104 protein-coding genes, 7 pseudogenes and 1 riboswitch (2 of these 112 cut by a window edge) are annotated in these 111,619 nt (G+C 75.5%); of the genes and pseudogenes, 64 read left to right on the plus strand and 47 right to left on the minus strand.

Annotation, left to right across the window (positions count from 1 at the left end; translation table 11 throughout):
• Positions 1–135: the 5' end (the start) of a sensor histidine kinase gene (locus tag GQS52_RS24460; protein WP_182315591.1), read on the minus strand. It extends 870 nt beyond the left edge of the window; the window shows 135 of its 1,005 coding nt (coding positions 1–135); its start codon is at positions 133–135; its stop codon lies beyond the left edge, outside the window.
• A 351-nt stretch (positions 136–486) separates the two neighbouring features.
• Here GQS52_RS24460 and GQS52_RS24465 point away from each other — a divergent pair, with 351 nt between their 5' ends.
• The 5 genes from GQS52_RS24465 to secD all read left to right on the plus strand — a co-directional run bounded on the left by GQS52_RS24465 (position 487) and on the right by secD (position 5,223).
• Positions 487–816: a TraR/DksA C4-type zinc finger protein gene (locus GQS52_RS24465; protein ID WP_182315593.1), complete on the plus strand. Its 330-nt coding sequence runs from the start codon at positions 487–489 to the stop codon at positions 814–816.
• 75 nt (positions 817–891) lie between these two features.
• Positions 892–1,314, plus strand: coding sequence for a hypothetical protein (locus GQS52_RS24470; protein WP_346268261.1), 423 nt, complete (start codon positions 892–894; stop codon positions 1,312–1,314).
• A gap of 106 nt (positions 1,315–1,420) precedes the next feature.
• Positions 1,421–2,179: a rod shape-determining protein gene (locus GQS52_RS24475; RefSeq protein ID WP_182315595.1), complete on the plus strand. Its 759-nt coding sequence runs from the start codon at positions 1,421–1,423 to the stop codon at positions 2,177–2,179.
• A gap of 68 nt (positions 2,180–2,247) precedes the next feature.
• Positions 2,248–2,784 carry a hypothetical protein gene (locus GQS52_RS24480; RefSeq protein WP_182315597.1) on the plus strand — a complete coding sequence of 179 codons (537 nt, stop codon included), beginning with the start codon at positions 2,248–2,250 and terminating at the stop codon, positions 2,782–2,784.
• An 81-nt stretch (positions 2,785–2,865) separates the two neighbouring features.
• The gene (gene secD, locus GQS52_RS24485) at positions 2,866–5,223 is read left to right on the plus strand and encodes a protein translocase subunit SecD (protein WP_182315598.1); all 2,358 of its coding nucleotides are present in this window, start codon (positions 2,866–2,868) and stop codon (positions 5,221–5,223) included.
• 179 nt (positions 5,224–5,402) lie between these two features.
• Here the strand turns inward: secD and GQS52_RS24490 are convergent.
• Positions 5,403–7,039, minus strand: a pseudogene (locus GQS52_RS24490) (bifunctional 3'-5' exonuclease/DNA polymerase).
• Between the two features lie 325 nt (positions 7,040–7,364).
• On the opposite strand from GQS52_RS24490, the gene GQS52_RS24495 reads away from it, so the two are divergent.
• Positions 7,365–7,685, plus strand: coding sequence for a cupin (locus tag GQS52_RS24495; protein WP_182315600.1), 321 nt, complete (start codon positions 7,365–7,367; stop codon positions 7,683–7,685).
• A gap of 83 nt (positions 7,686–7,768) precedes the next feature.
• On the opposite strand, the gene GQS52_RS24500 is transcribed toward GQS52_RS24495, so the two are convergent.
• From GQS52_RS24500 to GQS52_RS24525, 6 genes are all read right to left on the minus strand, one after another.
• On the minus strand, positions 7,769–8,281 hold the full coding sequence (locus GQS52_RS24500; RefSeq protein ID WP_182315602.1) for a hypothetical protein: 513 nt from the start codon (positions 8,279–8,281) through the stop codon (positions 7,769–7,771).
• A gap of 269 nt (positions 8,282–8,550) precedes the next feature.
• A complete protein-coding gene (locus GQS52_RS24505; protein ID WP_182315604.1) occupies positions 8,551–8,898 on the minus strand; it encodes a VOC family protein in 348 nt (115 codons plus the stop codon).
• A gap of 104 nt (positions 8,899–9,002) precedes the next feature.
• On the minus strand, positions 9,003–9,410 hold the full coding sequence (locus GQS52_RS24510) for a VOC family protein (RefSeq protein WP_182315606.1): 408 nt from the start codon (positions 9,408–9,410) through the stop codon (positions 9,003–9,005).
• Positions 9,411–9,525: 115 nt separating this feature from the next.
• Positions 9,526–10,176 carry an MOSC domain-containing protein gene (locus GQS52_RS24515; protein ID WP_182315609.1) on the minus strand — a complete coding sequence of 217 codons (651 nt, stop codon included), beginning with the start codon at positions 10,174–10,176 and terminating at the stop codon, positions 9,526–9,528.
• Between the two features lie 261 nt (positions 10,177–10,437).
• Positions 10,438–11,826: a helix-turn-helix domain-containing protein gene (locus GQS52_RS24520; RefSeq protein ID WP_259370951.1), complete on the minus strand. Its 1,389-nt coding sequence runs from the start codon at positions 11,824–11,826 to the stop codon at positions 10,438–10,440.
• 156 nt (positions 11,827–11,982) lie between these two features.
• Entirely contained in the window at positions 11,983–15,090 is a 3,108-nt protein-coding gene (locus tag GQS52_RS24525; protein ID WP_259370952.1) for a LuxR family transcriptional regulator, read from the minus strand.
• Between the two features lie 234 nt (positions 15,091–15,324).
• Between GQS52_RS24525 and ltaE the strand changes: the two genes are divergently transcribed.
• Both ltaE and GQS52_RS24535 read left to right on the plus strand, forming a co-directional pair.
• Complete coding sequence (ltaE, locus tag GQS52_RS24530; protein ID WP_182315613.1) at positions 15,325–16,356, plus strand: low-specificity L-threonine aldolase; 1,032 nt, start codon at positions 15,325–15,327, stop codon at positions 16,354–16,356.
• Positions 16,357–16,523: 167 nt separating this feature from the next.
• On the plus strand, positions 16,524–17,390 hold the full coding sequence (locus GQS52_RS24535; protein ID WP_259371191.1) for a serine hydrolase: 867 nt from the start codon (positions 16,524–16,526) through the stop codon (positions 17,388–17,390).
• A 94-nt stretch (positions 17,391–17,484) separates the two neighbouring features.
• On the opposite strand, the gene GQS52_RS24540 is transcribed toward GQS52_RS24535, so the two are convergent.
• Complete coding sequence (locus GQS52_RS24540) at positions 17,485–18,132, minus strand: LysE family translocator (RefSeq protein ID WP_182315617.1); 648 nt, start codon at positions 18,130–18,132, stop codon at positions 17,485–17,487.
• A gap of 372 nt (positions 18,133–18,504) precedes the next feature.
• Between GQS52_RS24540 and GQS52_RS24545 the strand changes: the two genes are divergently transcribed.
• The 7 genes from GQS52_RS24545 (at position 18,505) to paaE (ending at position 25,727) form a co-directional block, all read left to right on the plus strand.
• A complete protein-coding gene (locus tag GQS52_RS24545) occupies positions 18,505–19,848 on the plus strand; it encodes a PLP-dependent aminotransferase family protein (RefSeq protein ID WP_182315619.1) in 1,344 nt (447 codons plus the stop codon).
• 193 nt (positions 19,849–20,041) lie between these two features.
• Positions 20,042–21,748 carry a phenylacetic acid degradation protein PaaN gene (gene paaN, locus GQS52_RS24550; protein WP_182315621.1) on the plus strand — a complete coding sequence of 569 codons (1,707 nt, stop codon included), beginning with the start codon at positions 20,042–20,044 and terminating at the stop codon, positions 21,746–21,748.
• A gap of 40 nt (positions 21,749–21,788) precedes the next feature.
• Positions 21,789–22,835, plus strand: a complete 1,047-nt coding sequence (gene paaA, locus GQS52_RS24555; RefSeq protein WP_182315623.1) for a 1,2-phenylacetyl-CoA epoxidase subunit PaaA — start codon at positions 21,789–21,791, stop codon at positions 22,833–22,835.
• Positions 22,832–23,116 carry a 1,2-phenylacetyl-CoA epoxidase subunit PaaB gene (gene paaB, locus GQS52_RS24560; protein WP_182315625.1) on the plus strand — a complete coding sequence of 95 codons (285 nt, stop codon included), beginning with the start codon at positions 22,832–22,834 and terminating at the stop codon, positions 23,114–23,116. The genes paaA and paaB overlap by 4 nt, the downstream gene beginning before the upstream one ends.
• 12 nt (positions 23,117–23,128) lie before the next feature.
• Positions 23,129–24,013 carry a 1,2-phenylacetyl-CoA epoxidase subunit PaaC gene (paaC, locus tag GQS52_RS24565; protein WP_182315627.1) on the plus strand — a complete coding sequence of 295 codons (885 nt, stop codon included), beginning with the start codon at positions 23,129–23,131 and terminating at the stop codon, positions 24,011–24,013.
• A 71-nt stretch (positions 24,014–24,084) separates the two neighbouring features.
• Complete coding sequence (gene paaD, locus GQS52_RS24570; protein ID WP_259371192.1) at positions 24,085–24,576, plus strand: 1,2-phenylacetyl-CoA epoxidase subunit PaaD; 492 nt, start codon at positions 24,085–24,087, stop codon at positions 24,574–24,576.
• Complete coding sequence (paaE, locus tag GQS52_RS24575) at positions 24,576–25,727, plus strand: 1,2-phenylacetyl-CoA epoxidase subunit PaaE (protein WP_182315628.1); 1,152 nt, start codon at positions 24,576–24,578, stop codon at positions 25,725–25,727. Before paaD ends, paaE begins: the two co-directional genes overlap by 1 nt.
• A gap of 187 nt (positions 25,728–25,914) precedes the next feature.
• Here paaE and GQS52_RS24580 read toward each other — a convergent pair whose 3' ends face one another.
• Positions 25,915–26,916: an enoyl-CoA hydratase/isomerase family protein gene (locus GQS52_RS24580; protein WP_182315629.1), complete on the minus strand. Its 1,002-nt coding sequence runs from the start codon at positions 26,914–26,916 to the stop codon at positions 25,915–25,917.
• A 166-nt stretch (positions 26,917–27,082) separates the two neighbouring features.
• Positions 27,083–27,279: riboswitch (cobalamin riboswitch) on the plus strand.
• A gap of 30 nt (positions 27,280–27,309) precedes the next feature.
• On the opposite strand from GQS52_RS24580, the gene GQS52_RS24585 reads away from it, so the two are divergent.
• The 5 genes from GQS52_RS24585 (at position 27,310) to GQS52_RS24605 (ending at position 31,527) form a co-directional block, all read left to right on the plus strand.
• Positions 27,310–28,008, plus strand: a complete 699-nt coding sequence (locus GQS52_RS24585; RefSeq protein ID WP_182315630.1) for an energy-coupling factor ABC transporter permease — start codon at positions 27,310–27,312, stop codon at positions 28,006–28,008.
• The gene (locus tag GQS52_RS24590) at positions 28,005–28,523 is read left to right on the plus strand and encodes an energy-coupling factor ABC transporter substrate-binding protein (RefSeq protein ID WP_182315631.1); all 519 of its coding nucleotides are present in this window, start codon (positions 28,005–28,007) and stop codon (positions 28,521–28,523) included. The genes GQS52_RS24585 and GQS52_RS24590 overlap by 4 nt, the downstream gene beginning before the upstream one ends.
• Positions 28,524–28,530: 7 nt before the next feature.
• On the plus strand, positions 28,531–29,289 hold the full coding sequence (cbiQ, locus tag GQS52_RS24595; RefSeq protein ID WP_182315632.1) for a cobalt ECF transporter T component CbiQ: 759 nt from the start codon (positions 28,531–28,533) through the stop codon (positions 29,287–29,289).
• A gap of 62 nt (positions 29,290–29,351) precedes the next feature.
• A complete protein-coding gene (locus GQS52_RS24600; protein ID WP_182316701.1) occupies positions 29,352–30,242 on the plus strand; it encodes an ATP-binding cassette domain-containing protein in 891 nt (296 codons plus the stop codon).
• A gap of 139 nt (positions 30,243–30,381) precedes the next feature.
• The gene (locus tag GQS52_RS24605) at positions 30,382–31,527 is read left to right on the plus strand and encodes a CaiB/BaiF CoA-transferase family protein (protein WP_182315633.1); all 1,146 of its coding nucleotides are present in this window, start codon (positions 30,382–30,384) and stop codon (positions 31,525–31,527) included.
• A gap of 96 nt (positions 31,528–31,623) precedes the next feature.
• On the opposite strand, the gene GQS52_RS28270 is transcribed toward GQS52_RS24605, so the two are convergent.
• Entirely contained in the window at positions 31,624–33,255 is a 1,632-nt protein-coding gene (locus GQS52_RS28270; RefSeq protein WP_182315635.1) for a PP2C family protein-serine/threonine phosphatase, read from the minus strand.
• A gap of 171 nt (positions 33,256–33,426) precedes the next feature.
• Here GQS52_RS28270 and GQS52_RS28040 point away from each other — a divergent pair, with 171 nt between their 5' ends.
• Positions 33,427–33,813, plus strand: coding sequence for a hypothetical protein (locus tag GQS52_RS28040; protein ID WP_259370953.1), 387 nt, complete (start codon positions 33,427–33,429; stop codon positions 33,811–33,813).
• Entirely contained in the window at positions 33,798–34,421 is a 624-nt protein-coding gene (locus GQS52_RS28045; protein ID WP_259371194.1) for a hypothetical protein, read from the plus strand. The genes GQS52_RS28040 and GQS52_RS28045 overlap by 16 nt, the downstream gene beginning before the upstream one ends.
• Positions 34,422–34,491: 70 nt before the next feature.
• Here GQS52_RS28045 and GQS52_RS24620 read toward each other — a convergent pair whose 3' ends face one another.
• A complete protein-coding gene (locus GQS52_RS24620) occupies positions 34,492–34,926 on the minus strand; it encodes a hypothetical protein (RefSeq protein WP_182315637.1) in 435 nt (144 codons plus the stop codon).
• A gap of 291 nt (positions 34,927–35,217) precedes the next feature.
• On the opposite strand from GQS52_RS24620, the gene GQS52_RS24625 reads away from it, so the two are divergent.
• Positions 35,218–35,481 (plus strand): DUF4235 domain-containing protein, encoded by a 264-nt coding sequence (locus GQS52_RS24625; protein WP_182315639.1) that lies wholly within the window; start codon positions 35,218–35,220, stop codon positions 35,479–35,481.
• Between the two features lie 108 nt (positions 35,482–35,589).
• Here the strand turns inward: GQS52_RS24625 and GQS52_RS24630 are convergent, their stop codons facing one another.
• Entirely contained in the window at positions 35,590–36,687 is a 1,098-nt protein-coding gene (locus GQS52_RS24630; protein WP_182315641.1) for a hypothetical protein, read from the minus strand.
• 191 nt (positions 36,688–36,878) lie between these two features.
• Complete coding sequence (locus GQS52_RS24635; protein WP_182315643.1) at positions 36,879–37,544, minus strand: fasciclin domain-containing protein; 666 nt, start codon at positions 37,542–37,544, stop codon at positions 36,879–36,881.
• A 628-nt stretch (positions 37,545–38,172) separates the two neighbouring features.
• Between GQS52_RS24635 and GQS52_RS24640 the strand changes: the two genes are divergently transcribed.
• From GQS52_RS24640 to GQS52_RS24650, 3 genes and pseudogenes are all read left to right on the plus strand, one after another.
• Positions 38,173–39,921 carry a molybdopterin-dependent oxidoreductase gene (locus GQS52_RS24640; protein WP_259370954.1) on the plus strand — a complete coding sequence of 583 codons (1,749 nt, stop codon included), beginning with the start codon at positions 38,173–38,175 and terminating at the stop codon, positions 39,919–39,921.
• A 214-nt stretch (positions 39,922–40,135) separates the two neighbouring features.
• Positions 40,136–40,336 carry a cold-shock protein gene (locus GQS52_RS24645; RefSeq protein ID WP_182315645.1) on the plus strand — a complete coding sequence of 67 codons (201 nt, stop codon included), beginning with the start codon at positions 40,136–40,138 and terminating at the stop codon, positions 40,334–40,336.
• 72 nt (positions 40,337–40,408) lie between these two features.
• Positions 40,409–41,758 (plus strand): annotated as a pseudogene (locus tag GQS52_RS24650) (DEAD/DEAH box helicase); the annotation flags it as partial.
• Positions 41,759–42,092: 334 nt separating this feature from the next.
• Here the strand turns inward: GQS52_RS24650 and GQS52_RS24655 are convergent.
• Positions 42,093–43,736 (minus strand): alpha/beta hydrolase, encoded by a 1,644-nt coding sequence (locus tag GQS52_RS24655; protein WP_259370955.1) that lies wholly within the window; start codon positions 43,734–43,736, stop codon positions 42,093–42,095.
• Between the two features lie 402 nt (positions 43,737–44,138).
• On the opposite strand from GQS52_RS24655, the gene GQS52_RS24660 reads away from it, so the two are divergent.
• From GQS52_RS24660 to GQS52_RS24670, 3 genes are all read left to right on the plus strand, one after another.
• Entirely contained in the window at positions 44,139–44,534 is a 396-nt protein-coding gene (locus GQS52_RS24660; RefSeq protein WP_182315648.1) for a hypothetical protein, read from the plus strand.
• 47 nt (positions 44,535–44,581) lie between these two features.
• Complete coding sequence (locus tag GQS52_RS24665; RefSeq protein WP_259371220.1) at positions 44,582–45,553, plus strand: transcriptional regulator; 972 nt, start codon at positions 44,582–44,584, stop codon at positions 45,551–45,553.
• A 200-nt stretch (positions 45,554–45,753) separates the two neighbouring features.
• Positions 45,754–46,128: a hypothetical protein gene (locus tag GQS52_RS24670; protein ID WP_182315650.1), complete on the plus strand. Its 375-nt coding sequence runs from the start codon at positions 45,754–45,756 to the stop codon at positions 46,126–46,128.
• 85 nt (positions 46,129–46,213) lie between these two features.
• On the opposite strand, the gene GQS52_RS24675 is transcribed toward GQS52_RS24670, so the two are convergent.
• Positions 46,214–47,938, minus strand: coding sequence for an acyl-CoA dehydrogenase family protein (locus GQS52_RS24675; RefSeq protein WP_182315652.1), 1,725 nt, complete (start codon positions 47,936–47,938; stop codon positions 46,214–46,216).
• Between the two features lie 61 nt (positions 47,939–47,999).
• On the minus strand, positions 48,000–48,557 hold the full coding sequence (locus GQS52_RS24680; RefSeq protein ID WP_182315654.1) for a PadR family transcriptional regulator: 558 nt from the start codon (positions 48,555–48,557) through the stop codon (positions 48,000–48,002).
• Between the two features lie 146 nt (positions 48,558–48,703).
• Here GQS52_RS24680 and GQS52_RS24685 point away from each other — a divergent pair, with 146 nt between their 5' ends.
• Positions 48,704–49,243: an isochorismatase family cysteine hydrolase gene (locus GQS52_RS24685; protein WP_182315656.1), complete on the plus strand. Its 540-nt coding sequence runs from the start codon at positions 48,704–48,706 to the stop codon at positions 49,241–49,243.
• A 139-nt stretch (positions 49,244–49,382) separates the two neighbouring features.
• Here GQS52_RS24685 and GQS52_RS24690 read toward each other — a convergent pair whose 3' ends face one another.
• Both GQS52_RS24690 and GQS52_RS24695 read right to left on the minus strand, forming a co-directional pair.
• Entirely contained in the window at positions 49,383–49,841 is a 459-nt protein-coding gene (locus GQS52_RS24690) for a hypothetical protein (RefSeq protein ID WP_182315658.1), read from the minus strand.
• 255 nt (positions 49,842–50,096) lie between these two features.
• Positions 50,097–50,387 (minus strand): annotated as a pseudogene (locus tag GQS52_RS24695) (hypothetical protein); the annotation flags it as partial.
• Positions 50,388–50,577: 190 nt separating this feature from the next.
• Here GQS52_RS24695 and GQS52_RS24700 point away from each other — a divergent pair.
• The 5 genes from GQS52_RS24700 to fxsA all read left to right on the plus strand — a co-directional run bounded on the left by GQS52_RS24700 (position 50,578) and on the right by fxsA (position 56,793).
• Entirely contained in the window at positions 50,578–51,036 is a 459-nt protein-coding gene (locus tag GQS52_RS24700; protein ID WP_182315661.1) for an Lrp/AsnC family transcriptional regulator, read from the plus strand.
• A 141-nt stretch (positions 51,037–51,177) separates the two neighbouring features.
• The gene (locus GQS52_RS24705; protein WP_182315663.1) at positions 51,178–52,809 is read left to right on the plus strand and encodes an amidohydrolase; all 1,632 of its coding nucleotides are present in this window, start codon (positions 51,178–51,180) and stop codon (positions 52,807–52,809) included.
• Between the two features lie 889 nt (positions 52,810–53,698).
• Entirely contained in the window at positions 53,699–55,345 is a 1,647-nt protein-coding gene (gene lnt, locus GQS52_RS24710; protein WP_259371195.1) for an apolipoprotein N-acyltransferase, read from the plus strand.
• Complete coding sequence (locus tag GQS52_RS24715) at positions 55,342–56,112, plus strand: polyprenol monophosphomannose synthase (protein WP_182315665.1); 771 nt, start codon at positions 55,342–55,344, stop codon at positions 56,110–56,112. The genes lnt and GQS52_RS24715 overlap by 4 nt, the downstream gene beginning before the upstream one ends.
• 90 nt (positions 56,113–56,202) lie before the next feature.
• Positions 56,203–56,793, plus strand: a complete 591-nt coding sequence (gene fxsA, locus GQS52_RS24720) for an FxsA family membrane protein (protein ID WP_182315667.1) — start codon at positions 56,203–56,205, stop codon at positions 56,791–56,793.
• A 156-nt stretch (positions 56,794–56,949) separates the two neighbouring features.
• Here fxsA and GQS52_RS24725 read toward each other — a convergent pair whose 3' ends face one another.
• The 5 genes from GQS52_RS24725 to GQS52_RS24745 form a co-directional block, all read right to left on the minus strand.
• Entirely contained in the window at positions 56,950–57,324 is a 375-nt protein-coding gene (locus tag GQS52_RS24725) for an RNA polymerase-binding protein RbpA (protein WP_182315669.1), read from the minus strand.
• Between the two features lie 256 nt (positions 57,325–57,580).
• Entirely contained in the window at positions 57,581–58,960 is a 1,380-nt protein-coding gene (locus GQS52_RS24730; RefSeq protein ID WP_259370956.1) for an MFS transporter, read from the minus strand.
• A gap of 248 nt (positions 58,961–59,208) precedes the next feature.
• A complete protein-coding gene (locus GQS52_RS24735) occupies positions 59,209–59,988 on the minus strand; it encodes a nucleotidyltransferase domain-containing protein (RefSeq protein WP_259370957.1) in 780 nt (259 codons plus the stop codon).
• 32 nt (positions 59,989–60,020) lie between these two features.
• Positions 60,021–60,803 carry a glycerophosphodiester phosphodiesterase gene (locus GQS52_RS24740; protein ID WP_182315671.1) on the minus strand — a complete coding sequence of 261 codons (783 nt, stop codon included), beginning with the start codon at positions 60,801–60,803 and terminating at the stop codon, positions 60,021–60,023.
• Positions 60,800–61,504, minus strand: coding sequence for a hypothetical protein (locus tag GQS52_RS24745; protein WP_182315673.1), 705 nt, complete (start codon positions 61,502–61,504; stop codon positions 60,800–60,802). Before GQS52_RS24745 ends, GQS52_RS24740 begins: the two co-directional genes overlap by 4 nt.
• Before the next feature lie 121 nt (positions 61,505–61,625).
• Here GQS52_RS24745 and GQS52_RS24750 point away from each other — a divergent pair, with 121 nt between their 5' ends.
• A complete protein-coding gene (locus GQS52_RS24750) occupies positions 61,626–63,116 on the plus strand; it encodes a PLP-dependent aminotransferase family protein (RefSeq protein WP_182315675.1) in 1,491 nt (496 codons plus the stop codon).
• A gap of 61 nt (positions 63,117–63,177) precedes the next feature.
• Here GQS52_RS24750 and GQS52_RS24755 read toward each other — a convergent pair whose 3' ends face one another.
• From GQS52_RS24755 to GQS52_RS24765, 3 genes are all read right to left on the minus strand, one after another.
• Positions 63,178–63,390: an EF-hand domain-containing protein gene (locus GQS52_RS24755; protein WP_182315677.1), complete on the minus strand. Its 213-nt coding sequence runs from the start codon at positions 63,388–63,390 to the stop codon at positions 63,178–63,180.
• Positions 63,391–63,485: 95 nt separating this feature from the next.
• On the minus strand, positions 63,486–65,036 hold the full coding sequence (locus tag GQS52_RS24760; protein ID WP_182315679.1) for an ATP-binding protein: 1,551 nt from the start codon (positions 65,034–65,036) through the stop codon (positions 63,486–63,488).
• Positions 65,037–65,145: 109 nt separating this feature from the next.
• Complete coding sequence (locus GQS52_RS24765) at positions 65,146–65,340, minus strand: hypothetical protein (RefSeq protein WP_182315681.1); 195 nt, start codon at positions 65,338–65,340, stop codon at positions 65,146–65,148.
• 214 nt (positions 65,341–65,554) lie between these two features.
• Here GQS52_RS24765 and GQS52_RS24770 point away from each other — a divergent pair, with 214 nt between their 5' ends.
• A complete protein-coding gene (locus tag GQS52_RS24770) occupies positions 65,555–65,968 on the plus strand; it encodes an ankyrin repeat domain-containing protein (protein WP_182315683.1) in 414 nt (137 codons plus the stop codon).
• A 78-nt stretch (positions 65,969–66,046) separates the two neighbouring features.
• On the opposite strand, the gene GQS52_RS24775 is transcribed toward GQS52_RS24770, so the two are convergent.
• The 4 genes from GQS52_RS24775 to GQS52_RS24790 all read right to left on the minus strand — a co-directional run bounded on the left by GQS52_RS24775 (position 66,047) and on the right by GQS52_RS24790 (position 69,866).
• Positions 66,047–67,468 carry a hypothetical protein gene (locus tag GQS52_RS24775; protein WP_259370958.1) on the minus strand — a complete coding sequence of 474 codons (1,422 nt, stop codon included), beginning with the start codon at positions 67,466–67,468 and terminating at the stop codon, positions 66,047–66,049.
• A 155-nt stretch (positions 67,469–67,623) separates the two neighbouring features.
• Positions 67,624–68,223 (minus strand): GNAT family N-acetyltransferase, encoded by a 600-nt coding sequence (locus tag GQS52_RS24780; protein WP_182315685.1) that lies wholly within the window; start codon positions 68,221–68,223, stop codon positions 67,624–67,626.
• A 57-nt stretch (positions 68,224–68,280) separates the two neighbouring features.
• Positions 68,281–68,556, minus strand: a complete 276-nt coding sequence (locus tag GQS52_RS24785) for a ferredoxin (protein ID WP_259370959.1) — start codon at positions 68,554–68,556, stop codon at positions 68,281–68,283.
• Positions 68,557–68,663: 107 nt separating this feature from the next.
• Positions 68,664–69,866 (minus strand): cytochrome P450, encoded by a 1,203-nt coding sequence (locus tag GQS52_RS24790; protein ID WP_182315687.1) that lies wholly within the window; start codon positions 69,864–69,866, stop codon positions 68,664–68,666.
• 443 nt (positions 69,867–70,309) lie between these two features.
• On the opposite strand from GQS52_RS24790, the gene GQS52_RS24795 reads away from it, so the two are divergent.
• The gene (locus GQS52_RS24795; RefSeq protein ID WP_182315689.1) at positions 70,310–70,942 is read left to right on the plus strand and encodes a uridine kinase; all 633 of its coding nucleotides are present in this window, start codon (positions 70,310–70,312) and stop codon (positions 70,940–70,942) included.
• A 41-nt stretch (positions 70,943–70,983) separates the two neighbouring features.
• Here GQS52_RS24795 and GQS52_RS24800 read toward each other — a convergent pair whose 3' ends face one another.
• Entirely contained in the window at positions 70,984–71,595 is a 612-nt protein-coding gene (locus GQS52_RS24800) for a lipocalin family protein (protein WP_220472796.1), read from the minus strand.
• A 223-nt stretch (positions 71,596–71,818) separates the two neighbouring features.
• Here GQS52_RS24800 and GQS52_RS24805 point away from each other — a divergent pair, with 223 nt between their 5' ends.
• From GQS52_RS24805 to GQS52_RS24815, 3 genes are all read left to right on the plus strand, one after another.
• Complete coding sequence (locus tag GQS52_RS24805) at positions 71,819–73,315, plus strand: hypothetical protein (protein WP_182316772.1); 1,497 nt, start codon at positions 71,819–71,821, stop codon at positions 73,313–73,315.
• Positions 73,312–74,295 carry a hypothetical protein gene (locus GQS52_RS24810; RefSeq protein WP_182315693.1) on the plus strand — a complete coding sequence of 328 codons (984 nt, stop codon included), beginning with the start codon at positions 73,312–73,314 and terminating at the stop codon, positions 74,293–74,295. Before GQS52_RS24805 ends, GQS52_RS24810 begins: the two co-directional genes overlap by 4 nt.
• Positions 74,296–74,380: 85 nt before the next feature.
• Positions 74,381–74,818, plus strand: a complete 438-nt coding sequence (locus GQS52_RS24815; protein ID WP_182315695.1) for a DUF6479 family protein — start codon at positions 74,381–74,383, stop codon at positions 74,816–74,818.
• 139 nt (positions 74,819–74,957) lie between these two features.
• On the opposite strand, the gene GQS52_RS24820 is transcribed toward GQS52_RS24815, so the two are convergent.
• Complete coding sequence (locus tag GQS52_RS24820; protein WP_259370960.1) at positions 74,958–75,887, minus strand: Rieske (2Fe-2S) protein; 930 nt, start codon at positions 75,885–75,887, stop codon at positions 74,958–74,960.
• Between the two features lie 91 nt (positions 75,888–75,978).
• Here GQS52_RS24820 and GQS52_RS24825 point away from each other — a divergent pair, with 91 nt between their 5' ends.
• Positions 75,979–76,713 carry a Mut7-C ubiquitin/RNAse domain-containing protein gene (locus GQS52_RS24825; protein WP_259370961.1) on the plus strand — a complete coding sequence of 245 codons (735 nt, stop codon included), beginning with the start codon at positions 75,979–75,981 and terminating at the stop codon, positions 76,711–76,713.
• Between the two features lie 471 nt (positions 76,714–77,184).
• On the opposite strand, the pseudogene GQS52_RS28275 reads toward GQS52_RS24825, so the two are convergent.
• From GQS52_RS28275 to GQS52_RS24840, 3 genes and pseudogenes are all read right to left on the minus strand, one after another.
• Positions 77,185–78,081: pseudogene (locus GQS52_RS28275) on the minus strand (glutamate--cysteine ligase); the annotation flags it as partial.
• Positions 78,082–78,464: 383 nt separating this feature from the next.
• Complete coding sequence (locus tag GQS52_RS24835; RefSeq protein ID WP_182315698.1) at positions 78,465–79,262, minus strand: exodeoxyribonuclease III; 798 nt, start codon at positions 79,260–79,262, stop codon at positions 78,465–78,467.
• Positions 79,263–79,358: 96 nt separating this feature from the next.
• Positions 79,359–80,009 carry a hypothetical protein gene (locus GQS52_RS24840; RefSeq protein ID WP_259370962.1) on the minus strand — a complete coding sequence of 217 codons (651 nt, stop codon included), beginning with the start codon at positions 80,007–80,009 and terminating at the stop codon, positions 79,359–79,361.
• Positions 80,010–80,204: 195 nt separating this feature from the next.
• Between GQS52_RS24840 and GQS52_RS24845 the strand changes: the two genes are divergently transcribed.
• The 5 genes from GQS52_RS24845 to GQS52_RS24865 all read left to right on the plus strand — a co-directional run bounded on the left by GQS52_RS24845 (position 80,205) and on the right by GQS52_RS24865 (position 83,718).
• Positions 80,205–80,570, plus strand: a complete 366-nt coding sequence (locus tag GQS52_RS24845; protein WP_182315700.1) for a recombinase family protein — start codon at positions 80,205–80,207, stop codon at positions 80,568–80,570.
• 264 nt (positions 80,571–80,834) lie between these two features.
• The gene (locus GQS52_RS24850; RefSeq protein ID WP_182315701.1) at positions 80,835–81,332 is read left to right on the plus strand and encodes a hypothetical protein; all 498 of its coding nucleotides are present in this window, start codon (positions 80,835–80,837) and stop codon (positions 81,330–81,332) included.
• Positions 81,333–81,408: 76 nt separating this feature from the next.
• Positions 81,409–82,065: a class I SAM-dependent methyltransferase gene (locus tag GQS52_RS24855; protein ID WP_182315702.1), complete on the plus strand. Its 657-nt coding sequence runs from the start codon at positions 81,409–81,411 to the stop codon at positions 82,063–82,065.
• 137 nt (positions 82,066–82,202) lie between these two features.
• On the plus strand, positions 82,203–82,718 hold the full coding sequence (locus tag GQS52_RS24860; RefSeq protein WP_220472798.1) for a GNAT family N-acetyltransferase: 516 nt from the start codon (positions 82,203–82,205) through the stop codon (positions 82,716–82,718).
• 19 nt (positions 82,719–82,737) lie between these two features.
• Positions 82,738–83,718, plus strand: coding sequence for a GNAT family N-acetyltransferase (locus GQS52_RS24865; RefSeq protein WP_182315703.1), 981 nt, complete (start codon positions 82,738–82,740; stop codon positions 83,716–83,718).
• A 632-nt stretch (positions 83,719–84,350) separates the two neighbouring features.
• Here GQS52_RS24865 and GQS52_RS24870 read toward each other — a convergent pair.
• Positions 84,351–84,884, minus strand: a complete 534-nt coding sequence (locus tag GQS52_RS24870; RefSeq protein WP_259370963.1) for a MarR family transcriptional regulator — start codon at positions 84,882–84,884, stop codon at positions 84,351–84,353.
• Between the two features lie 148 nt (positions 84,885–85,032).
• Here GQS52_RS24870 and GQS52_RS24875 point away from each other — a divergent pair, with 148 nt between their 5' ends.
• Together GQS52_RS24875 and GQS52_RS24880 are read left to right on the plus strand one after the other, a co-directional pair.
• The gene (locus GQS52_RS24875) at positions 85,033–86,202 is read left to right on the plus strand and encodes a PP2C family protein-serine/threonine phosphatase (RefSeq protein ID WP_182315705.1); all 1,170 of its coding nucleotides are present in this window, start codon (positions 85,033–85,035) and stop codon (positions 86,200–86,202) included.
• Positions 86,203–86,274: 72 nt separating this feature from the next.
• Positions 86,275–86,679, plus strand: a complete 405-nt coding sequence (locus GQS52_RS24880) for an STAS domain-containing protein (protein WP_220472799.1) — start codon at positions 86,275–86,277, stop codon at positions 86,677–86,679.
• Positions 86,680–86,779: 100 nt separating this feature from the next.
• Here GQS52_RS24880 and GQS52_RS24885 read toward each other — a convergent pair whose 3' ends face one another.
• Positions 86,780–87,232, minus strand: a complete 453-nt coding sequence (locus GQS52_RS24885; RefSeq protein ID WP_182315707.1) for an ATP-binding protein — start codon at positions 87,230–87,232, stop codon at positions 86,780–86,782.
• Between the two features lie 257 nt (positions 87,233–87,489).
• Between GQS52_RS24885 and GQS52_RS24890 the strand changes: the two genes are divergently transcribed.
• The 5 genes from GQS52_RS24890 (at position 87,490) to GQS52_RS24910 (ending at position 93,704) form a co-directional block, all read left to right on the plus strand.
• A complete protein-coding gene (locus GQS52_RS24890; protein WP_182315709.1) occupies positions 87,490–88,293 on the plus strand; it encodes an SAM-dependent methyltransferase in 804 nt (267 codons plus the stop codon).
• Positions 88,290–90,530, plus strand: coding sequence for an EAL domain-containing protein (locus GQS52_RS24895; protein WP_346268262.1), 2,241 nt, complete (start codon positions 88,290–88,292; stop codon positions 90,528–90,530). The genes GQS52_RS24890 and GQS52_RS24895 overlap by 4 nt, the downstream gene beginning before the upstream one ends.
• 117 nt (positions 90,531–90,647) lie before the next feature.
• A complete protein-coding gene (locus GQS52_RS24900; RefSeq protein WP_182315711.1) occupies positions 90,648–92,177 on the plus strand; it encodes a UDP-N-acetylglucosamine 1-carboxyvinyltransferase in 1,530 nt (509 codons plus the stop codon).
• A 152-nt stretch (positions 92,178–92,329) separates the two neighbouring features.
• Positions 92,330–92,734: a BlaI/MecI/CopY family transcriptional regulator gene (locus GQS52_RS24905; RefSeq protein WP_182315713.1), complete on the plus strand. Its 405-nt coding sequence runs from the start codon at positions 92,330–92,332 to the stop codon at positions 92,732–92,734.
• Between the two features lie 4 nt (positions 92,735–92,738).
• The gene (locus tag GQS52_RS24910) at positions 92,739–93,704 is read left to right on the plus strand and encodes a M56 family metallopeptidase (protein ID WP_182315715.1); all 966 of its coding nucleotides are present in this window, start codon (positions 92,739–92,741) and stop codon (positions 93,702–93,704) included.
• Between the two features lie 81 nt (positions 93,705–93,785).
• On the opposite strand, the gene GQS52_RS24915 is transcribed toward GQS52_RS24910, so the two are convergent.
• The 3 genes from GQS52_RS24915 to GQS52_RS24925 form a co-directional block, all read right to left on the minus strand.
• Complete coding sequence (locus tag GQS52_RS24915; protein WP_182315717.1) at positions 93,786–94,049, minus strand: GlsB/YeaQ/YmgE family stress response membrane protein; 264 nt, start codon at positions 94,047–94,049, stop codon at positions 93,786–93,788.
• Between the two features lie 107 nt (positions 94,050–94,156).
• Positions 94,157–95,173, minus strand: a complete 1,017-nt coding sequence (locus GQS52_RS24920) for a sporulation protein (RefSeq protein ID WP_182316715.1) — start codon at positions 95,171–95,173, stop codon at positions 94,157–94,159.
• A gap of 91 nt (positions 95,174–95,264) precedes the next feature.
• The gene (locus tag GQS52_RS24925; protein WP_182315719.1) at positions 95,265–95,486 is read right to left on the minus strand and encodes a hypothetical protein; all 222 of its coding nucleotides are present in this window, start codon (positions 95,484–95,486) and stop codon (positions 95,265–95,267) included.
• A 461-nt stretch (positions 95,487–95,947) separates the two neighbouring features.
• Here GQS52_RS24925 and GQS52_RS24930 point away from each other — a divergent pair, with 461 nt between their 5' ends.
• The 7 genes and pseudogenes from GQS52_RS24930 to GQS52_RS24960 all read left to right on the plus strand — a co-directional run bounded on the left by GQS52_RS24930 (position 95,948) and on the right by GQS52_RS24960 (position 102,871).
• Positions 95,948–96,406 carry a hypothetical protein gene (locus tag GQS52_RS24930; RefSeq protein ID WP_182315721.1) on the plus strand — a complete coding sequence of 153 codons (459 nt, stop codon included), beginning with the start codon at positions 95,948–95,950 and terminating at the stop codon, positions 96,404–96,406.
• Complete coding sequence (locus tag GQS52_RS24935) at positions 96,403–97,632, plus strand: divalent metal cation transporter (RefSeq protein ID WP_182315722.1); 1,230 nt, start codon at positions 96,403–96,405, stop codon at positions 97,630–97,632. Before GQS52_RS24930 ends, GQS52_RS24935 begins: the two co-directional genes overlap by 4 nt.
• A complete protein-coding gene (locus GQS52_RS24940) occupies positions 97,632–98,072 on the plus strand; it encodes a hypothetical protein (protein WP_182315724.1) in 441 nt (146 codons plus the stop codon). The genes GQS52_RS24935 and GQS52_RS24940 overlap by 1 nt, the downstream gene beginning before the upstream one ends.
• Positions 98,059–98,436: a PRC-barrel domain-containing protein gene (locus GQS52_RS24945; RefSeq protein ID WP_182315726.1), complete on the plus strand. Its 378-nt coding sequence runs from the start codon at positions 98,059–98,061 to the stop codon at positions 98,434–98,436. Before GQS52_RS24940 ends, GQS52_RS24945 begins: the two co-directional genes overlap by 14 nt.
• 112 nt (positions 98,437–98,548) lie before the next feature.
• On the plus strand, positions 98,549–99,607 hold the full coding sequence (locus GQS52_RS24950; protein WP_182315728.1) for a glucose 1-dehydrogenase: 1,059 nt from the start codon (positions 98,549–98,551) through the stop codon (positions 99,605–99,607).
• A gap of 19 nt (positions 99,608–99,626) precedes the next feature.
• A pseudogene (locus GQS52_RS24955) lies at positions 99,627–101,419 on the plus strand (glycoside hydrolase family 15 protein).
• Positions 101,420–101,653: 234 nt separating this feature from the next.
• The gene (locus GQS52_RS24960) at positions 101,654–102,871 is read left to right on the plus strand and encodes an aromatic acid exporter family protein (RefSeq protein WP_182315730.1); all 1,218 of its coding nucleotides are present in this window, start codon (positions 101,654–101,656) and stop codon (positions 102,869–102,871) included.
• Between the two features lie 198 nt (positions 102,872–103,069).
• Here the strand turns inward: GQS52_RS24960 and GQS52_RS24965 are convergent, their stop codons facing one another.
• The 4 genes and pseudogenes from GQS52_RS24965 to sigJ all read right to left on the minus strand — a co-directional run bounded on the left by GQS52_RS24965 (position 103,070) and on the right by sigJ (position 108,198).
• On the minus strand, positions 103,070–103,378 hold the full coding sequence (locus GQS52_RS24965) for a hypothetical protein (protein WP_220472800.1): 309 nt from the start codon (positions 103,376–103,378) through the stop codon (positions 103,070–103,072).
• A 2-nt stretch (positions 103,379–103,380) separates the two neighbouring features.
• Positions 103,381–105,925, minus strand: a pseudogene (locus GQS52_RS24970) (molybdopterin-dependent oxidoreductase).
• Positions 105,926–106,096: 171 nt separating this feature from the next.
• Entirely contained in the window at positions 106,097–107,164 is a 1,068-nt protein-coding gene (locus tag GQS52_RS24975; RefSeq protein WP_182315732.1) for an FAD-dependent oxidoreductase, read from the minus strand.
• A gap of 77 nt (positions 107,165–107,241) precedes the next feature.
• Positions 107,242–108,198, minus strand: a complete 957-nt coding sequence (gene sigJ / locus GQS52_RS24980) for an RNA polymerase sigma factor SigJ (RefSeq protein WP_182316716.1) — start codon at positions 108,196–108,198, stop codon at positions 107,242–107,244.
• Between the two features lie 203 nt (positions 108,199–108,401).
• On the opposite strand from sigJ, the gene GQS52_RS24985 reads away from it, so the two are divergent.
• The gene (locus GQS52_RS24985; protein WP_182316717.1) at positions 108,402–108,800 is read left to right on the plus strand and encodes a hypothetical protein; all 399 of its coding nucleotides are present in this window, start codon (positions 108,402–108,404) and stop codon (positions 108,798–108,800) included.
• Positions 108,801–108,899: 99 nt separating this feature from the next.
• Here GQS52_RS24985 and GQS52_RS24990 read toward each other — a convergent pair whose 3' ends face one another.
• Both GQS52_RS24990 and GQS52_RS28055 read right to left on the minus strand, forming a co-directional pair.
• Entirely contained in the window at positions 108,900–109,040 is a 141-nt protein-coding gene (locus GQS52_RS24990) for a hypothetical protein (RefSeq protein ID WP_182315733.1), read from the minus strand.
• A gap of 16 nt (positions 109,041–109,056) precedes the next feature.
• Positions 109,057–109,337 (minus strand): annotated as a pseudogene (locus GQS52_RS28055) (transposase); the annotation flags it as partial.
• Between the two features lie 129 nt (positions 109,338–109,466).
• On the opposite strand from GQS52_RS28055, the gene GQS52_RS24995 reads away from it, so the two are divergent.
• Positions 109,467–110,789, plus strand: a complete 1,323-nt coding sequence (locus tag GQS52_RS24995; protein WP_182315735.1) for a PQQ-binding-like beta-propeller repeat protein — start codon at positions 109,467–109,469, stop codon at positions 110,787–110,789.
• A gap of 246 nt (positions 110,790–111,035) precedes the next feature.
• Positions 111,036–111,619: the 5' portion of an RNA polymerase sigma factor gene (locus GQS52_RS25000; RefSeq protein ID WP_182315737.1), read on the plus strand. Its footprint extends 43 nt past the window's final position; only the first 584 of its 627 coding nucleotides appear in the window; it begins with the start codon at positions 111,036–111,038; the stop codon falls past the right edge of the window.

Consider the following 111,619-nt stretch of genomic DNA (forward strand, 5'->3'; position numbering starts at 1 on the left):
CAGCCCGCCGGTGAGCACCACGGCCTCGGTGAGCAGGATCGGGACCGAGACGGTCACCGGGGCCCACAGCAGCACCGCGGTGGCCACGGCCAGCACCAGGGCGTTGAGCAGAAAGATCCGCCAGAACAGGGACACGACGAAACAGGACCTCCTCGCCCCCCACTGTTCCACGGGAACCGGGGGTCCCGGCCGCCGCGTCCGCGGGATGCACCGCCCCCCGGCGGGAAATGGGTGCCAGCACCCATTTCCCGCGGCGGCCTCAGCGGGCATGGTGGGGATCATGAGTCTGCCTCTGTCCCGCACCGCGAGCGGTTCGCCGCCGGGCGGCCCGCGCACCCCCTGAGGGGCCCGCGAACGGCATCGCCGGCGACGGTCCGCCGACGGTGCGACGACGAGGCCGCGGCGGGCCCCGGCCCGCAGGCAGGAACCATTTCGCGCTTCTTCGCGCATCTCCCATTCCTTCGCACGGTGAGGAACCCACCAGCCATGACGTCCCTGGACACCGAACGCCCCGACAGCCCCCACGAACGCGTCTCCGCGCACGACGCCCGCCAGTGGCTGGCCCGCGAGCGCAACGCGCGCCTGACCCAGCTCGACGCCATCGAGCAGAGCGGCCAGAAGGACGCCGACGAGCTGATGGCCGCGCAGACGGTCTCGCTCCGTCGGGTGCTGAAGGAGATCGACCACGCCGAGCAGCGCCTGGAGGCCGGGAAGTACGGCGTGTGCGAGGAGTGCGCCAGGCCCGTCGCCCCGGAGCGCCTGGAGATCCTGCCCTACGCGCGCTGCTGCGTGTCCTGCCAGAAGAAGGCCGTGTGAGGGCCGCGACGAGACCCCGGACCGGACTTCCCTGACGGGCCCACCCGGCCCCCTCGCACGGAGGACGTGACACCAGTGAGCACCGACACCGCCCCCGACACCGCTCCGGGCACCGTCAACGCCGGACTGTCGCCGGTACAGCTGGCCGCGGCGCGCGACCTGCTCGAGGAGCAGCGCGGATCCCGCATCGAGCAGTTGCGACGACTGCAGCAGCACGACGGCGGGACCGGCGGAACGGACGGGCCGGACGGGCCGGACGGTGACGGGGCCGGCGCCGGCGCCGGTGCGGCCCGGATCAGGCTCGTCGACTGGGCCCGCATGGTGCTCGCCGACGTCGACGCGGCCCTCGCCCGGATGGACGAGGGCCGGTACGGCGTGTGCGGGATGTGCACCGGGCCGGTCGAGTGGGACCGGCTGCGTGTGGTGCCCAGGCCCGCTACTGCTCGCGCTGCCACCCGGCGCGCAGGGCGGGGAGGTGACGCCCCCGCGTCCGGGTGAGGGGGCGGGCGGGGAGGGCCTCCCCTTCCCCCGGGCGCGGTCGAACGGGGCGCCGGGGGCCGCGCAGCCGGCGCGGGGGGACCTCGCGGCGGGGCTGGCGATCGACATGGGCAGCGCCCGTACCCGGGTGTGGTCCCGGGACGGGGGCCTCCTGGCCGACATGCCCAGCACCGTCCTCACCGGGGAGACGGCCGGCCGCCCGGTGAGGCGCGGCCGGGTCGTCGACGTGCCCGGCTGCGCCCGCATGCTGCACCGGCTGGTCGGCGACCGCGCCGCGCGCCGCCGCCACCGGCCGGTGATCGTCCTGAGCTGCCCGGTGCTGTCCGAGCAGGACTACCGGGCGGCCGCGGTCCGCGCGCTGTCGGCCCTCGGGCCGAGCACGGTGCTGGTGATCGACAGCGCCCGGGCGGCGGCCCTGGGCGCCCGCGCCGACCTCGCGGACCGCCGCCCCCTGCTGGTGGTCGACGTCGGGGCGGGCCTGGTGGAGGTCACCCTGCTGGCGGACGGGCAGGTGGCCCGCGCCCGGCAGGCCCGGCTGGGCCTGGAAGACATCGGCCCGGCCCTGCCCGTCGGAAGGATCGTCAGGGCCGTCACCGATATGGTGCTGGACATGCTCAGGGAGGACGGGACCGCGTCGACGGTCGACGCGCTGGACCGCGGGCCGCTGGTGACCGGCGGCGGAGCCCTGCGCCCGGAGATCGTCTACCGCATCGCCACCCTGCTGGACACCCCGGCCCGTCCGGCCCCCGCACCGGCCACGGCCGTCGTGCGCGGTGCGGCCGCGGCCCTGCTGTCCGGACCCGGCCACCCGGCCCTCGTCGCCTGCGACGCCCGGGACGGAACCCCCCAGGGCCTCCGGCGGTGACCCCGCCGCCCGAGCGGGCCGCACCCCGCACGGCACGGTCCGCCGGACGGCCGCGCCCGCGACCGGCCGTGCCCCTCCATCCGGCAGGACACCCGGCAGGACACCCGACGGGACGCCCGGCGGACCGGGGTGCGCAGGCGCTGTCGGCCGCACTGCTCGCCGTACTGGCGGTGTTGTCGGTCCTGTGGGCGCCGACGGCGACGGCGAGGACGGCGGCCCTGCGCACGGCCCCGGCCGGGACCGGGGCGGCGGTGCAGGCCCCGGGCGCGGGGCAGGCCCTGGGCCCGTCCCGGCCCGGTACGGCCCCCGCCCCGAAGTCCGCGCCCGCGCCCGAACCCGCACCCGTATTCGACCCCGATCCCGCTCCGGCCCCGGCGCGGGCCGACGGGCCGTGGCGGGTGCCGCCCGGCCACGCGGCCGTGCTGCAGCAGGCGGGGGAGCAGCACGCCCCGGCCGGCCCCGGGCACGCCGCCTCCGCCCAGGCCGCCCGGCAGCCGCTGCCGGGCGCCGGCCCGCCCGCGCCCCCCGCCCCGGACGGGGCCCGCACCTCCGCGCCGCCCGGGACCCTCCCCGGCGTCCGCGGGCCTCCGGCGACGACCGGCTGACCGGTTCCCGAAAGACCGATCCCGTCGTCCTTCCGGCGTGCCCGCCCGGGCGCGCCGGCCTGCCCACCGGAGGCAATTTCCGTGACCCGTGCCACCGCGGTGCGGGCGGTCCTGGCCCTGGCCGTCCTGCTCGCGTCCGCATTCATCGCCCTGGCCACCCCCGTCCGCCTGGGACTCGACCTGCAAGGAGGAACCCGGATCGTCCTCCAGGCCCGTGACTCGGCCACCGCGACCGCCGACCGGGAGACCACCGAGCGCACCCTGGAGGTCCTGCGCAACCGCGTCGACGCCCTCGGCGTCGCCGAACCCACCCTCACCCGGTCCGGCGAGGACCGGATCATCGTCGAACTGCCCGACGTCCAGGACCCGAAGGAGGCCGCAGAGGTCCTCGGCCGCACCGCGCAGCTGACCTTCCACGCCGTCGAGGGGGTGGAGGAGCAGAAGGAACAGGGGAAGGAGCCCTCGGCCGAGAAGGCTGACAAGGGCGCCCGAGTCCTGGAGGACGAGTCCGGGCAGCGGCTGCGGCTGGCCCCCACCGCGCTCGACGGATCGGGCGTGAAGGACGCCGCGGCGCAGATCGACACCGCGCAGGGCGGGGGCTGGTTCGTCTCCGTGGACTTCCGCGGCGGCGGAGGGGACGACTGGGCGAAGCTGACCGGCGATGCCGCCTGCAACCCGGCCGGCAGCCCGCAGCGGCGGGTCGCGATCGTCCTGGACAACGAGGTGATCTCCTCCCCCCAGGTCGACCCCTCGGTCGCCTGCAAGGTCGGCATCAACGACGGCGCCACGCGGATCACCGGCTCGTTCACCGCCGAGGAGGCCCGCGACCTGGCCCTGCTGATCAAGGGCGGCGCCCTCCCCGTCCCCGTGGACATCGTCGAGCAGCGCACGGTCGGCCCGACGCTGGGCGCCGACGCGATCGACGCCAGCGCCCGCGCGGCCCTGATCGGCATCGCGCTCACCTCGGTCTTCGTCATCGTCGTCTACCGGTTCTTCGGGGCGCTGGCCGCCGTCGCCCTCGCCGCCTACGGGCTGATCTCCTACGCGGCCATGGTGGGACTGGGCGTGACCCTGACCCTCCCCGGCCTCGCCGGGTTCGTGCTGGCGGTGGGCATGGCCGTGGACGCCAACGTGCTGGTCTTCGAGCGCGCCCGGGAGGAGTACGCGTCCGCCCCGAAGCGCGGCCTGCACAAGGCCTCGACCGCCGGGTTCCGGCACGCCCTCAGCGCGATCGCCGACTCCAACATCACCACGCTCCTCGCCGCCGGACTGCTGTTCTTCTTCGCCTCCGGACCGGTCAAGGGGTTCGGTGTGACCCTGTCGATCGGCGTGCTGGCCTCGATGGTCTCCGCGCTGGTCGTCACCCGGGCCCTGGCCGACCTGTTCTCCGACCGCGCGTTCCTCACCCGCCGGCCGCAGCTGAGCGGCATCGCCCTCCCCGGCCGGGTCCGCACATGGCTGGCCGAGCGCAACCCCGACCTGCTGCGCAGCCCCCGAGGCTGGCTGGCCCTGTCGCTGGCGGCCGTCGTGCTGGCGGGGGCGGGCGTCGCGGTGAAGGGACTGGAACTGGGAGTGGAGTTCACCGGCGGCAGGCTCACCGAGTACTCCACCACCCGCACCCTGGACGCCGAGGAGGCCAGGGAGGCCGTCGCCGCGGCGGGGTTCGACCGGGCCGCGGTCACCACCTCCGGCGACGGCGACGTCTCGGTGCGCACCGGTGAACTGTCCAACGCCGGGGAGGAGCGGATCCGGGCGGCCCTCGCCGAGGCGGGCGGCGGCGCAGAGAAGGTGAAGGACGAGATGATCGGCCCGAGCCTGGGCGACGAACTGCGGCGCAACGCCCTGATCGCGCTCGGCATCGCCCTGGCCGCCCAACTGGTCTACCTGGCCGCACGGTTCCGCTGGACCTTCGGGGCCTCCGCGGTGATCGCCATGATCCACGACGTGGTCCTGCTGGTCGGGATCTTCGCCTGGCTCGGCAAGCCCGTCGACGGTGTCTTCCTCGCCGCGCTGCTCACGGTCATCGGCTACTCCGTCAACGACTCCGTGGTGGTCTTCGACCGGGTCCGCGAACTGTGGGGCGCGTCCCGCCGCACCCCGTTCCGGCAGGTGGCGAACACGGCGGTGCTGCAGACGGTGCCGCGCACCGTCAACACCGGCATCGGCGCGGTGTTCATCCTCGCCGCGCTGGTCGTACTGGGCGGGGACTCGCTCGCCGACTTCGCGTTCGCCCTGCTGACCGGTGTCCTGGTGGGCACCTGGTCGTCGGTGTTCACGGCCGTCCCGGCGGCGGTGGAACTGGAGGCCCGCAGGAACGCGCCCCCGCCGCCCCCGGTCTCCAAGGGGAAGAAGCGGACGGGTACCGGCTCCGCCCGCCGGCTCCCCGGCGGCCGCGCGGCGGACGGCCGCGCGGCGCACCCCAACGGGGCGCAGGTCTGACACGGCCGGTCCCGGGCACCGCGCCGCGGTGCCCGGGACCGGCGCCCGGGACCGGCCTCCGGAACCGGGCGCGGCACCCCGCCGCGCCCCGTCCCTTCGCGCCGTATCCCGCCGCGCCGTATCCCGCCGCGGCGTATCCCGCCGCGGCGCGGCGCGGGTGTCCGGGGCCGGGAGGGGGCTCAGCCGGTGTCGGCGTAGCAGCGCACCGCGCGGGCGGACAGCGGGAAGCGCACCGGCGTCGCGCCGAAGACCAGGCGGCGGGCCTCGTCCCCGGCCTCCGCGACCGCCTCCAGCACCGTGCCGGCCAGTTCCTCCGGCGTGTGGACCATGACCTCGTCGTGCTGGAAGAAGACCACGCGCGGCCCGTCCGGCCCCGCTCCCGCCAGGCGGCGCCGCAGCGCGGCCAGCATCGCCAGCGCCCACTCCGCGGCACTCGCCTGGACGACGAAGTTCCTCGCGAAGCGGCCGCGGGAGCGGGCCGCGCGCCCCGCCTCCTCGCCGTCCCCGGGCACGTCGGCCGACGGAGGGGGGCAGGTGCGTCCCAGCCGGGAGCGGACCAGGCCGCCGGCCTCCCCGGCCCGCGCGGCCTCCTCCACCAGGGCCATCGCGGCCGGGAACCGGTGCCTGAGCACGGGGAGCAGCCGGCCGGCCTCCCCGGTGGTCTGCCCGTACACGGCGCCCAGCACGGCGACCTTCGCCCGGGCCCGGTCGCCGCCGAACGCCGGGGCCAGCGCCGCGTACAGGTCGCCGGCCGCCGCCGCCCGGACCAGCCCGGCGTCCTCGGACACGGCCGCCAGGACCCGCGGCTCCAACTGCTCGGCGTCGGCCACCACCAGCAGGTGCTCGGGGTCGGCGACCACCGCGCCGCGCAGCACCCTCGGGATCTGCAGCGCTCCGCCGCCGCGGGTGGCCCAGCGGCCCGAGACCACGCCGCCGACCACGTACTCCGGCCGGAACCTGCCGCCGCGCACCCACTGCTCCCGCCACGCCCAGCCGTGGGCGGCGTGGATCCGCGACAGCTCCTTGTACTCCAGTAGCAGCCGGGCCGCCGGGTGGTCCGCCTCGCGCAGCTCCCACGCCCTGGTGGAGTTCAGCCGCACCCCCTGCTCGGCGAAGGCGCGGAGCACCTGGGAGGGGAGTCCGGGTTGACCGGCCGCCCGCCCAGGGCCTGCTGCACCCGCCTGGCCAGCTCCGCCAGGCGGGCGGGGCGCCCGCCGCCCGCCGGACGCGGCCCCAGCAGCCCCTCCAGCAGCTCGTCGTGGGCCCGCGCGCTCCACGGCAGCCCGTCGTGCCCCATCTCGACGGCGGCCAGCGCCCCGGCGGACTCCGCGGCGCACAGCAGCCGCATCCTGTCCGGGTGGGGCAGGCGGGCGGTCAGCCGCTGCTGCTCCGCGTGCACGGCGACCAGGGCCGCCAGCGGGTCCGTGCCCGGGGGCAGCCGGTGCCGGTCCGCCTCGAACAGCGCGGGTCGGTCGTCGGCGCCCGTTTCAGGGGGGTCCTCGGGCACCGGCAGGCCGTTGGCCCTGGCCCAGGCCGCCCCCAGCGAACGCGGCTCGCCGAACCGCCCCTGATGGCCCAGCAGCAGGGCCTCGACCAGCCGGACGTCGTGGCAGCGCGCCGGGCGCACCGGCAGGGAGGGCAGCAGGCGCGGGTAGACCTCGTCGGTGGCCGCCCACACCCAGCGCGGCGGGCCGGCGACCTCGCGCTCGGCGACCGCGGCGGCCAGGTCCGGCACGTGCGCGGCCGGGCCGGCAGGTCGGCCGTCCCCGTCCAGCTCCTGCAGTCGCCCGCCGGGCCCCACCGCGTCGGCGGCCACGGCGACCCGCCCGCCGTGCGGCCGCTCACCGGCCACCGGGACACCTGCCGGGACCGGACCGCGCCGACGGGGCGGACCGGGCGCGGCGGCCGGTCCGGTGCGGGGCGGGGGAAAGGAGGGGAAGGGGCACGGCGCGCAAGCTAGCAGCCTGCGCCGACACCCGCGGGCCGCCGCCGTCGCCGGCATCATTGCCCTCACCTTCGCCGTCGGTGGTGGGCGACCGGGTTGCGGCGGCCGGGGCGGGGGAAAGGATCAAGAGCACGTGCGCCCCCGCCGGGCTGACGGGTCCGGGGAGCGGGGGCTCAGGAAGGTTAGGACGGAACGCGTGAACGATCTTGACGCACTGGCCGCCGAGCACCTCGGCAAGGCAGTGGACTCCCCCCACGGGCGCAGCGCCCATCTGATCTTCCACGACGGCCCGATGCGGCAGACCGTCATCGCGCTGAAGGCCGGAACGGGACTGGACGAGCACAACACGCCTCTGGCGGCGAGCCTGCAGGTGCTGCGCGGCAGGGTCCGGTACACCGGGCCCTCCGGCGACCAGGAGATCGGAGCGGGGCAGCTGTACCAGGTCCCGCACGAGAAGCACGGGCTGGGGGCGCTGGAGGACTCGGTGGTGCTGTTCACCACCGTCACCGAGACCTGAGCGTCCGCGCGCATGCGCGGGGCGCCCTCCCGGCCCGGCCGCGAGGGCGCCCCGCGCCCGCGGAGGAGGCGCAGGCTCCCGGCCTATGACGGAGAACGTCTGCCGGCGGTTGTGCGCCAGATCTGGACCAGGCAGTACTGGTCCTTGCCGTTCAGTTCCTCTTCGTGGCCCGGCGGCATGGGCAAGGGCTCGCGGTGTCCGGCCAGCGGAGAGGTGAAAGGCCCGCCCTCGCGATTGAATATCCAGTGCCACCGCATCCTGTACAGGCCGGGGGAGGGCAGGACCAAGGGGATTGCCTCCTGCCCGCAGTCCACGGTCTCGAGGGCAAGGTCGCACCCGGGGAGCTCCAGCTCCACATCCTCCCTGCCGGACCACTGCGCGGTGCTCTCCGGAGGGACGGTGGACCAGCTTTCCAGCCGCACGGACGCCCGGATCACCTGGGGCGGTACCTGCAGGTACACCATGCCGGGGGCGGAGAGCAGCCAATTCGCGTGATCCGAATTCGGGTGATATGTGTCGACAGTGGTGTCAACAAGCCCGAAAAGTCGATAACTCGGACTGACCGCGGTTTCGAAGACGTCCAGCAACCTGCTCAAGAGACACCTCACACTCCGTCAGGAGAATCCTGAGCGACATCATGTCCTCGAAGCGGTCGGTCGGCCTGTGCTTGCCGAGGGCCGCCCGGCAGGGGAGGCCGGGCAGGCCGGTTCGCCCGAGCGGTTCCCTTCGGTATCTGCCGGAGGCAGCCGAAAGCCGGCCGGTCCCGGTGGCCCTGGCCCCCACTCAGGTCTTCTCGGCAACGTGACGGTTGCGGCGTGCGGCGTGCGGCGTGCGGCGTGCGGCGGGTTGCGAGCCGCGGGGAGCGTCAGCGGTGACTCAGGACGTTGACCACGCGGCCGTTGGGGTCGCGGACGAAGAACCGCCGCACCCCCCACTCCTCGTCCTGCAGGGGGTGGACGATCTCCGCGCCGCTGTCCCGCACGATCGCGTAAACCGCGTCCACGTCGTCGACCTCGACGCTCATGTCGGGGGTGACCGGGCCGGTTTTGTCGCTGGTCATGACGCTGACCTGCGCGGCCGGACTGGACTGCGAGGCAAGCGTCACGATCCAGCCGAGATTCATGACTTCCTCGAAGCCCAGCAGGCCGTAGAACTCCCGGCTCTCCTGCGCAGCCTCCGACTGGATGACGGGCATGACACGGCGAACGGCCATCGACGACTCCGGACGAGAGAGGACACGGATCCGGGACCGTCCGAGCGGACACGGATCCAGGACAGTCCAGTGGTACTACGGCCCGCCCGTCGTTTCACGCATTCTCACGACACCGACCGGTCCTGCGGAGCCAGGGTGCGCAGGACGCAGAACTCGTTGCCCTCGGGGTCTGCCATGACCACCCAGCTCCGGCCCGCCCCTTGGCCCACGTCGGTCCTGGTGGCGCCGAGGCCGAGCAGTCTGGCCACCTCGTCCTCGGTGCTGCCGTCGATGGGGCTGACGTCGAGGTGGAGCCGGTTCTTCGCCGTCCTGCCCTCGGGCACCCGGACGAACAGCAGGGTGGGCGGCATCTGGCGGGCCCGGACGTCCTCGACGGTCGGCACCCAGGAGCCGATCTCGACCTTGCCCTCGCTCCGGTCGATCACCTCGAAGCCCAGGACCTCGCACCAGAAGACCGCGAGCCCCTCCGGGTCGTGGCAGTCGACGGTCAACTCGGTGAACCTGCTTGTCATGACTCTCCCGGTCGGTGCGGACGGGACTCACGGTACGGTCCCGGGCCGCCGACCGGACGGGTTCGGGGTCTCCCGGACCGGACGGCGGCACCGGGCTCCTGCGCGGCATCGGTTTTCACGCGGTCGTCCGCCCGCGGGCCGGTTTCCGGGCTTCCTCCGGCAGCGCGTCGGCGGCCGACAGCAGCGGTCGGAGTTCCGGTTCGAGGGTCAGCGCGCGGAAGGCGAGCGCGACGGTCACGTCGTGGCCGGGCCGGTGCACGATCTCGACCGGGTCGCCGGCGCGCACGTTCCCGGGCGTGACGACGCGCAGGTACGCGCCCGGTAGCGCGGCCTGCGTGAAGCGCTTGATCCAGCCCTCGCGCCCCAGCCATCCCTGGAAGGTCGCGCACGGGATCCGCGGGCACGACACCTCCAGGACCACGTCGGACCCGACGCGCCAGCGCTCGCCGATCAGCGCGCCGTTGACGTTCAGGCCCACGGTGGTGAGGTTCTCGCCGAACACGCCGTTCCCCAGCGGTCCGCCCAGCTCGGCCTGCCACCGGTCGAGGTCCTCGCGGGCATAGGCGTAGACGGCCTGGTCGGGCCCGCCGTGGTGCTTCACGTCGTGGACGCGGTCGCCCGCGAGACCGACCGCGCCGGTCCCCTTGGGACCGGGAACGGTGACGGTGACCGGGCCGTCGACGGGCCGTTTGTCGATACCGGTCGCGCTGAGCCCCTTCCACGGGTTGGGCCGGGGCCTGCCGACGTTCACGGAGAGCAGGTGCATGCCGCGACGGTACGGTCCGCCGCACACCGGAGCGACCCAATTTCCCACCCTTGCTGCGTTGCTGACGCGGAGCCGGTGCGTCTTCAAGAGGCCGGGCCCTGCGCGGTGCCTCCCGGAGCCACCGCTGTCGTGTCGTCCTCCGTGTCCGGACCGGGCGGCGCTCCTGTCGTGTACGCCCGGTCCTCGCCCGGAGTTCACTCCTCCTTCCCCGCCGTCCGCGCCTCCTGGGACGGGCGGTTCCGCGCCTGCGCGGCGGGCGGGTCAGAGCCCGCGCCGGAGGCGGTGCGCCTCCAGGGCGAGGACGAGTTCGACGAGGTCCTGGGGGCGGCCGAGCGAGCGGCCGGTCAACTGCTCGTACCGGCGCAGCCGGTTGAGCACGGTGTTGCGGTGGCAGAACAGCCGGGACCCGGCCCTGAGGGCGGAGCCGTCCGCGGCCAGCCACGCCTCCAGGGTGGACAGGATCACCTCGCGGTCGCCCGGCTCGAGGTCCAGGACGGGGCGCAGCGCCCGCTCGACGAGGGCGTCGGCGAGTTCGGGGGCCGAGGTGACGAGGGCCTGCGGCAGGTGCTCCTCGAGCAGCGCCACCCCGCCGGAGGCGGGGCACGTGAGCAGGGCGGTCTCCGCGTGCTCGCGGGCCGTGCCCAGCGAGGCGAGGCCGGGCACGGCGGGCCCGACGCCGACCCTGACCCCCTCCGGCGCGGTGATCGCCGGCGCCAGGTCGCGCGGTTCGCGGCCGCCCAGCACGACGACGGCCCGGTCCGCGTCCTCCCCGGTGCACCAGGCCACCCGCACGCCCTCCGGGAGCGGCCGGGGGAACACTTCCCGCCGGTCGGAGGGGCGCCCGCCGGAGACCAGGACGACGGTGCAGCGGGCCTGCTCCGGCAGCCCCAGGGCCGCGGCGGCCGTGGTGACGTCGGCGAACCGCGCGGTGCCGTCGAGCAGGGCCTCCAGCAGGGCGCGCGCCTGCTCCTCGTGGCGGCGCACCAGCCGCCGTTCGGCCCGGCGGTAGGCGTCGGCGACGAGGGTGCAGTGCTCGTCGACGAAGTTCCACACGTCGGCCGCCACGTGCAGCAGCAGGTGGGCGTCCTGCGGGCTCTGCCGGGTGGTGGTCTCGACGAGGCCCTGCCACACCACGCTGCCGCCCAGGCGGAATGCGTGCAGCACCGCGTCCAGGGGAGTGCCGTGCTCGGCGCGCAGCCCGCCGATCCGCCAGGAGCACCGGCGCGCCCGGTCGCGGCACGCCTTGGGGTCCAGCAGTGAGCGGATGTTGTTGTCCAGGGACTCGGCGACCTCCTTCCGGAGGTCCCCGGGGCCGAACGCCTCCGGGCGGTAGGCGGGTTCGAGTTCCTGCAGCATGGCCACCAGCCGGTCGGTCAGCTGCGGCAGCCGGTCCACGAGGATCCGCGCGGACCGGTGCAGGACGGCGACGGCTTCGGAGTCCGCCCGGGAGCGGGGCAGCGGCGGGGCCTCGGGGAGACCGGAGAGCAGGTGCGTGTGGTCCGCGGGCGGCAGCAGTGCGGCCGCGGCGCGCGCCGGCGCCTGCCGCGGCCGTCCGGACGGGCGGTCCCGCCCGGTCTGGGGGGCCGGTCGGCGGGCCGGCGCCGAAGGGCTTGCAGCAGCGCTCCGGAAGGGTGCGTCCGGGTGGTGCATGGCGGTCCTCCAGTTGTGGCGGCTGACATGCCCGTGGGCATGCCCGTCGGGGCCTGGCTGAGTCGGCATTGTCGGCCGACCCGTGCCGGTCCACCAGGGGTGCGGCGCAGGAAAACCGTGTACCGACCACCCGGTCGGTACGCATGCTGCGGGTGGTCAGAGGTGCTTTCCGTGCGCCTGCCCGCGTATCCGCACCGGTGCCTGCGCGCGGCCGGAGGTCCCTTCGGCCGGTCCGTCGCCGGCCCTGTCGGTCACGGCCCGGGCCAGGGCCGTCCGGGAGCGGACGCCCAGTGCGGAGAAGATGTTGCGCAGGTGGTGGTCGACGGTGCGGGGGCTGAGGAACAGCCGGGCGGCCACCTCCCGGTTGGTGCACCCCTCGGCGACGCAGAGGGCTATCCGCAGCTGCTGGGGGGTGAGGCGCTCGGTCAGGAGGGCGTGTCCGGCCGGTTCCGCGGCGTCCGGTGCGCCGGTGGCGCGCAGCTCCTCGCGGGCCTGGTCCGCCCAGGCCGCGGCGCCGCACCCCTCGAAGGCGGCGAGGGCGGCGCGCAGGTGCCCGCGTGCCGCTCCGGGGCGCCGCTGCCTGCGCAGGGTCCGGCCGTGCAGCAGTTCGGTGCGGGCCCGCTCGAAGTCCGAGAGGGCCGTGCCGTGCACGGCCAGCGCGCGGGAGAAGAGCCCGTCCGCCTCCTCCGGCGGTGCCAGGAGCGCGCGGCAGCGGGCCAGCCCGGCCAGGGCGTGGGGGTCCCGGGTGGCCCGCGTCCAGCGGGCGAAGCCGGCGAGCGCCGGATCGTCCGGGCCGGTGGCGACGCCGGCCAGTGCCCGCGCCTCGACCAGGAGCGGCGCGGACAGCATGCGCACTACCGGGTGGCCGGCCCCCGGGCGGGCCCGGGCCACGGCCTCCAGCCGGGCGAGGGCGGCGTCGGGGTGGTTGCGGGAAAGGTCGGCCAGGGCCAGTCCCCAGTCGGCCAGGGCGCACACCATCCCCAGTCCGCGGTCGCGGGCGACGCCGAACGCGGCCTCGGCGTGGGCCGCGCAGGCGCCGTCGTCCCCCTCCATTGCAGCGGCCATGACAAGCAAAGCGTGGTGGTGGGCCGCGCAGTTCTCCTGCCCGCCCCGCTCGGCCTCGCGCAGGCCCTCCCGAGCGAAGGAACGCGCACGGGCGGGCCGGCCGAGCCGGAGCTCGGCCTCGGCGAGGCGGGCCAGCACGGACGGCAGGAGCGCGGCGGACGCCGACGCGCGGGCCGGCTCCAGGGCCCGCCGGTACAGGGCGTGGGCGGCCCGGGTCTCCCCCAGTGCCCAGGCGGCGACCCCCGCGCACAGCAGCTCCCGGGGGTCGTGCGAGGCCTTTGTCCCGGCCGCGGAGAGGCGCATCAGCCGGGCCGCGGAGCCGAAGTCCCCGGACAGGGCCGCGGCCGCGCCCGCGGCCAACCCGGTCGCGGCCAACCCGGCCGCGGCGGACCCCGGGAGACCGGCCGACGCCCCGATGCGGCGCACCGTCCGGAGGAGGCCGTCCAGGTCGCCGCGGACCCAGTCGGCCTGCGCGGCCAGTGCGTACGCCTCCAGCGCGTACGCCTCCGGGGCGGTCACGCCGCCGCCCCGCCCTCCCTGCTCGGCCCGTCCGTCCTGTCCGTTCCGTGCGGTGCGTGCGGCGCGTGCGGCGGCGGACAGCAGGTCCGCCCGGGCGTCCTCGGGCGATCCCGCCTGGAGCCCGACCATGCCGCGCACGAGCTCCACCCCGGCGCGGGCGGTGTCCGTCGCGGCGCAGGCCGCGGCCCGTGCCAGCAGGCCGCCCGCCACCGCGGGGGAGCCGCCGAGGAAGGCGTGCCGGGCGGCGGCGGCCCAGCGCAGGGCCCGCCGCTCCTGCGCGGCGGCCTCGGCCTCCTCGGCGCCCTTGCCCTCGCCCTCGGCGCCGTCAATGGGCGCTGCGGGCCCGGTCAGTTCGGCGGCGCGGGACAGGGCGCGGGCGCGGTCGGAGCGGGAGGGGCCGCCGGGGGCCACGGGGCATGCGGCCGCCCGCTCCAGCGCGTCGGCCAGTGCGTCGTCCGGGGCGGTCGCGCAGGCGGCCAGGTGGCCCAGTCGCCGCAGGGCGCGTCCGTCGCGCCCGCCCGCCGCTGTCCCGGTGCCGGTCCGGGCGAGCAGTTCGTGCGCGGCCCGCCGCCGGGACAGCGGCTCCGCCAGGTAGACGGCGGCCCCCAGCAGCGGGTGGCCGAAGCGGATCCGCCCCCCGGCCGGGCGGACCACCCCGGCCGCCTCCGCGGGCTCCAGGCAGACCGGGTCCAGCCCGGCCGCCTTCGCCGCCTCCAGGAGTCCGCCGGTCTCCGTGGCCCCGCCCTCCTCGCCCGCCACCTCCTCCTCCGCGGCCAGGAGCAGCAGGAGCAGCCGGGTGTCGGCGGGGAGGCGCCGCACCCTTTGCGCGTCGGCCCGCAGCACGGTCCCCTCCAGGGGCAGGGGGCGGGGCAGCGGCACGCGCCCCGACAACTCGTCGGGCGAGAGGGCGGCGACCAGCTCGGTGAGCAGCCCGGGGTTGCCGTGGACGGCCCCGAGCAGCACGTCGCGCACGCCCGGGCAGGTCTCCCCGCCGGCCAGTTCGCGCAGCAGGACGCCCGCGTCCGCGTCCTCGAGGCCGCCGAGGCGCATGACGGGAATGCCGGGCAGGCCGAGCCGCTCGGCCCGGTCCTCGTCGGCCGCCATCAGCACCGTCAGCGGCCCCCGCACCCGCCGCGCCGCGAACTCCAGGGCCGCGCGGGACTCCCGGTCCACCAGGTGGAGGTCGTCGACGCACACCAGCAGGGGGCCCTCGCGGGCGACGGAGACCAGCAGCTCCGAGAGGGCGGGCAGGACGGCCGTCCCCACCGGCTCCCCGGCCCCGTCCAGCCGCAGCGCGCGCTCCAGCGCGGCGGAGTGCGCACGGGCCCGCCGCAGCAGCGGCTGCAGGAGGCCGTGCAGGCCGCTGAAGGGCACCTGCGCCTCCGCGGCGGTGCCGCGCAGACGCAGCACCCGGTGCCGCGTCCCGCTTTCCCGTCCGCCGCCCGCTTTTCCCGCGGAATCGCCCGGGGCGCAATTCCCGGCGCATTCCACGGCGTACTGCAGAAGGGCCGATTTTCCGGTTCCGGGGTGCGCCAGCACAAGGAGCGCACCGCTTCCGTGGGCGCCGCCACATCCCAGGAGGCCCACGACGGTCCGCTGTTCGAAATCGCGCCCGATCAAACGCACGGAGGTCGCCCTTGAACGCACGGAGGTCGCCCTGCGGGTGAATTCACTGGCCATGTCGTCACGTTACGCACGTGCCAATGCGGTGCGGAAGAGGAGAAGCGGGTCCGCCCACTCCGCGGTGTCCGTCGTCCGCGAAGAACGCGCGGATTTCTCCCGGGCCCCTGTGAATCCGCACAGGGAACGGCCCCGATTACTGGGAGGCGTCCCGGCGCGGCGCCGCGCGCCCGTGCCGCGCGCATCCGTGCCCGACGGGCCCGCGGCGCCGACGCTCGTGGTACGCAGGTGCCCATGACCATCATCGACCTGCGCAGCGACACCGTCACCCGGCCCACCGAGGCGATGCGCCTGGCCATGGCCCGGGCCGAGGTCGGCGACGACGTCCTCGGCGACGACCCGACCGTCACCGCCCTGCAGGAGCGCACCGCGGAACTGCTGGGCTTCGAGGCCGCCCTGTTCATGCCCTCGGGCACCCAGAGCAACCTGTGCGCGCTGCTGAGCCACTGCGGACGCGGGGACGAGTACCTGGCCGGCCAGGACGCGCACCTGTACCGCTGGGAGGGCGGCGGCGCGGCGGTCCTCGGCGGCATCCAGCCGCAGCCGCTGGCCCACCGCCCCGACGGCACCCTGGACCCGGCCGACATCGAGGCCAACATCAAGCCCGACGACCCGCACTTCCCCCGCACCCGGCTGCTGTGCCTGGAGAACACCCTGGGCGGCCGGGTGGTACCGGCCGCCTACCTCGACTCGGCCACCGCGCTCGCCCGCTCCCACGGACTGGCCGCCCACCTGGACGGCGCCCGCCTGTTCAACGCCGCGGTCGCCTCCGGCCGCGAGCCGTTCGACGAGGCCCGGCGCATCGCCTCGGGCTTCGACAGCCTGTCGGTCTGCTTCAGCAAGGGCCTCGGCGCGCCCGTGGGCTCGGTGCTGCTGGGCGGCCGGGAGTTCGTCTCCCGCGCCCTGCGCTGGCGCAAGGCCGCCGGCGGCGGCATGCGGCAGGCCGGGGTGCTGGCCGCCGCGGCGCTGCACGCCCTCGACCACCACGTGGAGCGGCTGGCCGAGGACCACGCCAACGCCGCCCGGTTCGCCGACGCCCTCGCCGGCCTGCCCGGCCTGGCCGTGGAGCCCGCGCGGACCAACATGGTCTTCGCCGTCCCCGCCGCCGGCCTCGGGGCGCGGATCGTCGAGCGGCTGCGCGACCGCGGGGTGCTGTGCACCGGCGACGCGCGCCTGCGGTTCGTCCTCCACCTCGACGTCTCCCGCGAGGACGCCGAGGAGGCCGCCCGGCTGGTGCGCGAGACGGTGAAGGAGGCCACCGGCTGACCCTCCCGGCCCGTACCGGGAGGGGCCGTCGCGGACGGCCCCGCGCTGCTGGCAGGATGCGAACTTCCGTTCCCGTTCTGCCACCAGTGAAGGGGCATTCCTTGAGAACCAGACCCACCGGGGCGATAGGCCGCCGCAGAGCGTGCGCGCTCGCCCTCGCCGGAGCCGTGCTGGCGGTCGCGGTCCCCGCGTCCGCCACGCCGGCCCAGGCCGCCACCGGCCCTTCGGGCATCACCGCCAAGGGCGCGTTCCTGCTCGACAACACGGCCAACAAGACGCTGTGGAGCAAGAGCGCCGACACCAAGCGGCAGATGGCCAGCACCACCAAGGTGATGACCGCCGCCGTCGTGGTCAGCAGCGGCATCGACCTCGACCGCCTGGTCACCGTCAAGTCGACGTACCGCACGTACGTCGCCGAGAAGGGCGCCTCCACCGCGGACCTGAAGACCGGCGACAAGCTGACGGTCCGCCAGCTGCTCTACGCCATGATGCTGCCCTCGGGCTGCGACGCGGCCTACGCCCTCGCCGACACCGTCGGCACCGGCAGCACCGTCAAGGCGCGCACCGCCTCGTTCATCAAGAAGATGAACGCCAAGGCCGCGGCGCTGGGCATGACCAACACCAAGTACGACTCCTTCGACGGCATCTCGCAGACCGGGTACAACTACACGACCCCCCGCGACGCCGCCAAGCTCACCCGGTACGCGCTCAAGTCGACGAACATCCGCACCGTCGTCAAGTCCGCCAAGACGGTGCAGAAGGCGACCAACGGCCGCACGTACACCTGGTACAACACCAACAAGCTCCTGGGGTCGTACAGCGGCGCCAACGGCGTCAAGACCGGCACGGGGAGCGTCGCGGGCCCCTGCCTGATCTTCTCCGCCACCCGCAACGGCCGCACCGTCGTCGGCGTCATCCTCAACGACGCCAACCGCTACACCAGTGCGGCGAGGATGCTGGACTACGCCTACGGCACCAACACCGCGAGCACCATGCAGCTGCGCAAGCTCCCCGCGGGCGCCCAGCGCGACTGACGGACGCAGCCCGGAGAACCGCCGGCCCCGCCCCGCCGCACCGCCCGCACGCTTCCGCGGGCGCCGGCGGCGCGGGGCCGGCGCGGTCCCGGGATCACCCCGTGCCGGACGGCAGCGAGGTGTCGACGGCCAGCGAGACGGCCAGCGCGCCGAGCGCCGTTCCCATCAGGAAACGCTGGACCCTCAGCCAGGAGGGGCGGCGGGCGAGGAAGACGGAGACGGTTCCGGCCGCCAGCACGAGGGCCAGGTTGACGGTGAGGGCCACCGCGATCTGGACGGAGCCCAGCACGAGGCCCTGGAGCAGTACGTGCCCCGCCCCCGGGTCGACGAACTGCGGGATCAGGGAGAGGTACATGACGGCGATCTTCGGGTTCAGCAGATTCGTCGTCAGGCCCGTCGTGAACAGTCGGCGCGGGGTGTCGTGCGGGACGTCCCGGGGCGCGAAGACGGAGGGGCCCCCGGGCCTCAGGGCGTTCCAGGCCAGGTACCCGAGGTAGGCCGCGCCGGCCAGTTTCACGGCGGTGTACAGCTCGGGCACCGCGACGAACACGACCGACAGGCCGAGGTTCGTGGCCAGCAGGTAGACCGCGAACCCCAGGGCGACACCGGCGAGGGACACCACCCCGGCGCGCCGCCCCTGGGTGATGCTCCGGGACACGAGGTAGACCATGTTCGGTCCGGGGGTGAGCACCATCCCCAGGGCGACCGCAGCCACCCCCAGCACCCCGCTCGCCTCAACCACGGCCGCCCGCCGCCCTCCGGCCGGGCCGGTGCGGTGGCGGGGGAGCGGTGGTGCGGACCGGTGACGGGTGCGGTGCGGCCTTCATCCGACTGAGGTTTCCTTCCTGGCGGATTGTTCCTCCGGCCGTGCGGGTCGGCGCGGGCCGGTGCGGGTCGGCGCGGTCCGGCGCAGGCCGGACGGGCCGGCCAGCGGCCTTCGGGGCAATCGCGAGTCTAGGTCGGTCATTTGCTCGGTTCAATGAGGAACATTGAACTCGGTGCAATTCTGTGCTTCGATACCGGCACACGAGGCACACAGGGCATGCGGGGCATGCGGGGCACGCAGGGGGTGCCGGTGCGCAGGGGGCACCGGGCGCCTCGGAAGGAGAGGGCCGTGAAGGACTACCGCAGCGTCGCCGACGCGGTGGCCGAGGACATCAGGGCGGGCCGGCTCAGGGCGGGCGACCGGCTGCCCCCGCAGCGGGACTTCGCCCGGCAGCACGGCATCGCCAACTCCACGGCCATTCGCGTCTACCGGGAGCTCGCCCGACGGGGCCTCACCGTCGGGGAGGTGGGCCGCGGCACCTTCGTGCGCGCCGCCTCCGGCGCGACCGCCCCCGTCCCCGCCCTGTCCGAGCCGGCGGACGGCCGGGTCGACCTGGAGCTCAACCACCCGGTGGCGCCCGGCCAGGCCGGGCTGCTCGCGGCCGGACTCGGCGGGCTGCTGCGCCCGGACGCCCTGGAGTCCGCGCTGCGGCCGGTCGGCCCGGCCGGCACCCCCGCCGCGCGCGACGCGGCGGCCGGCCTGCTGGCCCGCGGCGGCTGGCGTCCCGACCCGGCGCGGGTGCTGTTCGCCGGGAGCGGCCGGCAGGCGATCGCGGCCGTGGTCGCCGCCCTGGCGAGGCCGGGTGCGCGGCTGGGCGTCGAGGAACTGACCTACCCGGTGCTCAAGGCGATCGCCGCCCGGATCGGCGTCACCCTCGTGCCGCTGGCCGTGGACGAGGCCGGGCTGGTCCCCGAGGCCGTCGAGGAGGCCCACCGGGCCGACCCGCTGCATGCCGTCTACGTCCAGCCGGTGCTGCACAACCCGCTGTCGCTCACCATGCCCGGGGAGCGGCTGGACCGGCTGGCCGACGTGCTGCTGAGGACGGGGATCCACGCGGTCGAGGACGCCGTCTGGAGCTTCCTCCGGGACGACCTGCCGCCCCTCGCGGAGCGCGCGCCCGAGCGGACGGTCCTCGTGGACAGCCTGTCCAAGAGGCTGGCCCCGGGACTGTCCGCCGGGCTCGTGGTGGCTCCCGAGTCCCTCGCGGGCGGCGTCGCCGCGTCGCTGCGCTCGGGGGGCTGGGCCTCCGCGCGGTTCCCGCTGGAGGCGATGTGCCGGTGGCAGGCGGACGGCACCGTGCAGGCGCTCGTGGAGGCCAAGCGGCGGGAGGCCGGGGTGCGGCAGGAGATCGCCCGCCGCCACCTCGGAGACTTCGCGACGCGGAGCGCTCCCTGCTCGTACCACCTGTGGTGGGAGCTGCCCCGCCCCTGGCGCGCCGACACCTTCGTCGCCGCGGCCGCGCGGCACGGCATCGCGGTGACACCGGCGGCGGCGTTCTCCGTCGGCCGCCGGCGCGTCCCGGAGGCCGTCCGCCTGGGCCTGGCCTCGCCTCCCGCCGACGTCCTCTCCCGGGCGCTGGCCACCCTCGCCGACCTCGCCCGGTCGTCCCCGGAGGACCTCGCGGCCGACTGAGGGCGGCGCCCCGCGCGGCGGTGCGGGGGCCGTCCGGACGGCCGTGCGGGGTGCCGCCGCGGGGTGACGGCCGACGCCCGGACGCCCGCACCTCTTGAGCCCCGACCGAATGGTCGGTTACCTTGGTGGCGGGTCGGTCGGGCCGGCCCCGGTACGGCCTGCCGCCGCACCGGTATCCCTGGGAGTGATCTGCATGCCGGAACACGTGTCCACCCGCACCGACCTCTTCGAGCGGCACCGCGAGGTCCTCGACCGGGCCGCCCGGGCGGCCGTGGAACGCGACTACTGGAGCCCCTTCCCGGAGAGCCCGAGCACCTCGGTCTACGGCGAGGAGGCGCCCAAGCGCGGCGAGGAGGCGTTCCGCGCGCAGCTGGACCGCCCGTTCGTCCTGGACGGCCACCCCGGCAGCGGGACGGTCGACCCGGGGGAGAAGTCCCCCTACGGCTTCCCGCTGGGCGTGACCTACCCGCGCGTCGGCGTCGACGAGGCGCTCGCCGCGGCGAAGGCCGCCACCCGCGCCTGGCGCGACGCCGGCCCCGACACCCGCGCCGGCGTAGCCGCCGAGATCCTGCACCGGATCAACGCCGCCTCCTTCGAGATCGCCCACGCCGTGCACCACACCACCGGGCAGCCCTTCGTCATGGCCTTCCAGGCCGGCGGCCCGCACGCCCAGGACCGCGGCATGGAGGCCGTGGCCTACGCCTGGCAGGAGCAGCTGCGCCACCCGGCCACCGCCCGCTGGACCAAGCCGCAGCGCAAGGGCGACCCGCTGGTCATGGACAAGAAGTTCACCCCGGTCGGACGCGGAACGGCCCTCACCGTCGCCTGCAACACCTTCCCCACCTGGAACGGCTACCCGGGGATCTTCGCCTCCCTGGTCACCGGCAACCCGGTGGTCGTCAAGCCGCACGCCGGCGCCGTGCTGCCGCTGGCGATCAGCGTGCGCATCGCCCGCGAGGTGCTGGCCGAGGCCGGGTTCGACCCGAACCTGGTGATCCTGGCCACCGAGGCGCCCGAGGAGCGCACCGCGGCCGAGTACGCCGTCCACCCGGACGTGCGCATCGTGGACTTCACCGGCTCCACCGCCTTCGGCGAGTGGCTGGAGGCCAACGCCCGCCAGGCCGCGGTGTACACCGAGAAGGCCGGACTGAACACGGTCGTGGTGGACTCCACCGACGACTACGCCGGGATGCTGCGCAACCTCGCCTTCTCGCTGTCCCTGTACAGCGGCCAGATGTGCACCACCCCGCAGAACATCCTCGTCCCGCGCGACGGCTTCCCCACCGACCGGGGCACGAAGACCGCCGACGAGTTCGCCGCCGACCTCGGGCAGGCCCTGGACAAACTCCTCGGCGACCCGGCGCGCGCCGCCGGCACCCTGGGCGCCATCGTCAACGACGGCGTGCGCGACCGCCTCGACAAGGCCGCCTCGCTGGGCCGCACGGTCCGCCCCTCCGCGCCCGTCGAGCACCCCGAGTACCCCGACGCCGTGCTGCGCACCCCGCTGGTGGCCCGGCTCGACCCGGACGCCGACCGCGACACCTACACCCGCGAGTGGTTCGGCCCGGTCTCCTTCGTCATCGGCACCGACTCCACCGGCCGCAGCCTGGAGATCTTCCGCGAGACGGTGCGCGAGCACGGGGCGATGACCGCCTCGGTCTACTCCACCTCCGAGGAGGTGCTGGCCGCCGCCGAGGAGGCCGCGCTGGACGCCGGCGTGCACCTGTCGGAGAACCTGCACGGCGCGGTCTTCGTCAACCAGACCGCGGCCTTCAGCGACTTCCACGGCACCCCCGCCAACCCGGCGGCCGGCGCCGCGCTGACCGACCCGGCGTTCGTGGCGGGCCGCTTCTTCACCCTCCAGTCCCGCCGCCACGCCGACCCGGCCGGCCGGCAGTGACGGGAACGGGGAACCGACGGTGAGCACACAGGAGGCAGCGATGCCCGCACGGACACCGGGCCGGACGGACGGCCGGACCCCGGCCCCCGGGGCGGCCAACGCCCCGGACCCCGCGCCCGCGCAGGACCCGGCGCGGGCCGCGGCCGAGGAGCACTTCGAGGCGACCCTCGCCCGGGAGCAGCGGATCGAGCCCCGGGACTGGATGCCCGACGGCTACCGCAGGACCCTGGTCCGGCAGATCGCCCAGCACGCCCACTCGGAGATCATCGGCATGCAGCCCGAGGGCGCCTGGATCACCCGGGCCCCCTCCCTGCGCCGCAAGGCGGTCCTGCTGGCCAAGGTGCAGGACGAGGCCGGCCACGGCCTGTACCTGTACTCGGCCGCCGAGACCCTCGGCGCCGACCGGCAGGACCTGACCGAGCGCCTGGTCGACGGCCGCCAGAAGTACTCGTCGATCTTCAACTACCCCACCCTGAGCTTCGCCGACGTCGGCGTGATCGGCTGGCTGGTGGACGGCGCGGCCATCTGCAACCAGGTGCCGTTGTGCCGCAGCTCCTACGGGCCCTACGCCCGAGCCATGGTGCGCGTGTGCAAGGAGGAGTCCTTCCACCAGCGCCAGGGCTACGAGCTGCTGATGACGATGATGCGCGGCACGCAGGCCCAGCGGGAGATGGTGCAGGACGCGGTGGACCGCTGGTGGTGGCCCTCGCTGATGATGTTCGGCCCGCCCGACGCGGACTCGCCCAACACCGCGCAGTCCATGGCCTGGCGGATCAAGCGCCACACCAACGACGAACTGCGGCAGCGCTTCGTCGACATGACGGTGCCCCAGGCGGAGAAGCTCGGCGTCACCCTCCCCGACCCCGAGCTGCGCTGGAACGAGGAGCGCGGCCACCACGACTTCGGCACCCCCGACTGGGACGAGCTCAAGAGGGTCATCTCCGGCGGCGGCCCCTGCAACGCGGAGCGGGTCGAGAGGCGCCGCGCCGCCCACGAGGACGGGGCCTGGGTGCGCGAGGCGGCCGCCGCCCACGCCGCCAAGCAGGCCGAACGCAGCCGACGCGCAGGCAAGGAGCAGGCAGCATGAGGAACGAGTGGCCGCTGTACGAGGTGTTCGTGCGCGGCAAGAGGGGCCTGAACCACGTGCACGTCGGTTCGCTGCACGCGGCCGACGACCGGATGGCCCTCACCCACGCCCGCGACGTCTACACCCGTCGCAACGAGGGCGTGAGCATATGGGTGGTGCGCTCGGACGCGATCGCCGCGTCCGCCCCCGACGAGAAGGACCCGTTCTTCGAGCCCAGCGGTGACAAGGTCTACCGGCACCCCACCTTCTACGACATCCCCGACGACGTCCCCCACATCTGAGCGGGAGCCGAGATGACCACCGAGGACCACCTCCACCTCCCCCCGGCCGACACCGCGCCCGAGGGGGACGACCGCTGGGCGTTCGGCACCGGGTTCACCGACCCGCTGCACGGCGTCGACACCGCGCTCCCCCCGGGGGCGGACGGCGCGGCCCTGGCCGCCTACTGCCTGGCCCTGGGCGACGACGCCCTGGTGCTGGCGCAGCGACTGGCCCAGTGGTGCACCCACGCCCCCGAACTGGAGGAGGAGGTGGCCCTGGCCAACATCGGCCTGGACCTCCTCGGCCAGGCGCGCCTGCTGCTGACCAGGGCCGGCCAGGCCGACGGATCGGGCCGCGACGAGGACCGGCTCGCCTACTTCCGGGACGCGCCCGAATTCCGCAACGTGCTGCTCGCCGAGCTCCCCAACGGGGACTTCGCCCACTCCACCGCGCGCCTGCTGGCCCTGTCCGCCTGGCGCCTGGCCCTGTTCGGCCGGCTCACCGGCTCCGCCGACCCGGTGCTGGCCGCCGTCGCGGCCAAGGGCGTCAGCGAACTCGCCTACCACCGCGAGTACGCGGCGCAGTGGGTGGTGCGGCTGGGCGACGGCACGGACGAGTCCCACCGCCGCATGCAGGAGGCGGTCGACGCCCTCTGGCCCCGCCTGGGCGAACTGCTCGCCGTCTCCGCTACCGAACGGCGGGCCGTCGACGAGGGCTTCGGCGCCGACCCGGCCGCGGTGAACGAGGAGTTCGAGGCCGTCATGCGGCAGGTGCTGGACGCGGCCGGCCTGCGCGACCCCGGGCCGCTGCTGCCCGGTGAGCCCGCCGGACGCCTGGGGGCGCACTCCGAGTACCTGGCCCCGCTGCTGGACGAGATGCAGAGCGTGGCCCGCGCCCACCCGGAGGCGACGTGGTGACCCGCCTGCGGCCCGTCCCCCCGCCCCCCGCCGGGGCGGCGCCCGGCGGGGCGGCGCCCGACGAGGCGGCCGTGCGCGCGCGGCGGGCGGCGGAGTCCGTCCCCGACCCCGAACTGCCCCAGCTCACCCTCGCCGACCTCGGCGTGCTGCGCGGGGTGGAGGTCGCACCCGACGGCACGGTCACCGCGAGCCTGACCCCCACCTACTCCGGCTGCCCCGCCATGGCCGAGATGCGCGCCGACCTGGCCGCCCGCCTGCACGCCGCCGGGTTCGCCGAGGTCCGCATCCGCACCGTCCTCGACCCGCCCTGGTCCACCGACCTGATCACCCCGGACGGCCGCCGCAAGCTCGCCGAGGCCGGCATCGCGCCCCCCGGCCCCGCCCCGCGCCGGACGTCCGGGCCCGTCCCCCTGGAACTGTCGCCCGTCCGCCGGGCCGTCCCCTGCCCGCGCTGCGGCTCCGCGGACACCGAGGAGACCTCGCGGTTCTCCGCCACCGCGTGCAAGGCGCTGCGCCGCTGCCGCGCCTGCCGCGAGCCGTTCGAGCACGTCAAGGAGATCTGATGGTCACCGCCCCCGTCCCGGCGAGCAGCCCCGCCCCGGTGAGCGGCCCCGCCCCGGCGCGCGGTTCCGTGCCGGCGCGCCGCCGCGCCGCCGCGGTCTTCCACCCCCTGCGGGTCGCCTCGGTGACCAGGCTGTGCGACGACGCGGCGGCCGTGGAGTTCGAGGTCCCGGAGGAGCTGGCCGAGGCGTACGCCTTCGCCCCCGGGCAGTCGCTGACCCTGCGCCGGACCGTCGACGGCCGCGACGAGCGCCGCTCGTACTCCATCTGCTCCCCGGCCGGCGGCGCGCCGCGCATCGGGGTGCGGGTGGTCCCCGGCGGCCTGTTCTCCTCCTGGCTGGTCGAGCAGGTGCGGCCCGGCGACGTGCTGGAGGTGCTGCCGCCGGCCGGGGTCTTCACCCCCGACCTGCACGAGCCCGCCCACCACGTGCTGGTCGCCGCGGGCTCGGGCATCACCCCGATGCTCTCCATCGCCGCCTCGGTGCTGCGGGCCCACCCGGACTCGCGCGTCACCCTCTTCTACGGCAACCGCCGCACCTCCACGGTGATGTTCGCCGATGAACTGGCCGACCTCAAGGACAGCTTCCCCGGGCGGTTCCAGCTCGCCCACGTCCTCTCCCGCGAGCCGCGCGAGGCCGAACTGCTCTCCGGCCGCCTGGACGCCGACCGTCTCGCCGCGCTGGTCGCCGCGCTGGTGGACGTGGAGTCCGCCGGCCACTGGTGGCTGTGCGGGCCGCACGGCATGGTCCAGGACGCGCGCCGGGTGCTGGCCGGGCTCGGGGTCCCCGACGCCAGGGTCCACCAGGAGCTGTTCCACGCGGGCGAGGACGAACCGCCGGCCCCGGCACGGCACGAGGACGCGACCCCGGACGGCCCCGTCAGCCGGGTCACCGTCGTCCTCGACGGCCGCACCACGCGGACCGACGTCCCGCGCGACCGCACCGTGCTGGACGGGGCCCAGCGGATGCGTCCCGACATGCCGTTCGCCTGCAAGGGCGGGGTGTGCGGCACCTGCCGCGCGCTGGTCGTCGACGGGGAGGTGCGCATGCACCGCAACTTCGCCCTCGAGAAGGCCGAGGTCGACGCCGGGTACGTCCTGACCTGCCAGTCCACGCCGGTCTCGGAGGACGTCGTCCTGGACTTCGACAGCTGACGCACCGGACGCGGCACGGCCCTCGCGGCTGCGGACGGAGCCCGGGGCCCCGCCCCGCTGGCTCCCCGTCCCGCGGGTTCCCCGCCCCCGGGGCTGCTGGGGCGTGGAGGGCGCGTGCGGCGGCAGGACCGGCCCGCCGCCGCACGCACCGCGTCGCACAGCGCCCCCGGAACGGGGGTGACGCGGGTCAGCCGCCCAGCAGGCGGGCCGCCGTCCCCGGGCCGGCGGGCGCCCATGCCGGGGAGTGGTCCTTGTCGACCAGCACGGCGCGCACCCCCTCGGCGAAGTCCGGCTCCCGCGTCAGCGCCTCGCCCAGGCGCAGTTCGCGCTCCAGGCACTCGGCGAGCGTGGACCGCGCCCCGCGGCGCAGCAGCTCGAAGGTGACGGCCAGGGCGGTGGGGGAGGCGCGCCGCAGCTCCGCCAGCACCTCCAGGGCCCACTCGCCGCCGTCGGCCTCCAGCCGTCCGAGGACCTCCTCCAGGGAGGCGGCGCCGAAGCAGTGGTCGATCTGCTCCCGGTGGGCGGTCAGTTCCGAGGAGGGCGCGGGCCGCGCGTGCGCGGCCAGGGCCCCGGCGACGTCCCGCCCGCCCCCGCCGAACAGGTCCCGCTCCAGCGCGGGCAGGTCCGCGGAGGGCACGAAGTGCGTGGCCAGGCCGCACTCCACGGCCGCACCGGCCGAGATCCGGGCGCCGGTCAGCCCCAGGTACATGCCGGTGCCGCCGGGCAGCCGGGGCAGGAAGTGGCTGGCCCCAATGTCGGGGAAGAAGCCGATGCGGGTCTCGGGCATCGCGAAGGAGGCGCGCTCGGTCACCACCCGGGCCGACCCGTGCACGGAGATCCCCAGGCCGCCGCCCATGGCGAACCCGTCGACGACCGCGACGTACGGCTTGGGGTACTCGGCGATCAGCCGGTTCAGGCGGTACTCCTCGGTGAAGAAGGCCCGCACGGCCTCGCGGTCCCCGGACAGCACCCCCTCCCGCACCGCCCTTATGTCGCCGCCCGCGCAGAACGCCTTGGGGGAGGAGCTGCTCACCACCACGGCGCCCACGGCGGGGTCGTCGCGCCAGTCCAGCAGGGCGGAGTGGATGGCGCGGACCATGGACAGATCCAGTGCATTGAGCGCCGCGGGCCGGTCGAGGAGCAGGTGCCCCGTGCCGTCGGTCACGCTCGCCGTGACGAATGAGTTCATGCACGCCTGCATATCATCCGCCGCCGCGGGGGCCGCAGGGCAGGAGCGGCGGGGACCGCACTGCCGCCGCGGGACGGCCGGGCGGACGGGCCCGGCCGTCCGCATGCCGGACCGGAAGGGGCCGCCTTGTGAGAAGGGCCGCCTTGTGAGCACGACACGGGGGGAACTAGGGTCACTGTGCCTTGGTGTTCGGGAAGCCGGTGAGAAACCGGTGCGGCCCTCGCCACTGTGATCGGGAAGCATCCGCTCCACCCCCGCACGGGGAGCCACTGGGAAAGCGCGCGCAGGCGCGGCCTCCCGGGAAGGCGGAACGGAGGCGTCGACCCGTCAGCCAGGAGACCGGCCGAGGCGTGTCCGTCCATCCACGAGGTGTTGGAGAGGGTCCGTCCAGCCATGCACATCGCCGAGGGCTATCTGCCCCCACTGCACGCGGTCGCCTGGAGCGCCGCAGCCGCCCCGTTCGTCGTCCACGGGGCCCGTGCCCTGACCCGCGAGGTCCGCGAAAACCCCGGCAGCACCCTGATGCTGGGTGCCTCCGGTGCGTTCGTCTTCGTCCTGTCCGCGCTGAAGATCCCCTCGGTGACGGGCAGTTGCTCGCACCCCACCGGCACGGGACTGGGGGCGGTCCTGTTCAGGCCCCCGGTGATGGCGGTGCTGGGCACCGTCACCCTGCTCTTCCAGGCCCTGCTGCTCGCCCACGGCGGCCTGACCACGCTCGGCGCCAACGTCTTCTCCATGGCCGTCGTCGGCCCGTGGGCCGGCTACGCCGCCTACCGCGCCGTCCGCGCGCTGCGCGGCTCCCTGATGCCCGCCGTCTTCGCCGCGGCCTTCACCGCCGACCTGACCACCTACTGCGTCACCAGCGCGCAGCTGGCCCTGGCCTTCCCCGACCCGGCGACCGGTTTCGCCGGAGCACTGGCCAAGTTCGGCGGCATCTTCGCCGTCACCCAGGTCCCGCTGGCCGTCAGCGAGGGCCTGCTGACGGTGCTCGTCGTCCGCCTGCTGGGCCAGTCCGGCCGCGGCGAACTCGCCCGCCTCGACACGACCGGCCGCGAGGACACGACGGACGCGGAAGGGACGGTGGCCCGGTGAAGCGCGACACCCGCGTCAACCTGCTGATCCTGCTCGCCGTCCTCCTCCTGGCCGCCGCACCGCTGGCGCTGGGACTGGGCGACCACAAGGAGGAGCCGTTCGCCGGCGCCGACGGCGAGGCCGAGGCGGCCGTCACCGAGCTGGACCCCGGCTACGAACCCTGGTTCGGCCCGCTGTACGAACCCCCCTCCGGAGAGGTGGAGTCGGGACTGTTCGCGCTCCAGGCGGCCCTGGGCGCGGGCGTGCTCGCCTACTGCATCGGCCTCAGGCGGGGCCGCCGCCAGGGCGCGCGGGCCGCCGCGGTGCAGGCCGCGGCCGCGCGGACGGAGACGCCGGCGCAGTCACCGGCACAGTCACCGGCACAGGTCCCCGCGCCCGCCGGGAAGGCGGGCGCGGGACCGGAGCGGGACTCCGGGCAGGCTCCCCGGCAGGACCCCGGGCAGGGGTCCGGGCAGGACCCCGGGCAGGCTCCCGGGTCCCGCCGTGACGGCGGCGCCGCCGACGGCGAGGGCTGATCCGCCGGTGCTCCCCATCGACGCGGCGGCGCACACCAGCCGGTGGCGCCGCCGCCACCCCGTCGACAAGGCGGTGCTCGCCCTCGGGCTGACCGCCGCCGCCGTCGCACTGCCCCCGTGGCCGGGAGCCGTCCTGGTCGGCGCGGTCACGCTCGTCCTGCTGCTGTGCGCGGCGCGAGTGCCCGCAGGCCGCCTGTGGCGGGCGTTCCGGGTGCCGCTCGGCTTCTGCGTCACCGGCTCCCTCACCCTGCTGGTGCAGGTCAACGGCTTCTCCGACCCCGCGGGGTTCGTTGGCCCGGCGCCCGACGGCCCGCTGCACGCGGCCGAGCTGCTCGCCCGCACCGCTGCCGCCTCCCTGGCCGTCCTGCTGTTCGCCTTCACCACACCGCTCTCGGACGTCCTGCCCCGGCTGACGGCGCTCGGCGTCCCGCCCGCCGTGGTGGACGTGACCGCGCTGGTCTACCGCATGTCGTTCCTGCTGCTGGACAGCGTCTCGACCGTGCGCGAGGCCCAGGCAGCACGCCTGGGCTACACCGACCGGCGCGCCGCCCGGCGCTCCCTGGCCGGCCTGGGGGCGACCGCCTTCGTCCGCGCCTTCGACCACGCCGCCCGGCTCCAGGACGGCCTGGCCGGACGCGGCTACACCGGGTCCCTGCGCGTCCTCGTGGACGACGTGCGGATCTGCCCGCGGTTCGTCGCCGCCTCGCTCGCCCTGGTGGCCTGCGTGACGGGCACCGCCCTGCTGCTCGGAAGGATCCTGCCGTGACCCGCCCCGCCCCCGACGGCCCCGTCGACGGCCCCGCCCCCGACGGCTCCGTCGACGCACCCGTGCCCGGCGCTCCCGCCCCCGACGGACCCGCGTCCGCCGCCGCGGCCGCCCCGGTGCTCGAACTCCGCGGCGCCGCCCACCGCTACCCGCACGGCCCCGCCGTGGTCGAGGGGATCGACCTGGCCGTCCGGCCCGGCCGCGCCCTCGCCCTGCTCGGCCGCAACGGCAGCGGCAAGACCACCCTGCTGCGCCTGCTCACCGGCAGCCTGCGCCCCACCTCGGGGCGGCTGCTGTGCGCGGGTGAGGAGGTGCGCCACGACCGCCGGGGCCTGGACCGGCTGCGCCGCACCGTCCAGCTGGTCCTGCAGGACCCCGACGACCAGCTGTTCTCCGCCTCCGTCGGCCAGGACGTCTCCTTCGGCCCGCTCAACCTCGGCCTGCCCGAGGACGAGGTCCGGGCCCGGGTGGACGAGGCACTGGCCGCCCTGGAGATCACCGGGCTGCGCGACCGCCCCACCCACCTGCTCTCCTTCGGCCAGCGCAAGCGCGCGGCCATCGCCGGTGCGGTGGCCATGCGCCCCAGGGCCCTCGTCCTGGACGAGCCCACCGCGGGACTGGACCCGCAGGGCACCGAACGCCTCCTCGGCCTGCTGGAGCGGCTGAGGGGGGACGGCACCACGGTGGTGATGGCCACCCACGACGTGGACCTGGCCCTGCGCTGGGCCGACGACGCCGCCCTGCTCACCCCCGCCGGCCTGCGCACCGGCGACGCCGGCCTGCTGCTCGGCGACCCCGCGCTCCTGGAGGACGCCGGGCTGCGCCCCACCTGGGCCCACGCGGCGGCGGACGTACTGCGCGCCCATGGCCTGCTGGCCGACGGCGACCCCCCGCCGCGCACCCCGCAGCAGCTCGCCCACTGGGCCCGCCCGACCCCCGCCGTCGGCCACTGACCCGCCCCGGCGGGCGCCGCCCCGCCGGGGCCCGCCGGCCGGGCAGGTCCCGGAGCCGGTCGGAGGGGTGTCCCGCGCGCGGCCCCTCGGCTACCGTCGGCCGGGAACCATCCGCCCGCCGGACCAGGAAGGCCCCGCCGTGCCGCTGCCCCTCGACGGAGTCACCGTCGTCTCCCTGGAACAGGCCGTCGCGGCCCCCTACGCCACCCGTCAGCTCGCGGACCTCGGCGCCCGCGTGATCAAGATCGAGCGCCCCGGCGGGGACTTCGCCCGGGACTACGACCGCGCAGCCAAGGGCGAGTCGGCCTACTTCGTGTGGTGCAACCGGGGCAAGGAGAGCGTGGTCCTGGACCTGAAGGAGGCCGGCGACCGCGCCCTGCTGGACCGCGTCCTGGCCCGCGCCGACGTCTTCGTGCAGAACCTGGCCCCCGGCGCCGCCGGCCGCCTCGGCCTGGACGCGGACACCCTGCGCGCCCGCCTGCCGAGGCTGATCTGGTGCGGCATCTCCGGGTACGGCGACACCGGCCCCTACCGCGACAAGAAGGCGTTCGACCTGCTGGTGCAGTGCGAGACCGGGCTGGTCTCGCTCACCGGCACACCGGAGACCCCGGCCCGGGCGGGCTTCTCCGTCGCCGACGTCGCCGCCGCCATGTACGCGTACACGGGCATCCTCACCGCCCTGTACGAGCGCGAACGCACCGGCACCGGCAGCGCGTTCGACGTTGCCATGCTCGACGCCCTGGGGGAGTGGCTCGGCCAGCCGATGTACCAGACCCTGTACGGCGGGCGGCCGCCGGTCCGCAGCGGCGCCCGCCACCCCACGATCGCGCCCTACGGCCACTACCGCGCCGGAGACGGCCGCGAGGTGTTCCTCAGCGTGCAGAGCGACCGTGACTGGGTGGTCCTGTGCGAGAAGGTCCTGGGCCGGCCCGACCTGGTGCGCGACCCGCGCTTCGCGGACAACCCGCTGCGCCGCGAGCACGACGACGAGCTGACCCCCGTGCTGGAGGAGGCGTTCGCCGCCCACGGCGCCGACGAGCTGCTGGAACTCCTGGACGGGGCGGGCATAGCCGGGGCCCGGCTGCGCACCGTGGACGAGTTCGTCGACCACCCGCAGCTGGCCGCCCGGGACCGCTGGCGGGAGTTCGACTCCCCGGCCGGACCGCTGCGCGGCCTGCTGCCCCCGGTCGCCGTCCGCGGCCGCGAGGCCCGGATGGGCGCGGTGCCCGCGCTGGGCGAGCACACCGACGCCGTCCGCGCGGAGTTCGCCGACCCCGGGGCCTGACCCCAGCCCCGCCCCCGCCGTGCCGTCCCGCAGCGCCCACGCCCCCGCCGTGCCGGCCGGTCGCGCCGGCCGGCCGCCCCGCGGGGGCGCGGGGCCTCAGCCGCCGGCCGGGGCGCCCGTCCCTGCCCGCGCCGGCCGGGACGTGCCGCTCCGGCCGGCGGCCCGCTGGGCGGGGGCCCTGCCCGCGCGCTCCTGGCCGAACCGCACCACCATCAGCGCCCGGTCGTCCGGCCAGTCGGCCTCGGCGTGGCTGTCCACCAGCAGCCGGCACAGCATGTCCGGGGCGAGCAGGTGGGTGTCGGCGGTGATCCCGGTGAGGAACTCCAGGCCGTCGTCGAGGCATTCGTCCCGGCGTTCGATCAGGCCGTCGGTGTACAGCAGCATCGTGGCGCCCGGCGCGACCTCCTCCTCGTGCTGCCCGGGTTCGGGCGCCCCGGGGATGCCCAGGAGCATCGACCGCCCCTCCAGCAGCCGGGGCCGGCCCTCCGGGTCGACCAGCACCGGCGGCATGTGACCGGCGTTGGCGTAGTGCAGGGTCCCGGCGGCCGGGTCGTAGGAGAGGAAGCAGGCAGTGGCGGTCCGCCCGGGCAGGTAGGTGCACACGTAGTCGTTGAGCTTGGCCAGGACCTGCCCGGGGGCGCAGCCCCGGTCCAGCGCGATCGCGCGCAGGGCGCTGCGCAGCTGGGCCATCTCGGTGGCCTCCGTCAGGCCGTGGCCGGCCACGTCGCCGATCGCCATCCCGACGCGCCCGCCCGCCAGCGGGAACAGGTCGTACCAGTCCCCGCCGACCGCCACCTGGTCGCTGCCGGGGGCGTACCGGGCGGCGACCGTCAGGCCGGGCAGGTCGGCCAGGTCCGGGAGCAGGTTCACCTGCAGCCGCTGGGCGAGCCGGTGCTCGTGCTCGAACAGCCCGGCCCTGGCGACTGCCTGGGTGACCAGCTGGGACATCGACTCGATGTGGGCGAGCGAGTCCGCGTCCGGGTGGGCGGACAGGGCGAGTTGCAGCACGCCCAGGGACTCGCCCTCGTAGCCGTGCAGCGGCAGTGCGTACGGCAGCCGGCCCTCGGCGCGGGCCCGCCCCACGAAGCGGTCCAGCTCCTCGACGCCCTCGGGGGTGTCCAGGTCCGCCCACGGCGGGGCCGGCGCGTGGCGCCGGTCGTGCCGTTCGAGGACCGGTACCAGGCGGTCGATGTGCAGGGCCAGCAGCGCCTCCCGCGCACCGACGACCCCGGGCACCTGGCGGTGCACCGCGGCGGTCACGTCCCGCAGGGAGGTGGCGGAGGCCAGGGACGAGGTGAGCCCGTACAGGCGGCGCAGCTGGGCGGCCGGGGTGGAGAAGACGGCCTTCAGGCACACGGCCGCCTCCTCCGGCCCCGCCGCGCGGTTGCCCGTCCACTCGTGGACCGGTGTGCCGTTGGAGGCGCGCAGCGGGATCCGCATCGGCACGGGGCCCGGCGAGGCGGCGCAGGCGCGCAGCATCTCCCGCAGGCCGTCGGCGCAGGGGAGTTCCGGCCGCGCCCCCTCGGCCTGGCCGTCGCACTCCAGCAGCTCCTCCAGCCGGGCGCCGACCAGCGGCCTGGCCGCCTGGGCCCCGGCCCCGGCGCCGTCGCCCAGTGCCCGCAGCGCGGGCGTGTTGGCGGCCAGGACGACTCCGTCCGGAGTCACCAGCAGCATGGGCCCGGTCACCAGTTCCGCCACGGCGGAGAACTGCTCCACAACACCACTCAACCGGTGGCCCTCCCTCTCGATCCGGCCGGCAGTCCCCCGATCTCGACATCGTGAGGAATGTTGTCGGTTGGCAACAGTATGCGAACCGGAGGCGTCCGCGCCGCCCCGCCCCCTCCCGGTGGAGGTGAAATTCGGGTGCCCGCCGCCTCACGGCTCCCTACGATCACGTCCGTGAGGGATCTCGAACTGCTGCCCAAGGCCCATCTGCACGTCCACCTGGAGAGCACGGTCCGGTGGGCGACTCTCCGGGAGATCGCCGCCGCACACGGCCTGCCCGCCCCGCCGGCCCCCGCCGGCGGCCCGCGGCCCTTCGAGGGGTTCCGGGCGTTCGGCGACCACAACTCGCTGGTGCGGGACTGCCTGAGGAGCCCCGCGGACTTCCACCGGGTCGCCCTGGAGTTCTGCGAGGACGAGGCGGCCCAGGGCACCCGCTATGCCGAGGTCACCTTCACCGCCGCCTCCCACGGGGAGCGCCTGGGCTCACCGCAGGCGCCCTGGAGGCCGTCCTGGAGGGGCTCCGTGAGGGAGGGCGGCGGTACGGGATCGAGTGCCGGGTGATCCTGGACCACTCCCGGCGGCGTCCGGTCGAACGGGCCCGCGCCACCCTGCGGCTGGCCCTGCGGTACGCCGCGGACGGCGTGGTGGGCATCGGCATGGCAGGGGAGGAGTCCCACTCCCTGCGCCCCTTCGCCGACGTGCTGCGCGAGGCGCGGGACGCCGGCCTGCACCTGGTCCACCACGCCGGGGAGATGTGCGGGCCGGACAGCATCCGCGAGGCCCTCGACGTCGGCATGGCCGAACGCCTCGGCCACGGCATCCGCGTGCTGGACGACCCGGAGCTGCTCGCCGAGGTCAGGGACCGGGCGGTCCCCCTGGAGGTGTGCCCCTCCTCCAACGTCGCCCTCGGCCTCGTCCCCTCCTACGGCGGCCACCCGCTGCCCCGGCTGACGGGCGCGGGACTCGCCGTCACCCTCAGCACCGACATCCCCTCCGTCGCGGGCGTCCGCCTGACCGACGAGTACCGGCGGGCCCGGGACGCCTTCGGCTACGACGACGAGGCACTGGCCGCCCTCGCCCGGGCCGCCGCCGACGCCTCCTTCGCCCCCGAGGAGACGAAGGCCCGCCTGCACCGGGAGGTCGACGACTGGCTGGCCTCCCCGGATTGACCGGACGAAGTCCGGCCGGGCGATGACGCCGACGCGGCGGCTGTCGTCGTCCGGCTCCGAACGGGAATCCTTACGCGACCCAGCAGTAGACGCCCTGTTCCTGGCGTCGGGCGCCGCGGGCGAGAGCAGCCAGATCACTCATGATCGCGTCCGCGGTCTCCACGTCGACGACCTCGCCGTCCTCCGCACGCTGCGCGGCCCACGACGCGGCGACATCACGCAACTCGCAGCGCCCGGCACCGGCGAGTGCTGCGGACAGGCGGGGCGAGACCGCGAAGACGATGCACTCGTCATCATCCTGACCGGCGACGACCCGGGGCTCACCGGTTTCGACGAGTTCCTCGAAGCTGCCGCCGACGAGAAGGCATTCCCATTCGACCACCGCTTCTTCCGGGTCGAAGTTGCCGAAAGAGAGCGACTCGAACGACCGTCCCGGCCCGGTCCGGAGCACCGAAGCCGCTGACGTGTCGTCCGGTGCTGCGAAGAACTTGACGATGATGCTCACCGGGGCATCATGCCCGGCTGTCCACGAGCATGATCGGCCGGACAGGTCCGGGCAGGGGAAGGCCTCCGGCGCGGTCCGCAGGGCGTTGTTCCGGGCTCGGCCGCCGTCGAGGCCGAGGAGATGGTGGCGAGTGCGGCCGGAGGACGCGGGGGGCCGGGGCGCTCCCCGTGGGAGAGCCGAAGCGGCTTCCGGGGGCGGCCGGCGGGTCCTGCGGTGCGCGGGTTTGGCCGGGCGCAGCCGGGTCAGGCGTCGTCCGAGGCAGGACACGGTCCCGACGAGGAGGCACAGCGGATGGCGAAGGTGTACGAACCGGTCGGCTTCCTGGTGGGAACGCTCGGCGGCCTGGCGGCCGGGCAGCTGTTCAAACGCGCCTGGAGGTCCGCGGGCAGGAGGAGTTACTTTCCCGAGCCCACGGCCGAGCGCGCCCGGTGGCCGGAGGTGGTGGCCGCGGCCGCACTGCAGGGGGCGGTCTTCTCGGCCGTGCGCGCCGTGATCAACCGCGGGGGTGCCGCGGGCCTGCGCCGGGCCACCGGCAACTGGCCCGGCCACCGGTAGGGGCCCGGCCGCCGCCGTGGGCCCCGGGGGCGGCCGGGAGCCCGGGGGCGGCCGGCGCCGGGGCGTTCACCGCCCGCCCGCCGGCCGCCGCTCCGGGCCCGGGGCGGCTCAGGCGCCGACCGGCTTGCCGCCGCTGCGCTCCCAGCCGACGGCGGCCAGCATCCGGTGGGCGGCGTACGCCTCGGCCGGGTCGTCCACGGTCGTCCACGGCAGGGCGCCGACGTGGCCGTCGACCAGCCGGAACTGCTCCAGCGCCTCGCCGTGGCGCTCGGCCTTGACCAGGAACCACGCCAGCAGGTGCCGCACGTGCGGCATCACCGGGTGGTCGGCGGGGGCGGAGCGGACCGCGTACAGCGCCCCCTCGACGGCCGTGCCCACCACCGCGCTGCGGAAGAGGCTCCCGACCAGGTTGACGTCGGGGAGGTTGGCGAAGACCGCGAAGAGCGGCAGGGCCGGGAGCAGGCTGCCCCCGGGCGCGGACGCGGCCGCCCGTTCGGCGAAGGCGTGGGCCTCGGCCCTGGAACCGTGCCCCTTCTCGCCCCAGTGCGGGAGGGCGGCCAGGTGGGCGCCCATGTGGTGGGGGGCGAGGGCGGTGATCCTGCCCCACAGCGACTCGACGTCGGCCCGGCGGTCCCCGGCGTAGCAGGCCACCACCAGCTCGGCGACGAGCGGGGTCGGGTCACCGGGGGCCAGGAGGGCGGCCTGCGCGCACGCCGAGCGGGCCTCCTCCAGGATGATCCGGTGTTCGTGGGAGCCGGGGCCGGCCGCGGACCCTGCCGCCTGGTGCGCCAGGAACAGGGCGTGCACCACCGCGCCGCCCGGCTCCTCGGGGGCCTCCAGGCGCCAGGTGCGCAGCCACCGGCCGCCCTCGCCCGGCGTCCGGACCAGTTCGACGCGGGCCGCCCCGGCCAGGGAGTGGACGCGCTGCCAGCGCAGTTCCCAGTCGTCCCCGGTCAGCGCGAGCAGCCGGGCGGCGGGCTGCCACTGCCCGGTCCGCCCCATCTCCTCCAGGGCCTCGTCCAGTTCCGGGTCCGGGCCCGGCAGCCGCACGTCCAGCCGCTCCGCGGGGACGAAGCCGTGCCGTGCCGCCACGGTGTCCCCGTACTCCTGCAAGGTCTGCCGCTTCCCGTGGCCACGCCCGCGGCGGAGCGTGGCCACCGCCCCTACGATCATGGTCGTGGCGATCAGGATGAGCAGAATGTCCATGGGTTGTCCTGGTCCTGTGGGCGCAGCGTCGTGCTGCCGGCCGGCAGCAGTGGTCCGGAACGGATCCTATGTGCTGCCCGAGAAGGGGCACTTGGCGCGCGGACGCGGTGCGGCCCCGGACCGGGAGGGGACGGACCCGGTCCGGGGCCGCGGCGGGGGCACGGGGATCCCCCGCGCCCCGCGGCGCGGGGTCAGGACGCCGCGGGCATCAGGACGTCGTCGACGATGTACACGGTGGCGTTCGCCGTCATGACGTTGCCGCAGACGACCTTCGCCTTCCCGTCGACCTCGTAGTCCTCCCCGGAGCCCGAGGTGGTCAGGGTCTGCTCGGCGAGGGTGTCGAACTTCCCGTCCTCGAGGTCCTGCGGCGTCAGCCTCTTGCCCACCACGTGGTGGGTGAGGATCGTGGTGAGCTGCTCCTTGTCGGCCAGCACCTTGTCCAGCTCGGCCTTGGGGATCTTGGCGAAGGCGTCGTTGGTCGGCGCGAACACGGTGATGTTCTCGGCGCTGTTGAGGGTGTCCACCAGGCCGGCCTTCTTGACCGCGGTGACCAGCGTAGACAGCACCGGGTTGTTCGAGGCCGCGGTGGCCACCGGGTCCTGCGCCATGCCGTCGAAGCTGCCCGCGCCGTCCTCGGGCACGGCGGAGCAGGCGGCGCCGAACGGCTTGTCCGAGGCCGGCATCGCCTCCGCGGCGCCGGACTCCTCCTTCTCCTCCTGCCCGGCGGGGGCGGAGGAGGCGGCGCTGTCGTCCTTGGCGGTTCCCGTGTCCTCCCCGCCGCAGGCGGCGAGGGAGAAGGAGAGCGTCGCGGCTGCGGCGACGGCGACGGCGGCACGGGGGATGCGGCGGGTACGCACGGGGTTCACTCCTGGTGGATAAGGCGGTTTTCCCGACAAAACGCCGGGCGCGGGGTGCGGCGGTCCGTGGCCGGCCGTCGGTGACGGGCGGTCCGGGCCGTCCTCTTCGGTTGTCGCCCTCGGTCGCGAGGGCCGGACGGCGACCGCGCCGCCCCGGTCACGGAAGGGCGTTGTCGGCCGTCACACCCCGTATCCGTGGCCGCGGCGGCCGCGGATTGGTCCGGATCGGGGAATTTCTCCCCGGCCTCCGTTCCCGGCCTCTTCGGCTCCCTCCCCGTCCCCGCCACTCCCGCCGTCCGCCCGGTTCCCGCCCCGTCCGTGGGTGCGGCGGCCCTCCGGCACCCATCCGCGGGCCCCGCGGCCGCGAACCCCTGTCGTGAGCGACCGACGACAAGACCCCCGAACCGAACCGCCCGGCGGGACCACCGCCCCGCCCGGCGGCCCCGGGCCCGGCAGCGCCGAGTCCGACGGCCCTGCCCCCGGCTGCCCCGGGTCCGGCTGCCCCGGGTCCGGCGGCCCCGGGTCCGTCTGCCCCGGGCCCGTGCACCCGGCTCTCCCTGCCCGTCCGTCGGGGCGCCCGGTACGCCCGGCGCACCCGGGCCGCCGGGGGCGGCGTGCGGCTGCGGCGTTGAGCGGCCTGCTGGCCGGCTTCGCCGCGCTGTCGGCCGCCGAACTCGCCGCCGCCGCAGTGCGGCCGGAGGCCGGTCCGGTCACCGCGGTCGGCGGCGCCGTCGTCGATGCCGCCCCGCTGCCGCTCAAGGACTTCGCCGTCCGCACCTTCGGCACCTACGACAAGCCGGTGCTGCTCGGGGGGATCCTCCTCCTGCTGGCCTGCATCGCGGCCCTCCTGGGGCTGCTCGCCCCGAGGCGCGGACGCGCGGCGGCGGCGGGAGTGCTGCTCCTCGGCCTGGTGGGGGTGCTCACGGCGGCCGCCAGGCCCGGCGGAGGCCCGTGGGACGCCGCGCCCTCGGCCGTCGGCGCCGTGGTCGGCGCGGCCCTGCTCCGCCACCTCGCAGGGCTGCTGCGCGGCCCCCACCAGGGGCGGAAGGCTCCGGAAACCCGGACCCCGGCCTTCGACCCGGCCCCGCGCCCGAACCCGGACCCGGCTTCCGACCCGGACCCGGCTTCCGACCCGGACCCGGCTTCCGACCCGGACCCGGCTTCCGAGCCGAGCCCGGCCCCCGACCCGACCCCGGCCCGGACCCCCGTGCCCGGCCCCGCCGGTGCGCCCGAACCGCCCGGTGCCCCCGAGACGCCCGAACCGCCCGAGGCGCCCGGCGCCGACGGTTTCGACCGTCGCCGCTTCGTGCTCACCGCGGGCGCGGCGGCCGCGGTCTCGGCGGGGGCCGGGGTCGCGGGCCGCCGGCTCGGCGCCGGACGGGGGGCCGGTGCGGCGGCCGCACGCGGTGCGCTGACCCTTCCGGCGCCGGACTCCCCGGCCCCGCGGCTGCCCCGCGGCACGGACCTGAAGCTTCCCGGCCTGAGCCCCTTCACCACCCCCGTCAAGGACTTCTACCGGGTCGACACCGCCCTGGTCGTCCCGAGGGTCGACGTGCGCACCTGGCGGCTGCGCCTGCACGGCCGGGGGGTCCGCGAGGAACGGGAGTTCACCTACCGGGACCTGGCGGAACGCCGCACCGTCGAACGCGACATCACCCTGACCTGCGTCTCCAACCAGGTCGGCGGCCCGTACGTCGGCCACGCCCGGTGGACCGGCGTCGAACTGGCCGCCCTGCTGCGCGAGGCCGGGGTCCGCCCGCCGTCCGAGGGCGGTCCGGCCGACCAGCTGGTGGCCCGCTCGGTCGACGGCATGACCATCGGCACCCCGGTCGAGACGGTGCTCGACGGCCGCGACGCCCTGCTGGCCCTGGGCATGAACGGCGAGCCGCTCCCCTTCGAGCACGGCTTCCCGGTCCGCATGGTGGTGCCCGGCCTGTACGGCTACGTGTCGGCCTGCAAGTGGATCGTCGAACTGGAGCTGACCTCCTTCGACGACTTCGACGCCTACTGGGTCAGGCGCGGCTGGGCCCGTGAGGCGCCGGTGAAGACGCAGTCCCGCATCGACACCCCCAAACCGTTCGCCTCCGTGGCGGCGGGCAGGGTCGTGGTGGCCGGGGTGGCCTGGGCCCAGCACCGGGGGATCGGGCGGGTGGAGGTCCGCGTCGACGGCGGCCGGTGGCGGCCGGCGGAACTCGCGGCGGAGGCGGGGACGGACACCTGGCGCCAGTGGTCCTGGGAGTGGGACGCCCGGCCGGGCTCGCACCGCCTGGAGGTCCGGGCCACCGACCGCACCGGACGCACTCAGACGGGTGAACGGGTCGGCACGGTGCCGGACGGGGCCGCCGGGTGGCACTCGGTGGTGGTGAGCGTCGCCTGAGCGGGGCGCACCCCCGCGCGGACGGGCCGGGCGGGGGCGTGCTAGGGTTCTTCGGAGTTGCAGTAGTGGTTCCCATGAAATTTTTGTGCGCCTCACGGTTGTGGCCGTAGGCGCATTTGTTTTTTCCGGACTCCTCCGGCGTGGGCCGATCATCACGGCGACGCGGAGCACGTCGAACGTGTGCTCCGAAGCAGTCCCACGAAGGAGATTCATCATGGCTACCGGCACCGTGAAGTGGTTCAACGCCGAAAAGGGCTTCGGCTTCATCCAGCCCGACGGCGGCGGCCCGGACGTGTTCGCCCACTACTCGGCGATCCAGGCCCAGGGCTTCCGCGAGCTCCAGGAGGGCCAGCAGGTGAGCTTCGACATCACGCAGGGCCAGAAGGGCCCGCAGGCGGAGAACATCACCATCTGATCTCCCCCCGCCCAGGCGGTCGAGGGCCCGCACCGTGCGCGGTGCGGGCCCTCGTGTGCCGATCCCACACCTCCGGAAGGCCCGTCCATGTCCCGCCCCGCCGCGTCCGCCTTCGACGAACTGCCGCTCGATCCGGTTCTGCTGAAGACGCTGGCCGACAACGGCGTCACCACCCCGTTCCCGATCCAGGCCGCCACGCTGCCGGACTCCCTGCAGGGCAGGGACGTCCTGGGCCGGGGCCGCACCGGGTCCGGCAAGACCCTCTCGTTCGGACTGCCGCTGCTCCACCGCACCGCGGGGAAGCGCGCCGAGCCGCGCCGCCCCCTGGCCCTCGTGCTGGTGCCCACCCGTGAACTGGCGCAGCAGGTCACCGACGCGCTGACCCCGTACGCCGAGCGGCTCGGGCTGCGGACCGCCACCGTCATGGGCGGGGTGTCGATCACCCGCCAGATCGGTGTCCTGCGGCGCGGCGCCGAGGTCCTGGTGGCCACCCCGGGCCGGCTGAAGGACCTCATCGACCGGGACGCCTGTGCCCTGGACCGGGTGAGCATCTCGGTGCTGGACGAGGCGGACCACATGGCCGACATGGGCTTCCTGCCGCAGGTCACCGGCCTGCTGGCGCAGGTGCCGCCCGGCGGGCAGCACATGCTGTTCTCCGCCACCTTGGACAACAACGTCGACAAGCTGGTCCGCCGCTTCCTCACCGACCCGGTGACCCACTCGGTGGACGCCCCCGCGGCCACGGTCACCACCATGTCGCACCACGTGCTCCAGGTGCTCCCCGAGGACAAGAAGGCGGTCACCAGCCGCATCGCCGCCCGCGAGGGACGGCTGATCATGTTCGTGGGCACCAAGCGGGGCGCGGACCGCACGGTCAAGCAGCTGCTGGCCGCCGGGGTGCACGCGGCGGCCCTGCACGGAGGCAAGTCACAGCCGCAGCGCAACCGGGTGCTGGAGCAGTTCCGCACCGGGCAGGTCACCGCGCTGGTGGCCACCGACGTCGCGGCCCGCGGCATCCACATCGACGGCCTGGACCTCGTCGTCAACGTCGACCCGCCGACCGAGGCCAAGGACTACCTGCACCGCGGCGGCCGGACCGCGCGGGCGGGGGAGACCGGCTCGGTGGTCACCCTGGTCCTGCCCGAGCAGCGGCGCGAGGTGGGCAGGCTGATGCGCGAGGCCGGCATCCGGCTGGAGACCGAGCGCCGGGTGCGCCCCGGGGACGCGGAGCTGGCCGAGGTCACCGGGGCCCGCGAGCCCTCCGGCGTGGCGGTCGTGGTGCCGGTCCCGGCGCAGGAGCAGCCGCAGCCGTCCGCTTCCGGCGGGCGGCGGCGGAATCGACGCGGCGGACGCGGCGGCAGCGGCGGCAGCGGTGGGACGGCGGCCCCCGGCGCAGGGAGCGGTTCCGGGTCCGGCGGCGGACGCGGCCGCGATTCGGGCAGGGACGCCCCCGCCGCGACGGCGCCCGTGGCGGCACGGCCCGCGGCGGGGACGGGGCCCGCGGCGGCTCGGCCCGCGGCGGCACCGCCCGCGGCGGGCAGCAGCGGACGGGGACGCAGCGCGCCGGGGAGGCACGCTCCTCGGACCGGCGGACGGCGGGCTCCGGGGGGACCGGCGGCGCCGGCCGCCGGGGCGGCACGGGCTCCGCGGGCGACGGCGTCGTCGGGGCGAGCCGCCGCGCCGGCCGCGGCCGCGGCGCCCGCCCGCGCTGACGGCCCGCCCGCGCCGACGGCCGGCTCACACCGACGGCCGCCTGCTACGGGCGGGGTGCGATCAGGCGGTGGAGCGCCGCGCCCCGGCCGCCGGTGACGGCGCCGTCCGCCCGTTCCCGCGTGGATCCGCCCTTCCCCGGCCGCCTCGGCGCCGGGGGCGGGGGCGCGTCGCAGACGGCGTCCGGGCCGGCCTTGGCGCGCGGCAGCCTGCCGTCGGCCAGGTAGTCGACCAGGTACCGGTCCATGCAGGCGTTGCCGCTGAACGAGACGCCGTGGTTGGCGCCGCCGTCCTCGACCACCAGCCGGGAGCGTCCGAGCAGCCGGTGCATGGCGGCGGCGCCCCGGTAGGGGGTGGCGGCGTCCTCGCCGGCCTGGAGCAGCAGGGCCGGGGGGATCCGGTGGTTCTCCACGTCCGGCGGGGTCAGGGACGGGGCGGGCCAGAAGGCGCACTGCGCGTTGTACCAGGTGTTGTTCCAGGTCAGGAATGGTGACTTGGCGTGCGCCTTCCGGGCGTCGGCGCGCCAGGCGGACCAGGAGCGCGGCCAGCGCGCGTCGCGGCACCCCACGGCCGCGTAGACGCTGAACCCGTTGTTCCCGGCGGCGTCCACGGCGGCGAGCGAGTCGTACAGCCCGACCAGGGGGCCCTCGTCGCCCTCGTTGGCCCAGGCCGCGAAGCCGGCGGCCAGGTCGGGCCAGTGGCCGTCGTAGTAGCCGCCGTGCGCGAAGGTGTCCTCCAGTTCGCCCGGGCCCACCCGGCCCCCGGCCGGGCGGGCGCGCACGGCCTCGCGCATCTCGTACCACCTGGCCTCGACCCGCGCCGGGTCGGTGCCCAGGCGGTAGACCGCGTCGTGCTCGGCGACCCAGGCCGCGAACGCCTTGTGGCGGGCGTCGAAGGCGTGGTTCTGCTCGAGGTTCGCGTCGTACCAGACGGCCTCGGGGTCGACGACGCTGTCGAACACCAGCCGCCGCACGCGCTCGGGGAACAGCCGCGCGTAGACGGCGCCGAGGTAGGTGCCGTAGGAGTAGCCGAGGTAGTTGACCCGCTCCGCCCCGAGCGCGGCGCGCAGGAGGTCCATGTCGCGGGCGGTGCTCACGGTGTCGACGTGCCGGAGCGTCCTGCCGTGCTTCGCGCCGCAGGTCGCGGCGAAGGACCTGACCCGCTGGAGGTTCGCGGTCTCCTCGGCGCGGTTGCGCGGCACGGGGTCGGGGCGCACCGGGGCGAAGTGGCGGGGGGCGCAGTCCAGTGAGGGCTCGCTGCGGCCGACGCCGCGCGGGTCGAACCCGACCACGTCGTACTGGGCGGCCACCTCCTCGGGCAGTGAGCCGGCGACGAACCCGGCCAGGTCCAGGCCGCTGCCGCCCGGACCGCCGGGGTTGACCAGCAGGGGTCCCTGGAAGGTCTTCGCGGTGTGCGGGACGCGGGAGAGCGCGAGGGTGATCCTCTCGCCGTCCGGGCGCGCGTGGTCCAGTGGCACCCGCAGGGTGCCGCACTGCAGCGTCGGCTGCTTGTCGGTGCCGCACTCCCTCCAGGAGATGCGGCCGGTCCCCGCGGGGGCGGCCGCCCGCGCCCGGTCCTGCGGCGGTGCTCCGGCGGGTGCCGCTCCCGCGGCGGCCGGCGGTGCGCCGGGTACGAGCAGTCCTGCCGCTGCGGTGGCCAGGGCGACGGCCGCTGCCGCGTGTCTTCTCACAAGGTCTCCGGTACGGGTGGGGGCTGGGGCGCGAACGGCGTTGCCGCCGTTGTTGGTTGATGCTGTCTCATTCGTCGCCCCCGGGGCGGTATTTTCCCGCTTTCCGCGTGTGGCTCCCTGTCCGTGCCGTCCTGTCCGCGGCGGGGCCGGCGGGGGCGGCTGCCCGGCGGACCGCCCGATACGCGCGCGATCGGAGAAGAACGGTCGATTTCGATCCGTGACGATCGGTGCCGGTCGCAATTTTTCGCACACTCCTTCATGTGCCGGACGAATTTGCCGCAGTGGGTGCAGTCGGGCACATGACTTCACTAGCCTTCGGTGTCGCTGGTCCCACGTTCCGTGACCGCGAGGGAGGCGTGTCCCGGCGCGTGTGCCGGTCGGGGACGCGAGGAGGAGTTCGGTGTGCCCGGTATGGACGAGTGCCTGTCGGAGGCCATGGCGATGCCCGGGGCCCTCGTGGCGGGCCTGGTCGACTGGACCAGCGGACTCGCCCTGGGCGCACTCGGGGGAGCGGACCCGCAGGAGCACGAGGCGGCCGCTGCCGACGCCGCCGAGGTGGTCCGGGCGGTCGCCGAGAGCCCCACGTTCACCGCGGCGGGCCCCGGGGCCGCCGGCCCCGAGGCGCCGCTCGAGGACGTCATCGTCACCTCGGCGGCCGCCTACCACCTGGTGCGCTTCGTCGACACCGCCTTCGACAGCAGGCTCTTCCTCTACGTGCGGCTGGACCGCGCCACCGCCAACCTCGCCCTCGCCCGCATGGTCCTGCGCGACCTGGCCGAACGGCTCGTACTGGCCTGACGAGGGGGAGGGCGGGCCACTGAGACAGCAGAGCAGGAGGGAAGCCGATGCGGCAGCCGGCCGGTGCGCGCGGCGCGCACGACGCGCACGACGAGAGCGCCCGGCCGTCGGCGGCCGGGCCGCCGCGCGGGAGCCGCCCCGCCCGTCCGGCGCCCGCCGTGCACCCGGCGCGCCACCTCCTCGGCCGGCTGGCCGAGCAGCGCGCCACCGGGGCCCTGCGGGGCCCGGCCGGCACGGTCTACCTCGTCGACGGAGCGGTGCAGCACGCCGAGAGCCCCTGCGCACCGCACCTGGACGTGCTGCTGACCGCCTGCGGCAAGATCTCCCCGCAGGCGTGGGAGGAGTCCGTGCGCGCCGCGGCCCCCGCCCACCGGGTGGGCCGGTACCTGGTCGAGAACGGCCGGCTCACCCGGGGCGAGCTGGAGCTGTGCCACCTGGTGGCGCTGTACGACGCCGCGTTCTTCGCCCTCTCGGGCGGCACCGGCCGGGACGCGGCGGGCCTCGGCGAGTACGGGTTCGAGCCCGGCGCCGTGCACTGGCTGGGGCCGGTCCTGCCGGTGCCGGTGCCGTCGCTGGTCCGTGAGACCGAGCGGCGCGGGGCGCTGCTGGACCGCCTGTCCGACTGGTCCCGTCTGGACGCGGCCGCGGTGGTGCCGCGCCCGCGCCCGGTCGGCTGCCGTCGGCTGCCCACCCCCGGGCAGCGCCGCCTGCTGGAGGCGGCCGACGGCCGCCGCACCCCGGCCGACATCGCCCGGCTGCTGGGGCGTCCGGCGTACGCCACGGTGCTGGACGTGCGGCGGCTGGCGGCGGCGGGACTGGTCGCGGCGCCGGACCGCCCCGCGCCCCCGGCGCCCCAGCGCCGGTCCGGGGCCGCCGCACCGGGAGGGGCGGCCCCCGCAGCCGGGGCCTCCGCCTCCCGGCGGGGCTCCGTCCGGGCCCGCGCGGAGGCGGCGGCCGACTCCGACCCCGGCGTGTCCCTGCTGATCCGCATCCGCAACGCGCTGGAGGCCCGGCTGTGACCCCCGGCCCCGCGCGGTCCGCGGCGGCCCACCGCTGCCACGACCCCCCTCGCCCCACCCGCCCGCGTCCGGCCCCCGGCCGATCCGTCCGATCCGTCCGAACCCCGTCCGATCCCGCATCCCGGCCGTACGGCAGGGAGCCGCCGCGAGGCAGTCCCCGCGGCCGTGCACGACAGACACCGAAAGGACCGCAAGCCACCATGGCGAACACCGAAACGGCGCTGAAGGAAGCAATGACGTCCATCGAGGGCGCCATAGGCGTCGCGCTGGTCGACTACAACAGCGGAATGGCCCTGGGAACCCTGGGAGGGGGCAAGGAGCTCGACCTCAACGTCGCGGCGGCCGGCAACACCGACGTCATGCGGGCCAAGGTCCGGGCGATGGAGATGCTCAACATCCAGGAGTCCATCGAGGACATCCTGATTACCCTGGGCAGCCAGTACCACCTCATGAGGCCGCTGACCGGCCGTTCCGGCAAGGGGCTGTTCCTCTACCTGGCGCTGGACAGGAAGCGGGCCAACCTGGCCATGGCCCGCCACCGGCTGCGCGCCGTCGAGGAGTCCCTGGAGGTCTGAGGACGGCGGGAGGAACGGCGGCGGGCCGGTGCGTCCGCCCGGGGACGGCTCCCCGGGCGGACGCACCGGCCCGCCGGTCCCGGTGTCAGGGATTCATCTCGTAGGCGCCCGACAGGGCCTCCACCCGCTCCCAGACCCGGCCGGACCGCTGCGCGTCGCACGCCGGACGGCGCACCGCCGACAGCGCCCACTCCTGCTGGCCGGCGGTCGCGCCGTCCTTGCCGTGCAGTTCGACGGCGTGGGCGGAGAAGTCGCGCACCAGCACGGCGAACAGCTCGTCCAGGACGTCCTCGTCCAGCCCGGTCAGCCTCGCCTGCTCCAGCACCAGCTGGCCGTAGACGACCAGGGCGAACAGGTGGCCGACCGACAGCAGCAGGTCCAGGTCCTTCCCCTGCTCCTTCCCCGGCGCGTCGCCCGAGGCGGCGAAGGCGGCCAGCGCGTCGGCCTGCCCGCGCAGCAGGGCGACGTTCGGCAGGTGCGCGAACGCGTCGTAGGCGGGCCGCCAGTCGTGGAAGCGGACGGACCCCAGTCCGCGCGCCGGGCCCTGGGCGAACAGGAACGCGTCGTCCGCGGCGTCCAGGCGGGTGGGGACGGGCTCGAATTCCGCCGGGGCCAGCAGGTGGTTGCCGAGGAACTTCAGGATCAGCGACAGGTTGACGTGCACCGTGCCCTCGAGCTTGGGCAGTCCGCGGATCTCGGTCGCCGCCTGCGCGAAGTAGGTGTCCTTCTCGAAGCCCTTGGCCGCGATGACGTCCCACAGCAGGTCGACGACCTTCTCGCCCTCGGTGGTCACCTTCATCTTGGTCATCGGGTTGAACAGCAGGTACCGGCGGTCCTCGGGGCCGGCCGAGCGGAAGTAGTCCACCGCCCGGTCGCTGAACAGCCGCATGGCCACCAGCCGCAGGTAGGCGTCGGTCAGCTCGCGGCGCACGTGCGTGAACGCGGTGACCGGCCGGCCGTACAGGACGCGGTTGTGCGCGTGGGTGACGGCCTCGTACAGGGCGTGCTCGGCGATGCCGACGGAGGCCGTGCACAGGTTGAATTTTCCTACATTGACCGTGTTCAGCGCCGCGTCGAAGGCGGCCTGCCCGGTGTGCAGGACGTCCTCGGCGCGCACCGGGTAGTCCTGGAGCCGGAACTCGCTGACGTACTTCTGCGAGTCGACGACGTTCTTGACCAGGTGGTAGTCGGGGTGGCGGCTGTCGGCGGCGAAGAAGACGTACCCCTCGGGGCCCTCGACGTCCGCCCGGCGCCCGAAGACCGAGACCAGGCCGGCCGCGTTGCCGTTGCCGATGTAGTACTTGCCCCCGTTGGCGCGGAAGCCGCCCTCGCCGTCGGGGGTGAGGACCATGTCGGTGCTGTAGATGTCGGCGCCGTGCTCCTTCTCCGACAGGCCGAAGGCGAACACCTCGCCCGCGTCGAGGAGTTCGGCGGCCCTGGCGCGGGCGGCGGCGTTCCCGCTCTGCCACACCGGCCCCAGCCCGAGGACGGTGACCTGCCAGGTGTACCAGTAGTTGAGGCCGTAGAAGCCGAGGATCTCGCTGAGGGCCGCGTTCCGGGAGGTGTCCCAGCGCTTGTCCGGGTTGCCCCCGGCCTGCGCGGCCGGGGTCATGAAGGTGGCGAACAGTCCCTCCTCGGCCGCGAACTCCAAGAAGTCGGAGTACCAGGCGCGGTCCAGGTAGTCGGCGACCAGCCTCCGCTTGCCGCGCGACTCGAACCAGTCGATCGTGGCGCGCAGCAGGCGGCGCGTCTCGTCGTCGAAGTGCGAGGGGTCGTAGGTGTGCGGGTTGAACAGCAGCGGGTCCGCCATGTGCGGGTCCTCTTCCTGGTCGCCGGAAAACGGTCGGGGTGGCCGGCGGTGCGCGGCCGGCTCAGCTCTCGGCGCGCCCGGCCCGGATCCGGTGCAGGACGGCCAGCACCTCGTCCAGCCAGGCCAGGGTCATCCGCTCGTACTCGATCCCGCCGCGCAGCACCACGTGCACCAGGGCCGCGCCGTCGTCCAGCGACGCCGGGTCGGGGAAGTCGCGGGCCTCGCCGGTGAGGTACTCCTCCAGGCGCGCGGAGTGCGCCGCCCGGTGCCGCTCGACCTCGCCGATCAGGTCCGCCGGGTCGGAGAAGGCCGCGCCGCGGACCTTCACGGCCAGGCCGTGCCGCAGGGTGGCCGGCTCCACGGGTTCGCGCAGCCAGTCCGCCAGGGCCCGGTGGCCCTGCGGGGTGACCGAGTGGACCTTCTTGTCCGGGCGGCCCTCCTGGGCCACCTCGCGCACCTCGATCCACCCGTCGCCCTCCATGCGCTTGAGCACGCGGTAGATCTGCTGGTGGGTGGCGGTCCAGAAGTACCCGATGGAGCGGTCGAACCGCCGGGCCAGCTCGTATCCGGAGCCCGGCTTCTCCAGCAGGGACACCAGGATCGCGTACTCGAGAGCCATGCCGAGCATCCTGCTATGCAACGAGTTGCATGAACAAGGCGGGACGGTATGGACTGCGTCACGTCCCCGTCCGGCGAGGGGCCCCGACCGCACCCCGCCGGACCGGGCCGGCATGACACCCGCCGCCCGCGGGGAACACGCTCCCCATGTCCCGCACCGCACTGATCGTCATCGACATGATCAACTCGTACGACCATCCGGACGCGGAGGCCCTGGTGCCGTCGGTCCGCTCCGCCCTGCCCGGCGTGCGCACGCTGCTGGACCGGGCCCGCGAGGAGGGGGTGCCGGACATCTACGTCAACGACAACTTCGGCCGGTGGCGCTCCCACCACGACGAGATCCTCCGGAACGTGCTCTCCGGCCCGCACGCCGACCTCGTCGAACCGGTCCGCCCGGGCCCGGAGTCGATGTTCGTCGTCAAGGCCCGGCACTCGATCTTCTACCAGACGCCCCTGGAGTACCTCCTGCAGCAGGAGGGCGTCGACCGCGTCGTGCTGTGCGGGCAGGTCACCGAGCAGTGCGTGCTCTACTCGGCCCTGGACGCGCACATCCGCCGCCTGCGGGTGTGCGTGCCCGAGGACGCGGTCGCCCACATCCACCCCGACCTGGCCGAGGCCGCGCTGCGCATGATGGAGCGGAACATGGGCGCCGAGATCTGCACCGCCGGGCAGGTGCGGCTGCGCTGACCGCGGAGGCGGGCCCGCCCGCGGGAAGGCGGCGGGAAGCACAAGGGGCCGGGACCCTTGACGGGTCCCGGCCGGGTGCGGCCCCGTGGCCGACGGCCGGCTGCCCTCCCGGGGGCCGGCGGTCGGCGGGGGCGGGCCGTCAGGCCGCGCGGGCGCTCCGCCGGGGGGCCATCGCGGTCGGGGCCGGCTGCGCCTTCAGCGGGCGCGATCCCGGACCGCCGGCGTGCGAGAACGGCTGGGTGCGCCAGTCCAGGCCCTCGGGCAGCGTCAGCAGCGCCGCGACGCCCGCGTCGTCGTCCCTGGCCGGCAGTTCGACCGCGGCCTCGTCCACGCTGCGGCCGGATCCCTTGCAGACCGTCAGCCCGAACGGGTTCCAGGCGGTGGGGCACAGCGCGTGCCGGGGGAGGACGTCCTCGTCGGTGAAGACCGCGATCGGACGCTCGCAGTCCGGGCACCGAAGCCGGACGATGTCCCAGCTCTCCTCGTCCAGGGCCAACTCCTCATCGATGTCCGGTAGCTCGTCGGGCTCCGGATCGGGTTCCGCGTCGAACGCGGGCGACGTGCGCTGAGCGCGGGTGCTCCGCTTCAGTGCCGGCATGTTTCTCCCCCTCGGGCGATCCCGCAAGGTTCCTCAAGGCTCCACGGCCTCGACCACAGCAAGCACTTCCCGTCATGTGCCTCTGATAATCGCGCAGTTGACCACGGCCGGAAGTATTGAGTGTGGCGTTCGTCACACCGGGGCGCTTCCGGCCCCGGAGAGGTTTGCACCTGCTCCCGCGAGTGCGACGGCGCACGCCCCGGTGCACCGCGGCGCACACCGGCGCCTCTCCGGCCGTGCGGCCGCCGCACCCCGTCACCGCCCGGCCGCGCGGCCCCCCAGGTAGTACACGGCGAAGGCCCGGCGGATCACCGGCTGCGCCATGCTCCGCACCCGCACCCCGCCGCTGGTCGTGCCGCGCTCGGTGCCCGCGCGGGCGTGCCCGTGCACGACGAGGTCGGCGCCGACCGCCGCCCCGGCCGCCGCCCCGGCCGCCGTCGCCCCGCCCTCCAGCATCTCCACGCCCGCGTCGGCGAGGACGGAGGCGACCTCCTGCGGCCGCTCGTCGTGGTAGTCGTGATTGCCCAGTGCCGCGGCCACCGGCACCGCGGCCCGGCGGCCCGGCATTCCGGCGTTCCGAAAAAATCACGCAATTCACCCGTACCATCCCGGGTCGGGCCGACGCGGGCCGCCTCCGGTGCCCGGCCGCCCGGCCGTCCGCCCGCGCCGTCCACCCGTCGGGACGTCGCACGGCCAGGTACCTGAAAGGGGCACCGAGCCTGTAGGTTCTTGCGTCGTGGAGGAGCTGGACCGGCAGATCGTGGAATTGCTCGTCAGGGACGGGCGCATGAGCTACACCGACCTGGGCAGGGCCACCGGCCTGTCCACCTCGGCGGTGCACCAGCGCGTGCGGCGCCTGGAGCAGCGCGGCGTCATCCGCGGCTACGCCGCCGTGGTTGACCCCGAGGCGGTGGGCCTGCCGATGACCGCGTTCATCTCGGTCAAGCCCTTCGACCCCGGCGCACCGGACGACGTGCCCGAGCGCCTGGCCGACATCGCGGAGATCGAGGCCTGCCACAGCGTGGCCGGCGACGAGAGCTACATCCTCAAGGTGCGCGTCGCCCGCCCGGGGGACCTGGAGCACCTGCTCGCCCGCATCCGCAGCCAGGCCGGGGTGTCCACCCGCACCACCGTGGTGCTCTCCACCCCCTACGAGGCGCGCCCGCCCCGCCTCCACCCCGACACCGCCGGCTGACCTCCACCCCTGCACCGCCGGCTGACCTCCGCCCCCGGCCGCCCCGTCCTCCTCCGCCCGGCCCTCCGCCGCGAGCCGGATCCGCCGCGCCGCGCCCACCCCGGGCGCGGCCGCGGGCCGGGCAGAGGCCAGACTGGTGCCATGAGCGATCACCACGGAACCGTGCTGCTGCGCGGCGGCACCGTCTACAGCCCCGCCGACCCCTTCGCCACCGCGATGATCGTGCAGGACGGCACCGTCGCATGGATCGGTTCCGAGGGCGCGGCCGACGGATTCGCGGACGGGGTCGACCGGGTCGTCCACCTCGAGGGGGCGCTCGTCACCCCCGCGTTCACCGACGCGCACGTGCACACCACCGCCACCGGCCTCGCCCTGACCGGGCTCGACCTGGCGGGCGCGGCCTCCCTGGCGGACGCCCTCGCCCGCGTCGCCGAGTACGCCGCCGCCCACCCCGGTGACGACGTCGTGCTCGGCCACGGCTGGGACGCCGCCCGCTGGCCGGAGAACCGCCCGCCCTCCCGCGCCGAGCTGGACGCCGCCACCGGCGGCCGTCCCCTCTACCTCACCCGTGTCGACGTGCACTCGGCCGTGGTCACCACCGCCCTGCTGGACCGCGTCCCCGGCGTCGCCTCCCTCCCCGGCTTCGACCCCGCCGGGCCGCTCACCCGGGACGCCCACCACGCGGTGCGCCGCGCCGCCCAGGCCGCGGTCGGCCCCGGCCAGCGCCGGGACGCCCAGCGGGCCGCGCTGCGCCGGGCCGCCTCCCTGGGCATCGGGACCGTGCACGAGTGCGCCGGCCCCGACATCTCCTCCGAGGACGACCTGACCGGCCTGCTGCGCCTGGCCGCCGAAGAGCCCGGCCCCCGGGTCTTCGGCTACTGGGCCGAGGCGGTCCGGCCGGGAGGGGAGGAGGTGCTGCAGCGGGTCCGCGACCTCGGCGCGGTCGGCGCGGCCGGGGACCTCTTCGTCGACGGCTCCCTGGGATCCCACACCGCCTGCCTGCGCACCCCCTACGCCGACGCCGGCACCACCGGCGTGCTCCACCTGGACGCCGGACAGGTCGCCGACCACGTCGCCGCCTGCACCGAAGCCGGACTCCAGGCCGGCTTCCACGCCATCGGCGACGCGGCGCTGGACACCGTGGTGGCCGGAGTGCGGGCCGCGGCCGAGCGGGTCGGCCTCGCCCGGATCCGGGCCGCCCGCCACCGCGTCGAGCACGCCGAGATGCTGGACGCGGACGCCGTCGCGGCCTTCGCCGACCTGGGGCTGACCGCCTCCGTCCAGCCGGCCTTCGACGCCGCCTGGGGCGGCGAGGAGGGCATGTACGCGGCGCGCCTGGGCAACGAGCGCGCCCGCGCCCTCAACCCGTTCGCGGCCCTGCTGCGCGCCGGGGTCCCCCTCGCCCTGGGGTCGGACGCCCCCGTCACCCCCCTCGACCCGTGGGGCACCGTCCGCGCGGCGGCCTTCCACCGCACCGCGGAGCACCGCGTCTCCGTGCGCGCCGCCTTCACCGCGCACACCCGCGGCGGCTGGCGGGCGCTCGGACGCGACGAGGCCGGCGTCCTGGTGCCCGGGGCCCCCGCGGACTACGCGCTGTGGAACACGGCCGGCGACCTCGTCGTCCAGACCCCCGACGACCGCATCGCCAACTGGTCCACCGACCCGCGCTCGGGCACCCCCGGCCTGCCCGACCTGTCGCCGGGCACCGAACTGCCGCGCTGCGTCAGGACGGTGGTCGGCGGCCGCACCGTCTTCGCCTCCACGGACGAGTGACGCGGGATCGCGCCGTACCCCGGAACGACGACGGGCGGGGTGCTTCGTCCGCCTTCCCGCGCCCCGCGCTGACCTGCTGTTTCTCCGCATCCCCGCAGATGGGGCCCAGGTTGACAGACCGCGGGCGGATACCAGTAGGTTCGGGGGCGTCCACCACAGGACGTCCGACCGGGGAACCCCGACGCGACCCGTGACCGCCTCTGGGCCACGGGCGGTGCTTCCGAGGAAGCACCGCCACCGGCAACCAGGTCCAGCGGGCAGGCCGGGAGCGCGGCCCGCCGCCAGGCGTTCCGGCCGGTCGGCAGGTGCGACCCGGGTGGGGTCCGGACGCTCAGTAGACAACGGCTCTCGGTCGACCCGCAGCCGGCGGGTCCCAGGTCGGCCCGAAGGGCGTCCGGGCCCGCACCCGCAGCCTCCCCACGCGGCAGGCCCCGGGCACCACGGCCCCCGGGCCCCGCCCCGCGGCCCCACGGACCAGCAGCCCCACGGAGCCCGGGTGCAGCCGCTCCGCACGGGACCTCCCCGCCGGGGCCCGCCCCGTCCTCGCCCCCGTCCCCGCCCGCGCCGGGCACCCCGGACGATGTACCGTCACCTCACCGACTCACCGACTCACCGACTCACCGACTCACCGACTCACCGACTCACCGACTCACCGACTCACCGACTCACCGACTCACCGACTCACCACCGCACCACCTGCAGGAAGGCCGTGACCGTGCACGCGCGCTCCGCCGACGCCGCCGCGCCCGCCGCGGCGGCCCCCGGCCCGGACCGGAAACCGGATCCGGCTTCCGCCCCGCCCCGGACGACAGCAGAGGCCACCGGCGGCACCCCCGCGCCCGGCGCCCCGGCGGAACGCCCCGGACGGCTCCGCCGGGCGGGGGCGTCCGTGCGGCGCAGCGCCCCGCGCACCGCCGTCGCCGCCGCGGCCGGCGTGGCCCTGGCCCTCGCCTTCCCGCCCTACGACCTGTGGCCGCTGTCCCTGCTCGCGGTGGCGGCCCTGGCCCTGCTCGCCCGCGGACGCACCGCCCGGCAGGGCGCCTGGCTCGGCTTCGCCCTGGGCCTGCCGTTCTTCGCCGTCCTGCTGGTGTGGCTGCGCGTCATCGGATTCGACGCGGTGATCGGCCTGGCGGTGGTCGAGGCCCTGTTCTTCGTGCCGATGGGGGCCGGCCTGGCCGTCACCTCCCGGCTGCCCGCCGCGCCCCTGTGGGGGGCCTGCCTGTGGGTGGCCCAGGAGTGGGCGCGCGACCGGCTGCCCTTCGGGGGGTTCCCCTGGGGGCGCCTGGCCTTCGCCAACACCGCCACCCCCTTCACCCCGCTGGCCGCCCTCGGCGGCGCGCCCCTGGTCACCTTCGCCGTGGCCCTGACCGGAGGACTGGCCGCCGCCGCGGCGGCCGCGCTGTGGTCCCTGCGCCGCCGCGCCGCGTCCGGGGAGCGGGCCGACGGCCCGGCCGCCGGGAAGGCCGGGGACGGCGAGCCCGCAGGGACGGCCGCCGGCGAGCCCGCAGGGGCGGCGGCCGGGGCACGCCCGCGCCGTCCCGCCCCCGCGGCGGCAGTCGCCGGAGCCGCAGCACTGGCCGTGGCCGTCACCTGCGCCGGATACGCGGTGCCGGTGCCCACCGCGGCCGACGACACCGTGTCCGTCGCCGTCGTCCAGGGGAACGTCCAGCAGCCCGGCATGGACTTCCTCGGCCGGCCCATGCTGATCCTCAACAACCACGTCGAGGCCACCCTCGGCCTGGCCGAGGACGTCGAGGCCGGCCGTCTCGAGCGCCCCGACCTGGTGATCTGGCCGGAGAACTCCTCCGACCTGGACCCCACCGCCGTCCCCGAGGCCCGCGCCGCGATCGACCGGGCCGCCCGGGCGGTCGGCGCGCCGATCCTGGTCGGGGCCCTGGTCGACGGCCCGGACGAGCACCACGTGCAGAACAACGGCATCGTGTGGGACCCCGCCACCGGCCCCGGCGCCTCCTACACCAAGCAGCACCCGGTGCCGTTCGGCGAGTACGTGCCCTACCGCGAGGCGCTCAGCAAGGTGATCACCCGGCTCGAGCGGGTCCCCCGCGACTTCTGGCCGGGCGAGGACACCGGCGTCCTTCAGGTCGGCCCCGCACGCCTGGGCGACGTCATCTGCTTCGAGGTCGCCTACGACGGCATCGTCCGCGACACCGTCAACGACGGTGCCCGCGCGGTGGTCGTGCAGACCAACAACGCCACCTACGGCAACACCGGGCAGCCCGAGCAGCAGCTGGCCATGTCCCGGCTGCGGGCCGTCGAGCACGGCCGGGCGTTCGTCACCGCCGCGACCAGCGGGATCAGCGCGGTCGTCTCCCCGGACGGGCGGGTGCTGCAGCGCACCGAGGAGTTCACCCAGGACGTGCTCACCGCGGACCTCCCCCTGCGGGACGCGCGGACGGTCGCCGACCGAGTCGGCGCACTTCCGGAGTGGACCCTCGCTATCGTGGGCCTCCTCGCCTGGGGGACGGGGAGCGTCCTCGCCCGCCCGGGCCGACGCGACCAGAAGGGGCAGCAGTGAACGACGGCGGCGGGCAGCGGCGGTTCGGTCCGCTCGGCACGGTCCTGGTGATCGTCCCCACCTACAACGAGGCCGAGAACATCGAGGCGGTCGTCGCACGGGTGCGTGCCGCGGTCCCCGAGGCGCACGTCCTCGTCGCCGACGACAACAGCCCCGACGGCACCGGCAAGATCGCCGACGAACTGGCGGCCGCGGACCCGCAGGTGTCGGTCCTGCACCGCCGCGGCAAGGAGGGCCTGGGCGCCGCCTACCTCGCCGGGTTCGCCTGGGGCGCCGAGCGCGGCTTCGGCGTGCTGGTGGAGATGGACGCGGACGGCTCCCACCAGCCCGAGGAGCTACCCCGGCTGCTGACCGCCCTCAAGGGCGCCGACGTGGTCCTGGGCTCGCGCTGGGTCCCCGGCGGCCGGATCGTCAACTGGCCGCGCTCCCGCGAGTTCCTCTCCCGCGGGGGCAGCACCTACTCCCGCCTGCTGCTGGACGTGCCGATCCGGGACGTCACCGGGGGCTTCCGGGCCTTCCGGGCGGAGGCGCTGAAAGAACTGGGCCTGCGGGACGTCGCCAGCCAGGGCTACTGCTTCCAGGTCGACCTGGCCCGGCGCGCGGTGCGGGCGGGCCTGCGGGTGGTCGAGGTGCCGATCACCTTCGTCGAGCGCGAGCGCGGGGACAGCAAGATGAGCCGGGACATCGTCGTCGAGGCGCTGTGGCGGGTGACCGCCTGGGGCGTGGCCGGCCGGGTGGGCTCCATCCTGGGCCGCCGCGGCCGCTGACCGGACGGTGCCCCGCCCCGGACAGGCCCCCGCCCCGGCTCCGGACAGGCCCCCGCCGGGCCCGCCGGCCGTCGGGGCACAATGGGGCGTATGACGAACGGCCTGCCGCACGCGAACGGCTCCAGGACCCGCCGCTTCCGCCCCCGGGCACGCACCGTGGTGCCACTGGCCCTGGCGGCCTGGGCCGTCCTGGAGATCTGGCTGCTGGCGACGGTGGCGGGGGAGTTCGGCGCCCTGGCCGTGGTGCTGCTGCTGGGAGCCGGGTTGGTCGGGGGCGCCGCGGCGGTCAAGCGGGCGGGCCTGCGGGCCTGGCGCAACCTGGTGGATTCGGTGCAGCGCGGCGAGCCCCCGGCCGAGGGCTCCGGAGCCGGGGCGGCGATGCTCGGCGGCCTGCTGCTCATGGTGCCGGGACTGCTCTCCGACGCCGTCGGCCTGCTGCTGCTCTTCCCGCCCACCCGGGCGCCGCTGCGCCGGGCCGCGGAGCGGGTCCTGGCCGGGCGGCGCACGGCCGCGCCCGGCTCGTTCGGCGACGCCTTCCGGCAGGCCCGGTCGGTGAACGAGCAGATGCGCATCCACCGGCCCGGCGGCAAGGTCGTCCCCGGCGAGGTGGTCCGCGAGGACGGCGGACGGGCACCGGGCGGGGGACGCGAGGACGCCCCGCGCCCGCCCCTCACCCCCTGAGCGTCCTCACCCCCGGGTGTCCGGAGCCCCTGGGCATCCGGGGGTGGGCACGCGAAAACGGCACGCGAAAACCCGGGCCGCGGCGCAGGGGGGACGGCGTCGCGACCCGGGGAATACGGCGGGTCCCGCCCGGTGGGCGGGGGTTCCCGGCGCCCCTCAGGCGCTCTTGCGGTTGTCTCGCGGGTGCACCGCCAGGTTCATGGCCCCGGAGCGCAGGACGGCCAGCCGCTCGGCCAGCACCTCCTCCAGCTCCTCGCGGGTGCGTCGCTCCATGAGCATGTCCCAGTGCGTACGGGCGGGCTTGGTCTTCTTCTCCTCCGGGCCGTTGCCGTCCACCAGGAGTGCGACGGCACCGCAGGCGCGGCACTCCCACTCCGGCGGAACCTCGGCCTCAACAGAGAACGGCATCTCGAACCGATGTCCGTTCTGGCATGCGTACTCCACCGTCTGGCGGGGTGCCAGATCGATGCCGCGGTCGGTCTCGTAGCTGGTGGCCCCGAGTCGCGTGCCGCGGAGAGCTCGCTCACTCATGAATCGTGCCTCCCGGGCTTGTCGCCCACAGGACAGTCGTCGCTGTCGTCGTCATCCGGTCAACGTCCGGTCGGCGGTGAAGATTCCCGTTCCGGGACATGCGTCGCCCGTCGTGCCGCCCCTGTTTGTACCCGTCATCGACCGGTTTGTCACTTCTGACGACGGATGTCACCCCGTGATTTCACGCCATCGACATGCAGTAACAGTTCATCCGGCCGGGTCAACCGCGTACACTACCGGCCCGCACCCGCAACGCCTAAATCCTCTCCGGCGCCCGATTGCCTGCGGCCGCCACCGCCCTGTGCACCGGCACCCTCGCCAGGAGCACGAAACCCAGCACGAAGAACCCCACGAGCGAGAAGATCGCGTCGCGGTAGCTACCCGTCAGCTGGTAGGTCAGTCCGAACAGCAGCGGCCCCAACCAGCTCGTGCCCCGGTCGCTCACTTCGTACACCGAGAAGTACTCGGCCTCCTTGCCGCGGGGCACCATCTGCGAGAACAGCGAGCGCGACAGCGCCTGGCTGCCGCCCATCACCATGCCGATGGCGGCCGCCAGCACGTAGAACCACACCGGTTCCCCCGCGGGCAGGAAGTACGCCGCCGCGACGGTGGCCGTCCACGCGACGAGCGAGCCCAGAACCGTCCGTTTGGCCCCGTACCGCTGGGCCAGCCGCCCCAGTAGCAGGGCGCCGGCGACCGCCAGCACCTGCACCAGCAGCACCGCGCCGATCAGCGTCGTCTGGTCCAGCCCCAGCTCCGCGGAACCGTAGACCGAGGCCTGCGAGATCACCGTCTGCACGCCGTCGTTGTAGACCAGGTAGGCCAGCAGGAAGAACAGGGTCAGCGGGTAGCGGCGCATGTCCTTCACCGTGGCGAGCAGCTGCCGGAAGCCGCCCGAGAGCGGGCGCCCGGCGGAGGCGGCCGACGGGCCGCTGCGCCGGTCGCGCAGCCTCACCAGCGGGACGATCGCGAACAGCCCCCACCACAGCCCGGCCGTGGCCAGGCAGATGCGCACCGCGTCCCCCTCGGACAGGCCCAGCGAGTCGTGCCCCAGGAACAGCGCCAGGTTCGCCAGCAGCACCAGCGCGCCCGAGACGTAGCCGAACGCCCACCCTCTGGAGGAGACCGCGTCCCGCTCCTCCGGCTCGGTGATCTGCGGCAGGAAGGCGTTGTAGAGGACGCTCGCCGTGGCGAAGGAGACGTTGGCGACGATCAGCAGGGCCCCGCCGAGCAGGTAGCGGTCCCCGGAGAGGAAGAACATCCCCGTCGTGGCGGCGGCCCCCAGGTAGGCGAAGGCGCCCATCAGGGGCTTCTTGCGCCCCGACCGGTCGGCGACCGCCGCGACCACCGGCATCACCAGCACCGACAGCAGCACCGACATCGACACGGCGTAGGGGAAGTAGGCGCCGGCCCGCACCGCGATCCCCAGGGGGTGCACGTAGCCGTCGGCGTCGGCCGCGGCCTCGGCCACCGACGTCAGGTAGGGCCCCAGGAAGACCGTGACGACGCTGGTGGAGAAGACCGAGTGCGCCCAGTCGTAGAAGTACCAGCCGCGCTGTTCGCGCCTGCGCTGCGCGGCGTCGGGCCGTTCGGCCGTCGTCTCCGCGGCCGCCGCCCCCGGGCCTGATGCACCCACGTGTCCGTCCCCGATCCCTGTGCGCCCCCGTACGGTCCGACATGCTGGCACAGATGCCCGCCCGTCAGGGCCCCGAGCGGGAGGGAATTCCCGCGGAACGATCACGATTCGGCGGCGGACCCCGGACGCCGGGGTTCCGGATGCCGGGAACCGGGCCGCCCGGGACGCCCCGCGGGCCCCGGGGGCGGGCCGGGACTCCGGGGGCGGCGGGGACCCCGGGGGCCCGGACCCCGGCCCGCCCGGGACGGTCAGGGGCGCCCGGCGGGCGGCCCGTCCCAGTGGGCGGCGCGCACCCGTTGCAGCCACGCCTCCACCGCCGGCTCGTCCGGCGCCGGCGGCAGCACGCCGGGACGGTCGAAGACCTCCTCGGCCCGGGAGAGGAATTCCAGGCCCAGGTCCGGGTCGGCGGCGATCCGCTCGCCGTCCTCACGCACCCGGCCGGGGTCCTCCAGCCGGATCTCCAGGTGCCCGGTGAGGTGCAGCCGCGTGCCCTGCTCCAGCAGCCTGACCAGGTGCCGGGCGTGCTTGGCGGCGCGCCCGGAGGAAGGGCCGCCGCCGCGCTCGCGCAGCCGCCGGAACTGCTGCCCGGCGTACCCCAGGTACGCGTCGCGCACCCGCCGGGCGGACAGGAAGCGGCCGCGCAGCGCGATCAGGTCGTCGCCGAGCGCGGTGCGCACCTCGTACAGCTCCCCGGGCAGCCAGACCAGTTCGCTCGCGGTGGGGTTGCAGCCCAGCGCCAGCCGGCACCACTTGGCGGCCTCGTGGTACGTCGTGTCCGGATCGGTGGTCACGTGCGACTCGGCGGGCCGGTGCAGCCCGTGGAAGGCGCTGGTGGGCGCGGCGAACACCCCCAGGCGGTCGGTGTCGGAACCGGCGTGCGCCAGCCCGTAGGCGGTCGACCCGACGATCCCGGACAGCAGCACGCCGGTGACGGCCCCGGCCGGGCCGCCCGCCCCGGCGGCGACCCCGGCGGCGGTGCTCGTGGCGCTCATGGTGTTCGCGGTGTTCGCGGTGTGCGCGGCGGTCAAGCGAATTCCCCCTCGTTGCGGACCGGACGCCCCTACCGGGCGCGGTCGTCGGCGACCCGCAGCAGCATCTCCAGGTCGTCGGTCATGATGCCGTCCACGCCCAGGTCGAGGAGCCGGTGCACGCGGTCCGCCTCGTTGACCGTCCACACGTGCACCTGCAGGCCGTAGTGGTGCGCGGTGCGCACGAACGCGGCGTCGACCACCCGCACGCCCGCGTGCCGCTCCGGGACCTGCACGCACACCGCCCCGCGCAGCGCCGCCTCCCCCAGGAGCCGGGGCGGCACCATCCGGCCGCCGCGCGAGAGCAGCCGCAGCCCGGCCACGGCACGGGTGCCCAGCGAGGTGGCCAGCCGCGGTCCGGCCAGCGACCGGGCGCGGGCGACCCGGGCCTCGGAGAACGAGCCCACGCACACCCGGTCCCACGCGCCGGCCCGCTCGATCTCCTCCAGCAGGGGGACCAGGGCCGCGTCCGTCTTGGCGTCCACGTTCCAGTGCGCCTGCGGCAGTTCGCGGAGCAGGTCCGCGAAGCGCGGCACCGGCTCGCGGCCGGCGATCCTGGCCCGGCTCACCTGTTCCCACGTCAGGTCGGCTATCCGGCCGCGGCCGTCGGTCACCCGGTCCAGCGTCGTGTCGTGGAAGGCCACCAGTTCGCCGTCGGCGGTGGTGTGCACGTCCGTCTCCAGGTAGCGGTACCCCAGGGAGGCCGCGCGGCGGAAGGCGTGCAGCGAGTTCTCCAGCCCGTCCGCGGTGCCCCCGCGGTGCGCGAACAGCAGGGGGCCGGTGCGGGCGAGGTACGGATGGCGGGCGTTCGTCACCCCGGCAGTATGGACGCAGGCTCCGGAGCGCCCGGCCGCGGGTCCGCCGCAGGGCCCGGCTCCGGAGCCGCCCCGGCCTCCGCCTCCGCCTCTGCCCGCGCCCGCGCCCGCGGCTGCGGTTCGGGGAGGGCGAAGCGGCGCAGGAAGAACTGCGCCAGCGGGCCGATGGCCAGGGCGTACAGCACCGTGCCGATCCCGGCGGTACCGCCGAGCGCGATCCCTCCGGCCAGCACGGTCAGCTCGATCCCGGTGCGCACCAGCCGCACCGAGCGCCCGGTGCGCGCGTGAAGCCCCGTCATCAGGCCGTCGCGCGGGCCGGGGCCGAAGCGGGCGCATATGTACAGCCCCGTGGCCGCCCCGTTGAGGACCACGCCGAACACCAGCAGCGCGGCGCGCAGCGCCGGGTGCTCCGGCGCCGCGGGCAGCAGGTGCAGCGCCGCGTCCATGGACAGGCCCACCACGAGGACGTTCGAGACGGTGCCCAGGCCGGGCCGCTGCCGCAGGGGGATCCACGCGGCCAGCACGCAGGCGCCCGTCAGGACGCTCACCGTGCCGACGGACAGCCCGGTGCGCCCGGCGACCCCCTGGTGGAAGACGTCCCAGGGACCCGTCCCCAGGCCGGCGCGGATCTGGAGTGCGGTGGAGGTCCCGTACAGGACCAGGCCGAGGTAGAGCCGGACGAGGCGGCGGGTGAGGAGCACGGGCTTCTTCCTCTGCTGTCGGCGGCGGAGTGCCGGTGGCGCGGACGGATCGTTCCGTGCCACTGTGTGGCCCGCCGCGGTGCCCGATCCACGGCCAATCAGGAAGAGGTGGACCGCTCCGATGTCCAAGTGGACCTCCGCGGTGGGGGCCGTGCAGCTCGCGCGGATGCTCGCCGCCCAGCAGCCGGCCGGCGCGGCGGCCGCGGGCGCACGGCGCGGACCCGCCTACCGGGACCTGGCCGACGGGGTGCGGCTGCTCGTCACCGAGGGCCGCCTGGCCGTCGCCGCGCGCCTTCCCGCCGAACGCGGGCTCGCCGCCGCCCTGGGGGTCAGCCGCACCACCGTGGCCGCGGCCTACGAGGAGCTGCGCGCCCGCGGTTTCGCCGTCTCGCGCCGCGGCGCGGGCACCTGGACGGCGCTGCCGCCGGGACGCGCCGTCCCCACCGCGGGGCTCCAGCCGCTGCCGCCCGAGCAGGCCGGGGCGGTGATCGACCTCGGCAGCGCGGCCCTGCCCGCCCCCGAGCCCTGGCTGTCGTCGGCGGCCGCGTCCGCAGCGGCCGACATCGGCCGCTACACCACCGCCCACGGCCACTACCCGGCCGGACTGCCCCTGTTGAGGGAGGCCGTGGCGGAGCGGTTCACCGCCCGCGGACTGCCGACCTCGCCCGACCAGGTCCTGGTCACCACCGGGGCGATGGGCGCGCTGAACCTGCTCCTCGGCCACCTGTCGGCCCGCGGCGACCGGGGCGCCGTCGAGGCCCCCAGCTACGCCAACGCCCTGCAGCAGATGCGGCGTGCCGGCGTGCGGCAGGTGCCGGTCGGAACGGGACCGGAGGGCTGGGACATGGGGCAGTGGCGCCGGGTGCTGCGGGACGCGGCCCCCCGCTTCGCCTACGTCGTCCCCGACTTCCACAACCCCACCGGCGTCCTGGTGCCCGAGGAGCAGCGGCGGGACCTGGTGTCGCTGGCGCGCAACTGCGGGACGGTACTCGTGGTCGACGAGACCATGGCGGAGATGGCCGCCGGGGACGGCGTGGTACTGCCCCGGCCGACGGCCGCCCTCGACCCGGGCGGCTCCACGGTGGTGACGGTGGGGTCCGCCGGCAAGGTCTTCTGGGGAGGGCTGCGGATCGGCTGGCTGCGCGGCCCCGCGGAGCTGGTGCGCCGCCTGGCCGCCGAACGGGCCCACCACGACCTGGGCACTCCCGTGCTCGAACAGCTCCTGACCCACCGGCTGCTGACCGAGCACCTGCCGCAGGTGCTGGCCTTCCAGCGCGCCCGGGTCCTGGCCAACCGCGACGCGGTCACCGCGGCGCTGCACCGCGAGCTGCCGCACTGGAGCTTCACCGTGCCCGACGGCGGCCTGACCCTGTGGGTGCGCACCGGTGTCTCCGGCGCCCGCCTCGCGGCGGCGGGCGAGCACCTGGGGGTGCGGATCGCCTCCGGGCCGCGCTTCGGCGTGGACGGAGCGTTCGAGCCCTACATACGGGTCCCGCTGACGGTGGGGGCCGGCCTCGCGGACGAGGCGGCCGCCCGGCTCGCGGCCGCGGACGCGGCGGCGGCCTCCGGCCGCGCCTTCGTGCAGGAGGGCACGGGAACCTTCGTCGCCTGAACCCGGACGGCGCCGGGCCGGCCGCCCTCTCCCGGCGGCCGGCCCGGACGCGCCGGCGCGGTCAGCGGTTCTGGACGGCCCAGAACTCCTCGAACGACAGCAGACCGTCGCCGTTGCCGTCGGCGGAGTTGATGACGGCCTGGGCGACGGTCTCGGTGACGAAGGGGTCACCCAGCTGGGCCATGACGCTCTTGTACTCGGCGGCGGAGATCAGCCCGTCCTTGTTCAGGTCGTACCGCTCGAAAGCCTTGCGCGCAGCCTCGATGTCGGCCACGTGCCCCACCCCTTTCATGTGCCTGTCGTGACCGGCACACACTACCGTCCGCCCCCCGCCGGCCGTTGACGGGCCCGGGACGGCCGCGGAGGGCCTCAGCCCTCGGCCACGGCGGGCTCGCGGACCGCCCGCAGGGTCTTCCGGCGCGGGGGGAGCAGTTCCAGGACCGCCCGGCGCCGGGCCTCGGGGACCTCCTCGTCGTAGGGATCGGGCACGGCGGGGACCTGCAGCCGCACGGCCGGCCCGCTGCCCAGCCGGGCGTACCCGCGGCCCGGCGGGACCTGGGCGGCCCGGGAGGTGGGGGCCGGGACGCCCAGCACGGCCCGGACCTCGCCCGGGGCCAGCGGCCCGAGCGCGACCCGCGCCCGCGCGCCCGCGCACACCGCCGCGGAGAGCCCGTTGCCGACGGCGGCCGGCTCGTCGGCCAGCACCACCGTGACGTTCGCCGCCCGCCCGTGCCGCAGGGGGACCTCCAGCAGGTCCTGGGGATCGGGCCGGTCCTCGGCGCGGGCGAGCCGCCCCAGGACGCCCGGCCGGTCGACGAGGAGCCACAGCGGGCGGCAGGCGTCCTCGGGGACGGGGCGCCCGTCCCGGAGGGCGGCGTTGACCGCCGCCAGCCTCCGCTCGGTCTCGTGCGCCGCCCACTCCAGCCCGGCCAGCGCGCCGGCCAGGTCGCTCTCGACGGCCAGCACCCCGTGCCGTCCCGCCAGGCAGGCGTAGCCGCCCGTGCCGCCGCCGTCGAGGACCAGCAGCTCGCCCTCCTCCAGGGCCTGGAGGGCGATCGATCTCAGCAGGGTGGTGGTGCCGGAACCGGGCTCCCCGAGCACCAGCAGGTGCGGCTCGGTGGAGCGTGCGCCGGTGCGCCACAGCACCGGAGGGGCGTCGCGGCCGCCGTCCTCGCCCTCCACCGGCACGGTCCGGCCGGCGTCGCAGGCGTCGGTGATCCCGAGGAGGATCTCGCCGGGGGCGGTCACGAACCGCTGGGCGCCCACGTCGCACGGCAGCGGCTCCAGGGCGGTGACGGTGAGGCGGTTGCCCTCCTCGTCCCAGTCGAAGCGGTACTCGCGGCCCCGGCCCGCCTTGGCGTGGAGCAGCTGCTCGATCCGCTCCCGGGAGGCGGGGTCGCCGTCGTCGAAGTAGGCGGGGTAGCGCAGGCGCAGGCGGACGGGGCGGTCCTCCCCGTCGAACTCGCAGTCGTCGAAGACCCGGGTGTGGTCGCCCCTGTAGGAGTACAGGGGCTCGGGGTCCCCGGCGTCGCCGAAGTGCGGGACGAGCGCCTCGTACAGGCACCGGAGCCTGGCGAGCGCGGCGGGGCCCGGCCCGGTCGCGACCACCGGGCGCTCGCGCCCGGCCCAGGCGGCCGCCGCGGTCGTCGCGGCGACGGCGAGCACCGGCCCGTAGGGCAGGATCGCGATCACCGCGACGACCGCGGCGGCGATGAACAGCAGCGGCCCGCGCTGCTCCCCGGGAGTCCCGTCCCACCGGGCGCGCAGCCACGCCAGCAGGCGGCGCAGCCCGCGCCCCACCGTGATCAGGGGATGGAAGACGTCGACGGCGTTGTCCGCCGCGGTGCGGACGAGGCCGCGGCCCTTCAGCAGGGCCGCGTAGGGGTTGCGCAGGAGGGTCGGGAGGGGGCGCCGTGCCACGGGGTTTTCTCCTACAGGGGGAGCAGGGGGAGCGGGGGAGCGGGGCACGGGAGAAGCCCGGCCCGCGGGGTTTCCGCGGCCGGGCCCTCCCGGGTTCGCTGCGGGCGGTTCAGAAGGTGATTCCGCCCAGGAGGCCGGCGAGGCTGTCGCCGCCGGCCTTGATGCCGGGGGCGATCCCGGTGCCCGCCAGGTAGAAACCGAAGAGGCCGCAGACGGCGGCGTGGGAGCCCTTCAGCCCGCTGTTGCGGCAGAAGAGGAAGACGATGGTGCCGAGCAGCAGGACGCCCGAGACGGACAGGATCATGGGATTCTCCTGGAGAGTGGGGACCTTCACCATGAGTTATCTCATATTCACAAAAGGTGACTGATCGCGAAAGCGGCGAACGGGTGATTCTTCGGCCGTCCCGGGTCACCGGGACCCGGGGGACGCCGCAGGATGTGCCACGGGATGACGCTGCGTAGGGTGGCCGCAGCACCGCAGCACCGCAGCACCCGACCCGCCAGGAGAGCGACGCGCCATGACCCGTCCTGAGCACGACCCCGAGCCCGCGCACGACCCCGAGGTGCTGCAGCTCGCCGCGAAGGTGTTCGACCTGGCCAGGCGGGGGGCGACCGACACCCTGGCCGCCTACGTCGACGCCGGCGTCCCGGCCGACCTCACCAACGACAAGGGCGACACGCTCGTCATGCTCGCGGCCTACCACGGCCACGCGGACACCGTGAAGGCCCTGCTGGAACGCGGCGCCGAGCCGGACCGCCCCAACGACCGGGGGCAGACGCCGATCGCCGGGGCGGTCTTCAAGGGCGAGACCGAGGTCGTGCGCGCCCTGCTCGACGGCGGCGCGGACCCGGCCGCGGGAACCCCGTCGGCAGTCGACACCGCCCGCATGTTCGGCAAGGAGCAGTTGCTGGAGTGGTTCGGCGCCGGGTAGTCCCGGGGCCGGTCCGATCCCACCCGCCCGGCGGCCGGTGCCGGCCGGGGGAGGGCCGGGCGGCCGGTGTCCGCGGGGTCAGAAGCCGCCGCTGTCCCCGAACCCTCCGCCGAAGTCGCCGCCCCCGCCGAAGTCGCCCCCGAACCCTCCGCCGAAGTCCCCTCCGCCGCCGCCGTAGTCCCCGTAGTGGCCGGCGCCCAGCGCGTGGGCGGGGCCCATGGAGTTCCCCAGCATCGTGCCGATCAGCAGCCCGGGCAGCAGCATCGAGCCGTACGCCCCGTAGTAGCCGCCGGCCCACGGCGCGTACGCGGGCCCGGCGTCCCAGTAGGGCCGCTGCCGGCCGTCGACGGAGACCGTTCGCACCGCCGGGTCCAGGCCGTCCGCGATGCGTGCCGCGTCCGCCGCGCACACCGGTACCGGCCGCAGGCTGCCGCCGTCCGGCGCCCACTGCGCGTCCTCGACGGACGGCCCGTGCCGCGGGTCGAAGAAGCACGGGGGCCGCCGCTCCGGCAGGGGGCGCCCCTCGCGGCGCGCGTCGAGCACGGCCAGGGAGAACCGGCCGTCCTCCAGCGCCTCGCTCACCGCCCGCACGTCCTGCGGCCGCCTCGCCGCCGCCGACCTCGCCTTGGCGGTCTCGTAGGCGTCCAGGGCCCGGCCGTAGTCCTCCAGCATCTGCGGAGTTGCCTTCGGGTCGGAGGGGTGGAAGTCCAGCCGGTCCAGGGCCTCCCCGTAGGCGGTGATGTCCTCCTCCACCACGGCCCGCACCTGCTCCAGCTGCTCGCGCTCCTCCTCGCGGCGGCGCCTGGCGCTCCTGCGTGCGCCGTACAGCCCGGCCCCGGCGAGCAGGCCCAGCAGGACCAGCATCGTCACCAGGACTCCGGCGCCCGCCCCGGAGGACCCTCCCGTGCCGGGGCTGCCGCGGTCACCGGTCCCTCCGCCGGCGACGGCCGCCGAGACGTCGGCCACGAACCCGTCCAGGATCGCCGAGGGGTCGCCCGGGTGCTCCTGCACGTTGCGCGCCGCGATGGAGCGGGAGGTGGAGCCCGGCAGCACGGAGGAGTCGGAGGCCGCGCCGAAGTCGCTCCCCAGCGCCACCGCGTAGACGCCCGGTTCGCCGACCGCCGCGCGCAGCCGGTCGAAGATCCGCCCGCCCCCGTAGGAGGGGTCGGCGGGCAGCACGGCGACGTAGATCGGCACCCCGGAGTCGCGGATGCGGCCGGCGAGGTCCTGGGCCTCCGCGGCGGAGAGCTTGTCCGAGGCGGCCGGGTCCACGTAGACGGGACTGCTGCGCAGCTGTTCGGCGATCTTCTCCACGCCGGTCGCCGCGCCGGCGGTGCCCGCCGTGCCCCACAGCACGGCCAGCACGCTGAGCAGCACGGCCCAGGCGCGGGCGCGGCGGCGCAGCGCCCCGCGCCCCCCGGCGGGCCCTGCGGCCCCGGTGGGTCCCCTGGGTCCGGAGGGCGGGGGTGGTGCGGATGTGCTCGGTTCGATGGTTCCCATGGCCCGCGCGTACCCGTTGTCGCCCGATATGTGCTTCCCGGGCGACTCCGGGAGGGGCCCGGTCGGGATCCGCGGTGTTCCCGGACGCCGGGGGCGGTCCCCGCCGGGCCCGGCCCGCCGGAGCGGGGCGGCGGGCCGGGCCCGGCGCGGCGGGGTCAGACGGGGCGGCCGGCCGTCTGCAGCGCGGCCTCCACGACCGCCTCCGCCTCGCGGGCCAGGGGACGGATCCACACCCGGCGCGGGTGCTGCCCGGCGGCGGCGCGGACCTCACCGTACGGGCGCCATCCCCACCCGCTGTAGTCGTAGTCCTCCCCGGTGGGGGTCTGCCAGTCGGTCACCAGGACCCCCAGGAGCTCGTCGCGGTCCTCCAGCAGTTCGTCGTGCAGGCGGCGCCCGATCCCCTTCCCCAAGTGCTGCGGCAGGACCATCAGGTCGGCCACCTCGAAGACCTGCCCGGAGGCGGTCAGCTCGTCGACGCGCCGCGGGACCTCGCCGTCGAAGTCCTGCCACCAGTCGCCGTCGCGGTCCACCGGGTGCCCGAAGGCGCACCCGGCCGGCACCGTCGCCGCGCTGGCGACCACCATGTCGAAACCGGGCTGCCGCGCCCGCACGGCGAACCGCTCGAGGAAGCCCTCCCTGCCGCGGAACTCCCCGCCCGCGACCTCCGCGTAGGCCTCGACGAACATGTCGGCGAACTTCTCGCGGTCGTTCTCGGCCTGCCACCTGGTCAGGTGGCGCATGAATATCTCAGCCATCTACCTGTGCTCCTTGCCCTTCTCCGGGCGGTGCCGGCCGGCGCCGCCCGGGGTCGCTCATTCCTCCGGTGCGAGCAGCCGTCCGGTCCCGCGCTCGCGCACCGTGACGGCCTCCATGGGGCAGGACTCGGCGGCGTCCAGCACCGCCCCGTCCGGCCCCACGAAGGCCCGGACGGGCCCGGACCTGCCGCCGGTGAGCACGAAGCGGCCCGGGGCGGTGCCGACGCAGATGCCCGAGCCGATGCACCGCTCCCGGTCGACCGCCACCTCCCAGAGCCCGTCGCCCTCCTCCCGGCCGGCGTCCCCGCCCACCGCTCCGCCGTCCTTCTGCACCGTCGCGCTCCGTCCGTCCGCTTCCTGTTCCTGTTCCTGCCGCCGGACCGCCCCGCCGGGGGCCGTCCCGTCCGGGGGCGGCGTGCCCGGGGGCGGCGTGCCGGGGCTCACCAGGCCACCGGCATCAGCGACGGCCCGCGCACCAGCAGCCCGGTCTTCCACACCACCGCGTCCGGGCCCCCGTCGAACCGCAGGCCGGGGAAGCGGCGCAGCAGCGTCTCCAGCGCGACCTGCAGTTCCATCCGGGCCAGCTGGGCGCCCAGGCAGTGGTGCGGGCCGTGGCCGAAGCCGACGTGCGGATTGTCCGACCGCCCCAGGTCCAGGCCCTCCGGGTCGGAGAAGACCTCCGGGTCCCGGTTGGCCGCCGCCGCGGCGACGAGCACCGGCTCGCCGGCCCGGACCGTCACCGGGCCGAACTCCACGTCCTCCAGCGCGTAGCGGGGGAACGCCCCCGCCGCGCCCAGCGGCACGAACCGCAGCAGCTCCTCCACGGCGCGCGGCACCAGCTCCGGCTCCCGGCGCAGCCGCGCCAGCTCCTCGGGGTGGGTGAGCAGGACGTAGACGAAGTTCGGGATCTGCGAGGCAGTCGTCTCGTGCCCGGCCACCAGCAGTCCGACGGCCAACTGGACGAGCTCCTCCTCGCTCAGCCGGTCGTTGTCCTCGTCCCGGGCCCGCACCAGCGCGCCGAGCAGGTCGTCGGCGGGGCGCTCGCGGCGCTCGGCGATCAAATGGGCCATGTACCCGTTCATCGACTCGATGTGGTCCTGGACCTGCTGGCCCGTCAGCTTACTGGTGCTCAGGAAGGCGTCGGACCAGATCCGGAAATCCCCCCGGTCCTCGAAGGGCACGCCGAGCAGTTCGCAGATGACGGTGATCGGCAGCGGCAGGGCGAACTGCTCCACCAGGTCGGCCCGGTCGCCGCCGGCGGCCATCGCGTCCGCCAGGCCGTCGGCGATCTCCTGGGTGCGCCCGCGAAGCAGCTCCACCCGGCGCATGGTGAACGCCTTGGCGACCAGCCTGCGCAACCGGGTGTGGTCGGGCGGGTCCATGGCCAGGATGCCGCCCTGCCGCCGTAAGTGCGCGTGCATCCGCGGCTCGTCCCGTTCGAGGGCGGCCGCGCGGCTGAACCGCGGGTCGCCCAGCACGGTCCTGACGTCCTCGTGACGGGTGGCCAGCCAGGCCGGTTCGCCGTAGGGGAGGCGGATCCGGCACAGCGGCTCCTCCGCCCGCAGCTTGGCGTAGAACGGGTCCAGGTCGAGCCGGTGCGGCTCGCTGAAGGGGTAGGCGTACGTCTCGCCGCTGACCGTCATGGGCATCTCCTCGGGGGCCGGGTCCTGGCCGGCGGGCAGGGAGGGCCGGGGGAGAGGAGCGGTACCGCCCGTGCCCCCCGGGCGTCTCCGACACGCCCGCCGCGCCCGCACCGGCACCGCCGCGCGCGGGGCGCGGCCGGGCGGCACGGGACGACGGCGGGACCGGGCGCCCGTCCCGCCGTCCCCCTCATTACCCGTGCCGCACCCGCGCCACACTGCGCGGCCGAATCCCGCCCTTCGCGCCCCCTCCGTGCCCTCCGCGTCCGGCCGCTCCGGGCCTGACGCGACCGGGCCTGACGCGACCGGGCCGGAGCGGCCGGCGGGACACCGGAGGCCTGCCGGCGTACGGCGAAAGCCGTGCGGGGCGCGGGCGCGGGGCGCCGGCTGCCGGGTGCGGGCCGGGGCCGGGCGTGCGGCGGGAGCGGTCGGGCAGGATGGGAGCCGTGCGGCTCCATCCGGTCACCCCCGCCCTGCTCGCCGAGAGACTCGCCGACCGCATCGCGGACCTGCGCCCCGCCGACGGCGGGAGCCGGGTGTGCGCGGCAGTGGACGGAGCCCCGGCCGCCCGGCCGGAGGCGCTCGCCGACGCCCTCGTCGAGCCGCTGCGCCTGCGCGGCCGCCACGTGCGGCGCATCCGCACGGCGGACTTCCTGCGCCCCGCCTCGCTGCGCCTCGAGCACGGCCACCGGGACCCCGACTCCTTCTACGACCTGTGGCTGGACGAGGGGGCGCTGTGGCGCGAGGTCTTCACCCCCGTCCTGCCCGGCGGAGACGGCCGTGTCCTGCCCACCCTGCGGGATCCGGCCACCGACCGGGCCACCCGCGCGGAACGGGTCGAACTCCCGCCCGGGGGAGTGCTGCTGCTCGACGGCCCGCTGCTGCTGGGCCGCGCCTTCCCCCTCGACCTGGCGGTCCACCTGCACCTGTCCCCGGCCGCCCTCGAACGCCGCACGGCGGCGGACGAGCGGTGGACGCTGCCGGCCTTCGCCCGTTACGAGGAGGAGGTCCGGCCCGCCGAGGCGGCCGACGTCCTGGTGCGCGCCGACGATCCGCGGCACCCCGCCTGGACCGGCTGACCCCGCCCGGGGCGGGGCCCGGGCGCCGCGCCGGGCCGCGCTCAGGCCAGGGTGACCCGCTCCTGGGCGCCGCCGTCCTGCCGGGTGATGCGGAACCGCCGCGGGTCGAGCCCGCCCGCCTCGATCGCGGACAGCACCGCGCTGCGCTGCTCCGGGTCCAGGGCAGGGGTGCGCGAGAGGACGAAGCCGCTGTTCCGGCTGCGGTCGGTGACCACCGCCCAGCGGTAGTCCGGATCCAGTCCGACCACGATGTAGTTCGCCCGGTCGCGGTGCCGGAAGCCGCCGGGGAGCCTGAGGAAGGAGACGTTCAGGCGGGCGTTCCCGGCGTCCAGGGGCACGGCCTCCCCGACGGCCGTGACGACGCTGCCGGCCCGGGTGACGCAGCTGTTGCGCACGCTGACGGCACCGGACGGCGCCCGCCCGTACTCGGCCCTGGCGTTCTTGGCGCACCGCGCCTCGAACCAGCGGGGGACCGCCGCGTACTGGTACCACGTGCCCAGGTAGCGCTCGAGGTCCAGAACGGCCACCGCCGCCGGCTCCACCGGGGCGCGTCGCCCCGACCGCACCGCGGCGGTCACCCCGGCCGCTGCGGCCGCTCCGGCGAGGGAGGCCGCGGCGACGACCGCCCCGGCCGACTTGTGCTCGGTCTTCACAGCTGGCTCCGTTCTCGCTCCCCGGGCTTCTGCCTCCCCTTCTGTCCCGGATCGCCCCCTCGAACCGCCCGGACGGCGGACCCCGCGCGGCGGACGGGCTCCGGCGCGGGGCGGCGGTGCGGGCCCGCGTCCGGGCCCGCGCCCGGATCCGGACGAGGGGCGGTCCCGGTCCGGTCCCCGTGCCACAATTCGCCGGAGTGTCGGGCAGTGCGGCAGGAGCGTGATGGACACTTCCGTGACCCGGGGCGCGCAACGGCCTTCCGCCCTTGTGGAGTGGCTGCTCGTCGTGGCCATGGCGGTGGTCGCCCGGCTGCCCGGAATCTTCCTCGGTCCGGCGCTGCTCGGTCTTGCGGTGCTCGGCCTGGCCGTGGCCGGAGGCGACCCGGACGCATTGGTGGTGCCGTTGACGTATGCGGCGATCGTCGTCCTGGGCACGGCCGCCGACCGTGACCGCGGTTCCCTGCCCGGCCGTGCGGTGCGGCCCGCCGACGAGCCGGAGCTGGCCGCGCTCGTCGGGGACGTGGCCGAGCGGCTCGGGTTCCGCGCCCCGCTGCTGGTCCGGGTGGTCCCGGAACCGGAGGCCGCGCTCGGTCCCGTGAAGCTCTCGGGCGTGCGGGGCTGCGTGCTGCTGCTCGGCCTGCCCCTCCTGCGGTCCATGACCGCGGCGCAGCTCGCGGCCGTGGTCGCTCACGAGCTGGCGCACGAGCAGCACGTGCGCGACCGGCGCACGGTGTGGCTGCGGCGCACCCGGGACGCACTCGCGGAGCGGCTCGGGGGCCGCTTCCGCCCGCCGGCGGCTCTCGCCGTGCCGCTGCTGCGCGCCTCCCGGCCGTCGCTCTGGGAGGCGGAGTTCGCGGCCGACGCCGACTCCGCCCGGATCGCGGGGGCCGCCGCGACCGGCCGGGCCCTGGAACTGGCGGGCCTGCTCGGCGCGGTGTTCGACGGTCTCGGAGAGCGGTGGCTGTCCGAACTGGAGGAGGACGGTGCCCGTCCGCAGGACTTCTACGACGCCTTCGGGGCCGCGCTGCGGGATCCGTTCGTGCTGAGCCGGGGCGCCCGTGCCGCGGCCGAGGAGGACGCCTTCGACCCGTACGTCGCGGCCGGCCGTCCGCCGACCGCGCAGCGGGTGGCCGCCCTGCCCGACGGCGGGGGCGCGGGACCGTACGGCACCGAGCCCGTCGTGCTGCGGGACGCGCAGGCGATCGAACAGTGGTGCGTCGAGGAGCTCGCCGGGGACACCGGGAGCGGCCGGGGCGCAGGACGGGCCGGGGACGGCGTGGGCCTGCGGCCGGTCCGCATCCTCGACCCGGACACCGGGCCGCTCCTCCGCCCCGACGACGGAGCGGTCGAGCTTCTCCTCGGCGCGACCCGCCGGAAGTCCCCGGTCCCGGCGCTCTCCGACGCCCTGGACGCCGTGGCCGACGGCAGCTGGCCGGACCTGGCCTCCGGGATCGAACCCGGTCTGCGGCGCGTGCCCGCGCCCGAGCGCCGGTACGCGTCCCGCGCCGTACTGGCCCGGGCCGCGGGCGAGACGCTCGCCGCGGTCCTGCGGGACTCCGGCTGGACGTACGCCGGCCGCTGGTCGAGCACGGTGCTGGCCGCGCCGGACGGCACGGCCGTCGACCTCCACGAGATGCTCGTCGCGGCCCTGGACAGCGGCGACCCCGCCCCCGTGCGGGCCCTGGTGCGGTCCGCGGGGAAGGAGAGGACGGAGGCATGAGGCGTCCCGGACCCGCACTGCGGGTCGCACTGCTGGGCGTGGCCTGCGCCGTGGGGGGCCTCGCGCTGCTGGCCGCCTGGTTGGGCGGGCACGCGTACGCGTACGACAGCGCTCGCGCAAGGGCCGCTGCGACCGCCGACGGCCTGGTGGTCGCGGCCGGCATCGGCGACACCGAGGACGTCCTCGTGCGGTGGACCGACCGCGCGGGCCGCGAGCACGTGCAGCGCTTCGGCGTCTACGCCACGGACCGCTACGCCGAGGGCCGCCGGTTCCCCGTCGCCTACGACCCCGACCGGGCGTACCCGCAGGGCTTCCCGGCCGACCCGGAGGAGACCGCGGCCGAGGACGACCTCCTCGTGCCGCTCGGCCTGATGGCCGCCGTCACGACCGCCTGCTGCGGCGCCTGGGCCCGCCGGGGCCTGCGTTTTCTCCGGGCGGCCCGGCGGCCGGGCCGCCCGATGACGGCCGAGGTGCTCTGCGGCGGGCGGCCGCGGACCGCGCCCTGGTCGGCCGGGAGCACGTGGCTCGCCCTGTCCGGGACGGACCTGCCCGACCGGCCGGCCCGGTGGCAGCGGGTCATGTGGCACCCCGCGCTCGACCGGCTGTCCGGTCCGGCCGAGGTGGTCGTGCGCTGCGCACCGGGCGGGCGCGGCGCCGCAGTGGTGGAGCTGCCGGACGGGGCGCGACCGGTGCCGGTCGGGAGGCTGCGGCGCCGTCCGCCGGGCACCGGACTGCTCGGTGAGCGCCGGGCCGTCCGGGCCTGCCTGCAGGACTCCTTCGTCCTTCCGCCCGACTCCGGAGGGTGGCCCGTCCGGCCCTGGTGGCGGCCGGCCGCGGCGGCGGCCGCCCTGGGGGCCGCGGCCGGCGCAGCCGGGGCCTTCGTCCTCGTCGGCGGGGGCGCCGTGGCGGTCGTGGGGTTCGCCCTGAGCGGGGTGATCGTGGCCACCGGCTTCTGGGCGCTGTCCTCCCCGGAACCCTGACCGCTTTGTTCATTTTCCGGGTCGTTGAAGACAAGAAGCCGGGTTTTCCCTGTTCTGCGGCGACTCCCAGGGGTATACACGTCTTATGGGCAGCAATTTTCTGAATGTCGCTGCGAACGGCTTCACGGTCGACACCGTGACGATGGTGTTGGTCGGCGTCTTCGTGGTGGCGATGCTGCTGGCGGCGTTCTGGTACGACCGGTGGTTGGTGGTGCACAGGCCACCTTCTCCGCACGAGCCGCAGCCACGCTCGGGAGCGTGGCAGACCCGTGAGGAGTACGGCCGTCCCACCCCGTCGGACCACGGTCCGGGCCATCAGGACGGTGATCCGGTCGAGTACGAGTCCTACGACGGACCGCACCCGGAGATGCCGCGCGACGGCCATCGCTACCTGCCCGAAGAGATCGCGGCGATGCGCAGCACCGTTGACGAGACCGAGCGGCGGCAGCCGCCCGTCTCCGAGAAGGCCGAGCCGGCGCGATCCGGTTCCGTGCCCCCCGATCGCGGCCCCGGGGCCGTCTGATCCGACCAGTCCACCACCGGCCGCCGGGCATGCCGCCCGGCGGCCGTCCTCTGCGCGGCCGGCACGGGGACACCCCGGGTGCGGGGCCGGCCGGGTCCGGGGTCGGCCCTGCACCCGGGGATTGAGCCGCGGCCGCGGCTCAATCCCCGTCCTGCTCCATGCGGGCCTCGACCCGGCCGTCCACCACCCGGGTGGTGAAGGCGGGCTGGGGGGCGGTCGCCGGGCCGCGCACGTTCCAGCCGTCCTCCAGCCGGAAGACGCTGCCGTGCCACGGGCACGTCACGCACCCGTCGGAGACCGTTCCCTGCGACAGCGGGCCTCCCAGGTGGCTGCAGTACTCGGCCAGGACGTGCACCCGCCCGCCCGCCTCCCGCACCACGACCACCGGCACGTCGTCCACGGTCCGCCGCACCGGCTCGCCCACGGGCAGGTCGGCCACGTCGGCGACCGGGTGCCAGCCGGGCCCCACCAGGTGGGGGACCGCCTCGGCGTGGTTGGCGCCGGCCGCCTGCCGGTAGGCCATGTGCCCGCCGAGCGCGCCGCCGGTGCTCGCCACGGCCAGGCCCGCGAGGCCCAGGACGCGCCCCCGGGCGCGCCGGCCCCGCAGCCGGGCCGACAGGGAGCAGGCGTACAGGGCGACGGCGGTGATGTTGGCGGCCGCGTGCACCACGCCGACGCGCATCTGCTGCTTCTGCAGCTCCGCCCAGTCCACCCAGCCCGCCAGGGCCGCCGGGGCGGCCCCGGCGAGCCCGACGGCCACCAGTACGTCCGCGCCGCGGCGTTCCCCCGGCAGCAGGTCCAGGACGGCTGCCGAGGTCCAGGCCCCCACCGGGAGCTGGACCATCAAGGGGTGCAGGGGGTGCCCAAGCCACCGGCCGTGCAGGGCGTCCCGCGCGCCGCCGAGCGGCAGCGCGTGGACGACCCTGCGCAGGGAGTCGACCAGGGGATCCAGACGGGAGGAGCGTTCCAGCCCGTCAACGGCGGACAGCACCCGTCCCGGCCCCTCGGCCTTCGGCAGCAGGTGGCGGACGGAGGAGGAGATGTCGGAAGGGCCCGATGGCATGTTCATACTCGCTCGGCTCCCCGGGGTCGCAGCCGCGAAACGGGACCGATCGGGCGGTGGATCCCGTACCGGGCCGGGCGGATGGGATGCTGAGGGGGTGAGCGAACAGCAGTTGTCGATCCGTTTCGACCCGCAGCTGTGGCTGTTCCTGCCACCGCGCCGCCGACGGGCCGAGGCCCGGCCGGCCCCCTGGGACGGCACCTCCTCCCTCGGGCACGTCGTGCAGTCGCTCGGCGTGCCGCTGACCGAGACCGGCACCCTCACCGTCGACGGCCGGCCGGCCCTGCCCTCGCAGCGTCCGCCCGCCGGGGCCACCGTCGACGTCCCCGCGGTGCGACGGCCGCAGGCGCTGCCCGTCTCGCCCCCGCGGTTCCTGCTCGACGTCCACCTGGGATCCCTGGCCCGGCGGCTGCGCCTGGTCGGAGTCAGCGCCCGCTACAGCAACGACGCCGACGACCCGGACCTGGTCGACCTGGCCAACGAGGAGGGACGGATCCTGCTCACCCAGGACCACGGCCTGCTCAAGCGCCGCAACCTGCACCTGGGCGCCTACGTGCGCGGCAGCCGGCCCGACGACCAGCTCGCCGACGTCCTGGAGCGGTTCGCGCCCCCGCTGGCACCGTGGACCCGCTGCACCGCCTGCGACGGACCGCTGGTGCCGGTGGACAAGGCCGAGATCGCGCAGCAGCTCCGGCCCGGCACCCGCCGCACCTACGACACCTTCGCCCGCTGCTCCTCCTGCGGCCGCCCCTACTGGCACGGCGCCCACACCCGGCACCTGGAGGCGGTGGTGGACGCCGCGGCCCGCGTGTCCGCCCGGTCCACCGGGTAACCCCGGTCCGCCGGGCGATCCCGTTCCGCCGGGAGGTCCGGGGACGCCGGGCGGAGCCGGCGTCCGCGGACAGGCCGGCCGTCGGGAGAGCCGCCCGGAGGGCCGGCCGTCAGGGGGCGCAGCTCCGCTCGGACGTGCGGGACCGCCCGCACCCGGGCCCCGGACCGCCGGCCGCCGGCCCCGGACCGCCGGCCGCCGGCCCCGGGCCGAGCGGCCCGGTCCCGCCGGTGACCAGGCCGACCAGGGCGCCCGGGCCGCCCTCGGCCAGGGCGCGGCGCTGCCGCTCCGCCGCGGTGCCCCCGTGCAGGAGCCGGTGGGCCAGGAGGAGGACCCGGCCGGAGTCGCCCGCCCGGTCCAGGGCGGGGCCGACGTGCTCGAGCAGCCCGCGGACCGCCTCGCCCGCCCGAGACTGCGTCCCAGGGGGTCGAGCAGGCGCCCGCTCAGGCCGTACCGGGAGGCCTGCCAGTTCGCGGCGGCGAGCAGCTCCCCGGAGGGGGCCGGGAACGGTGCCCCCTCCGCCTCCCCGGCCAGGGCCGTGACGACCAGGGCCCGCACCAGGCCGGCGAACGCGACCGCGTCCTCGGGCAGGAGCTGCACGTCCGGCGCGCGCACCTCGACGGTGGGGTAGCGCTCGGACAGGCGGGCCTGCCAGTACAGCTGGCCGCGGTCCATGAGCGTGCCGGTGGCCAGCAGGTCCCGGACCCGGCGCTCGTAGTCCGCGGCGCCGGCGAAGAGCGGCGGGGGGCCGCCGACCGGCCAGCGGCCGAAGACCACCGTGCGCCAACTGGCGAAACCGGTGTCGAGGCCCTGCCACAGCGGCGAGTTCGCGGCCATGGCCACCAGGACGGGGAGCCAGGGGCGCAGCCGGTTCAGCACGCCCACCCCGGCCTCCCGGTCGGGGACCGCCACGTGCACGTGCATGCCGTTGATCAGCTGCTCCCGCACCAGCTGGGGGGCGCGGAGGGACAGGGCCCGGTACCGGGGGGCGTCCGTCACGGGGACGGGCTCCGGCCCGGACAGGGGGGCGGCACCGCACGTGGCGACCCTGCACCCGGCCCTCTCCGCCGCCGCGCCGACCGCGCCGCGCAGCCGCAGCAGGTGGGCGGCGACCTCGTCCAGGGTCCGGCAGACGGGGGTGGCGACCTCCAGCTGCGCCTGCAGCAGCTCGCTCTGGACCTCGTCCGGGCCCGTGCCGTGCCGCAGTCCGGCCGCGGTGCGCACTTCCTCGGCCCTGGCCACCGGCAGACCGGTGGCCGGATCGAGCAGCAGGTACTCCTCCTCGACACCCACAGTGGTCACCTCCGGACAGTGCCCCGGGCGTGTCGCGGCCAACCGGCGCCCCCGGCGGCGAGTGCGCCATCCGGCCACCGCCCGGCGGCCCGGCGGTCGCGGTCGCGGCAGGTCCGTGCGGCGCCGCTCCCCGCCCGGACGCGGCCCGCCGCCTTGGGGGCCGGACGGCCGCCCGGATCCCTCCCGCCCGCGGCCTGCGCAGCGACCCCGGGCCGCGTCCGGCGACGCGGCCCGGGCCCGGCCGAAGCCCCCGGCCCGGCCGGGCGGGCGGGGCTTCGTCCGAAAACCGACGGGCCCCTCCGGGAGCCCCCGAGGCCCGCCCTCCGGGGCCCCGGAGGGCGCCGCCCCTGCTGTCCCCGCCGCCCCCCGCGGGCCGGCCGGGTCCTCCGGCCCCTTGTGCGGCCCGCAAGGGACCGCGTGCGGGGCCGTCCGCCGTCCGGAGCGCCGCGTCAGGCGTCGAGTCAGAGGTCGTATACGACGGTGACGGGGGCGTGGTCGGACCAGCGCTCGGCGTGGGTGGCGGCGCGCTCCACCACCGCCGAGGAGGCCCGCGCGGCCAGACCCGGGGTCGCCACGTGGTGGTCGATGCGCCAGCCGGCGTCGTTGTCGAAGGCCCGGCCGCGGTAGGACCACCACGAGTAGGGGCCGGCCACGTCCGGGTGGAGGCTGCGGACCACGTCGACGTAACCGCCCTCGTCGAAGACCCGGCCCAGCCAGGCGCGCTCCTCGGGCAGGAATCCGGCGTTCTTGGTGTTGGCCTTCCAGTTCTTCAGGTCGGCCTCGCGGTGGGCGATGTTCCAGTCGCCCACCACCAGCACCTCGCGGCCGTCCGCCGCGGCCTTCTGGCGCAGCTCCACGAGGTACTCGTAGAACTCCTCGCAGAAGCGCTCCTTCTCGGCCTGCCGCTCGGTGCCCACCTCGCCCGAGGGCAGGTAGAGGCTGGCGACGGTCACGCCGGGCAGGTCGATCTCGGCGTACCGGCCGGAGGAGTCGAACTCGGCCGAGCCGAACCCGATGCGCACCGACTCCGGTTCCTGCCGGGAATAGACCGACACCCCGGCCCGGCCCTTGGCCGCCGCGGGGGCGTGGACCACGTGCCAGCCCTCCGGCTCGCGGACCTGCGCGGGCAGCTGGCCGGGCTCGGCGCGCACCTCCTGCAGGCACACCACGTCGGCCGCGGTCGCCTCCAGCCAGGGCAGGAAGCCCTTCTTGGCCGCGGCGCGCAGCCCGTTCACGTTCACGGTCGTCACGGTGTACAAAACATGCTCCGGTGCCAATGGGGTGCGGCCTGCCATCATGCACCAGGGTCCCGGCCGGATCACTCCCGGCCGGGACTCCTCGCTACCGCGCCGCCCTCACCACGCCAGCCGGCCACCCTCCCACAGCGCACCGACGTGCTGCTCGAACCGAGCGAACAGGCCGTCATCCCCCAACCGTCGCAGGTGCAGCATCGGCGACTCGTGTCCCAACAGGTTCGCGATGTGCGGCGTGACGAGCATGTCATCGTCGAACATGAACACCGACAGGGCGATGTGCGCATCCGAATAGCGCGCCTCCAGCCCATCCGGCCGGCCCATCCTGTCGAGGGCATCCAGCGTGATCCGGATACGCGTCGTGAGCGTCAGGGGCACGCCCTCCTCCTGCTCGCGGCGGGCCGTCACGGGTGACTCCGGATCGCCCAGCAGGAAGCGCACCACCGCGCCCCCCTCCGCTTTCGCGCGCAGCCGCTCCACCATCCGCGGGTGCTCCTGCCAGATGAAATAGGACGTGTACCCGGCGAACACGAGCCGCTTGTCGGCCCGGTCGATGAGGTCCGCCCACACGCTGGTGGGGCAGGCGTTCCGGTACGGGTACGTCGCGACAATCTCGCGGTCGGGGCCAGTCTTGACGGCGGATCGGACCGCCTTGGGCCACAGCACGTTTTCATCCACTCCAAGTGCGTCGGCGACCTGCTCGCGCGTCCGCTGGTGCGGCACACGTGACGGGTCGCTCAGCCATCGCTCCACCGTTTTGCTCGCGACCCCTACGGTACGGGCGAGGCGCGCAGGAGTGAGGCCAGCATCGGCCATAGCGTCTCGCAGCGACGATTTCAAGATTCCCCCCGGGGACGTTTGGACCACTTGGGACGGTAGTCACAACGAGTGGGAAGCGTCCCGGAAACGGCCGTAGAGGTGTCCCGCGTCCGGGCCGATGGTTGGGCCATGCCCGCACTCCCCACCACTCTCGCGCTCGTCTACGACCGGCAGGCCAGCCCCAACGGCGGCCCCCTGCAAGCCCGGATTGGCCGGTGCCGCGACTACGCCGCCGACCGCGCATGGGTGCGAGCCGGACTGTGGATCGACCGCGACGATGCCGCCCTCATCGGCCGGCCCACCGCCCGCCCCGCGTGGCAGCAGATGCTCGATGTCGCCCACGCCGGCGCCGCCCGCGGCTGCGCCGTCGTCATCCTGATTCACGACGAGACGCGCCTTGCCCACGACGCCGTGACCGCCGCGACGTTTCGGCACGAGGCCAAGCTCGCCGGCGCACAGGTCGTCGCGGTCCGCGGCGCGCAGCCCCGGCGATGACCGTGCCGGCCGTGTCCTGGCCGCCACACGGCCAGCCGTGGCACCCCGGACTCTGCTGGCGGTGCGAGGCCGACGGCGTACCCGTCGCATGGGCCGGCGACATCGCCGCCCACGGCGGACACGTCGCCCTATGGCTGTGCGACCCCTGCTACCGACGGTGGGGCGAACTCGCATGGCGCCATCTGCAGGCGCACAGCCGCAACCCCTGATCCCCCGCCCCGGCCGGGGCGGGCACCACCACCCGACGCAACGAGAAGAGGACGAATGACACTCACCTTAGAAACCGCCGTGGCCGCCCGCACACGCGACCCGCAGGCACTGCTCAACGCAGTACAGCCGCACGTCAAGTACCTGCCCGTGAACGTCGCCGACGGCGGCTCCCTGTGGGAGCGGGAGATCGCGTTGCTCCTCCGTGACAACACCATGGTCCGCAACATGGCCGAACGAATCCTCGGGCAGGCCGTCGCATACACGATCACAACCATGGAGCACAAGGACGTGCACTTGGGCGTCGGCAAGCTCGTCGACATCGGCGTACACCAACTCATCCTCGACACGCCGGTGTATTTCGCGATGTGCGACGTCTACAACGACGGGGCGTACCGGCACCACGCGCCGTTCATCGAACGTCGCAGCGACGGCCTGTGCCTGCGCACGGCGGACTTCCTCCGGTCCGACGGCTGGCGTGTCGACGACGAGCTGTGGGCCATCGACGGCGCCAACTGCTCGCCGTGTGACAACAAGGTCCCCGACAGCCACTGACGTCCGATACGGTGCCCCCGCCCTCACCGTGAGGGCGGGGGCACCACCGTCCGTACCAGCAACAAAGGACCACCCCATGCCCGTACCGCACGACATCGCAGCAGAAACAGAGCTGTGGGACGCCTACGCCGAAAGCGCGTTCACCGAGGACGCGGAGCCGGTGTTCCGCTGGACTCAGTACGCCGGGCACGGCCCCGGCCCCGAGCTGCTGGGAGAGCCGCGGAGCGTCCTGGAAATCGGCTGCGGCACCGGTCGAGCCCTGGCCTACCTCGCACGGCGAGGCATCACCGCCCGAGGCGTCGACCTGTCCCCCATCATGGTCAAGAAGACCGCCGAGCGGTGGGCCGACACCGGAGCCGAGTTCGTGCGCGGCGAGGTGCTGGAGTACCTGGCCGACCGCCGCGACCGGTTCGACGCCGTCTACAGCGTGTTCGGCGCCGCCTGGTTCACCGACCCGAGTCGGCTGTTTCCACTCGTGCGGGCCCGCCTCAATCCGGGCGGTGTTTTCGTGTTCTCCCAGCCGCCGGCCATCCCTGGCGCCTACGGTCCCCAGGGCATGTACAAGGGTGGCTTCGCGGGTCGTGCGATGTTCACCTACCGCTACAGCTACCGGCCCGCGGTGTGGGAGCGGCTGCTGACGTCGGCGGGATTCGCCAGCGCCTCCGCGCGCGTGGTGGACGCCCCGCGAGAGGGGCACATCGGCACGCTGATCGTGCAGGCACGGGCGGACTGACCCCCTGACCGGCCCCGGCCGCTTTCTCGCCCCTGTGGCGGCGGCCGGGGCCTCCCGCTGTCCCGGGCTCGAACGCACGAAAGCGCCTCCCGGCCCTCCCGTGCCCCGCCCCGGGGGGCCCTCCGTACGATGGGCCGGTGGAGATCCGACCCGTGCGCTACGACGCCCCCGACGCCGCCGCGCTGACCGCCCTCGTCCAGCAGGAGTACGTCGTCCGGTACGGCGACCCCGACATCACGCCCATGGACCCGGAGGAGTTCGTCCCCCCGTCGGGCCTGTTCCTCGTCGGCTACCTCGACGGCGAGCCGGTCGCCTGCGGCGGGTGGCGCGCGCAGGACGCCTCGCCGGAGGGGTTCGAGGACGGCGACGCGGAGATCAAGCGGATGTTCGTCGTGCAGGGCATGCGCGGCCGGGGGTTCGCCCGCCGGATCCTGGCCGCGATCGAGGAGAGCGCGGAGCTGGCCGGCCGTGCCCGGATCGTCCTGGAGACCGGGACCGAGCAGCCCGAGGCCATCTCCCTGTACACCTCCTGCGGGTACGTCCCGGTCACCAAGTTCGGCGTGTACCGGGACGAGCCGCTGAGCGTGTGCATGGGCAAGGCGCTCGGTGCCGCGGCCGACGACCTGCCGGGCTTGCGGGTGCGGACGGCCTGACGTTAGCGTCCGCCGCACGATGACAGTGCACTTGGAGCCGTTCGCGGCGGAGCACGTACCCGAGGCGGCGGCCCTCCTCGAACGGTGGTACGGCCGCGCGGGCAAGGGCCTGCCGCGCCTGGGCGCCGGCGACGGGGAGTCCCTGGTGGCCCGGCGGCTCGCCGCGGCGGGGCCCGCCGCAGTCGCGGCCCGCTCCGGGCGCGGCACGCTCACCGGATACCTGGCCGCGGCCCCCGTCGACCTCGCCGGCGACGAGCGCGCCGCCCTCTACGGGCACCCGCGCTCGGCCGCCGTCGGCCTCGGCGGGCACGCACTGGAGGACGGCCGGGAGGCGGAGGTGCTGCGGGAGCTGTACGCCGCGGTGGCCGAACGCCTGGTTGGGCAGGGCCGGTACGTCCACTACGTGCAGCTGCCGGCCGACGACGCCGTGGCGATGGCCTGGTTCCGGATCGGCTTCGGCCTGGAGCAGGTGCGCGGCCTGATGCCCGTCAAGGCGCGCGGCCGGCAGCCCCGCGGGGTCGAGGGGCTCACGATCCGCCGGGCCGGCCCGGGCGACCTGCCCCAGGTGGGGCGCATGGCCGTGGAGGTCGCGCGGGAGCACCAGCAGGCCGCCACCTTCCAGCCCCAGCCGCCGGAGGCGCTGCGGGCCCTGCACACGCACTACTCCGCAACACTGGCCGATCCGCGCAGCGCGGCGTTCGTCGCGGTGCGGCGCGGGGAGGAGGTCGGCATGGTGCTCCTCACCCCGGCCGGTCCGGGGCCGGCGACCCCGCCGCACTGCGCGGACCTGGCCGAGGCCTACGTCGAGCCGTCGGTCCGGGGGGAGGGCATCAGCCGGGTCCTGCTGGCCACTGCCCTGGCCTGGGCGTACGACACCGGCTACCGGAGCGTGACCGCGGCCTGGCGCAGCACCTCCCGCACCGGGGCCGGGCACTGGCCGGCGGTCGGGTTCAAACCGGTCGCCTACCGCCTGAGCCGGGTGCTGCAGCGCCCGGGCTGAGTTTTCCGGGGAGGGGCCGGTCCGGTCCGAGCCGGGCCGGTCCGGCTCCGCCCCGATGCGGCCTGCACGGAGGCCCGGGCGCTCCCGGCCCGCCCCGAGGGCCGGGCTCTCCGAGCCGGACCTTCTCGCCGCCCCCTGGCCACCCCTTGCCGCCGCCCTCCACGGCCGACCCGGACGCCGACCCGGACGCCGACGCCGCGGCAGTCGCCCGTGGCTGTCGTCCACCGCGGCGAGTGCCTTCGCCGAAGCCGCCGCGGTGTCCCGTGCGATGCGGGCCTGCGGCCCGTGCTCCCTGTCGGCGGTGAGCCCGGCTCCGGGGCCCTCCGTTTCCCGGGCCGTGCCGCGCACGGCGCCGACGACGCGGCGGGCCCGGCCCTCCCGGCCCTCCCAGCCTCCCGGCCCTCCCGGCCGCACTGCGCGGGACCCGGGCTGCCCATCCTCGGCGGGGTCCGCCCGGACAAGTCCTGTTTCGTTCCGGAAAGGAGTCGTCAAGGGTGGTTCGCGACTGTCCGGAGGGGACCCGGGCGGGGCGATCCCGGAGGCAATGGACTGTTGCCCTTGGGCAACGGTAAGCTGCGGCACATGACTTGCCGGCCTTCCGATGCCGCTCCGTCAGCGCGTGGAAGCGCTGATCAGGCCGGTTCCCTGCGCGCCGCGGACTCCTCCGCGGGCCCTGCCGCGCCCTCGAAGGCGAGCAGGCCCTGCACGAACGCGGCCCGGTCCTGGGGAGCCATGGCCGCCAGGACCTCGGAGAGCTGCCGCGCCCGCTCCATACGCAGGCTCTCCAGGAGCAGTCGGCCGTGCCGGGCCAGCCGCAGCGTCACCTGCCGCCGGTTGGTCGGCTCGACCTCGCGCTCGATCAGCCCCGCCGCCTGCAGCCGGTCGCAGAGCCTGCTGGCCACCGAGGGGATGGTGCCCAGCGCCTCCGCCAGCGCCCCCAGGTTCAGCCCCTCCTGGGCGCTGACCACGCTCAGCGCCCGCATCTGGGCGGGGGAGACCGCCGTTCCCAGCGCCTCCTGCGCCCGGCTCCACAGCACCATGAGCGACTCCAGGGCGGGCACCACCTCCTCGAGGACCAGCCGTTCGGTCTCCATGGCTCCCATCTGCTCCTGCTCGCCGCCCGCATGCGTGGCAGGCTTCGGGTAGTCGCTGTCAGGACGGCGCATTCCGCGCCGCCCGCCCGTGGCGCCCCCCGGAGCCTTCGGGCCGCCGGCTCCCCGCACGCCCCGGGAATCAGTCATCGATACCGACCCGCCTTCCGACTGCTGCGTCTTCCGCGCCGTCCGTCGGCGCCAGATACCGGAGAAAGAACCCATGCCCGCGACCGACGACCGTACCGCCCTGGCCGAGGCAGCCCTGCGGGAGTGCATGCCGCACGAGCTTCCCTCGACGGTGACGTCCGTGGTGGGCAAGCACTTCGGTGCCTCCTCCTGCCGGATCCTGCTGGCGGACTACGGGCTGCGCTTCCTGGCGCCGGTTCCGACCGGTGCGGGGGAGGCGGTCCCGGTGGACGGCACTGCGGCCGGCCGGGCCTTCGCCTCCCAGGAGCCCGTCGTCGTCGGCGGCGACCCGGTAACCGTATATCTGCCCGTCTCCGACAGGGGAGAGCGCGCCGGGGTTCTCCACGTATGCCTGCCCGCCCCGGGCGGGACCGCCGGCCCCCGCGACGTCGAGGCGCTGGCGGGGATCGCGGCCGCGGTGGCGCAGACCCTCATGGCGGTCGAGCGCGACACCGACCTGTACGCCGTCGCCCGCCGCGGCCGCCCGCTGACCCTGGCCGCGGAGATCCAGTGGGACCTGCTGCCCAGACGGTCCGCCGTGCGTCCCGAGTTCCACCTCGGCGCACAGCTGGAGCCCGCCTACACGGTGTGCGGGGACAACTTCGACTGGAGCGCGGACGGCGACCGGCTGAGCATCGGCGTGATCAACGGTGAGGGCACCGGCATGCCCGCGGCCACCCTGACCGCCCTGGCCGTCCAGGCGCTGAGACACGCCCGCCGCACCGGCGCCGACCTCGCGGACCAGGCGATGCTCGCCAACGAGGCGGTCTGGGCGGTGCACGGCGGCAGACGGGCCCTCTCCGCCCTGCTGCTCGAGGTCGACCTCGCCACCGGGCAGGTGCAGGCGGTCGACGCGGGCTCGCCGCTGGCCTTCCTGACCCGGGCCGGCCGGAGCGAGCAGATCTCCCTGGAGCCGCAGTTCACCCTGGGGGCGCTGGAGGACACCGTCTACACCGAGCAGTCCTTCCGGCTGGAACCGGGGGACCGTCTGACGGTCGTCAGCGACGGGGTGCACGCGGCCCTTTCAAAGACGCAGGAGGGGACCTACCGGGAACGGGCCCTGGCGCGGATCCTACGGGCAACCCCCCTCGCTCCCGCACCCGAGGCGGCGCGCATGATCCTACGGGACCTGGCCGAGCACGTGGGGCTGATCCCCCTGGAGGACGACGCCGTCGTCGTCTGTCTGGACTGGTTCGGCCGCTGACGGCCCGGCCGCCCCGGCAAGCCCGGTCGGCGGACGTCGGCGGACATCACAGGAAGAGGGAGCGCTGTCGTCGTGGAAGAGGCCGGAGGGCTGGTCGCGCAGGTCGTCGCGCAGGAGGGCGGGGCGGACGTGGTCGCGCTCGTGGGGGAGATCGACTACGACAGCGCCCAGGTGTTCTCGGACTGCCTGCTCGACCGCCTCGCCGACGCCGCCGGCGGCGAAGGGGGCCCGCGGCCGTGCCGGGTGGTGCTGGACCTGTCGGCGATGGGCTTCATGGACTCCTACGGACTGAGCCGCGTGCTCGCCCACGAAAGGCTGCTGCGCGCGTCCGGCGGATGGCTGCGCCTGGCCGCGCCGCACGGCCAGACGCGCCGCCTGCTGGAGACCACCGGGATGGAGGACGTGCTCCCCGTCCATCCGGACGTGCCCTCGGCGCTGGCCGGAGCCGACCGTCCCGGGCCGGCGGAGAGCCTGTGACCGGGCGGCGCCGTGCGGTGCCGGACGGAACCGGAGCGCCCGGCGGTCGGGGGCGCTCAAGTGCTCAGGGGTGACCGGGCGGTCAGGGGTGCCCGGGCGGTCAGGGGTGCACCAACTCCGCGCGCACGGTCTTGCCGCCGTGCGGTGCGCGCCGCACCGACCAGGAACGGGTGATCCTGTCGACCATCACCAGTCCGTGCCCGCCGGGCACCCGCACGTCCCCGTCGCCCCTGACGGGCAGGCCCTCCCCGGAGTCGTCGACCTCCACCACGAGCAGCGGGTCGTCCCAGGACAGGCGCATCTCCACGGCCCGGCCGGCGTGCCGCAGCGCGTTGGTCACCAGCTCGCTGACCACCAGCACCACGTCCTGCCCGAAGGGCCCGTCGTCGGCGATGCCCCATCCCTCCAGGCAGCGGCGGGCGAACAGCCGGGCGGTGCCCGCGTCCCCGCCCGTGCCGAGGGGGAGGCGGTACGAGTCCGTGCCTGTCTCCCCGAGACCACGGGCGCGCGCGTCGCGGTCGTGCGACGCGGTGGTGCGGTGGTACGTGGTCACGATGCCCGTGCTCCCTACTGGTCGGACCTGCCTGGTCGACACGCCTACCCAGTTGTCCCATGATCGATCATCATGTGAGTCGGTCTCCTGCCCCGTTCCGTCGCCGGCAGCCGCCGGGCCGGGCGAACCGGGTTCGGCGGGACGGTGGTTGCGGCCCGTTCGGAGATCGTGTCCCATGCTGTGAGGCATATTCCACAGCGCCGGGGATGACAGACCGGGACCGGGGTAGCCTCGGTCGGAAAGATGGGGAGGCCCCCTTGGAAAGACCCGACTGGGTTCCGGACGGGATAGACGTAACCCGTCCCAGCGCGGCCCGGATGTACGACTACTACCTCGGCGGCTCGCACAACTTCGAGGCCGACCGGGAAGCGGCGGCCAAGGCCATCGAGATGTGGCCGGACCTCCCGAAGATCATGCAGGCCAACCGCGCCTTCATGCGCCGGGCGGTCCGCCACGCGGTCGAACTGGGCGTCACCCAGTTCCTGGACATCGGCTCCGGCATACCGACCTTCGGCAACGTGCACGAGGTCGCCCGCGCCGCGGACCCGCAGTCGCGGGTCGTCTATGTCGACCGGGACCCCATAGCGGTCGCCCACAGCCAGGCGCTCCTCGAGGGCGACACGCGCACCGGCGTGATCGAGGCCGACCTGCGAGACGGCGCGGCCCTGCTGGAGCACCCCGGGGTCACCGGGGTCCTCGACCTCGAACGCCCGGTCGCCCTCCTGCTCGTGGCCGTACTGCACTTCGTCCAGGACGCCGACGAGCCGTGGGACGCGGTCGCCGAGCTCCGCGGGAGGCTGGCGCCGGGGAGCCTGCTGATCCTCAGCCACGCCACCCCCGAGGGCCGGGCCGACATGGCCGGCCCCCACCAGGACCTCTACCGCAGGACCGGCAACCCCATGAGCATGCGCTCGCGGAGCGAGGTGACCCGCTTCTTCGAGGGGTTCGAGATGCTCGACCCGGGGCTGGTCTACATGGCCGAGTGGCGTCCGGACCCCGGCTGCAGGCTGGAGGACCCCACACGGTTCAGCGGTTTCGCGGGCGTGGGACGCAAGCCGTGACACGCTCGCCCGCCGCTCCGGCCGGGACGGGGACCGCGGGGGCGTCCGGACGGCCGGACGCCCCCGGTCCGGACGACCCCGTTCCGGACGCCCCCGCTGCCCCGGCCGGAGGCCCGCGGGCCCACGAGCAGGAGGGCCTGGCCCGTTTCGCGGGGTTCTGGGCCCGGGTCATCTACCCGTTCACCGCCACGTCGATGACCCGCGACGAGCTCGAACGGCACCTGCTGCCCCTGGCGACCCGCCTGCGGTCCCTGCTCGACGAGGACCTGCTGGACGCCTCGCCCGCGCAGGAGGTCGGCCGGGGCCTGGTCCAGGCCCACTGCACCGACCCCCAGGTCCTCGCGCAGAGCCTCACCGTCATCGAGGCGTGCCTGCTGCTCTACCGGCCGGCCTCCCCGGACATCCCGTCCGACGTGGTGCGCAGCCGGCTCTCGCGCCTGCAGGCGGCGGTCGCGGCGGGATTCGCCCGCGCCCTGCGCGACCGCACCCGCCACGAGCAGGAGGCCATCACCCGGGCCGCCCTGACCGCCCACCAGCGCTCCCAGCGGGCCCTGCACGAGAGCGAGGCGAAGTTCCGCGCGCTCTTCGAGGGCCTGGCGGTGGGCATCGGCGTCGGGGACCTTCAGGGACGCATCGTCGACGTCAACGACGCGCTCGTCTCCATGTTCGACAGCACGCCCGAGGACATGAGGAAGATGCGGGTGGACGACCTGGTCCACCCCGACGACCTCCCCGGCGTCTGGGACCTCTACCAGCAGCTGATCCGCGGCGAACGCGACCGGTTCGTCATGGAGAAACCATACTTCCGCTCCGACGGGTCGGTGCTGTGGACCGACCTGAGGGTCTCCCTCATCCGGGACGAGGAGGGCAGGCCGCAGTACCAGGTCGCCATGCTCGAGGACGTCACCGAGCGCAAGCAGATCAACGACCGGCTGCGCCACCAGGCCACCCACGACCCGCTCACCGGCCTGGGCAACCGCGTGCTGTTCCTCGAACGGCTCGAGGAGGTGTTCGCCCACGAGGGCGGCGGGCGCAGGGTCGGGGTGTGCTACCTGGACCTCGACGGCTTCAAGGCGGTCAACGACAGCCTCGGCCACGCCACCGGCGACCGGCTCCTGGTCGCCGTCGCCGAACGCCTCACCGGCTGCCTGCGCGGCCCCCACCAGAGCGTGGCCCGCATGGGCGGCGACGAGTTCACCGCCCTGGTCGTCGACCCCGCCGGCCCCCACGAGGTGACGGAACTGGCCCGCCGCTTCCTGGCCGCCCTGGCCGCCCCGGTCCACATCGACGGCCGGGACCTGAGCGTCAACGTCAGCATCGGCGTCGTGGAGTCCTCCACCGACGGGACCACCGCGGCCCGCATGGTGCAGAGCGCCGACATCAGCCTCTACCGGGCCAAGGCGCGCGGCGGCAACTGCTACGCGATGCACGACCCCGAGGCGGACGCCCGGGAGATGAGCCGCTACCACCTGTCCACCCGGATGCCGGAGGCCCTGGAGAGCGGGGAGTTCTTCCTGGAGTACCAGCCGATGGTCTCCCTGGCCGACGGCAGCCTCAAGGGCGTCGAGGCGCTGGTGCGCTGGCGCCACCCCGAGCACGGGGTCCTGGGGCCCGACCGGTTCGTGCCGCTGGCCGAGGAGACCGGACTGATCGTCCCGCTGGGGCGGTGGGTGCTGGAGCAGGCGTGCAGTCAGGCCCGTCGGTGGCAACGGGAGTTCCCCGACTGCGCCCCGCGGGTCAACGTCAACCTCTCCGTGCACCAGGTGCGCAGCCCCGGCCTGGTCCAGGACGTCGCCCGGGTCCTGAAGAACTGCGAGCTGGAGCCCGGGGCGTTGCAGCTGGAGGTCACCGAGAGCGCCGTGGTCGGCGCGGACGACCAGGCGCTGACCGCCCTGAGGGAACTGACCGACATGGGCGTGGGCCTGGCCCTGGACGACTTCGGCACCGGCTACTCCAACTTCGCGGGGCTGCGCCGCCTGCCCGTGCAGACCCTCAAGATCGACCGCTCGTTCATCAGCGGGCTGCGCGGGGCCGAGGGAGGGGACCCCAGGGACGAGCAGGTCCTGGCCGGGGTGCTCTCCCTGGCACGGACCCTGGAACTCGCGGTCACCGTCGAGGGCGTGGAGACCGAGGAGCAGGCCGAGCGGCTGCGGTCGCTGAGCGTGCAGTCCGCCCAGGGATGGCACTTCGCCCGCCCGGGGCCCGCCGACGCCATCACCCGCGCCCTGCGGGGATGACGGCCCCTCCTGGCCCGGCCGGTCCAGCCGCCGGGTTGATTGTCCGACTGGCTGGTCATCACCCTGTCGGAGCAGTACAAAGAGAACCGTATCTCACCTGTGAGATACGGTTCTCCCATGACTGACGATTACCTCGCCCGCATCGGCTCCCTCATCCGGGACGCGCGCAAGCACCGGAGCCTGACGCAGGCGCAGCTCGCAGAAGCCCTGGGCACCAGCCAGAGCGCGGTCAACCGCATCGAGCGCGGCAACCAGAACATCAGCCTTGAGATGATAGCCCGCATCGGTGAGGCGCTGGACAGCGAGATCGTCTCCCTCGGCTACGCCGGGCCGATGCACCTGCGGGTGGTCGGCGGACGCACCCTGTCGGGCAGCATCGACGTCAAGACCAGCAAGAACGCCTGCGTCGCGCTGCTGTGCGCCTCCCTGCTCAACGCCGGCCGCACCGTCCTGCGCCGGGTCGCCAGGATCGAGGAGGTCTACCGCATCCTGGAGGTCCTGGCCAGCATCGGCGTGCGCGCCCGGTGGATCAACGACGGCAACGACCTGGAGATCGTCCCGCCGCAGCGGCTGGACCTGGCGGCCATGGACACCGAGGCCGCCCGCCGCACCCGCAGCGTCATCATGTTCCTCGGCCCGCTGATGCACCTGGAGGACCGTTTCCGCATCCCCTACGCCGGGGGTTGCGACCTGGGAACCCGCACCGTGCAGCCGCACATGAACGCGCTGCGCCACTTCGGCCTGGACCTCACCGCCACCGCCGGCACCTACCACGCCGTGGTCGACCGCACCGCGTCCCCCACCCGCCCGATCGTGCTGACCGAGCGCGGGGACACCGTCACCGAGAACGCCCTGATGGCCGCCGCCCGCCACGAGGGCACCACGGTCATCCGCAACGCCAGCTCCAACTACATGGTCCAGGACCTGTGCTTCTTCCTGGAGCGCCTCGGCGTGCGCATCGACGGCATCGGCACCACCACGCTGACCGTGCACGGCGTCGGCCGCATCGAGCGCGACGTGGACTACGCGCCCTCGGAGGACCCGGTGGAGGCGATGAGCCTGCTGGCCGCCGCCGTGGTCACCGGCTCGGAGCTGACGATCCGCCGGGTCCCGGTGGAGTTCCTCGAGATCGAGCTGGCCGTCCTGGAGGAGATGGGCCTGGACCACGACCGCGGGCAGGAGTACCCGGCCGACAACGGCCGCACCCGCCTGGTCGACCTGACGGTGCGCCCCTCCAAGCTCACCTCGCCGATCGACAAGATCCACCCCATGCCGTTCCCCGGCCTGAACATCGACAACGTGCCGTTCTTCGCGGCCATCGCCGCCACCGCCCAGGGCTCGACCCTCATCCACGACTGGGTCTACGACAACCGCGCCATCTACCTCACCGAGCTGACCCGCCTCGGCGCCGCGGTGCAGCTGCTCGACCCGCACCGCGTGCTGGTCGACGGCCCCACCCGCTGGCGGGCCTCCGAGATGATGTGCCCGCCCGCGCTGCGCCCCGCGGTCGTCGTGCTCCTGGCCATGATGGCGGCGGAGGGCACCTCGGTGCTGCGCAACGTCTACGTCATCAACCGCGGCTACGAGGACCTGGCGGAGCGCCTGAACTCCGTCGGCGCCCGCATCGAAACCTTCCGCGACATCTGAGCCGCCCGCACGGAAACCACCCGCACGGCCCGTGCCGTGCGGGTGTCGGCGGCGTCGACGCCGGGGAAACGGGAGCGGACGGCAAGGTCACGACTCAGTACGATGAACCACTCCGCGCGGCCCGCGGAGCACCGAGTCGCGAGGGAGACGAGATGCCGGACCGGGACGAGGGCGGCACCGGCAAGCACCCCCGCCGGCGCGGCCAGGGGGAGCTGGAGTCGCAGGTGCTCGCCGCGCTGCGGCGGACACCGGGACCGGCCACGGCCGCTCAGGTCCGCGAACGGCTCGGCGGCGACCTCGCCCACACCACCGTGGTGACCATCCTGACCCGCCTGCACACCAAGGGCGCGGTCGGCCGGGAACGGGCGGGCCGGTCGTTCCAGTGGACCGCCCGGGCGGACGAGGCAGGGCTCGCCGCGCTGCGCATGCGGAAGGTGCTGGAGGCCGAGGCGGACCGGGGCGCCGTCCTGGCCAGCTTCGTCACCGCCCTCTCCCCGGGGGACGAGCGGACCCTGCGCGACCTGCTGGCCCGGACGGCCGACGAAACGGAGGACTGACCGCATGGGGGTCTTCGTCTTCCTGCCGCTGGTGCTGCCGCTGACGGCCTGGCCGGTCGCGCGCCTGGCCGAGCAGCACCTGCACCCGCGCACCGCCACACGGCTGCTGTCGGCCGCCGCCGGAGTGCTCGCGCTGTGCAGCACGCTGTGCCTGGGGCTGCTGATGGTCGTCGGCACCGCACAACTGCCCGGCAACCCCCTGCCGGACGGCTGGTCGGACCCGGAGGTGCGCGAGGCGGTGCCGTACGACGAGGTCGCCGGCCGGGCCGCGATCCCCGCCCTGCTCGCGGTGCTCACCGCCTGCGTCCTGGCCGGGGCGCGCCACCGCCGGACGCGCCGCCGCGCCGCGCGGGCCCTGGCGGGACTGCCCGCCACGCCGGTGGTGGTGCTGCCGGACGGCGCGCCGTACGCGTACGCGCTGCCGGGCGGCGGGCGCGACCGGATCGTGGTCACCACCGGGATGCTCGCCGCGCTGGAGGGGGGCGAGCGCCGGGCGCTGTTCGCTCACGAACGCGCCCACCTGGCCGCCGCCCACCACCGGTTCCTGCTGGTCGTGCGGCTCGCGGCCCTGGCCAACCCGTTCCTGCGGCCCCTGCGGACCGCCGTGGTCTACACCGTCGAACGGTGGGCGGACGAGGAGGCGGCCGCCGCGGTCGGCAGCCGGCGCACCGTGGCGCGGGCCATCGGCAAGGCCGCGCTGGCCTCCCGGAGCGCGGCCGGGACGGGGCCCGCGGGCTTCGCCGGGCTCGCCTTCGCCGGGCTCGCCGGCTTCGCCTTCGCCGGGCCGGTGCCGCGCAGGATGGCGGCCCTGCTCGACCCGGCGCCCGCCGCGCGCACCTGGCCGTCGGTCTTCACCACGGCGGGGCTGGCGGTCTGGGGGGCCGCGGCGGGCACCACCGTCTCGGCGCTGTCCTCCGCGAACTCCGCCGTCACCCTGTTCCTCGTCCTGAAGGCCGCGACCCCGCTCTGAGCCCGCTCCGGCCCTGCCCGGGGCCCGCCCCCGGCAGGCCCCGGCCTCCGCCCGGCGGACTTCGTCCCAACCACCTCCGCCTCAGCGGCGGGCCTTGAACTGCTCCAGGAGAGTCACGCCCACGGCGGCCAGTGCGATCTGGATCAGCCACTCGATCCAGTCGACGCCCTTGGTGTTTGCCACGCCCAGTCCCGCCGCGACGGCGGTGCCCAGCAGGGCCGCGACGATACCGACGGCAATGGTCCACAGCACGCCGATGCGCTGACGGCCCGGCAGGACCAGGCGCCCCAGGACGCCGATGATCACACCGATCACGACGGCGCTGATGATTCCGGAGATCTCCACGGTCTTCCTTCCGACGCTTCCCGTCCTGTGCCTGCCCGCCCCGTGCTCCGCCACGCACCCGGCCCCGTGCGGGGCCGGGCACGCGGCGGGGAGAGGGCGTGAGGGTCTCAGCCCTCGTCGCCGCCGTCCTCGTCGTCGCCCTCGAAGAAGTCGCCGACCTCGTCGACGATCTCGGCGGCGACCAGGCCGCCCGCCACGCCGACGGCCAGGCCCGCCGCGCCCGCGGCGATCGCGGTGCCCGCTCCGGGGCCGGAACCGTGGCCGTGGTGCCCGTGGTGTCCGTCGTGTCCGTGGTACCCGGCGTGGTGCCCGTCGTGGCCGTACGCGCCGGGGGAGTACGCGCCGTGGGCGGGGCGGTGCTCGACGAGCCGGCGCACCCAGGAGCCGACCTCGGCGTCCCAGTCGCGCTGCGCGACGTCGTGGTGGGCGACGGTGAACCGCATCACCGAGTCGTGGCCCCCGGTGAAGAGGCCGCCGCGCTTGTCCGCCTCCAGTACGACCTCCAGCCCGGCGGGGCCGGCGAGGAAGGTCACCTCGATCTCGTTGACCGCGTGCGCATACTGCGGCGACGGGGTGAGCTCGATCTCCTGGTAGAAGGGCAGCTGCTGGCCGGTGCCGGGAATGTGCCCGTACTCCAGGTCGGCGCACCTGAACCCGAAGCCGAGCCTGCCGAAGGCCTCGAGCACGGCCTCCTGGGCGGGCAGGGGGCGCACCGCGAGCGGGTCCAGGTCGCCCTTGTCCCGGGCGGCGGCCACCGCCAGTTCGGTGCGCACCCCGAGCACGATGCCGAGGTTCTGGCCGTACAGTTCGGTGACCGGGGTCTCCCAGGGCAGCGTCACGGAGAACGGGACGCTGCGCCGCTCGCCGGCGGGGAGGCGGAAGCCGCCGCCGACGGTGAACCGCCCGAAGGAGACCGTGCCCTCGGCCTCCCCGCCGTCGTGCTCGGCCTCGACCCGGGCGACCAGGTCGAGGGAGATCTGCTCGATCGTGAAGTCGGCGCCGCCGCCCTCGAGGTGGACCTGTCCGGTGAGGGCCCCGCCGGGCAGGACCGCGCCCGGGTCGAGGACCGTGTCGACGGTGGGCCCGCCCACGCCGAGCGAGCCGAGCAGCCGTTTGAACACCATCGTGGCGTTCACTCCTTCTGTGTGCGTGTGGTTCCGGGGCGGGGCCGGTGCGCTCCTCGGACGCAGAACGCACCGGCCCCTGGAAGCGGTGCTACTTGGCGGACGTGTCCAGCGCGGCCAGGGCCTGCGCCCAGCGCGCGTACTTCAGGTCGGCCAGGTCGGCGACCGTTTTGACGCCGAAGGCCTCCTCGAGGAGTGCCCCGCCCCGGTCGGAGACCCCCTTCAGCGCGGAGACGGGGGCGGCGAGTATCTCGGGCAGCGTCTTGTCCGCCCATGCCTTGTCCAGCACCTTGTCCAGGTCGATCGACGCCATGACGGTCCTTCCGGGGACGAATGCGAAAGAGAGAGGTGCGGGCCGGGGCCCGGCCGGGCCGGACGACCGCGTCCCGCAGGACGGCAGGGGAGGCCCGCACCGCCCTCGCTTGTTTCTACAGACATGTAGAAGCATAGGGGTGGGGCCGGGCCCGCGGGCGCCGTACCCCCTCGCCCGGCGGGAAACGTCCGAAAATCCACGCCCCGGAGTGGTAGGACCCGGGCCCCGCCCGGCGGGACGGCCCCCGCCCGGCGGGACGGCCCCCCGCCCGGCCGCACACCCGGACGGGTGCCTGCCGGCCGCCGCGCGCATCCGGACGCGGGGGCCGGGGTAGGCGGCCGCCCACACGGAGGCAAGGGCGGAGGGCGGACGATGGCGGACCGGGGACTGGTGCTCCTGGCGGCCTGGGCGCAGCTGGCGCTGCTGCTGGCCGTCGGCGCCTACTTCGTGCTCAGGGGCCGGTGACGGTGCGGGGCCGCCGGGTGGCCGCGGTCGCGGCCCTGCTGGTCCTGGTGCCGGCCGCCGGCTGCGCGGGCCCGTCCCGCACGGGCGAGGACTACCGGAACAAGGCCGCCAGCACGGCCGGGGCGGCGGCCTCCGCCGTGAACACCGCCCTGATCGGCGTGCGCGCCGCAGGGGACGGCAGGGTCACCGGTCCCTACGTCTCCGTCCTGCTGGGCGACGCGGAGACGGACCTGCTCGCGGTGCAGCAGACCTTCGAGTCCCGGCAGCCGCCGGACGAGGCCTCCGACGCCGTCCGCGAACGGCTCGGGAAGGCCCTCGGAAAGGCGGCCGACGCGCTGGCGGCAGTGCGGATCGCGGCCCGCCGCGGTGAGGTCCGCGAGCTGCCGGAAACCGGCCGCGACCTGCCGGCGGCCGCCGAACGGCTGGAGCGGCTGGAGAAGGAGATGTCCTCGTGAAGCGGCTCCTGGCCGTGACGCTGGGCGTCCTGACCGCGATCGGCGGGTTCGTCGACATCGGCGACCTGGTGGCGTCGTCCCTGGTCGGGGCCCGGTTCGGGTTCTCCCTGGTGTGGGTGCTGCTGCTGGGCGTGGTCGGGATCTGCGTGTACGCGGAGATGGCCGGCCGCGTCGCCGCGGTGGCCGGCCGCCCCACCTTCGACCTGGTGCGCGAGCGGCTCGGCCCCCGCGCGGCCCTGGTCAACCTGATCGGCTCGCTGCTGGTGACCGCCCTGACCCTCGCGGCCGAACTCGCCGGCGTGGCCCTGGCGATCGAGCTGATCAGCTCCGTCACCTACCTGCTGTGGCTGCCCGCGGTACTCCTCATGGTGTGGCTGGTGATCTGGCGGACCCGGTTCGAGACGATGGAGCGCGTCTTCGGCCTGGCCGGCCTGGCGCTGGTCGTCTTCGTCGTCGCGGTCGTGGGGCTGGACCCGTCCTGGAGCGGCATGCTGGACCGCGCCCTCCACCCCGAGGTGCCCGGCGGGGAAGGGGTGCCGACGTACCTGTACTACGGCATCGCGCTGTTCGCCAGCGCCATGACCCCGTACGAGGTGTTCTTCTTCTCCTCCGGCGGCATCGAGGAACGCTGGGGCCGCAAGGACCTCGCCGTCGCGCGGGCGAACGTCTTCGTCGGCTTCCCGCTCGGCGGACTGCTGTCCCTGGCCATCATGGCGGCGGCGGCCCTGCTGCTGCACCCCGCCGGGGTGGAGGTCGGGAACCTGTCGCAGGTGGTGCTGCCGGTGGCGGTCCCGCTGGGCAAGGCCGGGATCGCCCTGGCGATCCTGGGGATGTTCGCCGCGACCTTCGGCGCGGCGCTGGAGACCGCGCTGTCCTGCGGCTACACGACGGCCCAGTACTTCGGCTGGAGGTGGGGCAAGGCGGTCGCGCCGCGCGCCGCCTCGCGGTTCCACGTCGTGGTCGCCACGGCGCTGGTCGCCGGGACGATGCTGGTCCTCACCGGGATCGACCCGGTCAAGGTCACCGAGTACTCGCTGGTCTTCGCCGCCGTCGCCCTCCCCCTGACCTACCTGCCGATCCTGGTCGTGGCCAACGACCCGGAGTACATGGGCCGGGCGGTCAACGGCCGCCTGGCCAACACCATGGGCGTCCTGTACCTGGCCGTCGTGCTGGTCGCCGCCACCGCCGCCGTCCCGTTGATGATCGCGACGAAAGCAGGGCAGTGATGAACCCTCAGGAGGACACCGGCGCCCGGGACGGCGGCGCGTCGAACCGCCGTCCCGGCCGCGCCTACAGCGCCCACTTCCACCTGCTGGACCGGCAGGTGGTGGACCGGGAGGGGAGGCCGGTGTGCAAGGTCGACGACCTGGAACTGGCCCACGACGAGCACGGACGGCCGTACGTGACCGCCCTGCTGGCCGGCCCGGCGGCCCTCGCCCCGCGGCTGGGCGGGCTGTCGGCCCGGTGGCTGGCGGCGGTCCAGCGCCGCATGAGCGTCGGCGGCGGGGGAGGGCCCGCCCGCATCGACTTCGGGCGGGTCACCGGGATCGGCCCGGTCCTCACCGTGGACCTCCCCGAGGGTGCCGCGGGCGTCCACGCGCTGGAGGACTGGATGCGGGACGAGATCGTCGCGCGCCTGCCGGGGGCCGGCCGTGCGTCTGGCTGACCTGATCGGCGCCCGCGTCGTGGATCCGGCCGGGCGCGAGGTCGGGCACGTCAGCGACGTCCGCCTGGTCGAGGAGCGCGTCCCGGGGGAGGACGCGGCCACGCGCCTGCGGGTCGACGGCCTGGTGGTGGCCGTCCGCCGCCGCAGCCGCCTCCTCGCCTACGACCACCGGCCCGTCCGGGCCCCGCTGCCCCTGGCGTTCCTGGCCCGCCGCGCCGCCGCCCGCGCCCGGTGGGCGCCCTGGCACACCGTGGCCGGGCACCTGCCGCCCGCAGCCGTGGGGGAGCGGGGCACCGTCCGCCTGGACCGGGCCGCCGCGGACCTGCCGCTGCTCGGTGACGTCCACGAGCGGTGGACCCGCTGAACCGGGGCAGGCGCATCGACGGGGCGGCCGCCGGAACCGGCGCCCCGGGCAGCAGGCAGGGACAGCGCAAGGGACAGTGCAGCAGGCAGGGACAGTGAGGAGGCGGAGGACCGTGCGAGCAGTGACCGTCCGCCCGGCGCACTCCGGGTCGCTGGAGGTGCGCGACGTGCCCGACCCGGTCCCGTCCGCCCGCGAGATGCTGGTGGACGGGCTCGCGGTCGGGGTCTGCGGAACCGACAAGGAGATCGTCGCGGGCCGCTACGGCTGGGCCCCGCCCGGCAGCGGGCGCATGGTCCTGGGCCACGAGTCGCTGGGCAGGGTGCGCCGCGCGCCGGCCGGCAGCGGGTTCGCGGCCGGGGACCTGGTGGCGGGGGTGGTGCGCCGACCGGACCCCGTGCCGTGCGGGGCCTGCGCCCGCGGGGAGTTCGACATGTGCCGCAACGGCCGCTACACCGAGCGCGGCATCAAGGAGCTCGACGGGTACGGCGCCCGCTCCTGGACGGTGGAGACGGACTGCGCGGTCCGGCTCGACCCCGCCCTGCGGAGCGCCGGCGTGCTGACGGAGCCCACGTCCGTGGTGGCCAAGGCGTGGGAGCAGATCGAGAGGGTCGGGAGCCGGGCCTGGTTCGAACCGCGGAGGGCACTGGTGACCGGCGCCGGCCCCGTCGGCCTCCTGGCGGCCCTGCTGGGCACGCAGCGCGGGCTGGAGGTCCACGTCCTCGACCGGGTCACCGGGGGGCCGAAGCCCGGCCTGGTCGCCGGCCTCGGCGCCACCTACCACACCGAGGACATCGACCGGGTCACCTCCTCGGTCCGCCCGGACGTCGTCGTCGAGGCCACCGGAGCGGGCAGCCTGGTGTTCGGGGCCGTGGCCGGGACCGCCCCCTACGGCATCGTCTGCCTCACCGGCGTCTCGCCCGCGGGCCGCCGGATGTCCGTCGACGCCGGGCTCGTCAACCGGGAACTGGTGCTGGAGAACGACGCGGTCGTCGGCTCGGTCAACGCCAACCTGCGGCACTACCGCCTGGCCGCCGAAGCCCTGGCCGCGGCCGACCCGCAGTGGCTGGAACGGATGATCACCCGGCGGGTGCCGCTGGAGCGGGCCGCCGAGGCGTTCACCGCGCAGCCCGACGACGTCAAGGTCGTCATCACCCTCGACGACCCCCGCTGACCGGCCGAGGAGCGCGCCCGTGCCCGCCGACATCGAGGACTACGCCCTGCTGGGCGATCTGCACACCGCCGCACTGGTGGGCAGGGACGGCTCCGTCGACTGGCTGTGCCTGCCGCGGTTCGACTCCCCGGCCTGCTTCGCGGCCCTCCTGCACGACGAGACCGCCGGGCGGTGGCTGCTGGCACCGGCCGACGGGGGGCCGTCCACCGCCCGCCGGTACCGCGGCGACTCCCTCGTCCTGGAGAGCGAGTGGCGCACGGCCGACGGCGTCGTCCGGGTGGTCGACTTCATGCCGCCGCGCACCGGGGCGCCCCACCTCGTCCGCCTCGTCGAAGGGGTGTCCGGCCGCGTGACGATGCGGACGGACCTGCGGCTGCGCTTCGACTACGGGCACATCGTCCCCTGGGTCAGCCGCACCGGGAGGAGCTCACCGCCGTCGCCGGGCCCGACGCCGTCTGGCTGCGCACCCCCGTCCGGCTCCGGGTCCACGGGCGGGGCGCGGCCGTCCACGGCGAGTTCGCCGTCGAGGCCGGGCAGTGCGTCGCCTTCGTCCTGACCCGCACGGCCTCGCACCTGCCCCGCCCCTCGCCCGTCGACCCCAAAGCGGCGCTCGCCGACACCGTGCGCTTCTGGACGGACTGGATCCGGGACTGCCGCTACCGGGGCCGCTGGCCGCAGGCGGTGCACCGCGCGCTGATCACCCTCAAGGCGCTGACGTACGCGCCCACCGGGGGCGTCGTCGCGGCCGCCACCACGTCCCTGCCCGAGCAGCCGGGCGGGCCGCGGAACTGGGACTACCGCTACTGCTGGCTGCGCGACTCCGCCTTCACCCTGCAGGCGCTGCTGGGCACCGGGCACGTCGGGGAGGCCCGCGCCTGGCGCGAGTGGCTGCTCCGCGCGGTGGCCGGCGACCCGGCGAACCTCCAGATCATGTACGCCCTCGACGGCACCCGCCGGATCCCCGAGACGACCCTGGGCTGGCTGCCCGGCTACCGGGGCGCCGCGCCGGTGCGCGTCGGCAACGCGGCGGCCGACCAGTTCCAGCTCGACGTGTGGGGCGAGGTCCTGGACTGCCTGCACCTGGCCCGGGAGACCGGGATGACACCCACCGAGACCGCCTGGGACCTGCAGTGCGCCCTGCTCGAATACCTGGAGGGGCACTGGGACGAGCCGGACAACAGCCTGTGGGAGGTCCGCGGCCCGCGCCGCCAGTTCGTCCACTCCAAGGCCATGGCCTGGGCCGGCCTGGACCGTGCCGTGCACGCCGTGCGCGCCCACGGACTGCCCGGTCCCGCGGCGCGGTGGGCCGCCCTGCGCGACAGGATCCACGACGAGGTCTGCTCCCAGGGCTTCGACACCCGGCGCAACACCTTCACCCAGTTCTACGGATCCCGGGGGCTGGACGCCGCGCTGCTCCTGCTGCCCCGCGTCGGCTTCCTGCCCTGGAGCGACCCCCGCATCAGGGGCACCGTCGACGCGGTGCGGCGGGAACTGTGCGAGGACGGCTTCCTCCTGCGGTACCGGCCGCAGGCCGACGGCAACGTCGACGGGCTCCCCGGCGAGGAGGGGGCGTTCCTCGCCTGCACGTTCTGGCTCGCGGACGCCCTGCACTGCACCGGGCGCACCGAGGAGGCCGAGGAGCTGTTCGAGCACCTCCTGGAACTCCGCAGCGACCTCGGGCTGCTCAGCGAGGAGTACGACACCCGGGCCCGGCGGCAGGCGGGCAACACGCCCCAGGCGTTCAGCATGGTGGGCCTGGTCAACACCGCCCGGCTCCTGAGCGGCGCGCCGACCGGCACCGGCGCCTCCTGACCCGGCCGGCGCTCCCCGGCCCGGTCGGCGTCCCCTGACCCGGCCGTCGCCGTCGCCCCCTGACCCGGCCTGCACCGGGAGCGGGCACCGGACGCACCGGACATGACCCCGCCGCCCCGCGGGCAGCCGCAGCGGGGGGAGGGGCCGCTTCCGCGGCTCCCGGAGACGACTGCGGCCCGCTGCGCCCGGCGCGGGCGCGGCGGGCCCCGGGCGTGACGAGGAGGGCGTGTACACATGACGGGTCCGGTGGACGCGGGCCGCGCGGTCCGGCGGCGGGCGGGGCAGGTGTGCCGCCACCTGGGGCGGGCGGTGCGCAGGCCCGGGGACGAGCGCGACGACGTGCTGCTGCAGGCCAAGGCGGTCCTGGCGGTCGTGGCCGCGTGGTCGCTGGCGTCCTGGCTGCTGCCGCCCGGCGTGACCACGTTCGCGCCGTTCACCGCGCTGCTGGCCCTGCAGGGGACGGTCTACCGCTCGCTGTGGCAGTCGCTGCGCTACATGGGGGCGGTGGTGGTGGGCGTGGTCCTGGCGGCCGGGTTCGGCACCACCGCCGGGGTCCACGCGTGGAGCCTGGCCGTCCTGATGGTCTTCGCCCTGGCGGCGGCCAGACTCCAGCCGCTCGGCGCCCAGCGCACCCAGGTGCCGGTGACCGCGGTGTTCGCCTTCGCGGCCGGCGGCGGGCAACTGGACTACAGCCTCCACCTGGTGGCGGCCGTGGTGATCGGTGTCGGCTGCGGCCTGGCCGTCACCGTGTTCTGGGCGCCGCCGACGCGCTACCGCAGCGCCGCGGAAGCGGTCGACCGGCTGTCCTCCGAGGTGTGCGGACTGCTGTCCGACATCTCCCGCACCCTTCGCGAGACCACCCCCGGCGAGCGGGAGGCCCGGGAGTGGGCGGACCGCGCCGCGCGCATCGGAACCACCGCGCGGCGCGCCCGCGAGACGGTGGAGAGCGGCGAGGAGAGCGCCAGGCTCAACCCCCGCCGCGTCCTCAACGGCGGGCGGCGCTCCCTGGAGGACCACCACGCGGTGATCAACACCCTCGAACGCGTCGGCGCCCAGGCCCAGTCCGTCGCCCGCGGCCTGTCCTACGCGGCGGGCAGCGACCACTACGACGCGCTGGCCCGCGACTTCCTCACCGGCTACGCCGACCTGCTGGCGGACACCGCCGCCGCAGCGAGGCGCTTCGGCCGGCAGGACCGCGACGGCTCGGTCCCGGACGACTCGGAGCCAGGCAGCGCGGCCCCGGGCGGCGCGGCCCCGGGCGGCGCGGAGCGGGACGGGCTGCGGGAGAGCGTCGAGGGGGGCCGGCGCCGCTACCGCGACCTGGCCGCCCGCAACCGGCGCGAGAACCTCGACGCCCCCGGCGAGTGGCCGCTGTACGGCGCCCTGCTCACCGACGCCCACCGCATCCTCGACGAACTGGACCGCCCCGACCTCGTCCCGGCACGTTCCTGACGGCACGGGGGCGGGCCCTGCCCGTGCGCCGGTTCAGGAGCGTGCGCCGGTTCAGGAGGCGATGAGGGCCTGGGGGGCCGCCTGCTTGATCCGGGTGCTCAGCCACAGCAGCTGCCTGCGGGTGTCGGCCCGGCAGGAGCCGGCCACGTCGATCAGCTCGCGGTCCCGCGCCCCCTGCGCGGCCTGGGCCAGGACGGTTCAGGTGATGTCGACGAAGGACGCCAGCACGTAGAGGTCCTGCAGGTCGCGCAGCAGCCCGACGCCGCCCGAGCGGGTGCCGGCCAGCCCTTCGGCGTGCAGCCGTTCGGGCTCGTCCTCCCGCTGCTCGCCGTACCTGTCGGCGACGGGCGCCAGCTTCCCGACGTGCCCGTCACTGGCTTCCGCCAGCACGGTGCAGACGGCGTGGACGTCGGGTTCGGCCCTGTGCTCCCGGGCGACCTGGCGGAAGGAGTCCGCCAGCGTCCGGGACGCCGCGTGCTGCAGGCCCACATAGGTTGCGAGGTGCATGGTCAGCCCTCCGTGCCGGTGGTGGACGAGGACGGGGCCCGTCCCCCGCCGGGCGGCGGCTGCGGCGGGGGCGGTGCGGCGGCACCCACCCGCCCGGACGCCGCGGCGTCCGGGCCGCCGACGGTCTCCGGGACGCCGGCCGGGTCGGCGGGTGCGGACGCGGTGGTGGTGGGGGCGGGGGAGGGGCCGGAGGCGTCGGACACCTTCGTCACCCGGGCGGCGCCCACCTTGAACAGCGGCTGCTTCGACACCGGGTCCCACTCGGTGAGCGTCATCTCGTTGGCCGCGCTCGGCGGCTGCCCGTCCGGGGAGGCGCCGTCGGTCCCGGGCCGGTCCCAGTAGCCGTAGTGGAACGGCACGAACACCACCCCGTCGCGGCCCCGGCCGATCCGGGCGGGGGCCTCCACCGCGCCGCGGGGCGACTCCACCCGCACGACGTCGCCCTCCCGCACCCCGAGCCGGGCCCCGTCGCCGACGGACAGCTCCACCCACGCCCACGCCCGCGGCGCGGCGCAGTTGACGGGACCGGCCGGTCTTGGTGCGGGTGTGGAAGTGGTAGGCGGTGCGCCCGGTGGTGAGGACGAACGGGTACTCCTCCCGCGGGGGCTCCGGGGGCGGCAGGTAGGGGACGGCCTTGAGGAACGCCCGCCCGTCGGGGCGCCGGGCCCGGTAGGCCTCCTCGCCGATCGACCCCCCGGTGAGCAGGTCGTGGCCGTAGGTCTCGCAGGTGTCGGGGCGGGTGGGGAACTCCGCGTCCGCGTAGAGGCGTTCGGTGCCGCTCGGGGCGTCCGCGCCGGCCGGCCACTGGATGCCGCTGCCGCCGCGCAGCTTCTCGTACGACAGCCCGGTGTAGTCGACCGGCCGTCCGCGGGTGCACTCCTTCCACGCCTCGAACGCCCCTTGCGGGTCGGACCACTTGACCAGCGGGGCGCCGTCCTTGTCCCGGAAGTCCATCCGCCGGGCGTAGCCCAGCCAGATGTCCAGGTCGCTGCGCGCCTCCCCGGGCGGGTCGACCGCCTTGTCCGACAGGTTCACGGTGCGGTCGACGTTGGTGAAGGTGCCCTGCTTCTCCCCCCACACGGCGGCGGGCAGGACGACGTCCGCGCAGCGGGCCGTCTCGGTGAGGAAGCCGTCCTGCACGACGGTGAAGAGGGAGTCCTTGCCGAGGATCTCCCGGATGCGGTGCAGCTCCGGCAGGGAGACGGCCGGGTTGGTGCCGGAGATCCACAGGAACCTGATCGAGCCCTGCTCGCAGTACCGCCAGATCTGCATCGCGTGCGTCGGCGGCGCCCAGTGCGGGACGACCACCGGGTCCACGTTCCACAGGTCGGCCAGTTGCCGCACGTGCTCGGGGTTCTCCCAGTTGCGGAAGCCCGGCAGGTCGCCGTCGGCGCCGCACTCGCGGGTGTTCTGCGCCGTGGGCTGCCCGTTCACCTGCAGGACCCCGCAGCCGGGGCGCCCGATCAGGCCGCGCAGCAGGTGCAGGTTGTTCACCGAGCAGGAGGCGGCGGTGGCCTGGTGGGACTGGTAGAAGCCCTGCAGGACGGTGGACAGCACCCGCTCGGAGGTGCCGAAGACCTCCGCCGCGCGGCGGACGTCCTCGGCCGGGACCCGGCAGATCCGGGCCACGTGCTCGGGCGAGTAGGGCTCGACGGTGGCCTCGAGCTCCTCGATGCCCAGGGTGTGCCGCGCCACGTACTCCTCGTCCGTCCAGCCGTTGCGGAGGACCTCGCGGACCAGGCCGTTCATCAGGGCCTGGTTGGTGCCCGGCAGCGGCGCCAGGCGCACGCCGCCGGTCTCCCGGGCCGCCCCGGCGACCTTGGTGGTGCGGGGGTCGACCGCGACGATCCTCGGCGGGTTCGGGCCGTGGATCCGGTCCAGGATCCGCGCCCACAGCACGGTCTGGGTCTCGGCCATGTTGTGCCCGAACAGGAAGACGGCGTCGGTGGCCTCGATGTCGCCGTAGCTGCCCGGCTGCCCGTCGGAGCCGAAACTCTCCTTCAGCGCGGCCGCGGCGGTCGCGGTGCACAGCCGGGTGTTCCCGTCCATGTGGGGGGTGCCCAGTCCGGCCTTCCCGATCACCGCGAGGGTGTAGTACTCCTCCAGGAACAGCTGGCCGGACGTGTAGAAGCCGTGGCTGAGCGCGCCGGCGTCGGTGGCCAGCAACTGCCGGGACCGCTCTGCGATCCGGCCCATCGCGGTGTCCCAGTCGCTCTCCACCAGGTTCCCGGAGGCGTCGCGGACCAGCGGGCGGGTGAGCCGGTCGGTGCGGTTCCACTGCCAGGAGCCGTACAGCCCCTTCGGTCCCAGCCGGCCGTGGTTGACCGCGTCGGCCGCCCTGCCGCGGACCCCGACCATGCGGCCGTCCTTGACCGCGATGTCGCAGCCGCAGCCGTTGCTGCACAGCACGCACGCCGACTGCACCCACCGGTCCACGTCCTCCTCGGCCACCGAGGGGTCCAGGTGGCTGTCGACCCGCACCGGCCACGGGGTGTCCCTGGCGTGCGGGGTCCGGGTGCCCCGGATGTCCGCGCTCCGGTCGCCCACGGTTCGTCCCTTCCGGCTCCGCGCCTGTCCCGTCCGGCTCCGCGCCCGCCCGTTCCGGCTACGCGCCCGTCCGGCGCCGCGCGCTGGGGGCGCATACCCGGGGGACGCCGCCCCAACCGGTGGTGCGGGGCGCCCCGCGCGGGGGCGCCCCGGGGCCGCGGTCCCGGACGGTCAGCGCAGGTTGAGGAGCACGCCGTTGACGATGGCCGCCTTCACCCACCGGGCGGGCGCCCCGGTGAGCACCGCCGGCCGCATCGAGTCGTCGGCGCGGACCGTCTGGACCAGCCCGTCCCGGCGGCCCAGGCTCAGGCACTGCAGCACGTACCGGAACCGGAACGGCCCGGCCGCCCTGCCGCCGAGCACGTTGCCCACGTGGACGCCCATCGGCTGGGCGGTCGCGCACCCCGCCCGCAGCCTGCCGACGCCCGGCACGGTGACCGCCGCCGCGTCACCGACGACGTACACCCCGGGGTGGGAGACCGAGCGCAGGTGCCCGTCCACGACGGCCCGCCCGTCCGGGGCCACCTCCAGGCCCGCCTCGGCGGCCAGGGGGTGCGGTTCCAGCGACGCGGCCCAGACGACCACGTCGGCACCGACCGGCCCGCGCGAGGTGTGCAGCCCGTCCGCGTCCACCGCGGTGACCTCGGCGTGCTCCTCCACCCGGACGCCGAGCCGCTCCAGCACCCGCAGCACGTGGGCCCGCCCCCGCTCCGACAGCCAACCGCCGGCCTCCCCGGCCGTGACCAGCCGCACCCGCCACTGCGGGTGCGCCTCGGCCAGCTCCGCCGCCAGTTCGATCCCGGTCGCGCCGCCGCCCACCACCGCCACCGTGCCCGGACGCTCCGCGCCGCCGATCCGCCGGGCCAGCTCGTCCGCCCTCTCGGCCGGATAGGTGTGCTCGGCCGCGCCGGGCACACCGTGCCAGGCCGTGCGGCTGCCCAGGGCGTACACCAGGGTGTCGTAGCCGACGGCCGGGCCCTCCTCCACGGTGACCTTGCCGCCTGCCGGGTCCAGCCCGGTGACACGGGCCCGAAGGTGCGTCACGTCGCGTCCCCGCAGCAGGTGTGCGATCGCCGGCCGGCGCCCGGGGAGGCCCGCCGCTGTCTCGTGGCTGCGGACCCGGTGCAGGAAGTGCGACTCCGGCGCGATCAGGGTCACCCGGTGGCGCCGGCCGGCCCGGGTGGCCGCGGCCAGGCCCGCGTATCCCGCGCCGACCACCACGATGTGCTGTCCGTCCATGTCGTTCTCCTCCGAGGCCGTCTCCGTGCTTCGAGAAGAGGACGGAACAGGCGGAGGCGGTGTGACGGTGACGGTCGTCACGCCAGGTGGGTGAGCTTCTCCGGGTTGACCACCGCGTCCACCCGGGTGATCCGGCCGTCCGCGACGGTGAAGGCGATCACGCCGCCGATCCGGCCCGGGGCGGAGTACCAGACCAGCCCCGGTTCGCCGTTGACCCGGGCCGGCACCACCACGGCCTCCACCGCAACGCCCGCCGCGGGGCCCGCCGCGGGGCCCGTCGCGGGGCCGGTCGCGGTGCCGGTCCGCCCGGCCACCAGCCGGGCGACCAGGCCGGCCACCAGCCGGGCGACCTTCTCCGCCCCGAGGACCGGCCGCGCGGCGGCGGAGACCACGCCCCCGCCGTCGGCGTGCCAGACCACGTCCGGGGCGAGCACCGCGAGCAGGCCCCGGACGTCGCCCCCGGCGGCGGCAGCGGTGAAGGCCCGGACCGCCCTGCGGTGCTCGGCCGGGTCGACCGCGCCCCGGTGCCCGCCGTCGCGGACCTTGCGGCGGGCGCGCGAGGCCAGTTGGCGGGTGGCCTCGGGGGTGCGGTCCAGGACGGCCGCGACCTCGGGGAAGCCGACCGAGAACAGGTCGTGCAGGACGAAGGCGACGCGCTCGGCGGGGGTGAGCTGCTCCATCACCGCCAGCAGCGCCAGCGACACCGACTCGCCGAGCTCGGCCCGCTCGTCCGGGGAGTCCGCGCGGTCCGCGTCGGCCACCAGCGGCTCGGGCAGCCACTCGCCGTGGTAGGACTCCCGGCGCACACGGGCCGACCCCAGCAGGTCGTACGCCAGACGGGTGACGACGGTGGTCAGGTAGGCGCGGACGTCCTCCACCCGGGTGCGGTCGGCCGCCTGCCAGCGCAGCCACGCCTCCTGCAGCACGTCCTCGGCGTCGGCGACCGAGCCGAGCAGCCGGTAGGCGACCGCGCCCAGACGGCGCCGCTGGGCCTCGAACGCCTCCACGGGGTCCTGGACGGCTGCGGAGGCCATGGGCGCGTCGGTCACCGGAACACGGTAGCGCGGCAGCCCGCCGCACCCGCCCCCGGGAGCGGACGCGCCGTGCCGCGTACGTGTGACGTTCCGGCGGGCGGTTCCGCTGGAACGAGAGGGGGCGCGGGACGGGCGGCCCTCCCGTGGAACGGAAGGTGGGGACCTTGGGCGAGGACGGCAGGCGGAGGCCGCGCGCGGAGGAGATGCGCCGTCAGGCGGCCGGTTTCGTCGCGCGGGTGACCGCCGGGAACCGGCTGCCGCTGGACTACTCCGTGGACAGCCTGCGGCTCGTGGACTCCGTCGTCGACGGCCTGCGCAGGGGCGGGGCCGGGCGCGACGAGGCGGCACCGACGCTGTTCCGGCTGGGCGCCTACGTCGGGGAGGTCCTGGTGCGCCGCGCGGGAGCGGTGTGGGTGGACCTCGACGAGGAGCAGCGCCTGCTCTTCGGCCAGCCGGTGGGCGTGCGGATGCCGGACGGACGGGTGTGGAACCCGCTGGGCAAGGTGGTCAACCGGTTTGAGCGCGGCGAGGAGGAGTCGCTGCGGACCTTCTACCTCACGCTCCACGGACGCGCCCGCAGAACAATGCAGGAGGTCTCCTGAGCAGTGGGGGAGCGCGCCCCCTGCGGCCGCCCCCGGCGTGCGTTCCGGCCCCGCCCTTCCGGCCCCGCCCTTCCGGCACTGCCGCAGTAACCGATCGTTTCAGAATGACGTTCGGAGTCGGCGCAAGCAGATGACGCCGCAGGCGAGTTGCAGCAGGCCGAAATGGAGGTCGGCGCGTATCTCGTAGCGGGTCCGCAGTCCTTTGAACTGGTGGAGCCGGGCAAAGGTGCGCTCGATCATCCGGCGGGCCCTTCCCGGGCCGGACCCGCGGCCGCCCGGGACCGGTCCGGGACACCCGGACCGCCTCCGTCACGGCGGTGAACCGGGTGCAGTCGCTGGTGCTGCCGCCCGTGACGACGAACGCGGGCGGACAGCCCCGGCCGTCGCAGGCCAGGTGGATCTGCTGTTCGGACCGCCCCCGGAGCGGCCGAGGACCGGGTTGCGGAGCTTCCTTGTCCGGGTCCCGGCCGCATGCTGGTGAGCGCGGACGATCGTGGAGTCGACCGCCACCGGCCACTCGATGTCGCCCGCCGCATCCGCTCCTCGGCCGACAGCGGATGCGCCTTCTGCCCGTGCGGCCGACTCTCTATGATGATCGCCGCCTAGGAGCGCGGGAAATCACGCGGATCGTTGACGGCAACAGGCTCGGGGGGAGTCGACAGGACCATGCAGGACAACGAGGTGCCGTCCGGTGGACGGACTCGGCGGCGCACCCTGGCCACGACGGGCATGGCCCTCGTCGCCCTCTGCTCGCTCGCCACCGGATGTGGATCCTGGAATGAGACCATGGGCGTCGTCTGGGACACCCCCGCGGACCGCAAGGCCGAGCCGCGCGGGACGGGGGCCTGGCTGTCCGGCGACACGCTGGTCCGCAGCCGCTTCGACGCGGTGACCGGGTTCGATGCCGCCACCGGCGGGCGGAGCTGGGAGTACGTGCCGCCCGGCCGCTCGGTGGTCTGCCACGCCACGGCCGACACCGTCCGCTCGGTCCTGGTCCTCGTCCACGACGGGGACGGCGCCTCCTCCCCGGCCAAGGACACGTCCTGCACCACCGCCGTCGGCATCGACATGAAGGACGGCCGCGAGCTCTGGCGGGCCCCGCTCAGCGAGCCCGAGCCGCCCCGCTTCCAGGACTCCTCGGTGTCCGCCGGCGGTGGCGTCGCCGTGCTCCTCCAGAAGGACGAGCTGCGCGCCGTGGACGTGCGCACCGGAACGCGCCGCTGGAAGGCGGCCCTGCCGAAGGACTGCGTCCCGGGCCGGACTGCGGCGGGCGAACGACAGGTCGCCGCCCTCCTCGCCTGCGGCGGCGAGGACAACCCCTGGGAGGAGAAGATCGCGGAGGACGCCGAACTGCACACCGCCGCTTTCGATCCGGCCACCGGGGCGCTCAAGTGGTCCGCCCCGCTCGGGGGCCGACACGCCATCGGCTACAACGCCTCCGCGGCCTTCGTGTCGGCCGATCCGGTGGTCGTGGCTGCCTCGGAAACAGGGGACTCCGACCAGGGGGCTTACTACTCCTTCGGCAGGGACGGCCGCCCGAACCCTCCGGTCGACTTCAGCGGCCCGTACGGCGAGATCAAGTTCCACAGCCGGCTCATGGCGGCAGCGGACGACCGTAGGCTCTACGTCATGTCCGAACCCCCGACGAAGAGGTCCCGTGACAGCCGCTACCACTTGACCGCCTTCGACCTGGCCACCGGGGCCCCGGTCTGGGGCGGTACCCCCGACGACGACCGCCTCGACGGCGACAGCGGATACCGCCTCCTCCTCCAGGACGGGAAGCTCACCGTCCTCACCTCGCACCGCCGCAACCCCTACCGCGTCCGTGTCCTCGACACCGCCACCGGTGCGCAGCGCGACATCCGTGACCTCCCGGATGACATTGGCTCCGTGGACAAGGTCTTCGCGTACCGGGGGCGGCTCGTCGTCGCCCGCTATGACGCCTATTCGACCGGGTCCAGGCCCTTCACGGCCTACGAACGTCGCTGACGGACCGCCACGCAGCCGTCACCCACGCGTCACTCCTGATGCAGGCGTGGCATTCGAGGCCACGGCCCGGCTTGATCTTCAACCTCTGGCCTCGAACGACGTGTCGTACTTGATCACTCACACGCCCTCAGGAAGCTTTCCGCCGCGGTGTTCTCCGAACAGGTGTGACATTTCCGCCGGTGCGCGCGCTGGTCTTCGCGGGGGCATGGGCACGGTGAACGGTGCCAGCGCTGCGAAGAGGAAAACGTGGGCAAGGGTGAGGTCCGTCGCGTCGCGGAACCGTACGACACGGAGCTCGGCGCCGCCGTGGCACGGGCCCAGGAGGGGGACGAGGACGCCTTCGCCTTCGTGTACGACCTCGTGCAGCCGCGCCTCCTCGGTTACCTGAGGGGAATGGTCGGGGACGAGGCCGACGACGTAGCCTCCGACGCCTGGCTGGAAATCGCCCGTGACATCGGACGCTTCCGCGGTGACGGCGCGGGGTTCCGCGGGTGGAGCGCGACAATCGCGCGCCACCGGGCGCTCGACCACCTGCGGCGGCAGAAGAGTCGGCCCCGCGCGACGCTCCTCGAACAGGACCTCCTGGAGACGCCCGGCAGGTCGGACACGGCGGGCGAGGCCCTGGAGTCCCTGTCGACCGGGCAGGCGCTGGCCCTGATCGCCACCCTGCCGCAGGACCAGGCGGAGGCGGTGCTGCTGCGCGTCGTCGTCGGGCTGGACGGGCCCGCGGCCGCGCGGGTCCTGGGCAAGCGGCCCGGAGCGGTGCGCACCGCGGCCCACCGCGGTCTCCGGCGGCTGGCGCAGCAGGTGGCCCCGCGGAGCACGGGCGC

The organism is Streptomyces sp. SCUT-3, from assembly GCF_014083985.1.
In the GTDB taxonomy this organism is placed as follows: domain Bacteria; phylum Actinomycetota; class Actinomycetes; order Streptomycetales; family Streptomycetaceae; genus Streptomyces_H; species Streptomyces_H thermolineatus.

Excerpts from the sequence above, each read along its gene's own strand:
- GQS52_RS24465 (WP_182315593.1), top strand. The coding sequence starts at position 487 with ATGACGTCCCTGGACACCGAACGCCCCGACAGCCCCCACGAACGCGTC.
- GQS52_RS24475 (WP_182315595.1), top strand. The coding sequence starts at position 1,421 with ATGGGCAGCGCCCGTACCCGGGTGTGGTCCCGGGACGGGGGCCTCCTG.
- GQS52_RS24505 (WP_182315604.1), bottom strand. The coding sequence starts at position 8,898 with ATGGCCGTTCGCCGTGTCATGCCCGTCATCCAGTCGGAGGCTGCGCAG.
- GQS52_RS24510 (WP_182315606.1), bottom strand. The coding sequence starts at position 9,410 with ATGACAAGCAGGTTCACCGAGTTGACCGTCGACTGCCACGACCCGGAG.
- GQS52_RS24515 (WP_182315609.1), bottom strand. The coding sequence starts at position 10,176 with ATGCACCTGCTCTCCGTGAACGTCGGCAGGCCCCGGCCCAACCCGTGG.
- GQS52_RS24520 (WP_259370951.1), bottom strand. The coding sequence starts at position 11,826 with ATGCACCACCCGGACGCACCCTTCCGGAGCGCTGCTGCAAGCCCTTCG.
- GQS52_RS24525 (WP_259370952.1), bottom strand. The coding sequence starts at position 15,090 with ATGGCCAGTGAATTCACCCGCAGGGCGACCTCCGTGCGTTCAAGGGCG.
- ltaE (WP_182315613.1), top strand. The coding sequence starts at position 15,325 with ATGACCATCATCGACCTGCGCAGCGACACCGTCACCCGGCCCACCGAG.
- paaN (WP_182315621.1), top strand. The coding sequence starts at position 20,042 with ATGCCGGAACACGTGTCCACCCGCACCGACCTCTTCGAGCGGCACCGC.
- paaA (WP_182315623.1), top strand. The coding sequence starts at position 21,789 with ATGCCCGCACGGACACCGGGCCGGACGGACGGCCGGACCCCGGCCCCC.
- paaB (WP_182315625.1), top strand. The coding sequence starts at position 22,832 with ATGAGGAACGAGTGGCCGCTGTACGAGGTGTTCGTGCGCGGCAAGAGG.
- paaC (WP_182315627.1), top strand. The coding sequence starts at position 23,129 with ATGACCACCGAGGACCACCTCCACCTCCCCCCGGCCGACACCGCGCCC.
- paaE (WP_182315628.1), top strand. The coding sequence starts at position 24,576 with ATGGTCACCGCCCCCGTCCCGGCGAGCAGCCCCGCCCCGGTGAGCGGC.
- GQS52_RS24580 (WP_182315629.1), bottom strand. The coding sequence starts at position 26,916 with ATGAACTCATTCGTCACGGCGAGCGTGACCGACGGCACGGGGCACCTG.
- GQS52_RS24585 (WP_182315630.1), top strand. The coding sequence starts at position 27,310 with ATGCACATCGCCGAGGGCTATCTGCCCCCACTGCACGCGGTCGCCTGG.
- GQS52_RS24625 (WP_182315639.1), top strand. The coding sequence starts at position 35,218 with ATGGCGAAGGTGTACGAACCGGTCGGCTTCCTGGTGGGAACGCTCGGC.
- GQS52_RS24630 (WP_182315641.1), bottom strand. The coding sequence starts at position 36,687 with ATGGACATTCTGCTCATCCTGATCGCCACGACCATGATCGTAGGGGCG.
- GQS52_RS24645 (WP_182315645.1), top strand. The coding sequence starts at position 40,136 with ATGGCTACCGGCACCGTGAAGTGGTTCAACGCCGAAAAGGGCTTCGGC.
- GQS52_RS24665 (WP_259371220.1), top strand. The coding sequence starts at position 44,582 with ATGCGGCAGCCGGCCGGTGCGCGCGGCGCGCACGACGCGCACGACGAG.
- GQS52_RS24670 (WP_182315650.1), top strand. The coding sequence starts at position 45,754 with ATGGCGAACACCGAAACGGCGCTGAAGGAAGCAATGACGTCCATCGAG.
- GQS52_RS24675 (WP_182315652.1), bottom strand. The coding sequence starts at position 47,938 with ATGGCGGACCCGCTGCTGTTCAACCCGCACACCTACGACCCCTCGCAC.
- GQS52_RS24680 (WP_182315654.1), bottom strand. The coding sequence starts at position 48,557 with ATGGCTCTCGAGTACGCGATCCTGGTGTCCCTGCTGGAGAAGCCGGGC.
- GQS52_RS24685 (WP_182315656.1), top strand. The coding sequence starts at position 48,704 with ATGTCCCGCACCGCACTGATCGTCATCGACATGATCAACTCGTACGAC.
- GQS52_RS24690 (WP_182315658.1), bottom strand. The coding sequence starts at position 49,841 with ATGCCGGCACTGAAGCGGAGCACCCGCGCTCAGCGCACGTCGCCCGCG.
- GQS52_RS24705 (WP_182315663.1), top strand. The coding sequence starts at position 51,178 with ATGAGCGATCACCACGGAACCGTGCTGCTGCGCGGCGGCACCGTCTAC.
- fxsA (WP_182315667.1), top strand. The coding sequence starts at position 56,203 with ATGACGAACGGCCTGCCGCACGCGAACGGCTCCAGGACCCGCCGCTTC.
- GQS52_RS24725 (WP_182315669.1), bottom strand. The coding sequence starts at position 57,324 with ATGAGTGAGCGAGCTCTCCGCGGCACGCGACTCGGGGCCACCAGCTAC.
- GQS52_RS24750 (WP_182315675.1), top strand. The coding sequence starts at position 61,626 with ATGTCCAAGTGGACCTCCGCGGTGGGGGCCGTGCAGCTCGCGCGGATG.
- GQS52_RS24765 (WP_182315681.1), bottom strand. The coding sequence starts at position 65,340 with ATGATCCTGTCCGTCTCGGGCGTCCTGCTGCTCGGCACCATCGTCTTC.
- GQS52_RS24770 (WP_182315683.1), top strand. The coding sequence starts at position 65,555 with ATGACCCGTCCTGAGCACGACCCCGAGCCCGCGCACGACCCCGAGGTG.
- GQS52_RS24775 (WP_259370958.1), bottom strand. The coding sequence starts at position 67,468 with ATGGGAACCATCGAACCGAGCACATCCGCACCACCCCCGCCCTCCGGA.
- GQS52_RS24780 (WP_182315685.1), bottom strand. The coding sequence starts at position 68,223 with ATGGCTGAGATATTCATGCGCCACCTGACCAGGTGGCAGGCCGAGAAC.
- GQS52_RS24790 (WP_182315687.1), bottom strand. The coding sequence starts at position 69,866 with ATGACGGTCAGCGGCGAGACGTACGCCTACCCCTTCAGCGAGCCGCAC.
- GQS52_RS24805 (WP_182316772.1), top strand. The coding sequence starts at position 71,819 with ATGGACACTTCCGTGACCCGGGGCGCGCAACGGCCTTCCGCCCTTGTG.
- GQS52_RS24810 (WP_182315693.1), top strand. The coding sequence starts at position 73,312 with ATGAGGCGTCCCGGACCCGCACTGCGGGTCGCACTGCTGGGCGTGGCC.
- GQS52_RS24815 (WP_182315695.1), top strand. The coding sequence starts at position 74,381 with ATGGGCAGCAATTTTCTGAATGTCGCTGCGAACGGCTTCACGGTCGAC.
- GQS52_RS24820 (WP_259370960.1), bottom strand. The coding sequence starts at position 75,887 with ATGAACATGCCATCGGGCCCTTCCGACATCTCCTCCTCCGTCCGCCAC.
- GQS52_RS24845 (WP_182315700.1), top strand. The coding sequence starts at position 80,205 with ATGCCCGCACTCCCCACCACTCTCGCGCTCGTCTACGACCGGCAGGCC.
- GQS52_RS24850 (WP_182315701.1), top strand. The coding sequence starts at position 80,835 with ATGACACTCACCTTAGAAACCGCCGTGGCCGCCCGCACACGCGACCCG.
- GQS52_RS24855 (WP_182315702.1), top strand. The coding sequence starts at position 81,409 with ATGCCCGTACCGCACGACATCGCAGCAGAAACAGAGCTGTGGGACGCC.
- GQS52_RS24865 (WP_182315703.1), top strand. The coding sequence starts at position 82,738 with ATGACAGTGCACTTGGAGCCGTTCGCGGCGGAGCACGTACCCGAGGCG.
- GQS52_RS24870 (WP_259370963.1), bottom strand. The coding sequence starts at position 84,884 with ATGCGCCGTCCTGACAGCGACTACCCGAAGCCTGCCACGCATGCGGGC.
- GQS52_RS24875 (WP_182315705.1), top strand. The coding sequence starts at position 85,033 with ATGCCCGCGACCGACGACCGTACCGCCCTGGCCGAGGCAGCCCTGCGG.
- GQS52_RS24900 (WP_182315711.1), top strand. The coding sequence starts at position 90,648 with ATGACTGACGATTACCTCGCCCGCATCGGCTCCCTCATCCGGGACGCG.
- GQS52_RS24905 (WP_182315713.1), top strand. The coding sequence starts at position 92,330 with ATGCCGGACCGGGACGAGGGCGGCACCGGCAAGCACCCCCGCCGGCGC.
- GQS52_RS24910 (WP_182315715.1), top strand. The coding sequence starts at position 92,739 with ATGGGGGTCTTCGTCTTCCTGCCGCTGGTGCTGCCGCTGACGGCCTGG.
- GQS52_RS24920 (WP_182316715.1), bottom strand. The coding sequence starts at position 95,173 with ATGGTGTTCAAACGGCTGCTCGGCTCGCTCGGCGTGGGCGGGCCCACC.
- GQS52_RS24925 (WP_182315719.1), bottom strand. The coding sequence starts at position 95,486 with ATGGCGTCGATCGACCTGGACAAGGTGCTGGACAAGGCATGGGCGGAC.
- GQS52_RS24940 (WP_182315724.1), top strand. The coding sequence starts at position 97,632 with ATGAACCCTCAGGAGGACACCGGCGCCCGGGACGGCGGCGCGTCGAAC.
- GQS52_RS24960 (WP_182315730.1), top strand. The coding sequence starts at position 101,654 with ATGACGGGTCCGGTGGACGCGGGCCGCGCGGTCCGGCGGCGGGCGGGG.
- GQS52_RS24965 (WP_220472800.1), bottom strand. The coding sequence starts at position 103,378 with ATGCACCTCGCAACCTATGTGGGCCTGCAGCACGCGGCGTCCCGGACG.
- GQS52_RS24975 (WP_182315732.1), bottom strand. The coding sequence starts at position 107,164 with ATGGACGGACAGCACATCGTGGTGGTCGGCGCGGGATACGCGGGCCTG.
- sigJ (WP_182316716.1), bottom strand. The coding sequence starts at position 108,198 with ATGGCCTCCGCAGCCGTCCAGGACCCCGTGGAGGCGTTCGAGGCCCAG.
- GQS52_RS24985 (WP_182316717.1), top strand. The coding sequence starts at position 108,402 with ATGCGCCGTCAGGCGGCCGGTTTCGTCGCGCGGGTGACCGCCGGGAAC.
- GQS52_RS24990 (WP_182315733.1), bottom strand. The coding sequence starts at position 109,040 with ATGATCGAGCGCACCTTTGCCCGGCTCCACCAGTTCAAAGGACTGCGG.
- GQS52_RS24995 (WP_182315735.1), top strand. The coding sequence starts at position 109,467 with ATGCAGGACAACGAGGTGCCGTCCGGTGGACGGACTCGGCGGCGCACC.